The following is a 113660-nucleotide window of genomic DNA, read 5'->3' as shown; positions in this document are numbered from 1 at the left end:
ACAGCGTGCCGAGCAGGGCGGTCATGAAGCGCCAGCCGAAGGGCTCCAGGCCGAACAGCGACTCACCGAGGCCGATGATCCACTTCCCGGCGGGGGGGTGGACGACGTAGGCGCCCTCGGGAGAGAGGGGGATCGTCTGGTCGGGGGCGAGGATCTTGTCGTTGGCCTTCTCCGGCCAACTGCCCTCATAGCCGTACTGGAAGAGGGACCAGGCGTCCTTCGCGTAGTACGTCTCGTCGAATATCACAGCGTGCGGCGTGCCCAGCTGCCAGAAGCGCAGCACCCCGGCGAGGAGCGCGACCAGCAGCGGCGCGCCCCACGCCGCCCAGCGCACCAGGCGGGCGGAGACGAGCGGCGAGAAGCCGAAGGCGGCGCCGATGCGCAGGTCCGGCTTGGGGAACGGCGGCACCAGACGCTCGCGGGTGCCGGTACGGGGGCGGCCCGCGTAGCCGAAGCGGCGCAGGCGGGCCTGCCACGTGGGCAGGGCGTCCTGGGTCGGCGCGGGCCGGCTCTCCGCTGCGGTGTCGCTCGTCGTCACCGGGCCATCGTAAGGAACCAGCCGGGGCGGGACTGCCGCCACGCGAACTCCGAGCAATTGTGCGGGGCGGGCGCGCGGGGGGCCGCGGGGCGGTGCCTGGGGCGGGCCGGCCGCGGGGGACTGACATGCGGCGAGGATCACGTCCCCTGCGAGGATGGGCGCCGTGACAGGGACGCTCGTACTGGCCGGAACACCCATCGGGGACGTCGCGGACGCGCCGCCGCGCCTCGCGCGCGAACTGGCGGAGGCCGACATCGTCGCCGCCGAGGACACCCGGCGGCTGCGGCGGCTCACACAGGCGCTGGAGGTACGTCCTCAGGGGCGGATCGTGTCGTACTTCGAGGGCAACGAGGCTGCCCGCACAGGGGAGTTGGCCGACGCGCTGGAGGCCGGTTCGCGGGTGCTGCTGGTGACGGACGCGGGCATGCCGTCCGTCTCCGACCCGGGCTACCGGCTCGTGGCCGAGGCCGTACGGCGGGGCATCGGCGTCACGGCGGTGCCGGGACCGTCCGCGGTGCTGACGGCGCTGGCACTGTCGGGGCTTCCCGTCGACCGTTTCTGCTTCGAGGGCTTCCTGCCGCGCAAGGCAGGCGAGCGGCGGTCCCGGCTGCGTGAGGCGGCGGACGAGCGGCGGACGCTGGTGTACTTCGAATCGCCGCGGCGGCTGGAGGAGACGCTGCGCGCGATGGCGGAGACGTTCGGCGCCGACCGCCCGGCCGCGGTCTGCCGTGAGCTGACCAAGACGTACGAGGAAGTCAGGCGCGGACCGCTGGAGGAGCTGGCCGGCTGGGCCGCCGAGGGCGTACGCGGCGAGATCACCGTCGTCGTCGGGGGCGCCGCCGACGGGGGCGGCGAGGAGCTGGACGCGGCGGAGCTGGCCCGCAGGGTCGCGGTGCGGGAGGAGGCCGGGGAGCGCCGCAAGGAGGCGATCGCGGCGGTGGCCCAGCAGGTGAGCGTGCCCAAGCGGGAGGTCTTCGACGCGGTGGTGGCGGCGAAGAACGCGGAAGCCGGGCAGGCCCGGCAGAGCTAGCGGGGCCTCGGGGCCGCCTGGGTCCCTGCGGCCGGGAGCCCCGGAGCCGGACCCCGGCTGGGCCGGGCGGGCCGGCGCCCTGCCCGCGTACCGCGAGTCGCGCGCCGGGCACGGAGCCCGGGCGATCGGGGCCGTGACACTCATCGCCGGGCCGCCATCAGCCGGTCCGGCGCTCGTGGGAGGGCCCGTCGGTTCGCCGCTGCATGGCCCGCGCCCGAGGTGCCGGACCGCTCGGGGCGGCAGGGCCGTGCCCGGCGGGCGGGGCCCGGCGGGGTGCGGCCTAGGATCGCCGCATGCCGACTTCCACGCAGCGGGAGCAGAAGCCGCAGCCCGCGCCGCCGCTGCCCGCACCGCTCCGCGTGCCGGTCGCCGACTCGCACACGCACCTCGACATGCAGGGGCCCTCCGTGGAGGAGGCGATCGCGGCGGCGGCGTCGGCCGGGGTCACCACGCTCATCCAGGTCGGCTGTGATCTGGAACGCTCCCGCTGGGCGGCCCGGACGGCGGCCGAACACCCCGCCGTGCACGCCGCGGTGGCCCTCCATCCCAACGAGGCGCCGCGCGCCGCCGCACGCGGCGAACTGGAGTCCTCCCTCACGGAGATCGAGAAGCTCGCCGCGCTGCCGCAGGTGCTGGCCGTCGGTGAGACGGGGCTGGACTACTTCCGTACGGGCGAGGACGGGATCGGATCGCAGCAGGATTCATTCCGCTCGCACATCGCGATCGCCAAGCGGCAGGACCGCGCGCTCGTCATCCACGACCGCGACGCGCACGCCGACGTGCTGCGCATCCTCGACGAGGAGGGAGCGCCGGAGCGCACCGTCTTCCACTGCTTCTCCGGCGACGCGGAGATGGCCGCGCACTGCGCGTCCAGGGGCTGGTTCATGTCCTTCGCCGGCAACGTCACCTTCAAGAACGCGCAGCCGCTGCGCGACGCGCTCGCCGTGGCGCCTCCCGAACTGGTCCTCGTGGAGACCGACGCGCCCTTCCTGACCCCGGCGCCGTACCGCGGACGGCCTAACGCGCCGTACCTCGTTCCGGTCACGCTGCGGGCGATGGCCGAGACGAAGGGCATGTCCGAAGACTCGCTGGCAGAGCACGTGGCCGCCAACACGGCGCGAGCCTTCGGCTGTTGAGCACTGCCCCCGGCGGGGCTCGGAGTACGGCCGCACAACAACCCTTTGTGACCAACCGACTTTGGAGAGTGACCGGCGCTCCGGCTACAGTCCGCGCGACATCCCGCCGGAACTTGGAGCGCGTGTTGAGCCAGACGCAGGGAAGTCATCGCGCGGTGCGCCGTGGGGGCTTCGGGGGCCGGGGTGCGCGCGGGGGGCAGACCAAGGCGTCGCCGCGCGTACCGGAGCAGCGGTACGACGACCACCCGGGCGCTGTCCTGGGCCTCACGGTCCGTCCGGGCCTCCCTTCGCCGCCTTCGCCGCCTTCGCCGCCTTCCCCGCCTGCCTCGCCTCCCGCACCTTCCTCACCTCCTTCGCCCTCCTCGTACGCGCCGCCGGTGTACGCCCCGGCACCGCCCCACGGTCTGCGCCGGCCGTACGGGCAGCCGCAGCAGACGCCGCCGTATCCGCAGCACGGTCCGTATCCGCAGGGTCCGCAGAGTCCGCCGAATCGGCAGGGTCAGCCGGGCCCGCCGTATCCGCGAAGCCGGCAGAACGCACAAGGCCTGCAGAGCCCGCAGAGCCCGCAAAATCCGCGGAGCCCGCAGAACCCGCCGCTCCGGCGGCCGGGTTCGCAGTCCGCGACGCCCGTGCCCGCCACCGCTCCGGCCCCCGCTCCCCCGCCCGTGCCGCCGGCGCGCCACGCGCGGAATCCGTACGACACCTACCGCCCGTCCTACGAGCGTTCCGGCCGGGCCCGCCACGCGGCCCCGCCCGCACCGCGGCCCGCACCCCAGCCGGCACCCGACCCCCGCCCCGACCCCCGCCCGGACCCCGTCCGCCCCGAGGGCGGCCGCGCCGCCGCCCGCCGCGCGGCCCGCGCGCAGAAGGCCGCCCAGCGCCCCGAGGTGCTGCGCCGGCTTGTGCCGCAGGCCCTCGTCGTCGCGTTCCTCGCGGGCGGCACCTCCGCCTTCGTCGCGCACGACAAGGAGGTCGAGTTCAGCGTCGACGGCACGCCCCGCACGCTCCACACCTTCGCCGACGACGTCGGTGAACTCCTCGCGGAGGAAGGCGTACAGCTCGGCGAACACGACGCCGTCGGCCCGTCCCCGCACCAGCCCGTCGCCGACGGCGACGAGATCTCCTTCAGCCACGGCCGCCCACTCGACCTCACTCTCGACGGCACGCGGCGCCAGGTGTGGACGACGGAACGCACGGTGGAGGACGCGCTGCGGCGCATGGGCGTACGGACCCGGGGCGCGTCCCTGTCGCTCGCGCCCAGCGCGGACATCCCGAGAAGCGGCCTCAAGCTGGAAGTCCGTACGGAGCGCAGCGTCACCTTCATCGCGGACGGCGACGAGAGGACCGTCCGCACGAACGCCGGAACCGTCCTCGAAGCCCTCGCGGAGACCGGCATCCAACTGGACGGCCTGGACACCACTTCCGCGCCGATGGACAGCTTCCCGCGGGACGGGCAGACCATCACGGTGATGAGGATCACCGGCAGGGAGAAGGTGAAGGAGGAGCGGATCGCCTTCAAGACCGTGCGGCATGCCGACCCCGGGCTGCTGCAGGGCACCGAGGTCGTGGCGCGGGCGGGCAGCACGGGCATCCGCCGCGTCACCTACCGGCTGCGTACGGTCAACGGCGTACGGGAGAAGCCGCGTCGCATCGCCGTCGAGGTGCTGCGGCATCCCCGCAAGCAGATCATCCGCGTGGGCACCCGGCCGCTGCCGCAGTCCGTTCCGGGCGCCGATCACCTCGACTGGGCGGCGCTGGCGCACTGCGAGTCCGGGGGCCGCCCCACCGCCGTGGACGGTTCGGGACACCACGGCGGGCTCTACCAGTTCGACACCCCTACGTGGCAGGCGATGGGTGGCAGCGGCCGCCCGCAGGACGCTCCCGCGCAGGAGCAGACGTACCGCGCGAAGAAGCTGTACGTCTCGGAGGGGGCGAGTCCGTGGCCGTTCTGCGGCCGTAAACTGGCCAGGTGACCGCAGCCCACGACCCTGATCACGAGCCCGGCGCCGGGAACGGGCACGTCGTCGGGCACGCACCCGGCGCCGGGCACGCGCCGGACGACCGCCAGGACGCACTCATGGGCGCCGCGGACATCCGCGAGCTGGCCGGTGCCCTGGGCGTGCGGCCCACGAAGCAGCGCGGGCAGAACTTCGTCATCGACGCCAACACGGTGCGCAGAATCGTGCGCACGGCGGACATCCACGCCGACGACGTCGTGCTGGAGGTCGGGCCCGGCCTCGGATCGCTCACTCTCGCGCTCCTCCAGACCGCACAGCGCGTCGTCGCCGTCGAGCTGGACGACGCGCTGGCCGCCGGTCTTCCGGCCACCGTCGAGGCACGGCTGCCGCAGCGCGCCGGGGACTTCGCGCTCGTGCACGCGGACGCGATGCATGTGACGCGGCTGCCGGGGCCGCCGCCCACCGCGCTGGTGGCCAACCTCCCCTACAACGTGGCCGTTCCGGTGCTGCTGCAGATGCTGGCGGTCTTCCCGACGCTGCGGCACGGCCTGGTCATGGTGCAGTCGGAGGTCGCCGACCGCCTTGCGGCGCCGCCCGGTTCGAGGGTCTACGGTGTGCCGTCGGTCAAGGCGTCCTGGTACTGCGAGGTGAAGCGGGCGGGCGCGATCGGGCGTAACGTCTTCTGGCCCGCGCCGAATGTGGACTCCGGTCTGGTCTCGCTCGTACGCCGTGATCCGCCGCGCACCAGCGCCACACGTGACGAAGTCTTCGCCGTCGTGGACGCGGCGTTCGCGCAGCGCCGCAAGACTCTGCGTTCGGCGCTCGCCCGGTGGGCGGGTTCGGCCGCGGCGGCCGAGGAGGCCCTGACGAGTGCGGGCGTCTCGCCGCGTGCGCGCGGAGAGCAGCTGACGGTCGGGGAGTTCGCCGCGATCGCGGAGCACGGCGCGAAGCACGGGGACGCCCTCAAGCAGGCAGGGCCGCGTGAGAGGTGAGCAGGTGACCACGGGTACGGGAGCAGGTACGGACGCAGGTAGGGGCGGTACGGGAGCAGGTACGGACGGGGTGACCGCGCGAGTGCCCGCGAAGGTCAACGTCCAGCTGGCGGTGGGCGGTCTGCGCCCGGACGGCTTCCACGGCCTGGCCAACGTCTTCCTCGCCGTCGGCCTCCACGACGAGGTCACCGCGAGCCCGGCGGACGGCGGCCAGGGCGTCCAGATCACGGTCTCGGGACCGGACGCCCGGCACGTGCCGCTTGACGGGAGCAACCTCGCGGCGCGCGCCGCCCGGCTGCTCGCCGAACGGCACGGGCGCGAGCCGCACGTGCGGCTGCACATCGCCAAGGACATCCCCGTCGCGGGCGGCATGGCGGGCGGCAGCGCCGACGCGGCGGGTGCGCTGCTGGCGTGCGACGCGCTGTGGGAGACCCGTACGCCACAGGACGAACTGCGCGCTTTCGGCGCGGAGTTGGGGTCCGACGTGCCGTTCGCCCTGGTGGGCGGGGCCGCACTGGGTCAGGGGCGTGGCGAGCTGCTGACGCCGCTGGAGACCGGCGGCACCTTCCACTGGGTGTTCGCGGTCGCGGACGGCGGCCTGTCCACACCTGCCGTCTACCGCGAGTGCGACAGGCTGCGGGAGGCCGCCGGCACGGGCGCGGACGCCGACTCCGTACCGGAGCCGCGGCCTTCGCCGGAGCTGCTCGACGCCCTGCGCACGGGTGACGCTGCGGCACTGGCCGCGTCGCTCACCAACGACCTTCAGGCGGCGGCCGTTTCACTGCGCCCGTCGCTCACGGACACCCTCAAGACCGGCACCGCGGCCGGCGCCCTCGCCGCGCTGGTCTCCGGCTCGGGCCCGACGTGCGCGTTCCTTGCCGGGGACTCCGGCTCGGCCTCCGTGATCGCGGCCGCGCTGGAGGATTCGGGGCACTGCCGCGCGGCGCGCATCACCACCGCACCGGCTTCCGGCGCGACGCTGGTCAAGGGGTGAGCCGGGGAATCGGCGTGGTCAGATCTCGCGCGCGCGGACCTTTGGTCTTGAGTCTCTGCGATGGCGAGCCCGGAGCGCTTCGGCGTCCTTGTCAGTCCCGGTCCTTCATGCGCTTTACGAATGCGGCTGCTAATGCCACTGCGCAGGCCCAGCCGAACGCTTGCAGGAGTACAGCCACCCAGCGACTGGTCCCCACTGGGTCCCAAGCATCTGCCGATCCAAAATCAAACAAAGGAAAGATGAGGTCCAGCGTATACGTCAGCGGGTCCCAACGCGGTGACTCGCCCTCGCTGATGGCGGCAGGCGGAGTTCTGGAGAACCACGCCGTCCCGAAGGCCAGGGTGATCATGTACCACCCGAACAGCCTGTACAGACGGTATCCGTAACCGACAAGCGCACGGAAAAACCAACCCACGATTCGTTGCGAAATCGGTGCGTCTTCGTAGAAGTGCCGGGCTTTGGCGGCACGGATGTATTGCACGTCCTGCGGACGTCCTTCGTTTTCAAAGAACGCCACCAGCCTGTCGTAGGCCCGAGGTGAGTACGTGGGGTAGAGCCCCCGTAGCTGCTTCACCCGATTCTTGGCCGACATCGAAGCCGGGGTTTGCGGGCGCACAGCTTCGGACACTTCCGGAAGGAACATAGCGGGGTCAGCGCCCGGTTCGCTGCCCTTGGCATTGAAGGCTACGTTGCGTGAGATACCGAGATGACTGGCTGTTCCTTTTGTCTGCTGGTGCGGGCGCGGCAATCCGCAGGAGACAAGGCTGCGTTCGAGGAACGGGAACATGTACCCGATCGACAGGTACTGCGGCCCGCCGGCTATTCCGGACGTCAGCAGTTCGATCACCTCACCGGTGAATGCAGTCATCGATTGGTCATCCGGCGTTTTCGCCGTGTACCCAGGGCCTGTGGCGGTCAGCACGTGGGTCCCCTCGATGTCGACCTGCCGCAGCGCGGCCCCTGCTGAGGCCCCCATCCGCGAGAAGGCGTTGCCGCTGAAACAGCAGTCGAGGACGAGAATCCGCGATTTGGCCGGACTGTTCAGGATGGCGTTCTTCACCCAGGTGAACGGGACTCCGTTGCGGTAGATGTGCGCCTGGACCGAGTCCCGCACCGTCAGGTACAACTCGTCGTCCTCGCCCAGCACTCCGTGCCCGGCGTAATAGACCAGGAGCAGGTCGCCCGGCTCCTGTGCGAGGGGAACCAACCACTCGTCGACTTCCCGGGCTGTGGCGGGGTCGTACAGCGTCTGGCAGTTCTCCGCCGGAACGCCCAGGAAGCGGGGGTCCACGAAGATGTCTCGCAATGATTTCAGGTTGTTCGCGACCGCGGGCAACTCGTACAGTCGCTCGTCTTCGGGGAAGTGCGTGCTACCGATCAGTGCGATCCTCGTCTGTTCAAGCCGCGGAAGCATCATTGATCGGTTTCCCGCGCCATGAACTCGCGGATGTCATTGAACAGCTTGTCCGCGTCCTCTGGGCGGTCGGCCTCCACCGCAAGCTCGTGATCGCCCTTCTTGACATGCAGTTTGACGTGCCGGCTGCGCGTGGTCAGCCAGGTCGCCAGCGCTCCGGCCAAGGCGGCCGTCAGCTGCGAGTCGAAGACCAGGCGCAGAATCTCCTCCCCGAGTCCCATATCGTCCGGCTCGCCGGATGCGGGTTCCATGTCCGCGGTACGCAGCCGCAACTCCGGGTCATTGCGCAGCGCCTTGAGAACGGAGCGAATGGACGTCTGACCACTCCCCGCACCCGCATCCGTTCGCAATTCGATCGTCGTATCCATGGTTATTCCAAATCCATTATCACTGAGGGGGAATGGGCCTTCTCACTCAGGCTACAGCTGTGATCATTTGCCGACGTCTTTTCAAGCCAACTCACGCGAAAGCCTCAGCGGATACTGGGGATCACGCAGTTCTCCGGCTGTTCCCGCCCGGCCGGCCAGCCCAGGCCGACGAACTTCAGCTTGCCCAGGCCCTCCCGGCCCGGATCCAGCTCGACGACCGCCGCCGGTTTGTCGTACGCGTTGCCGCCGCTGGTCAGGCAGATCAGGCCGCTCGTGCCCCGCACCCGGTGCCGGGAGTGGAACAGCGACCACTGGCTGCCGACGTCCGCGCGGCTGGGCACCGCCTCGGCGCCGCCTTCCTGCGCCTGGTGCAGCGCCTTGCCGATGGTGACGAGACCGTCGTAGACGAGCATCGTCCGGGAGTCCTCCAGGTTCGGTACGGAGCCGAGCCGTACGCCCTCGCTGCGCGTGGTCTCGATCCGCTTCTTCAGGGTCTCCAGGGCCGCTTCGGGCTCGGTGAGGTACTGGGGCAGCTCCTCCTCGGTGGGCTCGCGGTCGTGGTCCGCGTCCCACTTCTCGTGCCAGTCGGCCAGCTCCGCGCGCCAGGCGTCCGGATGCGCGGGGGCGGCGTACTGCACCGTCACCTTCGGCTCGCCCTCCTCGCCGCGCAGCTGTTCCCAGTCCTTCTCCGTCATGCTCTGCCGCAGCGACGCGGCGTCGGAGCCGGCGACGATGGTGTAGTGCCGGTCCTCGCAGTCCACTTGGGCGAGCTTGAGCGCGAAGATCCTCAAGTGCAGCGTGCGGCCCGCGAAGTAGACGGTGTCGGCGCCGGAGTCGCAGATGTTGTTGGCGGTCTGGGTGAACTGGTTGCCGGTCGAGCCGGGTTCGTCGATCCCCGGGGACTCGAAGGGCATCGCCGCGGGACCGGACGGACCCTTCTCCTCGATGCCGCTGAACGCCTTCGCCAGCGACTCGTTGTAGCCGTCGCGGCGCCTGTCGTAGACCAGCACCGTCTTGCGGTCCTCCCGGCCGCGTTCGCCGTTGAAGTTGGCCAGTGCCTGTGCCGCGTCGTGGTTGGTGGGGATGACACGGGCCAGGCCGGGGAACCGCGGCTTCGCCGTCCCGTCCGTACGGTCCTCGTTCGCGAGCCGGTCCCCGCTGATCCGGGAGGCGAGCACCGGGACCTTGTGCCTGGTGAGCCGTTCGATCGCCGCCTCGGTGTCGTCGAGGCTGAGGTTGAAGCCCGTCACGGCCCGGAGCCGGTCCTCTGGCGAGTCGGCCATCCGCAGCAGGGTGTCCACGACCTTGTCCTGGTGGCCGTAGGCCCGCCCGGGGTTGGCCAGCACCAGCCGGATCTTCGGCGGCTCCCCCTCGCCCTCGTTGGCCTGCAACTGACCCAGATACGCGCCCTGCAGGTCGCTGCGCATCTGCCGGCGCAGGGTCGCCTTGTCCGACTGGAGCGGCAGCATCACCGCCACCGTGACGTGCGGCTCGTCGTCGATCTTCTTGTTCTGGCGTGCGACGGCCTTGGCGACGTCCCGTATCTCCGGCGTCCCGAAGTCGTAGCCGTCGCCGCTGACGCCGACGCATTCGCCGCCGATCCGCTCGATCCCGTCGACGCACGTGTCGGGCTTCTGGATGATGGACACCGCGAGCCAGACGCACGCCGTGACCGTCCCCACGGCCAGCAGCGCGTAGAGGATCTTCTTCCATCTGGGCATCCCCGTTATCTCCTTCGCCCGAGCTGTTCGGTGCAGGTGCAGCGCCGCAGCGGCTGGTCGTTCGCGGCCAGGCCGCTCCATTCGGTAGCCGTCTTGCTGAGCTTTCCGGCTCCGGGAAAGTCCATGATCGACAGGAGGTTCAGCAGCTTGGCCAGCGTGCTCGCCGTCTCCCGTCCCGTCGGCCTGGTCCGCTCCTCGCACAGCCACACCGCGTGCAGGAGCTGGTCGACGGTGCGGTGCAGGGCCGGTCCGTCCGCGACCACCAGGCCCTGGGCGCGCTCCCGGCGGCCGTCCGCGTCGCCCGGATACGGCGCCTGCGCGATGTCCAGCAGCTCCGCGCACCACTCCGCGGGGCGTCCGGGCAGCGTGCCCGCGAGATGGCGGACGACGTCGTCCGCGCCGCCGGAGACGAGGTGGTGGTTCATCCGGTGCGTCGTGACCGAACGGAACGCGCCGCCGTCCGGCGCCTGTTCGTCCGCACGCACGTCCGCCCCGGCGTCCGTTCCGCCCCCGCCCCCGGCCCCCTCGTCCGCCTCCGCCCGTGCCGCGTAGTGGTCCCGCAGCAGGTGGTGGTCGGCGTGCCAGGCGGCGCCGCCGGGGCGCAGCCCGTACAGCCGGTGCACCAGCATCTGGCGCAGCCCGAAGTCCGCGATGAAGTGCCGTTCGCAGCTGGGCCATCCGGTGTCGGTGAGCAGCGTCGAGACCTGATGTGCCGTCAAACGGTGCACGCGGCCCGCCTGATGGTGACGCAGCAGTACGTCCGCGCACTCCTCGTCGTGCGCCACCGACAGATGCGTGAGCAGATCCAGCCAGTGGTCACGGTGCTCGGCAGGCAGCCCCACCGGCAGCTGCTCCAGGACGAGCTCCTGGAGCAGCACTTGAGCCACCGGCCGCTCGGGGGCGCTCTCGCCGGGGAGCCGCAGCGGGGCATCCAGTACGTCCCGGTCGTTGGCGTCGGCGGGCATCCGGAAGGCGGCGGCAGCGGCGGCCAGCCGGATCACCGTGTGCGGCCGCCCGCCGCTCAGCCGCGTGACGGCGGCGTCGATGCGGCGGCGGTTGGCGCCGCCCTCCGGCTCCGCGCGCGTCTGCATGCGCTCGGTCTCCTTGCGCGTCCTGTCCCCGGTCAGGAGGGGCATGCGCAGCAGCAGCACCCCGTCGGCCAGCGGCGCGCGGTCCGCACCCTCGCCGGTACGCCGGGACCAGGCGGGCGGGCCGCCGTCGGCGGGCCGGAACGCGGCCGGGGGCACCACGTCCTCGGGTGGCAGCCCGGCGTGCAGGAAGGCGCCGCCGTCGGCGCGGCGCGCCGTGCCGACGATCACCACGCGGTCGCGCTGCCCGCCCCGGCGGTCGGTGAGCACGGCGCGCAGCAGCCCCTCCCCCAGTGGCGACTCGGCGTGGTCCAGCAGCAGCCCCGGGCGGCCGACCCGGCGCAGCCAGCCGGACGCCGACGCGTACGCCGCCTCCAGGTCCTCGCGCAGCGCCCGGAAGAGGAAGCCCTCCGCCAACTCCCGTGCCTCGCCGCCGGCTTGGAAGTCGGCGGCGAGATTGCTCAACCCATGCCTGGGCTGGCCGGCGGCGCCGGGATACGCGCCGTAGATCCGCTCCAGTTCCACCTTGCCCCGCGGCGCCAGGCGTTCGAAGAGGGCGTCCAGCAGGGCGTTGCTCGCTGCCGCCGGGTACGGGCCGAGCTCTTCCCCGGACAGGGCCGCCAGCAGGTTCCGTACGGTTCCGCGGATCACGCCCGTCCAGAAGTCGCCGGTCCCCAGGCCGCGCAGGCGCTGCCGCTGGGGCAGCTCCTCGTACCGTTCGACCTCCGTGGCGACCGCCTCGGGCGTGCCTTCCGCGGCGCCGGTCGCGATCACCGCGAGCCCCGCGAAGAGCCGGGGGAAGGCGAACGAGCCGCCCGTCCCCTGCCAGGTGCACAGCCGCCGGGCGACCTCGGCCAGGGCCTCCGTCGCGGCCGAGCGGGCGCCCGGCTCCGGCTCCGCCCGGTCCGCGTACACCGGCGAGCCGCAGTCCAGATGGATCACCGGCACCTTGGCGGCGAAGCCGTCCCGTACGGCGCGCAGCAGGCGCCCCTTGCCCATGCCGGGGCCGCCGGTGAGGAGCACCACGGGAAGGTCGGGGCCGTACAGCTGCTTCCGCTCGGCGCCCGATGGCGAACGGCCAAGCAGGTGCGCGAAGAAGCCGTCCTGCTCCAGCAGCTTCTCGAACCCCAGGTCTTCACGCACGGACTCCCCCCGATGGAGTGCTCCCCAAGCCCCGGCGCAGCCCGCCCGGGAACGGTCGACTGTGACCGGTGTGCCACGCAACGTTAGCGGAACACGGGTATGTTCATCGAGAGCAAGTGCTGCTGAACAAAGGGGAGTTGACAGGGCGTCAGAGCATCACTGAACGGAGCTGTCCTGACCCGGCGCGTCCTGGACGCTCATGGCCTCCCGGAAGCCGGAGTTGACCGCGGTGACGCCGCCGTCCACGGGAAGCGTGACGCCCGTGATCCACTCCGCGTCGGAGGACGCCAGGAAGGCGACGGCCGAGGCGATGTCGGCGGGGCGGCCCACCCTGCCCAACGGGTAGAGAGCGGCGGCACGTTCCAGTGCCGCGTCCCGCCCCGCCCACGCCTCGGTGCGCACCGTGCCGGGGGCGACGAGGTTGACGCGTACGCGGCGCGGCCCGCCGTCGCCTGCGAGAGTACGGGTCAGGGAGGCGAGACCGGCCTTCGCGGCGCTGTATGCGTGGTTGCCGAAGTCCTGGATGCCGTTGACCGAACCGACGTTGACGATCGCGCCGCGTCCGCCCGCCGCCGCCAGATGCGGCATCGCGGCGCGTGCGCAGCGGAAGGCGCCGGTGAGGGTGGTGTCCAGGTCGCCGTCCCAGACCGAGTCCGGCTCGTCCTCAAGGAGTTCGGCGTCCGGGGTGCAGCGGTAGGCGTTGTTGACCAGTACGTCGAGGCGGCCGAAGTGCCGGACGGCCTGCGCCACCGCCGCCTCGACCGCCTGCCGGTCGCGCACGTCGCAGGCGGCGGCGAGGGCTTCGCCGCCGCCGGTGCGGATCGCCTCGGCCGTACGCTCGGCCCGCTCGCCGTCCAGGTCGGTGACCGTCACCCGCGCGCCCTCGGACGCCAGGCGGCGGGAGACGGCCGCGCCGATCCCCTGACCCGCGCCGGTGACCAGCGCCGCGTAACCCTCGAACCGCCGCATGGGGTGAGGGAGTTACGCGCGTGCGGCGTACGAGACGAAGGCGGTCCAGGCGCCGGGCGCGACGGCGAGCTGGGGGCCTTCCTCGTCTTTGGAGTCCCGTACGTGGACGGTGCCGGGGCAGGCGGCGACCTCGACGCAGTCGTCGCCCTGGGTGCCGCTGTAGCTGGACTTGCTCCAGGAGAGGGCGACTTCAACGCAGTTGTCGCCCTGAGTGCCGCTGTAGCTCGACTTGAACCAGGCCAGTCCGGTGGTCATAGCGCTCCTCGCATCCGCTGCAGCAGGCTCATCGATTCGGAGTGGGAGAGAGCCTGTGAGCGCATCTTGGCATACCGCATCTGGAGCACGCTGACCTCTTTCACGTCGGAGATCAGCCGGCCGTTCTCCTGCCCCTCGCTGTAGCCGAACCAGCGGTGATACGGGGTCTCCAGCAGCGCAACGGCGCCGTCGAGGCAGGCGTGCTCCTCCCGGTCGGCGGGCACGATCTGGATCTCCACATTGCGCAACCTGCCGCGCTCCAGCAGATGTTCGAGCTGTTCCCGGGTGGCCGTCACGCCGCCCAGCCGTCGCATCAGTACGGCCTCCTCGACGATGAAGCTGAACGCCGAATTGGGGCGCTCGGCCAGCAGCCGCTGCCGCTCCGCCCGAGCGGTGACCTGCGATTCGAGCTGGGTGTCCGTCAGCGGCGGCAGGCTGTTGTCGAAGACGGCGCGCGCATACGTCTCCGTCTGCAGCAGCCCCGGCACGAGGCGGCACTCGTACGTGCAGAGGTTGACGGCCTCCTTCTCCAGCCGCGCCCACTCACGGAACCACGTCGCCAACCCCGGCTGCCGCCCCACGTGTTGGGCCGCCGCACGCAGCACGCCGAAGGCCGCCAGCGCCTCTTCGGCCTTCTCCACGAAGTCCGGCGGCGGCAGGCGGCGGCCCTGCTCGATCGAGGAGATCATCGGGTGCGAGTACTGCACCAGCTCTGCCAGCGCGTTCTGGGTGAACCCCGCCCGCTCCCGGAAGACCTTCACGATCGCGCCGAAGGACTTGAGGCTGTCCGACGTGTCCGGCTCGCTGACCCAAGACCTGCCCGCGCTGTGCGCCATTTCCGGCCCCCTCCGGTACCGCTGCCCTGACCTGTTCCAACTCCACGATGCTCACAGAGAGTTAACGAGCGTGTCCACCGGGTCGTACTCGTACGCACACGCCGCGTACCGGCTGCCGCACCGTCCGGCGCACCCACACGGGCGGCGGAGAGTGCTCCGAACGAGGTGGCCGGCAGTGCGCCCGGCGGTCTTCTACGAGGTAGCGGGCCTCTCGGCGCCGTGCTGGACTGGGCGGGATACGGGACCGTACGCACATGGGTGGTCGCAAGGCGTGAGATGAGGATGCGGAGGCAGCGCGTGGCGGAGTCGCGAGACGACGAGCAGCTCGCCGGGCGCCTGGCTGCCGTGATCGTGACCGTGATCGGTCCGGTCGCCGTCATCGGCGGCAGATCGAGGTAGCGCCGTGCTCCGGACCTCGGTCGTCGTCGCTGTCTCGGTGGTGTACCTGGGCCTGCTCTTCGCCGTGGCCTTCTACGGCGACCGGCGGGCGGACGCGGGCCGGAGCATCATCAACAACGGCACGGTCTACGCGCTGTCCCTGGCGGTGTACGCCACCTCGTGGACGTACTACGGCAGCGTGGGCCAGGCCGCCACGGAAGGTGTCGGCTTCCTGCCGGTCTACCTGGGGCCGACTCTCATGCTCGCGCTGGGCTGGCTGGTGCTGCGCAGAATCATCCGGATCAGCCGACGGCACCGGATCACCTCGCTGGCCGACTTCATCGCCGCCCGCTACGGCAAGAGCGCCGCGCTGGGCGGCCTGGTGACGGTCATCGCCGTGATCGGGATCGTTCCCTACATCTCGCTGCAGCTCAAGGCGGTCTCCAACAGCTTCGAGATCATCCGGCGATACCCGGAGATCGCCTCCACCTCGGAGCTGGGCTCCATCCCGCTTTTCCAGGACACCGGGTTCTACGCGGCGCTGCTGCTCGCCGCGTTCACCATCCTGTTCGGCACCAGGCACCTGGACACCACCGAACGCCACGAGGGGATGGTCGCCGCCATCGCCTTCGAGGCGGTGGTCAAGCTCGTGGCGTTCCTCTCGGCCGGGATCTTCGTGGCGTTCTGGGTGTTCGGGGGGTTCGGCGACCTGTTCTCCCAGGCAGCCGACGCCGATCTCACCAGGCTGTTCACGCTGCGGGACCAGACGGGAACCGGCGAGTGGATCTGGCTGACGGTGCTGTCGATGCTGGCGATCGTGCTGCTGCCCCGGCAGTGGCAGATCACCATCGTCGAGAACGTCAATGAGAGGCACCTCAGACGGGCGATGTGGCTGTTCCCGCTCTACCTGCTCGCGATCACCGTCTTCGTGCTTCCGATCGCGGCCGGCGGGCTGCTGCGATTCGGGAAGTCCGTCGACACCGACACCTATGTGCTGGCCCTGCCGATGGCCGAAGGCCAGCAGGCACTCGCGCTGCTCGTCTTCATCGGCGGCCTCAGCGCCGCCACGGGCATGATCATCGTCGAGACGATCGCGCTCAGCACGATGGTGTCGAACTCACTCGTCATGCCACTGCTGCTGCGTGCAAAGTCCCGGCTGGCGCACCGGGACGACCTCGCCCGGCTGGTGCTGGGCATCCGCCGGGCGACCATCGTGCTGATCCTGCTGCTCGGATACGCGTACTTCCGGCTCGCGGGCGAGGGGCCCACGTTGGTGTCGATCGGCCTGGTGTCGTTCGCGGCCGTGGCACAGTTCGCGCCCGCGATCCTCGGCGGCCTGTTCTGGAAGGGCGGCACCCGCCGGGGCGTGCTGGTCGGCCTGCTGGCGGGGTTCACCGTATGGGCGTACACGCTGCTGCTGCCGAGCTTCGCCGAATCCGGTCTGCTGCATCCGTCATTCCTGCGACAGGGCCCCTTCGGCATCGAACTGCTCCGCCCCGAGCAGCTGTTCGGCCTGACGGGAATGGACCGGATCAGCCATGCGATGTTCTGGAGCATGCTGCTGAACATCGGCGGCTATGTCGCCGTCTCACTCGCCGGGCGGCCGGACGCCGCCGAGCGGGCGCAGGCGGAGCAGTTCGTCGACGCCCCCGCGGAGCCTGTCAGGGAGCGGCGCTGGCAGGTCCGCACCACGGTCGGCGAGCTGCAGACGCTGATGGAGCGCTTCCTCGGTAGGGACGGCGCGCAGCGGGCGATGCGCGCCTACCCCGGGAGGAGGCCCGGCTCACAATCGGCCCAAGCGGCCCCGGAACTGATCCATCACACGGAAGCCCAGCTCGCGGGGTCGGTCGGTGCTGCCTCGGCGCGGCTCGCGGTCGACGCGGTGGCCGGAGAGGAGCAGGTCGGCAGCGATGAAGTGATGGAGATGATCGGCGAGGCGTCGCACAGGGTCGAGCTGGTCCGGCGGCGGCTGAAGCTGCTCTACGACGCCACCGGCGGCATCGGCACCACCCTCGATGTGACCCGTACGGCCGAGGAGCTGGCGCAGGTCGCGATCCCCCGGTTGGCCGACTACGTCACCGTCGACCTGGCCGAGCCCGTACTGCGCGGCGACGAACCGGGGGTGAACGGCTCCAGCATCACGACCGCCGACGGCAGTACGCGGCTGCGGCGCATCGCCTTCAGCGGCATCCGCGACGACCCACCGCTCTTCCCGGTAGGCGAGTTGATCAGCCGTGGCCCTCACTCACCCGAGGCCCGCAGCGTCGAGAGCGGGCAGGCGATCCTGGTGCCCCGTCTCGACGAAGCCCCGGAGTGGCAGGCGGTGGATCACCAGCGGGCCCGGCGGGTCATCCGATACGGGATCCATTCGGTCATCGCGGCGCCGCTGCGCGCCCGCGGCGTGCTGCTGGGCGTCGTCAACTTCTGGCGCTCGGAGAAGCCCGAGCCCTTCGAACAGGACGACCTCTCCCTCGCGGCCGAACTGGCCGCACGCGCCGCCGTCTCACTGGACAACGCACGCCGCTACACCCGCGAGCACGGCATGGCCGTGACGCTCCAGCGCAGACTGCTCCCCCGCGCACTGCCCGAACAGAACGCCGTCGAGGTCGCCTCCCGCTACCTGCCCGCGCAGGAGGGTGTCGGCGGCGACTGGTTCGACGTGATCCCGCTGCCGGGCGCCCGCGTCGCACTCGTCATGGGCGACGTCGTGGGACACGGACTGCACGCCGCGGCCACCATGGGACGCCTGCGCACAGCCGTGCACAACTTCTCCTCCCTCGACCTGCCGCCCGACGAACTCCTCGGCCACCTCGACGAGTTGGTCACCCGCCTCGAACAGGACGCGGCCGGCGAACAGACCACCATCGCCGGCGCCACCTGCCTGTACGCGATCTACGACTCCGTCTCCCGCAATTGCGCCATCGCCAAGGCCGGCCACCCGACGCCCGCCCTCGCACTCCCCGACGGCACCGTGGAGTTCCTGGACGTACCGGCCGGACTGCCCCTCGGCATCGGCGGACTGCCCTTCGAATCCACCGAGTTGGAACTCCCCGAGGGCAGCCGCCTCGTCCTGTTCACCGACGGCCTCATCGAGCGCCGCGACCAGGACATCGACACCGGGCTGCAGCTGCTCCGCGAGACGCTGGCACACCCGGGCCGGTCGCCCGAGGAGACCTGCGAAGCCGTCCTCGACGCCCTGCTCCCGGAGCTTCAGAGCGACGACATCGCCCTGCTCGTGGCCCGTACACATGTGCTCGGGGCCGGGCAGGTCGCCGAGTGGGACGTGGAGTCCGATCCCGCCGCGGTTCGCCGCGTACGGGCCGCAGTCTCCGAACGGCTCACGGAATGGGGACTGGAGGACCTCGTCGAGACCACGGAGCTGATCCTCAGCGAACTGACCACCAACGCCATGCGCCACGGCGCGGGGCCCATCAACGTACGGCTGATCCGCGACCGCGCCCTCATCTGCGAGGTCTTCGACCACAGCAGCACCTCACCGCACCTGCGCTACGCGGCCACCATGGACGAGGGCGGCCGGGGCCTCTTCCTCGTCGCCCAGCTCACCGAACGCTGGGGCACGCGCTACACCGAGGACGGCAAGGTCATCTGGGCAGAGCAGCCGGCGCCGCAGACACCCGCCGGCTGACCGTCGCCTGCGGACCGTCCGGCGAGGCGGAGGGTGCTGCGTACGGGATCGCGCAGAGTGCAGTGACGACCACGCTGTGCTGAACTGAGCAGAGCGCCGGCAGTGGCGGTGCCGACCGGCGCCCTGTTGCGGCGGCACCGGACACACCTGGGCGGTCGCAGGCGTGAGACCGAGGATGCGGAGGCAGTCCGTGGCGGAGTCGCGAGACGACGAACAGCTCGCCGGGCGCCTGGCTGCCGTCACGGCGCTGGGGATCGTGCTGATCGTTCCACCGTTGCTGACGCAGTTCGACCGCGCGGACCGGATCTTCGGCGTCCCGGTTCTCTGGGCCTACCTCTACCTCGTCTGGGCGATCGTGATCGTCCTGGTCGCCGTCATCGGCGGCAGATCGAGGTAGCGCCGTGCTCCAGACCTGGGTCATCGTCGTCGTTTCGGTGGCGTACCTGGGCCTGCTCTTCGCCGTGGCCTACTACGGCGACCGGCGGGCGGACGCCCGCCGGAGCATCATCAACAACGCCACGGTCTACGCGCTGTCCCTTGCGGTGTACGAGACCGCCTGGGGCTTCTACGGCAACGTGGGCACGGCCGCCACGTCCGGAGTCGGATTCCTGTCGGTCTATCTCGGGCCGATGCTCATGTTCGCGCTGGGCTGGCTGGTGCTGCGCAGAATCATCCGGATCAGCCGGCGGCACCGGATCACTTCGCTGGCCGACTTCGTCTCCGCCCGCTACGGCAAGAGCGCCGCACTGGGCGGCCTGGTGACGGTCATCGCCGTGATCGGGATCGTTCCCTACATCTCACTGCAGCTCAAGGCGGTCTCCAACACCTTCGAGATCCTCCGGCGGCATCCCAAGATCACCTCCACATCGGATCTGGGCCACGTCCCGCTGTTCCAGGACACCGGGTTCTATGTGGCGCTCGCGCTCGCCGCGTTCACCATCCTGTTCGGCACCCGGCACCTGGACACCACCGAACGCCACGAAGGCATCGTCGCCGCGATCGCATTCGAGTCCGTCGTCAAGCTCGTGATGTTCCTCTCGGCCGGGATCTTCGTGACGTTCTGGCTGTTCGGGGGGTTCGGTGACCTGTTCTCCCAGGTGGCGGACGCCAACCTCACAAAGCTGTTCACGCTGCGCGAGGAGACGGGCTACGGCGAGTGGATCTGGCTCAATCTGCTGTCCATGCTGGCGATCGTGCTGCTGCCCCGGCAGTGGCAGATGATCTTCGTCGAGAACGTGGACGAGGGGCACCTCAAACGGGCGATGTGGGTGTTCCCGCTGTACCTGCTCGCGATCACCTTCTTCGTGCTTCCGATCGCGGCAGGCGGGCTGCTGCGGTTCGGGACGTCCGTCGACTCCGACACCTATGTGCTGGCATTGCCGATGGCCGAGGGACCGCAGGCGCTCGCGCTGCTCGTCTTCATCGGCGGCCTCAGCGCGGGCACCAGCATGATCATCGTCGAGACGGTCGCGCTCAGCACGATGGTGTCGAACTCACTCGTTCTGCCGCTGCTGCTGCGCGGCAAATCCCGGCTGGTGCGCCGGGACGACCTCACCGGGCTGGTGCTGGGCATCCGCCGGGCGACCATCGTGCTGATCCTGCTGCTCGGCTACGCGTACTTCCGGCTGGCCGGCGAGGGTCCGGCGCTGGGAATGATCGGCACGGTGTCGTTCGCGGCGGTGGCACAGTTCGCGCCCGCGATCCTGGGCGGCCTGTTCTGGAAGGGCGGTACGCGACTGGGCGTACTGGTGGGCCTGCTGGCGGGGTTCACCGTATGGGCGTACACGCTGCTGCTGCCGAGCTTCGCCGAATCCGGGCTGCTGCCTTCATCGTTCCTGCGAGACGGGCCGCTCGGCATCGAACTGCTCCGGCCCGAGCAGCTGTTCGGCCTGACGGGAATGGACCCGATCAGCAACGCGATGTTCTGGAGCATGCTGCTGAACATCGGCGGCTATGTCGCCGTCTCACTCGCCGGCCGGCCGAACGCCGCCGAGCGGGCGCAGGCGGAGCAGTTCGCCGACATCCTCGCAGTGCCTGTCAGGGAGCGGCGCTGGGCGGTCCGCGCCACGGTCGGCGAAGTGAAGACGCTGATGGAGCGCTTCCTCGGGAAGGAAGGTGCGCAGCGGGCGCTGCGCTCCTACCCCGGAAGGAGACCCGACTCGCTGGCGTCCAAGGCCGCCCCGGAGCTGGTCCATCACGCGGAAGCCCAGCTCGCCGGCTCGATCGGCGCGGCCTCCGCGCGGCTCGCGGTCGACGCGGTGGCCGGAGAGGAGCAGGTCGGCACCGATGAAGTGATGGAGATGATCGGCGAGGCGTCGAAGCGGGTCGAGCTGGTCCGGCGGCGGCTGAAGCTGCTCTACGACGCCACCGGCGGCGTCGGAACCACCCTCGATGTGACCCGTACGGCCGAGGAGCTGGCGCAGGTCGCGGTCCCGCGCTTCGCCGACTACGTCACCGTCGACCTGGCCGAGCCCGTGCTGGGCGGGGACGAACCGGGGGTGAACGGCACCAGCATCTCCACGAGCGACGGCGGCGCGCGGATGCGGCGCACGGCCTTCGACGGCATCCGCGGGGACGCTCCCCTCTTCCCGGTCGGCGACCTGATCACTTTCGTGCCGGCCTCGCCACAGGCCCGCAGCGTGGAGAGCGGGCAGGCGGTCCTGGTGCCGCGTCTCGGTGAGTCGCCGGGGTGGCAGGCGGTGGATCACCAACGGGCCCGGCGGGTCATCGATTTCGGCATCCATTCGCTCATCACGGCGCCGCTGCGCGCCCGCGGCGTGCTGCTGGGCGTCGTCAACTTCTGGCGCTCCGTGAAGCCCGAGCCCTACGAGCAGGACGACCTCTCCCTCGCGGCCGAACTGGCCGCACGCGCCGCGGTGTCCCTCGACAACGCACGCCGCTACACCCGCGAGCACGGCATGGCCGTGACGCTGCAGCGCAGGCTGCTCCCCCGCGCGCTGCCGCAGCAGAACGCCGTCGAGGTCGCCTCCCGCTACCTGCCCGCGCAGGAGGGTGTCGGCGGCGACTGGTTCGACGTGATCCCGCTGCCGGGCGCCAGGGTCGCGCTCGTCATGGGCGATGTGGTCGGGCACGGGCTGCACGCCGCGGCCACCATGGGGCGGCTGCGCACCGCCGTGCACAACTTCTCCTCCCTCGACCTGCCGCCCGACGAACTCCTCGGCCACCTCGACGAGTTGGTCACGCGGCTCGAACAGGACGCCGTCGCGGCCGACGACAGGACCACCATCGCGGGTGCCACCTGCCTGTACGCGATCTACGACTCCGTCTCCCGCAACTGCGTCATCGCCAGGGCCGGCCACCCGACGCCCGCGCTCGCACTGCCCGACGGCACGGTGGAGTTCCTGGACGTGCCGGCCGGACTGCCCCTCGGCATCGGCGGACTGCCCTTCGAGTCCACCGAGTTGGAACTCACCGAGGGCAGCCGCCTCGTTCTCTTCACCGACGGCCTCGTCGAGCGCCGCGACCAGGACATCGACACCGGGCTGCAGTTGCTCCGCGAGACGCTGGGGCAACCGGACCGGTCGCCCGAGGAGACCTGCGAAGCCGTGCTCGACGCCCTGCTCCCGGAGCTTCAGAGTGACGACATCGCGTTGCTGGTCGCCCGCACGCGGGTGCTCGGGGCCGGGCAAGTGGCCGAGTGGGACGTGGAATCGGACCCGGCCGCCGTGCGTCGCGTACGGGCCGCCGTCTCCGAACGGCTCACGGAATGGGGACTGGAGGACCTCGTCGAGACCACGGAGCTGATCCTCAGCGAACTGCTCACCAACGCCATGCGCCACGGCACCGGGCCGATCAATGTGCGGCTGATCCGCGACCGTACGCTCATCTGCGAGGTCTTCGACCACAGCAGCACCTCACCGCACCTGCGCTACGCGGCCACCATGGACGAGGGCGGCCGGGGCCTCTTCCTCGTGGCGCAGGTGGCCGAACGCTGGGGCACGCGCTACACCGAGGACGGCAAGGTCATCTGGGCGGAGCAGCCGGCGCCGGAGACGCCGGCCGACTGACCAGAGCCGTCCGGCAGTTGACCGTAGATACCCGGGCTGACCGGAGATACCCGGGTTGGCCGGAGCCCGTCTGCGGGACCCGCCCCTGGCGCCCGGTCCTGCTCAGGCTTCGTCCGGGGCAGGCTCCGAGGGACCGTTGCCGCGAGCCGCACGCGCCAGCGGGATCACGGGGGCGAGCTGCTCGGGGGCTTCGGCGTCCGGGGCTGCCGGGTCCGAGGGGCCCTGTGCGAGCGGGGCTTCCGGCCCCGTGGGAGGTGCCCCGGCGTCCTCGCCGTGGCGGCCCACGCCCATGAACACCGACAGCACCTGCGACAGGGACTCTCCCGTGGCAGCCGCACGGACACGCGCGAGCCGCATCTGGTGCTCGGTCGGCTTGCGGGCGCCGCCGGGGCCGGAGTTCTCGTTCTGGGGGCCGTTGCGGAGGGGAGCGCTCATGGCTTCCTCCCGACTCCCGCGTACAGAGCGGCGCTGCGGAGCAACTCGGCCTCCTCGCCCGTGACTTCGACGGGCTCCTCGGGGCGCCAGTCGTGTGCCGCCGTCACCTGCGGATCGATCAGCTCCAGGCCGTCGAAGAAGAGCTCGACCTCTTCCTGGCTCCGCAGCTGCACGGTGGTGCCGCCCGCGTCGTAGATCTTCTTCACGCCCAGCCAGGCGTGCGCGTCGAAGTCGGCGGTGCAGTGGCTGAGCACCAGGAAGCTGCCGGACGCGAGCTGGTCCAGCAGGCCGCGGACTATCTCGTACGGCTTGCGGTCGTCGGGGACGAAGTGGAGGAGAGCGACGAGGGACAGGGCGACCGGCTTGTCCAGGTCGATGACCTCGCGCAGCCGCGGCGAGTCCAGTATGGCGTCCTCGCGCACGTCGGCGTTGATGTAGGCGGTGCGGCCCTCGGGCGTGCTCCGCATCAGGACGTGTGCGTACTCCAGCACCGTGGCGTCGTGGTCCGCGTACACCACCCGCGAGTCGGGGGCCGCCTCCTGGGCGACCTGGTGGAGGTTGGGCGAGGTGGGGATGCCGGTGCCGATGTCGACGAACTGGCGGATGCCGTGCTCGGCGGCGAGGGTGCGCGTCGCCCGGTGCATGAACGACCGGTTGGTCTCCGCGGTGCGCCGGATCTGGGGGCAGACCTGGAGGACTCTTTCGGCTGCTTCCTCGTCGACGGGATACCAGTCCTTGCCGCCCAGGTAGTAGTCGTACATCCGGGCCGAATGCGGCCTGCTGGTGTCGATCTCCGGCTTGCCGGACGTCGTCATCGGTCATCCCTTTTCTGCAGTGAACGCAGACTGCGGTGAGAGCAGACTGCCGTAGGAGCAGTCTGCCGTTCGAGGCCGGCGGGGAAACACACGGCGAAGTGCTTCCCCGCCGGCCGGCCTGTGTGGTCGGTGGAACGAGGGGATGGTGCGTGGGGCTGGTGCGTCGGTGCTGGTCCGGCGAACTGTGGGAGGTGCCGGGGCAGTTCGGCCGTCGGCCGTCAGCGGTCAGCTCGTGAGGAAGTCGGTCATCCCGTGTGCCGAGTAAAGCAGGGCGGGGCCTTCCGGGTCCGTGGACTGACGAAGCGCCACCCGTACGCCGGGCAGTCTCCTGGCCTCCAGGCAGGCGCCGCGCGTGGGCATCCCGTTGCGGAGGACGTCACCACCGGCGGGAACTTCGCCGGCGGGGACTTCGCCGGTGGGAGCATCAAGGGTCATTTGTCGAACTCCTTGCGAAGGTTGCTCAGATACGTGCGCGGGTCGGGCACATGGTCGGCGGCCAGCAGCGATACGCGCGTGAGCGCCTCCAGATGAGTGACCACGTCGGGCCGCTGGTCCAGATAGACCGCGCTGGTCAGCCCGACCTCGGTGTAGACGATGTCCTGCAACTCCCGTTCGTGGAAACGGAAATACGTCACGTGACCGCCCGTCCCCGGATGCGGGCCCGCCGCGAGCGGAACGATCCGCAGCGTGACGTTCGGCAGCTCCGCGGCCTCGGCCAGCCGGTCCAGCTGTCCCCGCATGACGGCCGGGCCGCCCACCTCGCGCCGGAGCGCCGCCTCCTCCAGCACGACCCACAACGTCGGTGCGTCGTCGCGTTCCAGCAACTCCTGCCGGCGCACCCGCAGATCGACGCGGTTCTCCAGCGACTCCGCCGACTCGTGGGGGAATCCGGCACCGATGACCGCACGGGCGTAGTCCCGGGTCTGCAACAGCCCGGTCACGTAGTGGGGTTCGTAGATCCGGATGACCTCCGCGTCCGTCTCCAGGCTGACGTACGCGCGGAACCAGTCCGGCAGGGCGTCGCGGAAGGGATACCACCAGCCGGGCGCGTTCGCGCGCTCGGCCATGGCGATGAACTCGCCGACCTCCGCCTCGCCCACCTCGTAGAGCCTCAACAGCTCCTTGACGTACGGGACTTTGAGGCCGACCTGAGCGTTCTCCATCCGTCTGATCGTCAGGTGGTTGACGCTCAGCGCCTTCGCGGCGGCGTCGAGGCGGATACCCGAAGCCTCACGCAGCTCCTTGAGCCGCTTCCCGAGAATGATGCGCAGCACCGTCGGAGCACTCGAACCGGTCGGCAGTGCATCGGTCACGCCATCACCTCCCGGGACCGGGTGCCGGTCGTCTCCGGCCGAACCCACCGTCGATGCGTCAACTCGGCCCGCCCAACTGCTCCTTCACTCTGAAATTATCAGACGGAAGCTTGCGAGTTGAAGACCGCAGCGCCCATAGTGAGCCCGTGCTCCCGATGAGCGTGCCCCCCACGCACGAACCCTCACCGCGCCCCTCGTCCGTCTCCGGCACGGATTCACACGCGCTCCGGCTCCCGGCCGAGGACGTCAGCGTCCCCCGGGCCCGGCACGCGATGGACCGCTGGCTCGGCCGCCGAGGTGCCTCACCCGATTTACGCGAGCAAGCGGCCCTCGTTCTCTCCGAGTTGATCACCAACGCGGTGACGCACACCGACAGCGCCTGGATCGTGTGCGCGGTCTCCTACTGCCCGTACGACGGGGTCCGGCTGGAGGTCCACGACGACGACACCAGCAGCCGCGCACCGCACCGCCGTGCACCGAACGCGGAGAGGGAGTCGGGCCGAGGACTGCACATCGTCGAGGCGCTCGCCGATTGCTGGGGCGTGACGGTCTCCCCGGTCACGCGCGGAAGCGCGGTCTGGGCGCGGCTGCACGGCTGAGCCCAGACGCTTCGATGCGCGCGACGGGAGCGAGATCAGCCGCTTCGACGTGCAGCGTCAAGTTGTTGGACGGGTCGAAGACCGGCCGGGCGGTCAGGTTCCCGCAAGTCCGGGCCGGGAAGGCGTCCGTTCGCTTGCGGTCCACGTTGTCGCCTGCGAGCCGGCCGAGCGGTACGAGTGCTCCGTCGCTCGTCCGGACGCCCAGGTGCCAGGTGCCGGGGCGCTCCGGTAGATCGGCGTAGGGAACGGTGCAGCTGAACTGTGTCCCGGAGACGTCGAATGCGACGGGCTCTCCCTGGGGCGGTTGGGCGACGACCTGGGTGGCGGTGGCGGTGGCGGGTGTGCCGTGCAACGTGGCGTCAAGAACGAGGGCGTCGGGGGTGGTGTGGATCCGGCCGAGTTCCGCGTGTGCGGGGCGCAGCCAGGTGCGCAGCGCGAGTGCTCCGCCGGTGGTCGTGTAGGGGACCCAGGCGCTGACCTCGCGCGGTGCTGCCGTCAACGGCAGCGTCAACAGCCGTGCCTGTTCGACGAGTTCGGCGGCGAGGCGGGCACTCTTGCCGTCGTCGGCGCGCTCGACGTGGAAATCCCAGCGGCCTTCGGCCAGCCGGTGCTCTGCCCGGCGAAGCGTGGCGGTGAGCGAGCCGTTGCCGCTCGCGGGGTGTACGAGCTGCACCTCTATGCGTTCCTCGGCCGTCCGCCCGTCGCTGCCCCGCAGCCGGGCGACGAGAGTGAGGTGCCTGCCTGTCACCCCGGCGCGGGGGACGCTTATCAGGAGGCCGCCGTCGGCGGTGACCTTGCAGTGCGCCTGGGGCTGCAGGGGCTCCAGGGACTCCAACGGACCGTGCTCACCCATGAATTCGGACCTGCGCTTGCGGCGGAGCTTGTGACGCAGAGGCCGCAGCGGCCGTGAGGCTCTCTCGCGCAGCGTGCTGCGGGAGGCTCCCGGCGGGGCGGCTTCCGGCGCGGCCGGGGGCGTGGCGCTCGATACGGGAAGCAGTCCGGGACGCAGTTCCCGCACGACCTGCTCGAACTGCATGGCGATGCTGTGCGGTGCGTGCCGCCGCAGCGTCTCCCGGGCAGCCGCGGTGAGGGAGCGGCGCAGTCCGGGATCGGTGGCGAGCGTGCGCAGCGCGTCGACCAGGGCCTCCTGGTCACCGACCGGAATCAGCAGGCCGTCCCTGCCGTCGTCGATGATCTCCCGGGGACCGACGGGGCAGTCGGTGGAGACCACCGGCACGCCACAGTGCATCGCCTCGATGATGGTCAGGCCGAACGATTCGGCGTCGGACGCGGACACGGCGATCGTGGCCTTCGCCCACTCGGTCTCGATGGGGTTTCTCGGTCCCATCAGAAAGACGTGATCGCTGAGCCCGGTCTCGTCGATGAGCGCACGCAGCCGTGCGTGGTCCGGGCCGCGGCCGTAGATGCGCACTCTCCAGTCGGGAAGTTCGTCCGCGAGCGTCCCGAAGGCACGGATGAGCAGATCGAACCGCTTGCCCGGATCGAGCCGCCCCGCCGCGACGATCAGCTTCGACGTTCCGTGCGACGGCTCGGTCCGTGGCGCGTGGACGGGATTGGGCAGACAGCCCAGCATGCGCGGCAGCCGGGGAAGCTTGTCGCGGTGCGTGACGGCGTCCTGCTCGGTGACGGTCAGGTACGCGTCCATGTCCCCTATCACCGCGTCCAGGGCGGCACGCACCGCGGGAGCGTGCGCGGTGCGGGTCATGTGTTCCTGACCGATGCGCAGGAAGTCCCGTTCCCGGCCCGCCTCGGCGAGATACACCAGCAGGCCGGGCCGCGTGGCGACCACGACGTCCGCCTGCGTCGTCTCCAGGTACCGCGCCACCCGCATGTCGCTCAGCCGCGTGAACACGCGCAGTGACCCTTCCGGTTCGGGCAGGAGGGCACTCGGCTGCTGCTGCAGCTCGTGCTCCCGCTCACAGCCGGCTGAGTCCTTGCACAGGTCGATCAACGGCGCGATCTCGACCTTGCCGCTGATCGGCAGCTGCGGCGAGGGAGCACTGCGGTACACCGACACCACCTCGACCTCATGGCCGCGTGCCGCGAGCGCGCTGGAGAGATTCGCAGTCGCACGGATGGTGCCGCCGATGCCGTAGATGCTGTGAATCAGAAACGCGATCTTCATGCCGCTCTCCATGCTTAACCGCGCCACGGTCGAAGAGGAGCGCGTTATGCAAGGTATGAGCACATTTATACAGGGCTGAGTGCATTGCTGCCATTTGGCCGCATTTGCGTCACGCCTGGCCCTCGGAAGCGGAGACGCACGTGCGCAGCGCCCGTACGAGTGCGTGGGCGCGCGGGTCCGAGGTGATTGAGCGCTGCATCGCGGCGGTGACGTACGCGAAGGCCGTGCCGGACTCCGGATCCGCGAAGGCCAGCGAACCCCCGCTGCCGGGATGCCCGAACGACCCCTTCGCGAGCATCGGCGCCCCCGGCCCGTGCAGCATGAAGCCCAGCCCGAAACGGGAGCCCACGACCAGCACACGGTCCGGTCCGCCCGACTCCTGCGAGCGTGCCTGCGTCAGCGTCGCGGGTGTGAACAGACGCCTGCCGCCCGGATTCCCGCGCCTGTGGCGGCCGTTCGCCAGCCGGGCGGCGTGCGGCGCCGCGCCGGATTCGCGGCCGGGCAGTGGCTCCACGGGCCCGATGAGCGCCGCGTAGAAGCGCGAGAGCGAACGGGCCGTCGCGACGCCACCGCCGCCGGGGAGCCCCGCCGCGAGCCAGGCCGGGTCGTTCATGTCGGGGCGGGGAGCGACCGCGTCGAAGGCCCGCCTGGTCAGTGACGCCGGATCGCTGTACGCCTGTGTCACGGACCGCTTCGGCCGGACGCGCAGGCCCGAAGCGGGCGGCGGCTCCGGGGTCGGTACCTCGGTGAGGCGAGCCAAGTCCACTCCGCCGTCAGGGAGTTCGGGCGTGGCGGGAAGCCCGAACCACAGGCTCAGCCCCAGCGGCCGCGCGACCTCCTCCGCGAACCAGCGGCCCAGCCCGCGTCCCGTCGCACGGCGCACCAGCTCGCCGACGAGCCAGCCGTAGGTGTGCGCGTGGTAGCCGTGGTCCGTCCCCGGCTCCCACAGCGGGGCCTGCGCCGCGAGCGCCGACGGGCCGCTGACTCCGTCGACGGCTTGGGCGGGGGTGAGCGGCTCCGTGAGCGCCGGCAGGCCCGCGCGGTGGGCGAGCAAGTGCCGCACCAGCACGCGTTCCTTGCCGTTCGCCTTGAACTCGGGCCAGTAGGTGGCGACGGGGGCGTCCAGGTCCAACTGGCCGCGCTGGTGGAGCAGATGGAGCACGGCCGCGGCGGGACCCTTCGAGGCGGAACGGAGAACGGCGGCGGTCTGCTCCTGCCAGAGCCCGGCATCCGCCCCGCCCTCCCCGTCTTCCCCCTCCTCGTGCGCGGTGTTCTTGCGCCCACCCCAGAGGTCGACGACGATGCGCCCCGCCCTGTGGACGGTCAGGGCCGCGCCGGTCTCGCCACGCTCGCCGAAGTTGGCTGCGAAGGCCTCCCGGACGGGCTCGTAGCCGGCCGCGACCGTGCCCTGGACGTCCACCGCGTTCTCAGCGATTCGAGCGTTCACGCCATCGTCCGTCCACTCGTGCCGTCGTCCGTGCACCGTCCATGGTGCTATCGCTGCGGGACGCGCACCGAGCCGGGGTCGAAGCCGAACGGCAGCTCCAGGCGGTTGGCGGCCAACAACCCCTCGTCACACAGGAGTTCCTGCGTGCTGCCATCCGCGACGATCACGCCGTCGCTCAGCACCACCGAGCGCGGGCAGAGCTGGAGCGCGTACGGCAGGTCGTGCGTGACCATCAGCACCGTCACGTCGAGCTGCTGGAGGATGTCCGCCAGTTCGCGCCGCGAGGCCGGGTCGAGGTTCGAGGACGGCTCGTCCAGTACGAGGATCTCCGGCTGCATGGCCAGCACCGTCGCCACGGCCACGCGGCGGCGCTGCCCGAACGAGAGGTGGTGCGGCGGACGGTCGGCATGCCCCTCCATGCCGACCCGGGCGAGCGCGTCGTGCACGCGCGAGGCCAGCTCCGCGCCGCGCAGCCCGGCGTTGGCGGGCCCGAAGGCGACGTCCTCCCGGACGGTCGGCATGAACAACTGGTCGTCCGGGTCCTGGAAGACGATGCCGACCCGGCGGCGGATCTCCGCGAGATGCCCGGGAGCGACCGGCAGCCCGGCGACGGTGACGGAACCGGCTCCGGCCTCCAGGATGCCGTTGAGATGGAGCACGAGCGTGGTCTTGCCCGCGCCGTTGGGACCGAGCAGCGCCACACGCTCACCGCGCGGGACGGTCAAGTCGACGCCGAACAGGGCCTGATGGCCGTCGGGGTAGGCGTATGCGAGCCCCGAGACGTGCAGGGAGGGCGGGGGCGCAGGGCTCGCCGCACCGCCTGCCCCGTTGGTGCCGCCGTGTGTGCGCTCGCTCGTGCTGTCGCTGGTCACAACGCCCATCCCATCAGGCAGACCACGAGCGCCGCGAGCGGGAGGGCCGCGGCCCCGGTCCACTGCGCGCGCGTCGCGTTCACGTCGTCGATGACGGGCATCGTGCCCGTGTAGCCGCGGCTGACCATGGCGAGATGGACCCGCTCACCGCGCTCGTACGAGCGGATGAAGAGCGCCCCCGCGGACTTCGCCAGCACTCCCCACTGCCGCACGCCGCGCGCACTGAAGCCACGCGAGAGGCGCGCGATCCGCATCCTGCGCATCTCGTCCGCGATGACGTCGCCGTAACGGATCATGAACGAGGCGATCTGCACGAGCAGCGGCGGCAGCCTCAACCGCTGCAGCCCCAGCAGGAGTTCGCGCAGCTCCGTCGTCGAGGCGAGCAGCACGGAGGCGGCGACGCCGAGCGTGCCCTTGGCCAGGATGTTCCAGGCGCCCCACAGTCCCGACGAGGACAGCGACATCCCCAGCACCTCCACGTACGGGCCTCTCGCGACGAAGGGCATTAGCAACGCGAAGGCCACGAACGGCACTTCGACCAGCATGCGCTTCAGCAGATGCCCGTACGGGACCCGCCCGGCGCCGGCCACGGCGGCGAGCAGCAGCGCGTACAGCGCGAAGGCCCACATCGCCTCGCGCGGCGTGGAGACGACGACGAGTACGAAGCAGAAGACCGCGGCGAGCTTGCAGTGCGGGGGCAGCGCGTGCACGGGGGAACGCCCGTGCAGATAGAGCTTGTGCGCATGGCCCGCACCCATGTCAGACCGCTTCTCGGCCGCTCGGACCGCTCGCGCCGCTCACGGACCCGGCCGCGGGCGACGCGGAGTTCGCTTCCCGCCGGCGGCGCACCGCGAAGAAGACGCTGCTGCCGGCCGCGAGGGTGGCTCCAGCGCCGATGACGCCGGCGAGCCCGCCGGAGACGCGGGGGTCCGCGATGCCGCCGACGCCGTAGTCGGCCAGCGGTGAGTCCTTCGCGGCGTGGTCCTCGGCCTTCTTGTCGATCCCGTTGTCGGCGGCGACCTTCTCCAGGCCGTCCGGGCTGCCCGAGGCGTAGAAGCTGACGACGCCCGCGCAGATCACGGTCGCGGCCATGCCGCCCAGCCACAGACCACGGTTGGTGCGGGCGGGAGGCGCGGGACGGTCGGGACGTACGGACGCCGCGGCGGCCGTCTCGGGCTCGCCGACGGGCGAAGTCGCGGAGTCGGTCGCGGAGTCGGTCGCGGGCTCCTTCGCGGACCCGGCCGCGGACCCGGCCGCGGCCGCGGCCGCGGAACCTGCCGGCTTCGGGACCGTGCCGCCCCCCGGAGCCGCCACCTCCGCCGTACGGAGCTGAAGCGGCCGGGCGGCGAAGTCCTTTGCCCCGTACACGAGATCGGGACGCACCGCGACGACGGCACCGACCGTTGCCGCCGTGATCGCCGCCTCACCGATGCCGATCAGCACATGCACACCGGTCATCGCGGCGAAGACCTTGCCCAGTTCGACGTCCGCGGTGCCGCCGATCGCGTAGAGCCCGGTGAAGGCGATCGCCGCCGCGGGCACCGATACCAGCGCCGCCACGAACGAGGCACCGGTGACGGCTCCCCTGCCGCTCGGCAGGACACGCAGCAGCGCCCGGAGGATCCCGTAGGCGACGAGGACGGTGACGACGCCCATGACCACGATGTTCACGCCGAGCGCGGTCAGGCCGCCGTCCGCGAACAGTACGCCCTGCATGAGGAGTACGACGGAGACGCACAGCACCCCCGTGTACGGGCCCACGAGTATCGCGGCCAGCGCACCTCCCAGCAGATGACCGCTGGTGCCCGCCGCGACCGGGAAGTTGAGCATCTGCACGGCGAAGATGAACGCCGCGACGAGCCCGGCGAGGGGCGCCGTGCGCTCACCGCCAACACCCACGCCCACGTCCGACTTCTTTGCCACGCCGCCGAGTTCGCGGCGCGCGCCGCGCAGCGAGACGGCGACCGCACCCGCCGCGACCGCGCCCGCGGCGACGGACACGGGGGCGTTGATGAATCCGTCGGGCACATGCATGACGCCACTCCGCTTCTCGGCTCGGCCGGCTCTTGCGGCCACTACACAACCGTTCGATGATAGGGGCTTCCTGCAAACTAATTGCAAGAGCGCCCATGTCGCTCGAAATGCCCGACGGCGGCCCGGTGTTCACAGGAGACCGGAACGGGGCAGCCTGTGGCACACCTCACCCTGCATTTCCGGTGACTCCCGGCCCTCCCCGAGCGTCTCTCAGGGGGAAAGGGCTACACGGAGCGGTGCGGCCGGTGCCGCCCGACGACATAGGAGCAGAGGATGTCCGCAGTCTTCGATCACCCCGTGACGGCCCGACTCATCGCCGAACCGCCCGCGACCAGGGAACTCAGCGCCGATCTCCGTTACGACGACGCCGATCCGCTCGCCGTCCGGATCGTCTTCCCGGCCGACGCGTCCCTCGACGGCGCGGAAGTCGCCTGGGCCTTCGCCCGTGAGCTGCTCGACGCCGGTCTGCACGGTCCCGCGGGAGAGGGCGATGTGCACGTGTGGCCGCGCGACGGCTCCCGCACGGTGATCGAGCTGCTCTCCGAGGAAGGCGTCGCCGTCGTCGAGTTCGACAGCGCGGATCTGCGCAGCTTCCTGCTGCGTTCGTACGACGTGGTCGCCGCCGGCCAGGAGCACGGCGAGACGGACGTGGAGATGGGCCTGGCCGCCCTGCTGCGGGGCGTCTGACCGCCCCGTCCGGCCCGTCCCGTCCGGCCATTCCTCCTGGCCGTCCCGACGGGACCGACATGCGCCGTCCCCGTCCGGCCCTGACCGGACCCGCCCGGACCCGCCCGGTCTCATGCAGCCGCTGCTCACGAGTTGCCGCCACGCGGACCTGCTCGAACCATGGCATATATGGCCATGCGTCACGATCCGCCGCCGTCACGTGCGGGAGCCGCACGCCGCACCCGTCTCACCGTGACCGCAGCCCCGGGCGCCCCGTCGCCGGGCTCCGGACGGCGGACCGGAGGCGGCCGTGCCTGACGACGACGCAGCCCAGCCGCCGTATCTGCGCTTCCCGCACCTGCACCGCGATCTCGTCTGCTTCGTCGCGGAGGACGACGTATGGGTCGCGCCGCTCACCCCGGGAGGCACGGGAGGCGGAGGACCGGCCGGAGCCGCCGGCAGAACGGACCACGGACGGGGACGGGGACGGGCCTGGCGGCTGACGGTCGACCGGACCCGCGTCACCTGCCCCCGCTTCTCACCGGACGGCGGACGGATCGCCTTCACCTCCTGGCGCAGCCTCGACCCCGAGGTCCACATCGTCCCCGTCGACGGCGGACCCGCGCGCCGTCTGACGCACTGGGGTGCACCGGAGGCGCGCGTGTGCGGCTGGACGCCCGAGGGCGACGTGCTGGCCGTCTCCTCGCACGAACAGCCGTTCCACTACCGCACGTGGTCCTACCGCCTGCCGACCGACGGCAGCCCCGGCAGCCGCCTCCCCTGGGGCCCGGTCGCCGACATCGCCGTCGCGGAGCTCGGCGGCGTACGCCGCACCCTGCTGCTGACGGGCAAGCCACCGCACGACCCGGCCTCCTGGAAGCGCTACCGGGGCGGCGCCACGGGACGGCTGTGGCTGCACGGCGAGCGGCTGCTGCCCGAGTTGGAGGGGCATCTCGACTCGGTGATGTTCGTGGGCCACGACACCCGCATCGCCTTCCTCTCCGACCACGAAGGCGTCGGCAACCTGTACTCCTGCCGTCCCGACGGGACCGACCTGCGCCGGCACACCGACCACGACGACTTCTACGCCCGGAACGCCTCCAGCGACGACCACCGCGTGGTCTACCAGTGCGGAGGCGACCTGTGGCTCGTCGACGACTTCTCGCCGTCCGGGAGACCCCGCCGGCTGGACATCACGCTGGGCGGACCCCGCGCGGGACGCCGCACCTACCAGATCCCCGCCGCCGCCAATCTCGACGCCCTCGCCGCCGACGCCACGGGGCGTGCCAGCGCGGTGTGCGTACGGGGCAGCCTCTACTGGCTCACGCACCGGGACGGCCCGGCCCGCGCCATCGCGGACACCCCCGGCGTACGGGTGCGGATGCCGTGCATGCTCGGCGGCACGGGGAAGATCGCGTACGTAACGGACGCGGCGGGCGAGGACGCCGTCGAGATCGCGGATCTGCCGCGTGCGACACGTACGGGCCCGCCCCGGCGGATCGCCGGGGGCATGCTCGGTCGGGTGCGCGAACTGGCCGCGGCGCCCGACGGGCGGACGCTCGCCGTCGCGAGCCACGACGGGCGGCTGCTGCTGCTCGACGTCAGCGGGCTGACCGAACCGGACGTCGGAACCGGCACGGCAACCGGCACGGAAGAGGGCGATGAGTGCGGCGACCGGGTCGGCGAGCTGATCCGGTCGGAGAACGGCCCCGTCCACGACCTGTCGTTCTCGCCGGACTCACGCTGGCTCACCTGGGCACACCCCGGCGTGGGCCGTTCACTGAGCCAGATCAAGATCGCGCAACTGGAGACCCGGCACCTCATCGACGTCACCGACGGCCGGTTCGAGGACGAACAGCCGGTCTTCACCCGGGACGGCCGCTACCTGGCGTTCCTCTCCTGGCGCGGCTTCGACCCCGTGTACGACGTGCACACCGGCGACCTCTCCTTCCCCCTCGGCTGCCGCCCGTATCTCGTACCGCTGTCGTCCGCGACCCCCTCCCCCTTCGCCCTGTCCCCCGAGGGCCGCCCGGCCGCGGGCGGGCTGGACCCGCAGGACCCCGTGGCCGGCGAGGACGGCCCCGTTCTCGTGGAGGCCGAGGGGCTGGCGAGCAGGGTGACGCCGTTCCCGGTGACGGCCTCCAAGTACTCGGCGCTCGCGGCCGTCAGCGGCGGCGGGCTGATCTGGCTGCGCCATCCGATCTCCGGCGCGCTCGGCGAGACCTTCGCCAACCCGGCCGACACCACCGGCCGTCCCACCCTCGAACACTTCGATCCGGCCACGGCGAAGCGCACCGAACTCAGCGAGGACGCCGACTGGTTCTCCCTCAGCGGCGACGGATCGCGGATCGTCGTGGGCGACGACGGCGAGCTGAGCGCCGTGCCCGCCACCGAGACGGCCGAGGAGGAGACGACGACCTGGATCGACCTGCGCCGCGTGCTGCACGACGTCGACCCGGCCGCGGAGTGGCGGCAGGCGTACGAGGAGGCGGGCCGGATCGTACGGGCGTACTTCTGGGAGCCGCGGATGTGCGGCATCGACTGGACGGCCGTGCTCGACCAGTACCGCCCGCTGGTCCGGCGCGTGGCGTCGCCCGACGAGTTCGCCGATTTGCTGCGCGAGGTCCTCGGGGAACTGGGCACCTCGCACGCGTACGTCACACCCGCTCGGCGTGACGAGGGCCCGGCCCAATACCGGCGGCCCATCGGGCTGCTCGGGGCGGACCTCGCCCGTACGCCCTCCGGGGAGTGGCACATCCAGCGCATCCTGCCCGGCGACTCCTCCGACTCCAAGGCCCGTTCGCCGCTCGCGGGAACCGGCGTACGGGAAGGCGCGGTGCTCACGCACATCGACGGGCGGGAGGTGGACGCGGTTGCCGGGCCGTGGCCGCTGCTGGCGGCTGCGGGAGGAACGACCGTCGAGCTGGGCTTCACGCAGCCCGACCCGGAGCCCGGCGGCGACGGCGCCCGCGGCCACGCGGACGGCAACGGGCGCGGGGCCGGGAACGGGCACGCATCGGGGAACGGGCACGGGGCCGGGAACGGGCACGCATCGGGGAACGGGCGCGCCGCGGGGAGCCGACGCGCGGACGGGAGCGGACGCGCCAACCCGGACGGGCAGCCTCCGCGCCGGGTCGCGGTCCTGCCCCTCGTCGACGACCGCTCCCTGCGCTACCAGGACTGGGTCGCCCGGCGCCGGGCGGTCGTACGGGAATTGAGCGGCGGCCGGTGCGGCTATCTGCACATCCCCGACATGGGCGGTTCCGGCTGGGCGCAGTTCAACCGCGATCTGCGGATGGAGGTATCACGCCCGGCTCTGATCATCGACGTACGGGGCAACGCGGGCGGTCACATCAGCGAACTGGTGGTCGAGACGCTGACCCGGACCATCCTCGGCTGGGACCTGACCCGGGACGCGCAGCCCGTCAGCTACGCGGGCAACGCGCCACGCGGCCCGGTCGTCGCGCTCGCCGACGAGATGACCTCCTCCGACGGCGACATGATCACCGCGGCCTTCCGGCTGCTCGGCCTCGGCCCCGTGGTCGGCGCGCGCACCTGGGGCGGCGTCGTCGGCGTGACGGGCAAGCACCGGCTCGTCGACGGCACGACGATCACGGTGCCGATGCACGCCGCCTGGTTCGACGCGTACGGATGGTCGGTGGAGAACCACGGCATCGCCCCGGACATCGAGGCCGTCAGGTCACCGGTGGAGTGGGCGGAGGGACGGCCCTCGGTGCTGGAGAAGGCCGTAAGCACGGCGCTCGACCTGCTGGAGCGGCACCCGGCCGCCGTACCGCCCGACTACGCACGCGTCCCCGACCTGAGCCGCCCGGCACTGCCGCCTCGCGGCTGAACTGGTTCGCGCTCCCGCGCGCCAGGGCCCCGGCCCGGGGGTTTCGCGGTGGCCCGACGGCGGAAACTGCAGGCTGACGCCGCGGCCGGCCGACCGGCCGCAACCGAACGCCAGCACCACGAGGTCTCACATGTCTCCGAATGCCGCCCGTCCCACCATGTCCGCCGGCGTGCTCCTTCACGACGGCGATCAGCGGTACCTCATCGTCAAACCCAACTACAAGGAGGGCTGGAACCTCCCGGGCGGCGGCGTCGACGCGGGGGAAACACCGGAGCAGGCCGCACGCCGTGAGCTGCGCGAGGAGGTCGCGGTCGACCAGGAGATCGGGCGCCTGCTGGTGTGTGCCTACGTGAAGAGTGCGGATCGGGAACACATCTACTGGGTGTTCGACGGGGGAGCGCTCACCGAGGAACAGCAGGCCGGCATCCTGCTGCAGGAGAGCGAGTTGACCGCCTGCACGTTCCGCGCCCCTGACGAGATCGGCTCGGACATGATCCCGCCGTCCATACGCCCCCTGTGGAACGCAGCGCTGACGGCGCTGGCCGACGGCGGAACGGTGTATCTGGAGTCGGCCACGTAGCGACGGCGAGGGCCGGGGCCGTGATGCCGGTCCTCGGGGCCTGCGCGGCAGCGCGCCCGCGCCACCGCGCCGCCGCGCACCCGTCAGTGCCGTGCCGCGCGTTCGCCCTCGTCCGCCGCGCCGCCCGCGCCGACCAGCCCGGTGCGGGTGCCGGTCTCGGCGAGCCGGGGCTCGAAGCGCCGCATCTCCCGCTGCCCCACCGCGCCGATGACGGGCGGCAGATAGCCCCGGATGCCCTGCATGCCGCGCAGCCACCACTGCCCGTACACATGGCGCGAACGGCGCTCGATCCCCGCCACGATCCGGTCGACGGACGGACCCAGCGGGTACGTGCGGTTCGCCGGCCACGGCAGCCGCTTGCGCAGGTCGCGCATGACCTCGTCCTCGTCGGCGCCGCGCACCATGTCGGTGTCCGTCCAGGACAGATAGCCGACGCCGACCCGTACGCCCTTGTGGCCGACCTCCGCGCCCAGGCAGTGGGCGAACGCCTCCACCCCCGACTTCGACGAGCAGTACGCGCTCATCATCGGCGCCGGGGTGATCGCCGCGAGCGAGGCGATCTGCAGGAAGTACCCGCGGGAGGCGATGAGTCGGGGCAGGAAGGCGCGTCCGGTGACGGCGCCGCCGATGAGGTTGACCTCGATGACGCGGCGCCACGAGACGGGATCGGAGTCGACGAACGGACCGCCGCTGGCGACACCCGCGTTGGCCACCACCACATCGACCTTGCCGAACCGCTCCCCGACCTCGCCCGCGATGCGGGTCATGGCCTCGTGGTCGGTGACGTCGCCGTGCCAGTACTCGGACTCCGTGCGCAGCGACTCGCTGACCTTCTTCAACTCGTCCTGCTCCAGGCCGATCAGCGCGATTTTCGCCCCCCGCGCGGAGAGCTTCCGCGCCAGCAGCTCGCCCACACCGCGGGCCGCTCCGGTGACGACCGCGACCTGGCCCTCCAGGTTCCGACGTGCGCTCACGGCGTCTCCTCCTTCGTCTTCCGCGTCCGGGTCTGCTTGTGGGGTTCCGTGGTCGTGCGGGGTGCCGGTGCGGCCGCGTCCGCGAGGTGCTCCCGTACGAGAGCGCGCAGCACCCCGCTCACCTCCGAGGGCGTCTCGACGGGCGTGATGTGCCCGCGCCGCGGCAGCTCGTGCAGGCCGGTGCAGTGCGGCAGCGCCTCGGCGATCCCGCGTGCGAGGGCCGGGGGCGTCAGCCGGTCGTGGGTGCCGGTGATCACCGCTGTGGGTGCGCCGAGTGCGCGTACGTTCGCCCCGATGTCGAGCTTCGCGAGCGCCGCGCCCCAGGCTGCGCGCTCGCGCGGCCTGCACGCGTGCACGATGCGGGCGAAGGCGTCGACCTGCTCGGGCGTCGCGTCCGGGCCCATGACCCCGTACTTCAGCGCCTTCCTCGTCAACGGCGATACGGGACCGAGCGGCAGCCTGGAGAGCAGCAGGAACCGGTGCGCGCGCACACGCATGCGCTCCGAGCGCAGCGGCAGGATCCGTGCGGACTCCACGAGCCGGTGAGTGCCCGTGTTGCACAGCATCAGCGCGGCGGCCCGCTGCTGAAGCCCGGGGCGTCCGGCGGCGGCCACGAGGGTCATCGCTCCCATGGAGTGGCCGCCCAGCACGGCCCGTTCGCCCGGCGCCAGTGCCTCGTCCAGTACGGCGCACAGGTCGTCCGCGAGGGAGGACGGGCCGTAGACGTGCCGGCCCGTACCCGGCGAACGGCCGTGCCCGCGCTGGTCGTACGTCACCACACGGTGGCCGCTCGCCGTCAACTCCCGTATGACCGGGGCCCAGAAGGCCGTAGAACAGGTCCAGCCGTGTATCAGCACCACGGCCGGATCCGTGTCACGTCCGTGCACCTCGACGTGGAGCCGGGCACCGTCGGCGGAGGTGGCCGCCAACTCCCGTGCTGCGGGCGGCGGATCGTACGTGCCGGGTGTCCTGCCCAATGATGCGGTCAGGCGCGCCATCAGCCCTCCTCCGCCGCGTGGAAGGCGGCCGTCGCCGAGCTGCGTCCGCCGGTGCCCGGCACCCGCACGGCAGCGGCGGCACCCCGGGTGCCCGCTGCGGCGGCACCGCTCTGCGAGGCCGGCCGCCGCACCTCGTACTCCTCCAGCCGGACCTCCCTGGTGACCCTGCGGAACTCGGAGGTCGTACCCGGCCAGACGGTCGTGTTGCGGCCGTTGGCGTCGAGATACCAGCTGTCGCAGCCGGTGTTCCACACACTGCGGCGCATCCGGTCCTGGACGTGGTCGTTCCACGCCCTGACGGCCTCGGGGCGGGCGTCGAGAGCGGCCTTGCCCCACTCGCCGCCCAGGGTCTCCAGCTTCTTGACGTAGTCGACCATGTAGTTCAGCTGCGCCTCGATGATGAGGATCATCGAGCTGTTGCCCAGGCCGGTGTTGGGCCCGATGACGGTCATGAAGTTCGGGAAGCCGCGGGCGGAGCAGCCGCGCAGCGCCTCCATGCCGCCCGACCACGACTCGGCGAGCGTCATGCCGTCGGCGCCCTTGACGCGGTGCGCGATCGGCATGTCCGTGACGTGGAATCCGGTGCCGAAGACGATCGCGTCCACCTCGGCCTCGGTGCCGTCCGCGGCGACCAGGGTGTTGCCGCGGACCTCCTTCAGACCGGAGTCGACCAGGTCGGTGTTGGGCCGGGCGAGCGCCGGATAGTAGTCGTTGGAGAGCAGGATGCGCTTGCAGCCGATGCGGTACTCAGGGGTGAGCTTGCGCCGCATCTCCGGGTCCTTCACGGCGCGCTTCATGTGGCCGGTTGCCAGACCCTCGATGAGGCCGAGCATCTTCGGGTGCTTGGCGAAGGCCGAGACCTGCAACTCCCGTATGCCCCACAGGATCTGACGCCGCAGATACCGCGTGGCCGGCACCCTCGCGTGCAGCTTGCGCTCCAGCGCGGTGATCTCACGGTCGGCCCTGGGCATCACCCACGCCGGGGTGCGCTGGAAGAGGGTGAGCCGCTCGACCTTCGGCTGGATCGCCGGTACGACCTGGATCGCGGAGGCGCCCGTGCCGATGACGGCGACGCGCTTGCCGCGCAGGTCGTAGTCGTGGTCCCACTGCGCGGTGTGGAAGACCTTGCCGCCGAAGCCCTCCAGGCCGGGGATGTCCGGGATCTTGGCGTCGGAGAGCGGGCCCGTCGCGTTGACCACGAAGTCCGCGGTGAGCTGAGTGCCCTGCCCGGTGGTGATGGTCCAGTGCAGCTCCTCCGGGTCCCAGCTCATCAGCTCGACCTCGGAGTTGAACCGGATGTGCTGCCGCAGCCCGAAGTTGTCCGCGACGCCCTCCAGATACGCGCGGATGTGCTCCTGCCCCGAAAAGGTGCGCGGCCACTCGGGGTTGGGCGCGAAGGAGAACGAGTAGAGGTGCGAGGGCACGTCGCACGCGCACCCCGGATATGTGTTGTCGTGCCAGGTGCCTCCGACCGCCTCCCGGCGTTCGAGGACGACGAAGTCGGTGACTCCGGCGCGGCGCAGCCGTACGGCGGCCCCCAGGCCGCCGAATCCGGATCCGATCACCGCCACCCTTACGTGCTCGTGCTCGCGCTCGGCCGCCATACCGCCGCCTCCCGAGGGTCTGTCTGTCTCGCCGCATGTACGGTGCCAGTAATCACTGGCACGGTTGGAGCGTAGGGCAGAGAGATACCGATGGGTAGGGGTCGCGCAGCGGAAGTTACCGCCGGTTGCACCTACGGGCCGGTGCGACGGGGAGCGGTGCAGCGCCCGTACGTACGAGCGATCCCGCTGGTTAAGCTGCCACGGTGACCGACGACAGAGAGCGAGCCCAGAGCACTCACCCGGCCGTCCCGGGCGGCGCCGGTCACGCCGACGAAGGCCCGGGCGGCGACGGCACGTACACCGCCATGGGCACCGGTGGCGGCACCGGCGCCGCCGCCGGTGCCGAAACGGGCGTGGGTGCGGCCAACGGCGGCTCGGGCGCCGGTGCCGAGGCGGGCGGCGACGCCCGGGAGTACCGGGCGGCAGAGCTCGCCGAGCTCGCCGGCATCACCACCCGCACCCTGCGCTTCTACCGCGAGCGCAAGCTGCTGCCGCCGCCCCGCCGTGAGGGCCGCATCGCCTGGTACGACGAACACCACCTGGCCAGGCTGCGCACGATCTCCGGCCTGCTCGCCCGCGGTCACACGCTGGGCGGAATCGCCGATCTGCTCGGGGCCTTCGAGAGCGGACGCGACTCGCACGGCACAGCCGAGCTGCTCGGCCTGGAATCCTCCATGATCACGGCCCTGTTCGCGGAGGAGACCCCGATCCGGCTCACGCCCGAGGAGCTGGCGGACTACTACCAGGGCGAGGTCACCGTCGAGAATCTCGCGGCGTCGCTCGACATCGGCTACATCGCCGTCGACGGCGACGAGTTCGTACACGCCAGCCGCCGCCTGCTGGACGCGTCGTCGGAGCTGGTGAAGAAGGGCATCCCGCTCGCCTCCGTGCTGGCCGCCGGGCGCGAGCTGCGCACGCAGAGCGAAGCGATCGCGGATGTCTTCGCCGGTCTCTTCCGCACGCACCTGCTGCCGAAGGAGCAGGCCCGCGCCCCCGAAGGGCTCGACGCCGAGTGCCTCAACGACCTGCTGACGCAGCTGCGTCCGCTGGCGAAGCAGGTCGTCGAGGCGGAGCTCGGGCTGGCCCTGGACCGCCGCGTACGGGCAGAGATCGAGGAGTGGATCGCCCAGGCGAACCCGGGCCCTTCCGGCGGCGCCACGTCCCCGCCGGACGAGGGCGGCACCACGGACTGAGCACCGCGGACTGAGCACCGCGGACCGCGCACCACGGACCGCGCACCACGGACTGAACATCGGGCCGGCCGAACACCGCGGACCGGCCGCCGCCCTGACCATCCGGCCGGTTTTTCCGGGCAATTCCGGTCACGCATCGGGGACTTACGGGCAGCGGGTCCTGTTGTGTTCACTTCCTGCCGTCGCCCCCTTCCGCTGTTCAAGGCGAATTCCAGTGGTGCCCGTCCGCATGCCCGCCGTACCCGGAATTCGGGCGCAACGCGCGAAGACTCGGGGGCCCGGTAAGTGAATTGCGCGAAGGAAGTCCCGTGCTGGTCCGCAGGGGCGCGAACTGCCCTTGGACGCCCGCCACTTGAAGGGTGAGAATCATGCCCCGCCCTTCACGGCGCACCGAGCGCAGGCCCGGCGGAATTCCTCCGACGACTCATTGCGGATTGGACGGAAAATGGACGAAGGAGACGGCTGGAACAGAATGCAGCCGGTGGTCGGACCTGCGCCCGTCCTGCATCAGATGTCGCTGAACGAGACATTCTTCCCACCGACACCGGGAGTTCTGCGGGCAGTTCAGGATTCCGCCGCCGAGTCGCACCGTACGCAGGACGCTCTCGCCACCGGCCTGACGGGCCGCATCGCCGAGCGTCTGGGCGTACCGGCGGGCGACGTGCTCGTCGGACCAGGCTCGGCTGCACTGTTGCAGCAGCTCTTCGGCGCACTGACGGGGCCCGACTCCGGGACCGTGCACGCCTGGCCCTCCTGGGAGGCGTACCCGATGCTGGCGGCCAACGCCGGCTCCGGCACCGTCCGTGTGCCGCTGTGCGACGACGGCACCCACGACCTCGACGCGATGGCGGACGCGGTCACCGAGACCACCGGCATGGTGCTGCTGTGCCACCCCAACAATCCGACGGGAACGGCCCTGCGCCACACGGAGGTCGAGCGCTTCCTCACGCGGCTGCCCTCCGGTGTCACCGTCGTCGTCGACGAGGCCTACGGGGACTTCGTACGGGACGAGTCCGCCGCCGACGGCGTCACGCTCTACCGGGACGACGAACGTGTCTGCGTGGTACGGACGTTCTCCAAGTCCTACGGGCTGCTGGGTCTGCGCGTGGGCTACCTCGTCGGCCACGAGCGGACGCTCTCACGCCTGCGCGGGCTGCAGCCGTTCATCAGAGTGAGCAACACCGCGAGGGCCGCCGCGCAGGCGGCACTCGCGGAGGAAACGGAGTTCAGGCGGCGCTGCGAGTTCACCGCCGACGAGCGTGAGCGGCTGCACAGCAAGCTGCGCGCACTGGGGTGGCGCGTGACGCCCAGCGAGGCCAACTTCCTCTGGCTGCCGATGAAGAGCGGCGTGGAGGAGTTCACCCAGTTCTGCGCCGACCACGGTGTGCTGGTCTGCGGCAAGCCGGGTGAAGGCATACGCGTGACCGTCGGCGGGCGGGAGGCGAACGACGCCTTCGCGGAGCTGGCGGGCAAGGCAAGCGGCGGTGGCGGCCGGTGACCGACCGCCCCGTGCGTCACCCCGTGCGTGAGCCGGGCCGGTGAGGGGGCCGGTGAGGGGGCCGGAGCCGGCGCGGGTGTCCGGGCGGTGGCTGCCCGCGCGGCTGCCCCGTGCCTGCCGGGCGCACGTCGAGACATGGCGTCCGTACACCCTGGCCTATCCGGGGCTCGTCGGACTCACCGGTGCGGCGCTGAGCAGCGGGGGCGCCCCGGAAGAGACCTCCGGCGCCGCGCGTCTCGTGGTCGCCTGGGCCGCTCCGACTCTCGGCTGGGTCAGCGGTCACTACCTCGGCGACTGGTTCGACCGCGGGCTGGACGCCGTCAGCAAACCCCAACGCCCCCTGCCCTCGGGCCGGTTGAGCCCGCGGGCGGCGCTGACGTGCGGCGTCGGCTGTGCCGTGGCAGCCGCCGTGGCCGCCGCGTCGGTCAACTGGCGGACGGTGCTGCTGGTCGCCGTGGCGATGCTCGGCATCGTGGCCTACAGCAGACTGCTCAAGGGCCGTGGCCTCACCGGCAACGCCGTGCGAGGTGTGCTGACCGCCACCACCGTGGTCTTCGGGGCGATGACCGTGACGGATCTGCCGCCGTGGCAAGTGCTGCTGTTCGCCTGGGTGTTCTGCGCACAGGACACGGCCTCGAACCTGGTGGGCACCCTTCGCGACGTGGAGGGGGACCGCAGGGGCGGATGCCGGACCGTGCCGGTGCGGCACGGCGTGCGCGCAGCGGTCCGTTCGGCCGCGCTGCTCCACGCGGCGGCCCTCGCAACTGCCGCACCCGCACTGCTCCTTGCGACCGACGAGCCCGGCAGCTCTCTGGTGCCGCTGCTGTGCGCCGCCGCCTGCGGTGCGGCGGCCTTCGTACCCCTGCTGCGCGACAGCCGCCGAGCCGGCAGGGACGCGGGTGAGGCGGTTGAGGCGGGCGGCGGCACCGCCCTCACCCCCGAGCGTGCCCTGCGGGCACACGAGATCCTCGTGGCCCAACGCCTGCTGCTGGCGGGCGCGTTGCTCACGGCGGGGTGGACGTTGCTGCCCGCGCTGGCCGTCGTGCTCCCCCTGCTGACCCTGAGCCTCTTCGCACAGGCACGGATGCGCTCGCGCCACGAGTTCCCGGGCCCGGCAGACCCGGCCGGCCCGGCCGCACCGCATGCGCCGCAAGCACCGCAAGCACCGCAAGCACGCCAGGCTGCCCCCGACCTGCGAGGTGATGTCAGATCATGCTGAGCCGGCGCCTGAACGGAAGGGTCGCCGCGGCGGTCGACAGCGGCTGCGAGGCGCTGTTCGCGCGGCAGCGCCCCGACGGAGTCTTCGCCCCGCGCGGCGACCGCTTCTCCCCCGCCAACACCGCCGCCGCACTCATCGCGCTCCACCACACAGGCGATGCGGACGCGGGCGCCCCGGACCCCGCACTGCCCGCGCACGTCCGCGAAGAAGCCGTCGCCCGCGGTGTGACCCGTCTGTGCGACTCCCAGCGCGCCGACGGCGGTTGGGCGATGGCCGGTGTCCCCACCGAGTTGCTGGCAACCGCCGCCGCTACCGCAGCGCTCCGGCTCACCGCCCCGGACCGGGCCGCCGAGACGATACGTGCGGGCACGGATCTGGTCACCAAGCTCGGCGGCCCGCAGGCCCTCCCGGAGCCGGTGATGACGGGCCTGGTACGGCAGTTCGACGCCCTGTCGGGCGTGGGTGACCTGTCGTCGCTGCCGAGACTGCCACTGGAGCTGACGCTGCTGCGCGGCCCCGCCCGCAGACTGCTCAGCCTCCGCCTCCCGATCTTCGCGAGCATGGCGCTCGCCCAGTCGGCCGACCGCCCGCCCGGGCCGCTCGCACCCCTGCGCGGCCCGGCACGGCGAGCGGCCCTCCGGGTGGTGCGTGACGCGTACGAACGTGAGGGCGCGACCGGCGAGTTCAGCACCGACCCGTGGCTGACCAGCCTGATCTCGCTCGGCATCGCCCGTTCCGGTCTGGCCCCCGACATCTCCCGCGCGTCCGCGCGGCGACTGTGCGAGATGGCACGCCCGAGCGGTTCCTGGGATCTGATGCCGCTCGATGTGACCTGGTCCAGCTTCGCGACGGCGGCGCTGCTGGAGGCCGGTCACGCCGCGGACCCCAGGCTGGAGGCGACCCGCGCGATGTTCCACGAGCGGCAGCAGGACGAGCCGTTCGCGGCGCTCGGCTGCCCTCCCGGCTACTGGGGGTTCTCCAGCGCGCACAGCTGGCCGATGGCGCTGGAGACCGCCGAGGTCAGCTCCACGCTGCTGCGCCTGCCCGGCGGTACGGGCGACGAGCACGCGCGGCGCGGCATCGACTGGCTGACCGCGATGCAGGACCGGTCCGGTTCCTGGAGCCTGGCCGTACGCGACAGCAAGCCCGGCGGTTTCGGTCCGTGCCCGCACATGACCGCGAAGGCCGTACGGGCACTGCTCGATCACGGCGTGATCCCCGAAGACCGGCGCGTGGCGAGGGCGTTGACTTGGCTGGCCCGCATGCAGCATGCGGACGGTTCGTTCGAGGCGCTGTGGTATCGCGGGCGCGTCGCGGGCACCGCAGTCGTGCTGGAGACCTTCTGCCGCGCGGGCCGGGACGGCAGCCCCACGGCACGGCGGGCGCGCGACATGCTGCTGCGTACGCAGGCCGCGGACGGTTCCTGGACGTCGGCGGACGGCGACGGCCACGGGGACGGCCACGGCGACGGGGACAGGGACAGGGACAGGGACGGCGGCGCCGGCACCGGCGCGCCGGCCGCAGGCATCGCCGAGGAGACGGCCTGGGCACTGCACGCGCTCCTGACAGCGGGCGCGGACCCGCAGGGCAAGGCGGTCGCCGCAGCCGCGCAGTGGCTGACCGACTCCCAGTGCGGCGACGGCAGTTGGCGGGGATCGCCCGTCAACGAGTACGTCCGCTTCTGCTCGCGCTACGCGGACGACGGCATCGCCTCCGGCCTCGCCGTCCGCGCCCTCGCGCGTCTGCGATCCGTCACATCCGGCGCCCGGAGCGGCACGAAGGAGGCGGGTGCGGCATGAGCGGCGGCCACGACGTGGACGTGGTGGTGTGCGGCGCCGGCGTGGGCGGGCTCGCCTCCGCCCGTGCCCTCGGCGCGCTCGGACTCCGTGTCCTGCTGGTCGACAAGCAGCGCGGCCCCCGCTCCGTCGCCAAGGGCGAGGTGCTGCAGCCGGGAGCGCTGCGTGTGCTGCGCCGCTGGGGCACCGACCGGCTGCTGACCCGCAACGGGGCGCTGCGCCTGGGCCGGCTGGCGGTGCGGGATCCGGCCGGTTCACCCGTGATGAGCCTCGACTACGGTCAACTGCCCGCCGTGGACAGTTCGTTGCTCGTACACGACCATCTGGCCGTACTCGAAGCGCTGACGGCCGGGCTGGGCCCTCAGGTGGAGACACGGCAGGGAGTGCGCGTCACGGAGGCGCTGCGCGACGCCTCCGGGCGGGTCACCGGCGTACGCCTCGACGACGGGTCCGGCGCACAGCAGGACGTGCGTACCCCGCTCGTCGTCGCCGCCGACGGAATCGGCTCCGGCCTGCGCCGCGCCGCGGACATCGGAGGCAGCCGCAGCGACTACCCGCACCGTCTCGTCGCCTTCGAGCTGCACGAGGCGCCCTGGCTCCCGGAGGACTTCTCGGCGTATCTCACCGCCCGTGGCCTGCGACTGGTGTATCCGCTCCCCGGCGGCCGCGTCCGCCTGTACGTACAGGCACAGCCCGGCGAGCTGCGGGGCCTGGACCGGGCCGGGTTCGCACGCTGGGGTGAGCGCGCGGTACGCGAGGTGCCCGCCCTCGAAGCGCTGGGCGGCGCCACGGCGGCAGCGGCGGCGACCCGGCAGCTCTTCCCCGTCGCGCGTTTCCTGGCGGCGCGGCTGACCGCCCCTGGCCTGGCCCTCGTCGGCGAGTCGGCCTACGCCGTGCACCCCATGGCCGCACAGGGCATGAACTCCGCGATCACCAGCGCGGCCGCGCTGGCCGACCAGCTCGCTGCCCGGATCACCCCCGCCGCACGGCCGGAGGATCGGAAGCCTCTGGACGCCGGTGCCGTGGACGCCGCCCTGCGCGGTTACGAGCAGGACCGGCTGCCCGTACTGGCCCAGGCGGCACGTACGAGCGACAACGCGGCCCGCATGGTCACCGATCTCACCTGGCCCGGACGGGTGCTCGGGCGCCGTGCGGTGCGCTGCACCGGCGCCAACCCGCGGCTGCTGCACGCCATCACGTACAACATGGCCGGTCTGGGACCTCGTCCGCTGACGCTGCTGGACCGGCTGCACCAGATCGGCCTGCTGCCCGATCCCCGCGCCCACCGGGTGCCGTCGTCATGAGCCGGCCACCTGCCGGTGCCCGCCCCTCCCGAACCCTGCCCTCAACTGCCCCCGGAGAACGGAGAGTCCATGTCCGGAGAGTCCATGCCCGGCCAGTCCAGGCCCGGCCCGAAGGGTCCGAAGCACCCCGCCGGTGACCGCGGGATGTCCGTACGCCCGGTCTCCGGCGCCATCGGCGCGGAGCTGCACGGCGTCGACCTGACCGCGGTCGACGACGAACTGTTCGCGCACATACACGAGTTGCTCCTGCGCCACCTCGTCCTCTTCATCCCGGGCCAGTCCGGGCTCACCCCCGAGGCGCACGTCGCACTCGGACGGCGCTTCGGCGAGGTGGAGGTGCATCCCTTCCTGCCGAAGCTGGACTCCCACCCCGAAGTGACCCTCATCGAGTCGGACAAGGGCGGGAAGGCGGACGAGTGGCACATCGACGTCACGTTCAGCCCGAACCCGCCGGTCGCGTCCATCCTCCATCTGGTCACCTGCCCCGAGTCGGGGGGCGACACGATGTGGAGCAACCAGTACCTGGCCTACGAGACGCTCTCCGAGCCGTTCCGGGAGATGCTCGACGGACTCACGGCGGTGCACGTCCTCCAGGCACCGGAAGTGGGGACGTTCTCCGCCGAACACCCCGTCGTACGCGTACATCCGGAGACGGGACGGCGCTCGCTGTACGTCACGCGGATGTGGACCTCGCACATTCCGCAGCTCAGCCGGAACGAGAGCGACGCGGTGCTGCAGTACCTCTTCGAGCACTCCGAGGCGCCGCGCTTCAACTGCCGCTACCGCTGGGAGCCGGGCGCGGTCGCCATCTGGGACAACCGGGCGACCCAGCACGTGGCGATCAACGACTACCAGGAGTACCGCAAGGGTCAGCGCGTGACCGTGCTCGGCGACCAGCCGTCCGGCGACGCGCCGCGCTGGAAGGAGTACGAACGCAGGGGCGACGAGCGGTACTACCCGCGGCGGGTCAACGCCCGCTCCGGGTACTGACGTTCTGACGGGTCTCTACGGGCGCAGGCACCGGCCGCCGAGGCCCAGCTCCCGCATGCCGGGCGCGCAGCTTGCGTTCAGCCGGGCACGCTCGTCCGGCGGCAGCGCCTCCGCCGCGCCCCTGCGGGCACCGTCGAGCAGCGCGCTCCCGGCCGCCAGCCAGTCGGGCCGCGCCTCGACACCGATGTGCCGGGCCAGCGCGGTCAGTTCGCGTTCGGGCGCGTCGAGCAGATCCTCGTACGAGAGGGAGGCGCGCAGCGGTTCGGGGATCTCAGCGAGACTCCGCACGCCCTCGGTGATCATCCCGCTCCACAGCTCGCCGAACCTCTCCACCGGCACGGGCCGCTCCAGCACACCGCGCAAATCGAAGGTGTCGTCGGCCATCAGCGTCCCGAGACCGGCCGCGAGATCCTGCTCCGGGGAGCCGGCCTCGGCCTGCGCCACGGTCCGCAGCAGGCGGAAGCCGGCGTGCCGGCTCATGGAGAGCGCGCAGTCCGGGCCGTCGCGATGCAGGTGGACGAAGCGGGCCTCGGGGAAGACGGCCCGCAGCCGTGGTACCGATGCGAGCGAGAAACCCGACCGCTCCACCACCGCCCGCCTGCCGCCGAACCGTACGGACAGGGCCTCGAACAGCGCCCGGTAGTGCTCGGCCACGGGAGCGCGGCCACGGCCCGACAGCACGGACTCCAGGGCGTCGAACAGCGCGTCCGGGTGGTCGGTGAGGTGCGGCAGCGTCGTCAGGCAGAGGGCGGGAACGCCCCCGTCGTCCGCCGCGAAACGGCCGCCCGGTACGCCCGGATACAGATGCTCCGGCAGCGGCGTCCCCTCCCGGATCATGCGGTCGGCGAAGGGCCGCCCGTCGGCGAGCAGACGCCAGAACTCCTCACCCGTCAGCGGTTGTTCGGGCAGCGCACCGGGTTCCACGGATGCGATCAGCTCGCTGAGGCCGAGCACCTCGGGGTGCAGCCGCAGCACACGCGACAGGGCCGTCGACCCGCACCGTCCCGTGCCGACGACGAAGGTCAGTGTCCGCTGCCCCGCCGGTTCAGGGGCCCCTGCCCCGGTCCATGCTCCGGTCCCGGTCCCGGTCCCTGGAGAGGAGGTCACAGTACGAAGTCGACGCTCACCGGGGCGTGATCGCTCCAGCGCTCGTCATGGCTTGCGGCCCGCTCCACGACGGCCTTCACCGCCCGCTCCGCCAGACCCGGCGTCGCCACCACGTAGTCGATGCGCCAGCCCGAGTCGTTGTCGAAGGCCCGCCCCCGGTACGACCACCACGAGTACGGCCCCGCGACATCCGGATGCATCGCCCGTACGACGTCCGCGTAGCCGCCGTCCGAGGGGTCGAAGACCCGCGAGAGCCATGCCCGTTCCCCGGGCAGGAAGCCGGAGGAACGGCGGTTGGCGCGCCAGTTCTTCAAGTCCGCCTCCTGGTGCGCGATGTTCCAGTCGCCGCACACCAGCACCTCCCGGCCGTCCGCCGCCGCGCGCTCGCGCAGCTCACGCAGGTACGGGAGGAAGGCGGCCATGAAGCGTTCCTTCTGCTCCTGGCGCTCGGTGCCGACGTCGCCCGACGGCAGATACAGGCTGGCGACGGTCATCCCCGGCAGGTCCACCTCGGCGTAGCGGCCGGAGTCCTCGAACTCCTCCGCGCCGAAACCGATGCGTACGCTGTCGGGCTCACGCCGCGTGAGCACGGCCACACCCGCACGTCCCTTCGCCGCGGCCGGCGCGTACAGCGTGTGCCAGCCGTCCGGTTCGCGTACGTCGTCGGGGAGTTGGTGCTGTTCGGCACGCACCTCCTGCAGGCACACCACGTCCGCGTCGGTGGCCGCCAGCCACTCGCGGTAGCCCTTCCTGGCCGCGGCGCGCAGCCCGTTCACGTTGATCGTCGTCACCTTCGGCATCCGGGTCACCATACGATGCGGGCATGCGAATCGTCCGTGTGCCCTACGACCATCCGGAAGCGATGAAGCTGAACGACGCCGTGCAGCAGGAGTACGCGGAGCGTTACGGCGACGAGGGCGACATCACGCCGCTCGACCCCGCGATGTTCGAACCGCCGCGGGGGCTCTACCTGTTGGCGTACGACGAGGCCGGGCGCCCCGTGGCGACCGGCGGCTGGCGCACTCAGGACCGCAACGACGAGGGCTACGCCGACGGCGACGCCGAGATCAAGCGGATGTTCGTGGTGCGCGAGGCGCGCGGACGCGGGCTCGCCCGGCTGATCCTCGCCGCGCTGGAGGACGACGCACGCGCCGCGGGTCGCACCCGCATGGTGCTGGAGACGGGCACGATGCAGCCCGAGGCGATCGGCCTGTACACCTCCTCGGGCTACGAGCCCACGGAGAAGTTCGGCCTCTACCGCTTCGAGGCGGCGAGCCGCTGCTACGCCAAACCGCTCTGATCCGGGGGCAGTTCCGCCTCGGGCGCCGGGCCGCCCCGGGCGGACTCCGCACCTCCCGGCCGCGCGAGCTCCGCCGCCTCCGCGATGCCGTGCTCCTCCACCGACACCGCCCGCATGCCCGGCAGTCCGGCCGCCGCGAGCTGCCCCGTCAGCGCGCGCCCCGGCGGCAACTCCACACAGCAGTCCACCTTTTCCCCCGCGAGCGCCGCCGTCACCTCCGCCCAGCGCACGGGCCGTGCCGCGGACCAGGCCAGGTCGTCGAAGACGGCGTTCGTGTCGCCGAACAGCGACCGCCCCTGCACTCCGCCGACGTAACGCACCGACTGCGGACGCCTCTTGACCGTCGCCAGGTGCTGGGCGAGCCGGATGGCGACGTCGCTCTCCGGCCCGTTCGTGCTCTCCGCCTCATGGAGCAGCTCGCCCCGCAGCCGTACGGCCCGCAGCGCCTCCTCCAAGGTGAGGACGTCCGCGAGCACCGCCGCCGCGTATCCGCCGGTGCCGTGGCCCGCGACGTACGAGGGCCGTACCTCCTCGTCCTCGATCAGCGCACGCGCACCCGCGACGCCCGCGATCAGCAGCGCCAAGTGGCAGGCCACCGGGGAGCGTTCGAGCGCCTCCTCGGAGTCCAGCTCGACGATGCCGTCCGCGTACTCCCTGCCGGAGGCGGCGCCGTCCTCCCCGCCCGTACGCGGTGCGAGGCCTCGCAGAGCCCAGTCCGCCTCGGCCAGCACGGTCGCGGACGCCGCGGTGTCGGGCAGCCGGTGCAGCATGCCGGGACGCTGCGAACCCCGGCCGGGGAAGAGGAACGCGATGCTCATGGGGTCAGCCTGGCCCGCGGCGCGCCCGCGGCGCCAATCGGCCCCACCCGCGGGGGTCCCTCGAACTCCCTTGCCCACGGCGGCGGAAGGCCCGCCCGGGCACCCGAGGCGGCCCCACCGGCGAACTCCCGGGGCCCTTCGGTCCTGCGGCCCCCGCCGGACGTGCCTAGGGGGCGTCCGGCGGTTCCTCGCGGGCTCACGACGCCCGGCACCGCACCTCTCCCCCGCTTCGCGGGTGGGGGTCCCCCCAGCGGAGCGAGGGGGAGTGCCCCCAGCGTTGTCGGGCTCGTCCGAATACTCCCGCCCCTGGGCTTCGCCATGGGGAACCCCAGCCCTCCGGCATGGGGGACCCCAGTATGAGAACGACCCTCCGCCTTGCGATGCGTCCCCTGGGCCTGCGGCCCGGGGAGGCCCCATGCACCGGACTCCCCCTGGCTTCGCCGGGAGGTGCCCCCAGCTCGCTGACCCACGAAGATCCGTCGGACACCCCCTAACCCGTGCGGCACCGATCCGTCCGTGTGAGGCTGACCCCATGCACACTCCCGAGGACCCGTCGCTGGCGGAGAAGATCCGGGCCGACACGGCCCATTCGGCGCGCGTGTGGAACTACCTGCTGGGCGGCCGTGACAACTTCCGGCCGGACCGCGACGCGGGAGACATCGTCCTCAAGCTCTTCCCGGGCATCGCCCGTCTCGCGCGCCTCCAGCGGCGTTTCCTGTCACGTGCGGTGCGCTACCTCGCCGCCGAAGCCGGCATTCGCCAATTCCTCGACGTGGGCACGGGGTTGCCGACGGTGGACAATACGCACGAGGTCGCACAGCGTGTGGCCCCGGAGAGCAGGATCGTCTACGTCGACAACGACCCGCTCGTACTCGTTCACGCGCAGGCCCTCCTCACCAGCAGCAAGGAAGGTGCCTGCGACTACATCGACGCCGACGTCCGCGACCCCGCCACGATCCTCGAAGCGGCAAGCAGGACACTGGACTTCGGCGAGCCGGTCGCGCTGACGCTGCTCGGCACCATCGGGCAGATCCCCGACTCCGACGGCCCCTCGTCGGTCGTGGCACGGCTCATGGAGCCGCTGCCGTCCGGCAGCCACCTGGCGCTGAGCGACGGCACCGACACCAACGAGGTCCTCAACGAGGCGATCGCCGCGTACAACGCGAACTCCGCCGGCTCCTATCACCTGCGCGGCGCGGAGCACATCGCCCGCTTCTTCGACGGCCTGGACGTGGTGGAGCCCGGCATCGTCACCACGTCCGACTGGCGCCCGGACGCGGCCGATCCGCGCGAGGGCCCAGGACTGGTGGACGCCGTCTGCGGCGTCGGACGCAAGCCGTGACGCACCGGGCGCGGGAGCGCGAGGGAGGCGGCCGTCCCTGACCGCCGATCCGCACCCACTGCTGCGTCTGCTCCTCGATGCCGCCGACGGCCACTTCCCACCCACTGACGGCGGCGTGACCGTGCTCGGCCCCCTCCCCGGTGGCCTGGAGTGCTCCGTCGCCTTCACCGGGCACGCCGTCATCGCGACGTCACTCCCCGCCGAAGAGGTCCGCGAGCTGCGACCCGACGGCTTCGGCGGCTCCCTCGCCCCGGAACTGCTGCGCGCCCTCGCCGGTCCGGACGGCACGATCGGCTGCGTCGACGCCACGCTGACGGCCCGCGGCACCGGCGGCACGCCCCGTCTGCAGGAACGACCCGGCATGCGGCACCATCCCCGCGTCCGGCTGGCGCGTGAACTGCGTACGCACGTACGGACGTTCGGCGACGAGCGCGGTCTGGTAGTCCTCGCCGAAGGGCTGGCCGGCCGCCGGGAGGTGAGCACCGAACTCCACGATCCGCCGCGCGACGCCGGCCGGGGCACGGGCCGCTCCCTCATCCGGGACGCGCTCACACTCGTCCCGGAGGGCGAACCCGTCTTCGCCGCCGTCTCCCCCGGCAACGCCCGCTCCCTGCGAGCCTTCCTCGCGGCGGGCTTCACGCCGGTCGGCTCCGAATCCGTCCTCCGCCCCGCCCGCCGGACGGGCGGAGGGCCCGCGGACCTGGAGCGACTACGCCGCAGGGCGCTGCACATCCACGACCTCTACGACGAGGTCAACAGGCGGGAACGCGGCCGGGTGCGGAGTCGCAAGGAGTTCATGCTGGGTTTCGCCGGCGACGTCGGCGACCTCGCGAAGCTCGTCATGGCCGAGGAAGGCGCACGCGAAGTCCCGGGCGGGCGGGCCGCGTTGGAGCACGAACTCGCGGACTGCCTGTGGTCGGTCCTGATACTCGCCCACCGCTACGACGTCCCCCTCGAAGAGGCCTTCGTCCGCACGATGGACCAACTCGACGCCGCGATCAGGGCGAGAATCTCCGCAGCGGAACGCGGAGGGGACACATGACCACGGACCGGCAGCCGATGGACCTCAAGGCCTACGAGGCCCGGGCCCGTTCCGGACCCTGCTTCGTCTGCGCGTTCGTCGCCGGCGACCCGGACTTCGCCCACGAGACCGTCCACGAGGACGAGGAGCACATCGCCTTCCTCGACCGCTGGCCGACGCTCCCGGGAAAGATCCTCGTCGCACCGAAGCAGCACGTCGAGCACGTCGTCCGGGACCTCGACGAGGCCGCCTGGCTGCGCCTGATGGGCGTGGTACGCGGAGTGGCCCTGGCCATGGAGGACGTACTCGCGCCCGAGCGCACGTATCTGCTGTCGCTCGGCAGCCGGGAGGGCAACTCCCATCTGCACTGGCACATCGCGGGGCTGCCGGAGGGAGTGCCGTACGGACAGCAGCAGTTCCACGCCCTTATGACGGAGAACGGGGTGCTGGCCGTGCCGCCGGAGGAGTCAGCCGCACTCGCGGCGCAGTTGCGCGAAGCGTGTGGGGCGAGGCTCGGCCTGGGGCAGGACGGTGCCTAAGGCGGCGCAATCGCGCTCTGTGGAAAACCGCCTCTCCGTGGTTCCATCATTGTCATGACCATGAGGCGCCGTTACTTCCTCCGCGGAACAGCCGTACTCCCCCTCACCGCGCTGCTCGGCGGAACCACGGCCGCCGCGGCGCACGCCGCACCCGCCGACGGCCGGTCCGCTGCCGCGTCCGCCGCCGGGCCCGACGCCTGGATGTCACAGCTCCCCGACGGCGTACTCCTGCGGGAGCTGACCATCCCGGGGACCCACAACTCCGGTGCCCTCCACGGCGGTCCGTGGACCGAGTGCCAGAACACTGCGATCGCCGGGCAGCTCTCCTCCGGCATCCGGTTCCTCGACGTCCGCTGCCGCCTCTTCGAGGGCTCGTTCGCCATCCACCACGGCCCGGCCTATCAGCACCTCAACTTCGACGACGTACTGGGCACTTGCCGCGACTTCCTGGCGTCCCGTCCGTCCGAGACGGTGCTGATGCGGGTGAAGCAGGAGTACTCGGAGGAGAGCGCGGAGCAGTTCCGTCTCGTCTTCGAGGACTATCTGGACGGACGCGGCTGGCGCTCGCTCTTCCGGCTCGACCCCGCGCTCCCGGACCTGGGAGACGCGCGCGGCAAGGTCGTACTGCTCGGCGACTCCGACGGACTGCCCGGCGTGCGCTACGGCGACCCGCAGCTCTTCGACATCCAGGACGCCTACAACGACGAGCCGGGCGCCAAGTACCCGTTGATCGAGGACCACTTCCGCAAGGCCGTCGCCCAACCGGGCAGGCTCTACGTCAACTTCGTCAGCACGGCGGCCTTCCTCCCGCCCCGGTCCAACGCCGACCGTCTCAACCCCCGCGTCCGCGACCTGCTCGGCTCACCCGAGAACGCCGCCTGGCGGGGCCTCGGCATCGTGCCCATGGACTACCCGAACGAGCACGGACTCACCGAGGCCCTGCTGAAACACCAGCCCTCAACGGCCGGTCACGTCACCGCTGTTTGATCTTTTCGCGCTTCACCTCCAGATTCAGGAAGCGCGGCTCCCCGACGCACAGCGCACGTGCCTGATCGGCCACCTGCTGCGTCTCCGGGAGCTGGCTGTTCTCCATCGCCTTCTGGTACGAGGGGAATTCGACGATGTCCACGTAGTGGGCGGGCTTGTCGCGGTCCTGTGCGTGCATCTCGTGCAGCACGGTCCGCTTGCCCTCGGTGACCTTCATCCACTGTTCGAAGACGGCCTCCAGCTCGTCGGGGCGGTTGGTCTCGTACTCGATGATCTGGACGAATGTCATTGGATGGCCTCCCGTCGTGGCCGTTCGTGTTTCTGCCGGGTCACACACTGAGCGGCACCGCGTGGATCTCGTCCACGGTGTGCCCGGCCCTCTCGTGGGCGCGCCGTACGGCCTGCGCGGACGGCGCCTCGGACAGGCAGAACACCGTCCCCGACTCCGGGTCGGCCCAGGCGTGCTCGAAATGGACGCCCTCGGCGTGCTCGGCCGCGAGATCGGCCCGGTGGGCGTCGTCGAGCTGCTCCGCGCTTATGCCGTTCAATCCGCGATGGACGTCCATGAATCTGGGCACAGCTCTCCACCTCCGGTGACCGTGGTGAGGACCCGGTGGGAGCCCGGTCGGGGCCCCGCTGACTCCATGGTGCTCCCGGTTGACGGAAACCCCCAAACATGCATGAAGCGCCCATACGGCGCCCGTCGGCGCGATCGTTGCCCGGAACCCTTCACGCCGGTGACAAAGACGACCGCGCGCCGCAGGCGGAGCCTAGAGTCGTGACGCCTTTTCCGTTCCAGGGAGCGCTGATGAAAGACCAGTCGCCACCGGCCGAGACCAAGACCAAGACCGAGGCCGACAGCACCCAGCGGCGCGACGAGGGGGCGCCACTGGGAATCCTGTCGTGGCGGCCCGGCAGGTTCGTCCTCGCCGTGATCGCGGCGGTCGCAGTCGTCGCGGCGGTCTCCACCGCGCTCGTGCTCGGTGGCGGTGACTCCACAGCCACCGTGGCGAAGTCCTCCAAGCCCCCGACGGTGGAGAAGCTGGCGTCGGCACTGAAGTGCAAGGTCGACATCCAGAAGAAGGTCGAGGACTACCGCCTGGGAGCCTGCACGTCCAAGAAGACGAGGTACACGTTCGTCACCTTCAAGGACAACAGGGCCAAGCGCGGCTGGCTGGACTTCTCGAAGGACTACGGCGGCACCTACCTCGTCGGCTCCCGGTGGATCGTGGTGACGGACGCGCCGTCGAAGCTGGGCCCGATCCAGGCGAAGTGGGGCGGGACCGTCGAACGCGGCAAGAACCACGGCCAGGGCCACGGCCGCTCCTGACCCGCGGACGCCCGCTTCCCGTCATCGACGGTCACGTCTGATCGGCATGGTCACGCAGGCGGATGTGGGATGAGCGCTGCCCGTGTGACAGCCGGCGGCGCGCCCGCAGGCGGCCTCCGAAAGGGCCCGCGCAGCGCCGGAACGGAGCCGCACAGGGCGGATTCGAATAGGCGTCGAAACTGCTGACGGCCTTTCACCTAATAGGGTTACCAAGAGTTGCACCACGCTGCGGCGAGGGGCATCATTCCCCGAACCAAAGCCCCGACTGGCGCTGCTGTCCCCGTAGTTCAGCTGTCGGTGGCTCCAAGTCCCCTGGAAGGTTCCCCTAGTTGATCACGCATGTCTTGGGTTCGCGGGCTCGCCGTTCCGCGCTGTTGGGCGCCGCCACCGTAATCGTCGGCGGCGCGATGGTCTCCGCTCCCGCCCATGCCGCTCCCGCGGACGGGCACTCCGACTCGACCGGTAACGCGACCGCCGTCGCGGCGCGTGCCGATCTCGAGGTCTCCGTGGCGAACGCCGCCAAGGTTCCGGTCAAGGCGTCCCTCAACGCCGTCAGCGCCCCCGAGGACGCCGAAGAGACGCTGCTGACCGCCGAGGTGAACGGCGCCAACAAGGGTCAGCCCCTCAAGCTGGTCCAGGCCGACGTCGCCCGCTCCGGCGCCACAGCCGACGCGCGGCAGTCCTCAGGCCACGTCAAGCTCGCCGGGCTCCGGGCCTTCGCACCCGGCCTGCTCGGCAAGCCGCTGGTGAGCGCGGACCTCCTCACCGCGACCGCCACCTGCAAGGCGGGCGAGAAGCCGACGGCCGAGGCAGACCTGCAGAACGTCTCCGTCCTCGGAAAGCCGGTCACCGTCAACGGACTCGGCAGCAAGCAGGTCAAGGTGCCCGGCGTCGGCACCGTCGACATCGCGCTCGAGCAGGAGACCACGAAGGCCGCCTCCGGGGCCGCGACCGCGCTGAAGCTGTCGTACGAGGTGAACCCGGCCAAGCTGAACATCGTGAAGGCCACCGGCGAAATCGTGCTCTCGGAGGCCACCTGCCGTACGCCGAAGGGCGGCGGCGATGAAGGGACCGGCGGCGCCGGCGGCAACGACCCCGGCCCGCAGACCGGCGGCAACGACGGAGGTGACGGCGGTGACGGCCTCGCCGAGACCGGAGGCAGCTCCGCCACGCCCGTCATCGCAGGCGCCGGCGCGCTGCTCGTCGCAGGAGGCGGAGCCCTGTACCTGATCCGCCGCCGCGGCGCCCGCAGCAGCTGAGGATCATGCGGTAGCGGCGGCACCGCGTGACCCTCACTTCCGACGGGTCCCGGCGGGCCGCCCCGCTCTGACCGAAGCCCACCGCACCTCACCCCCGTAGGTGCGGTGGGCTTCCTGCATTGCGAAGAGCCGGACGGTGAGAAGACGGCCGCTGCGGTCAGCCGCCCCCGGTCAGCCGGTGCGGCGCGAGCGGGTCAGGGCCAGCCCGCCGAGGGCAGTGCTGATCAGCCCCGCCAGCATGGCCACGTACGCCCCGCCCAGCCCGTTGCCGGTGCCGAGACCGCCGTCGGCGGTGGCCGCGACCAGCCCGCCGAGGGCCAGGCTGATCAGCCCCGCCACCATGGCCGCCGCGGCCCCGAGCGACCCGTTGGCGGTGCCCAGGCGACCGGCGGGGCGGGCCAGTGCCAGCCCGGCGACGATCAGGCCCGCCAGCCCCACCAGCGCACCCGTGCCGGCCCCGAGCCGCCCGAGGCCGAAGTCGTAGAAGCCGGCGGCGACCGGCTGGACGTGGACGTGCGCGGCCGCCGGTGCGGCAAGCCCGATACTTCCGAACAGGGCGGCTGCGGTGGCGAGTGCGGCGGCGGCGAGGAGGCGACGGACTGACATGCGGTGCTCCTTCTCCTACGGCTGGACGTCCTCCTGCTGCTGGACGTCGCCCCGATCGTGTCCCCCGGACCTGCCGCCGGTCGTCCCGCGTACGGAGGCACTTCGCGCTGCCGCCGACGGCGCACCTGGATGCTGCGGGCGCGGCAGGCGCCGTGAAAGTACTGCGCGTGCGGTAGTCGGCCGCTCGTCCTCCGGCAGGACTCGCCCGCGACGGCATCGGACTAGGGTGCGCGCGTGAGCAACGGACGGTTCCGCGTTCCGGCGGGTGTCAGGGACTGGGCGACCGCCGTCGGCGTGGCTGCGGCGCTGCTGGTCACCGGGCTGACCGGGCAGCACTCCGCCACGGACCTCGACCTGCTCGGCTACGCGCTGCTGGCCGCGGGCGGCCTGGCGCTGGCCGCCGGGCGCCGGGCACCGGTTCCCGTCCTGGCCGCCACCGGACTGTGCGCGGTGGGGTACCAGGCGGCCGGTTTCGATGTGCCGGCCGTCGCGTACCTGTTCGCGGTGTACGCAGCAGTGCGCGCTGGACACCGCATCCTCACGGTGGCGGCGAGCGTGACCATGCTGGCCGCTCTCCCCCTCGCGGCCCTGGCCTCGGGCGTGCACGGCACGGGCGAGGCGTTCGCCCAGGCCCGAGGCGCCCTCGAGCTGGCCTGGCTGATCGCGGCCGGAGCCGCCGGGGAGGCGCTGCGGCAGGCCGAGCGGCGGGCGGACGCAGCCGAGCGGAACCGGGAGGAGACCGCGCGGCGCCGCGCCGACGAGGAGCGGCTGCACATCGCGCGGGAGCTGCACGATTCGCTCACCCATCAGATCTCGGTCGTCAAGGTGCAGTCCGAAGCCGCCGTCCACGTGGCCCGCAAGCGGGGTGAGCAGGTGCCGGAGGCGCTGCTGGCGATCCGGGAGGCCGGTCGTGAGGCCGCACGGGAGCTGCGAGCGACCCTGGAGGCGCTGCGTGACGACGACACGACTCCGCCTCACGGGCTCGATCACATCCCCGAACTGGTGGAGCGGGTCGGTGAGTCGGGCCTGGACGCGACGCTGACGATCGAGGGACGGCGGCCCGAGGTCCCGGTCGCGGTGGGCCGGACCGCCTACCGGATAGTTCAGGAGTCGCTGACCAACATCGCCCGTCACGCCGCCGCCACCACGGCGTCGGTCCGCATCGACTACCGGCCGGACGCCCTCGTCCTGCGAGTCGACGACGACGGCGAGGCCACGCCGGACATCGCCCCGGTGCCCGGCATCGGGCTGCTCGGGATGCGCGAACGAGTCGCCGCTCTCGGAGGCCACCTGCGGGCGGCACCCCGCAGCGAGGGCGGCTTCACGGTCCAGGCCGAACTTCCCGTGGAAGAAGCGTCATGATCCGTGTCCTCCTGGTCGACGACCAGCCGCTCATTCGCAGCGGATTCCGCGCGCTCCTCGACCTCGAAGACGACATCGAAGTGGTCGCCGAGGCCGCCGACGGGAAGACGGCCCTGGAGCTCGCTGAAGAGCATCTGCCCGACATCGCGCTCGTCGACATTCAGATGCCGGTCGTCGACGGCATCGAGACGACCCGGCGCATCGCCGCGCACCCGGCCCTGGCCCGGGTGCACGTCGTCATCCTGACCAACTACGGCCTGGACGAACACGTCTTCAACGCACTGCGCGCCGGCGCAGCCGGATTCCTCGTCAAAGACATCCAGCCGGAAGACTTCCTGCACGCCGTACGCGTCGCCGCTCGCGGCGACGCCCTGCTGGCACCGTCGATCACACGCAAGCTGATCAACCGGTACGTCACCCAGCCGTTCCCCGACGACAGCGGCACAGGGCTGCAAGAGCTGACCGGCCGCGAACGCGAGACCGTCGTTCTGGTCGCGCAGGGCCTGTCCAACGACGAGATCGCCGGTCGCATGGTGATCAGCCCGCTCACCGCGAAGACCCACGTCAACCGGGCCATGACCAAGCTCCATGCCCGCGACCGGGCCCAACTGGTGGTCCTCGCCTACGAATCCGGCCTCGTAACCCCTCGTAACTCCTGAATCCCGTCCGGGTGCACGCGTGCCGTGACTGCTGCCGGCGCCGGGGCGGCCTTACTCGCTGTGGACGATCTGGATCAGATTGCCGCACGTGTCGTCGAAGACCGCGGTGGTCACCGGGCCCATCTCCAGCGGCTCCTGGGTGAACTGCACCCCGAGCTCGCGCAGCCGGCGGAACTCCGCATGTACGTCGTCCACGGCGAAAGCGGTGGCCGGGATGCCGTCCTCGGCCAGCGCCGACATGTACGGCTTCGCGGCGGGATGGACATCGGGCTCCAGCAGCAGCTCGGTCCCGTCGGGGTCCTCCGGCGAGACCACGGTCAGCCAGCGGTGCTCGCCCACCGGAACCTCGTGCTTCTTCACGAAGCCCAGCACGTCCGTATAGAAGCGCAGGGCCTTGTCCTGGTCGTCGACGAAGACGCTCGACAGATGGATCCTCATGGTGTGCTCTCCGGTGCGTCGGGCCTGAGCCACCGGGTCACGATGAGCTCAAGGGGTTCGGTGTTCAGATCGTGGAACTTGTAGCGGCCCTGGCGCCGCGAACGGACCAGGCCCGCGGATTCCAGTACGACCAGGTGCTGACCGATCGCCTGCCGTGTCAGCCCAAGACCGTGCTTGGCCGCCAGCCGCGCGCAGATCTCGAACAGGGTCTGGCCGTCCCGTTCCACCAGCTCATCGAGGATGCGCCGGCGGGTGGGGTCGGCCAGCGCCTTGAAGACGTCCTCCGCCACAACCGACACCATAGGAAAGTGACGACTTACCTATCAAGGCTGCGGGCGAGATTTTCCTGGCCGAGGAGACGGCGCCTGCACGCGGCGACAGGCTCGGCACTCGGCACTCGGCACTCGGCACGGAACGGGCGGGACGGAAAGGGCTGGACGGAAAGGGCGGCACGGAACGCCGTGGCGGTCGCGCCGCCGGGCTCGGAACGGGAGGGTCCGGAGCAGCTCTCGACCGCGGCTCGCCCGCCAGGTCCCGCGGCGCGGACGGCGGTGCAGACCAGGGCCTTCGACCCGGGAACCGCCCGCGCCACGGACACAGAGCAGGAGGGCGGGGGTGCCCTTCCACTCCGCAACGACCGAAGACCACCCCGGCCGCGTTCCTTTCTGCGCCGTGAGGCGGGAAATCCGTCACACCATTCCCTGTGAATGAGATGTGGAATTCTCGTAACCACCTCCGGGAACAGGCAACCGCGTAACGCTTTCCGAGCGTTCTCCGCAGTGCTTGTGGACAGGCAGAGCCCTCGCACGATCACGTGTGGGAGGGGGCGGAGGCGCCTCTTGAAGCAGAGGGACGGTTCGTCGTCGTCACTCTCGATCACCTCTGCCGCCGGGAAATCCGCACCTGGAGAATGGACGCTCATGAGTCACACCCCCGAGCCGATGACCACGGGCAATGCTCACACGGGCACCCGTGGCGAGCCGGCATCGCAGCGAACTGCCCTGATCATCCACACCATCGCCGACATCGCAGCCGCGTTCCTCGGCCTGTGGATCCTGCTCCACCTTCTCGAAGCCAACCAGGCGAATGTATTCGTCCAGTTCGTCGAAGGCATGGCCAACTGGCTCGCAGGCTGGTCGCAGGACATCTTCACCATGGAGAACGAGCACGTGCGCTTCGCGCTCAACTACGGCCTCCCCGCGCTTGTTTACCTCTTCATCGGCCACGGAATCGCCGCGAAAATACGCCGGGGATGACCGGAGACTCATCGAATTCCGCTCGGTCACGAGCCCGGTGAACATGGCGGAGGGACATCTCCACCGCATGATCACCTCCCCCTGATGCGGCGACTATCGGCGCACTCCGGCGCCGATAGCGACCGCATCGAATGCTGTCGAGGCTGTCCGTGCACGCGCGGACATGGCCGCACGGCGCGAGCAAGTGAGCTACGTGGCCACGGCTTGCTGGTGCGCGCGCAGACCGATGAGTTTCTCGGCAAGTCCGGGTCATCATCAGGACGGCAGGTACACCTGCCGGAGCATGATGGGTCAGCTTGCCGGCGCCGCTTCACCAGTGCCGGTCGGCTGAACATGCCTCATTGAGGATGTGACATGTCGGACAGCGAACCGGATGCTGTGCTGGGGCCGTTCTCGTCTCCAGGCGCGCGTGCGACGCCGTGGGCCTCTGCGTTGGCGGTCCTCGGTGAGGCGGAGGTGTTCTGGCTTTCCACGGTGCGGCCTGACGGGAGACCGCACGTGACGCCGTTGCTGGCCGCTTGGAGTCTGGGCGGCCTGTGCTTCACCACGGGTGGTCAGGAACGCAAGGCGCGAAACCTTGAGCACAATCCCCGCTGTGTGCTGACGACCGGCACGAATGCCTTGACCGGTGTGGACGTCGCCATCGAGGGGCTCGCATCCTTGGTGGACCGGCGCTTCGAGCGTGAACAGGCCGTCGCAGACTTCGAGCGGAAGTACGGCGCGCATCTGACCAGCCCCGAGGGTTCCTGGTACGGGTTGGGCAAGGCCGTCATCGCCGGCGACACCAGGCTGTATCGAGTCGCGCCGACCGTCGGCTTCGCTTTCGGCAAGCTGCCGGCATCCAGCCAGACTCGCTACACGTGGCCGAGCCGGTGACGATGATGCCGCCCTCGCTTCAGCAGATGGTCCAGAGCGTCCTCGACGAACTCGTTGATGCCGGAGCCGAAACCGGCTTGCAGGTCGCCGTCCACCACCACGGTGCTCTTGTTGTGGACGCCGTCTCCGGTGTCGCCGACAGCGAGAGCGGGCGCAGGGTGACCCCGCAGACCCCCTTCTTCAGCTTCTCTGCCGGCAAGGTCATGACGTCGCTGATCGCTCACCTGCTCGTCAGGACCGGTGCAGTCGGATACGACACGCCACTGGCCGACCTCTGGCCCGAGTTCGGTGCCCACGGCAAGTCGACCGCGACTCTTCGACACGTGCTCACACACTCCGTCGGCGTGCCGGCGATGCCTCGTGGCATCGGCCCTGCCGACCTGACTGACTGGTCGCGGGTCTGCACCGCGATCGCCGACGCCGAACCGCGGTGGCGGCCCGGGACCGAGACGGGGTACCACTCGTTCACCTTCGGCTTCCTCGTCGGCGAAGTCGCACGCCGGGCCACAGGCAAACCGATGCGGCAACTCCTGCACGAGTGGGTCACCGAGCCCCTGGGCATCCAGGGTGACCTGTACTTCGGTGTGCCCCGAAGCGACCTGGCCCGGCTGGCACGACTCGAAGACGGCGCACCGCGTCCCGTCGCCCCACCTGACGGCGATGCCGTTCTTGCGCCCTGGGAACTGCAACCGACGGCAGCCATGGGCAACAGCCACGAGATCCTGCAAGCGGACATCCCATCGGTCGGCACCTTCACCGCGCGAGGAATCTCTGCCATGAACGCCGCGGTCCTCGACGGCCGACTCATCGATTCACACCAGCTCGAGGAGTTGACGGCGGTGGCTTTCGAGGGCACCGACCAGATCTTCGGCAACCAAGCGCGGCTGGCCCTGGGCTATCCCCTCGGCCGCATCGGTACTCAGCCGGACGAGACACCCACCACGTTCGGCTGGGTCGGTGGTGGCGGCAGCTACGTCTATGCCGACTACGCCACCGGCACCTCCTTCGCCATGACCAAGACCCGTCTCACCCCCCACTTCAACACCGCACAACGACTCGCAGACGTCACCACAGCCGAGATCAACCCACACGTCTGAGTATCGACACCCCATCGGACAGTCCCTAGTTCCCCCATTGACCGAGCATCGCGTGGTTCTCCTCGGAGCGCTGCTTCAGGAGCGCGAGGAGATCGTCCTCCGCGCGCACGAACGCCTCGAAGACCTCGCGTACCGCCGGCTCCGCCATCGCGGCCTCGTCGTGAGGACACACCGGCAGACTCCGGTACCCCTCCATCGCCTCAGCCGTCGCGGCCAGTTGGGAGGCGATCGCCCGGTGCTCGCGTACCAGGCGCTGGTACGCGTCGTATTCCGGATTGCCGTCCGGGCCGGCGACGGTCAGAGCTCTCATGTGGTTCTCCAGCACGTTCGCCAGCCGATCCATCAGTTCACCGGTTTTCCCGGGCAGTTCCGCACTGGCCGCAAGTCCCTTGCCGCACGTCCATTCTTCCTCTGTCATGGCCTCGTCCTTTCGGGCTGTGCCCGCTCTGAGTTGTTCTGCTTCTGCTTCTGCTTCTGCTCCGCCGCCGGGCTCTTGCGGTGCGCCTCCCACAGCTTCGGAGCAAGCTAGCCAATCGCTGTGACAGCCGACGGCTCCTCGCGCCCGTCCGCACGTCGCGTACGTACACGCGCACCCCGGCAACCGATCGCCGGCGAAGGCGGATCCCGGAGGGTGCAACCCGCATGGCATGGCGGCCTGTTGTCTAGGGGTCCGGCTGCCGGAGCCCAGGTCTCGCGGACGCTCGGGAGCGGGCGCGCGTGGATAGGATCGCGTGGGCCCCGGCGTACCGACCGGGCGGGGGGCTGGGGGGTCGGCGGCATGAGTACAGCTGGAGGCGCACCGGGTGGCGGCCACTGGGATGGCGGCCACGGGGGCAACCAAGGGGCGGGGCAGGGATCGCCGCAGCCGGGCCGGCAAGGCGGTTGGCAGCCGGGCCCGCAGCCCGGGCCGGGTCTGCAGCCCGGGCCGGGTCTGCCGCCGCAGCCCGGCTGGGGACCGCACCGCCCATGGCCGCCGACGCCTCCGCCGGAGCCGGCCCGGGGGCGGCGGATCGCGCGGTACGTCTTCAACCCGCTCCACGCGGCACGGAAGGTCTTCCGTCCGTCGCGTCCCGGCGTCGTCGAGGATCCCACCGTCCGCAAGCTCCAACTGTGGCGCACGGTCGCGGGCGTCGTCGCCTGGGTGTGGCTGACGGTCACGTACAGCGCGATCAGCGACACGGGGAAGGCGGTCGATGTCGTCTTCGATCGCCTCGACCAGAGCTGGATCAGCGTACTCGTGCTGATCTGCACGTTCCCCGTCGTCGTCGGCGTCTTCTGCGTCGCGGCCCGCGGCGGACTGCGGCGCGTCTATCTGCGCCGCTCCCTGAAACCGCTCGGCGCGGTGACGGCCGTCGTTGCCTCCATGTTCACCTTCCCACTGGCGGTGGCGCCGGAGCTGCAGGGTTTCCGGGACTTAGTGGGAATCCCCGGCAAGGTGGTCATCGCGCTGCTGGCGCTGTGGTCCCTCGGCTTCGCGATCTACGGCATCGGGCTCTCGCTCGTACACGTCTTCCGCACAGCCGACATCCACGAGCTGGTGCCGCCGATCCTCGCCACCCTTCTGGTGTGGGAGATGGCGATCATGGACGTGGCCACGGGCGCCTACGAGAACGTCCCGCCGCTCGCCCGGGCCGCCTTCATGATGGGCGCACCGGTGACCGTGACGGCTTTGTCCGCCTGGGAGGCGTACCGGCTGCGCCGCCACCACGGACTGCGCCTGCGCGCGGCGTTGCGAGGCTGAGGCCCGCCAGGCGGGCCGTCCCGGCTCCTGGCCTTCGGCAGCAGCGGCTCCAGGACCGCCACTCACCGCGCGCGACGGAGGCCGGGGTATCCCCGATCCGCCGCTTCCTCCGACCATCGCGTGCCCTTCCCGTAAGCAACCTCCACGCCGGTAACGTCGTCGCTCAACAGCGGCGGACCATGGCGAGACGGCTTTGCGACGGCGGAGGACGGGGCGATGACGAGCAGGGCGGGCAGACTGCGCGACGGCGTGGCACGCCTTGCCGCCAGAGTCGTCAAGCGCCGGGCCGGGCAGCCGGCCGAGGAAGCGGCGGCCCCCGAGGTCGGAGCCGGCCCGCCCGGGACGGGGACACCCGAACCGTCACAACCGCCTGGCGGACGGCCCGCGCCCTCGGCGGCTCTGCCCTGGGGTCTGCGGGTCGCGGCCGAGGCGGCATGGCGGCTGCTGGTGCTGGCGGCACTCGTCTGGGTTCTGAGCCGGATCATCGGGGCGATCAGCCTGCTCGTCCTCGCCTTCGCCGCCGGTCTGCTGGTTACGGCACTGCTGCAGCCAACGGTCGCCTGGCTCAAGCGGCACCGGGTGGGCCGGGGGCTGGCAACGGCGACCAGCTTCATCGCCGGCTTCGTGATGATCGGCCTGATCGCCTGGTTCGTGGCCTGGCAGGTGACGGAGAATCTGCCCACCCTCACCAAGCGCATCCAGGACGCCATCGACGAGATGCAACGCTGGGCGGTCAAGGGCCCGTTCCACATTCCGGAAGAACAGGTCAACGACATCGGCAAGAGCCTGAGCCGGTGGCTCGGCGACAACAGCGAGGCGGCCACCTCAGCGGGGCTCGCGGGCGTCACCGCCCTGGCCGGCTTCCTCTCGGGCGTGGCGCTGACCATGTTCATCAGCCTCTTCCTGCTCTACGACGGCGCCCGGATCTGGAACTGGGTGCTCAAACTGGTGCCGGGTGCGGCCCGCGATGCCGTCGCCGGCGCCGGTCCGCGTGCCTGGGCCACCCTGACCGGATACGTACGCGGCACGGTGCTGGTCGCCCTCATCGACGCCGTCTTCATCGGCCTCGGGCTGCTGCTCCTCGGCGTACCGCTCGCGGTGCCGCTGGCAGTCATCATCTTCATCTCCGCCTTCGTACCGATCATCGGAGCCGCCGTCTCGGGCGCGCTCTCCGTGCTCGTCGCCCTCGTGACCAACGGCCTCCTGACCGCCCTGCTCGTGGCGGGCGTCGTAGTGCTCGTCCAGGAACTCGAAGGCCACGTGTTCCAGCCGTTCATCCTCGGCCGGATGGCTCGCGTACATCCGCTCGCAGTGGTCCTCGCGGTGGTCGGCGGCAGCCTCGTCGCCGGAATCCCCGGCGCCGTGGTCGCGGTGCCGCTGATGGCGGTGATCAACACTGCGGTCATCTACCTGAAGGCGTACGCCGAGGACCAACGGGCGCCCGCTCTTCCCGCGGCGGGAGGACCGGCCCCGGGAAGCGGCGACGCGTCTCCGACAGAATTCCGGCCTTCTCCCTACGAGCGCTGAGGATGCGCAGGCGAAGGGCCAACCGGCCATCACCTTCGGCCTGTTCGGGCTGTCCGGGCTGTCCGGGCTGTCCGGGCTGTCCGGGCTGACATTCCCTCGGCCGCCGCGGGTCAGCCCCTGACCCGGGCCGCACGGACCACGTGGCGGGTTCGCTGAACCGGCACCGCACGTGACGGCCTTCGCCCGGCAACCAGTAGCGCTCGCGCTGAAGCCGGGCCTGGCACCGTCAGTTGGCAGCGGGCGGACACACGTGACCTGCCTCTCGGAGTGCGGGCATCGCTTTGTTAATGGGAACCATTTTCATATAGTGCCCTCATGGCTCACAACGAAATGCGCCCGATCGTGAAGCTCCGGTCCACGGTCGGCACCGGCTACACCTACGTGACCCGCAAGAACCGCCGGAACGACCCCGACCGCCTGACCCTGCGCAAGTACGACCCCATTGCGCGGCGTCACGTCGACTTCCGCGAAACCCGCTGAGACCCCACACAGCTGAGACCCCACGCAAAGGACACCGCTATGAAGCAGGGCATACACCCCGCCTACGGTCCCGTCGTCTTCCGTGACAAGGCCGCGGGATTCGCCTTCCTCACCCGCTCGACCGCCACCAGCGGCACGACGATCGACTGGGAGGACGGCAACAGCTACCCCGTCATCGATGTCGAGATCTCCTCCGAGAGCCACCCCTTCTACACCGGCACAGCCCGCGTACTGGACACGGCCGGGCGGGTGGAGCGCTTCGAGCGCCGCTACGGCCGCCGAGAGGCCCGCTGATGGAGAGGCAGCCGAAGCTTCCCGTCGTCATCGTCGGCGGGCTGCACTCCGAGGCGCGCGGCGAGGTCGTACAGCGCCTGCTGCGGACCGTGCCCGGCAGCGTCGCACTGCACCACGATCACTCGACGGCCTCACAAGGAACGGTGCTGCGGACCATACGCAGCGACTCCGGCCAACTGAGCGCCGGAGAGGCACCGTTGGTGAACGGCTGCGCCTGCTGCGCCCTGCGCGAGGACCTGATCCCCGAACTGGAGAGGCTGGCAGCAGACGGCCTGACCCGGCTCGCCGTCGTGGAACTGTGGGACTCGGTGGAGCCCAGGGCGATGGCCGAAGTCGTGGCCGCGTACGGCGAACAGGTCGTCCTCACCGGTGTGTTCACAGCCGTCGACCCCGCGCTGCTCCTGCCCTGCCTCGGCAACGGCGACGACCTGGCCGACGCGGGGCTCGCCGCGGCTCCCAGTGACCAACGGACTGTCGCCGACACCTTCGCCCGGCAGCTGGAGTACGCCTCCGTACTCGTCCTCGTCGACAGTGAGGACGCGGATGAGGAGGACGCGGCGCTCCTGAACCAACTGCACCCCACAGCACAGCACTTGCACGCGGCATCGAGCGAGCCGGCAGCCGCCGCCTTCGCCGGATTCGACGTACGTGCCGCCGCCGCGGCCCAGGATCCCGCCTGCGCACTGCTGCCGCAGGAGGCGGACGAATGCGGGGTGAGGACTTACGTCTGGCACCGCGACCGCCCCTTCCACCCGGAACGGCTCTACCACGCGCTGGAGGATTTGACCTGCGCCGCGGCCCGCAGCCGGGGCCGCTTCTGGCTCGCCGACCGCCCTGACACCCTGCTGGCGTGGGACGCCGCCGGCGGCGCACTCGGCGTCGAAAGCGCCGGCCCATGGCTGGCCGCACTACCGGACGCCGCCTGGGAGATGGTCCCTCCGGAACGCAGAGCCGCCGCCGCACTCGACTGGCACCCCGAACACGGCGACCGCTGCCAGCATCTGGTCTTCACCTCACCGGACCTCGACCGGGACGGCCTCAAGGCCGTCCTCGAGTCCTGCCTGCTGACGGACGCCGAATACGCGGCGGGACCCGAGGCATGGCGGCAACTGTCGTCCGCCTTCGCCCCGCTTCTCGATCACGCGACCTGACGCGACCCGAACCACTCGGCCCCGCACACCCCGCACACCCCGCACCTGGAGATCCCGTGACACGTCACACCGCCCCCCGTAAGCCCGCCAAGTCCCGCCGCAACCCCCTCGACCAGGCCGGCATCACCTACATCGACTACAAGGACACCGACCTGCTCCGGAAGTTCATCTCCGACAGGGGCAAGATCCGCAGCCGCCGCGTCACGCACGTATCCGCCCAGCAACAGCGGCAGCTGGCGCGGGCGATCAAGAACGCCCGCGAGATGGCCCTGCTGCCCTGCAGCACCCGCTGACCACACCTCCACAACCGGCCGAAGAGGCCGGAGCGGCACCGTCAGGTAAAGATCGTCTTGTAGGAAGCGCGTGCGACGATCCTTGCGGCGTCGGGGACCGAGACGGGCTTGAGTGCCTGTTGTTCCTGGGCGAACCAGATGTAGGCGCAGTGCTCCACCATGGCGGCGAACCCGTCCGCGACCACGATCACCGGGATGCCGTCGACCTGCTGAATGCCATGGTGGCGCTCGACGGAATGCACGAACCGTTCGACATGGTCGCGGCGCATGCCCCACCAGATGTCCATGAACCGCCGTGATACGTGCGCGGCCTCGATGAAGGCCCGCATGAACTCGCGATGACGGTAGTAGTGCGCGAAGTAACCTTCGTGGGCTTCGCACATCGCGCCGTACGGATCGTCGGCGAAGCTGTGCTCGCTGACGCGGCTGGCGTCCAGAAACTCCTGATGGAGATCGCCGATCGCCGCAGCGAACAGGTCATCGCTGTTGGCGAAGTACCGGTAGAGCGCCCCGGTGGAGCTGTGTGCTCGTTCCACGACGTCCGCGATACGCATCGCCGTGTAGCCGTGGCGCCCGGAGACGGTCCGTGCTGCAGCGATCAAGCGGTCGCGCGTCTCTCGGCCCTTGCGAGTCGGCGGGATCTTCGACACGGCCTCAGCGTAACCCAAAAGAGAACGCCGCGTCGCTTATTCACTCTGAAAGGGCGTCTGACCTGCTGAGACGTAGCGTGCTAGCCCCACACACCGAAGCGAAAACAAAAAGCGACGTCTCACTCTTGTCTTCCTTCGGATAAGACCCCTACAGTCCTGAACGAGAACACGACGTCATGTTCGCTTTTCTGGAGCGGTCCGTCGGGTTCGAAGGGAGAAAATCATGGGGTTGCCGGGCGCACTCGGAGACGACGAGGCGGCAGTGGACGGGTCCGGTGCCGGCGCTGGACCGTTGCCTTCGGTGGCTGAGCTTGTCGACGCCTTCCGGACCGGAGCCGGCTCGCCGGTGCAACTGGTGGATGCGCTTGAGCGGCGAAGCGCGGCTGTGGCGCCGACGATCAACGCGCTGACAACCACCTGCTGGCAGGAAGCGCGAGCGCAGGCGCTCGTCGCGGAGCAGCGCTATGAGCAGGGCACGGCCGCCGAGTTGGAGGGGGTGCCCTTCGCCGTCAAGGACCTGCTGGACACCGCCGGCGTGCGCACCACTTACGGTTCGGCGCTCTTCGACGACCACGTTCCCGATCACGATGCCGAAGCCGTGGCACTGGTTCGCGCGGCCGGCGGCATCATGATCGGCAAGACGGCCACCCATGAGTTCGGCTGGGGCATCACCACCGGGAGCGAGCGTTTCGGTCCAACCCGCAATCCCTGGTCGCCCGAGCGCGTCCCCGGGGGTTCCAGCGGCGGGTCGGGCGCGGCGTTGGCGGCGGGCCTTGTCCCGCTCGCGCTGGGCTCGGACACCGGAGGGTCCATCCGCATGCCGGCCGCGTTCTGCGGCATCGTCGGCTTCAAGCCCACGTTCGACGTCGTATCCACGGCCGGTGCCCGCCCATTGGCGCCCTCACTCGACCACGTCGGACCGATGGCGCGCACGCCCGCTGATGCCGCAGTTCTGTTCTCCGTGCTCTCCGCCCGAGGTGAAGAGGACCGGGACTTGCCCGCCCGGGTCCGGAACGCCGAGGCGGACCCTGCCGCGGTGACACGCGGCCTGCGTATCGGCGTGCCCGCCGACCAGACGGAGGTCGGCCTCGATCCCGACGTGCGGGCCGCGTTCGACCATGCGCTGGATACCTTCGCCGACCTCGGCGCACGCATCTCACACGTGCACTGCCCCGATCCCGAAGAGACCTACGCCTGCTACGCGACGGTCCTGCTCGCCGAAGCACTGGCCGAGCAGCGCCGTACCGGGCTGCTACCGGAGCGCCGAGACGAATACGGAAGCGACGTACAGCGACGCATCGCCCTGGCCGAAAAGCTGGACGCCGAAGCAGTCGTCGCGGCCTCGTCCCGTCGTACGGAGATCGTTGCCGCTTTCGACAGCGCCCTCGACGGATACGACGTCCTCCTCAGTCCGGTCTCCGCGGGCCCTCCAGCACGTTGCGACGAGAGCGGGACGGTACTGCACCAAGGCATGTCGCTGCCGTTCCGGCGATTGGTCATGCCGAACGTGGTCCCCCAGAACCTCGCCGGTCTGCCGGCCTGTGTGGTGCGCGCCGGCTTCGACGGCGCCGGGCTCCCCATCGGCCTGCAGATCACTGCTGGACGCGGCGCCGACGCGACCGCGCTCATCGCGGCGGCCGCATTCTTCGGCGCCACACCCGCGGTCCAACGGCTCTGGCCGCAGGCACCGGTTCGCCGACCCGTACACGGAGAGGAAGCATCGCAATGACGAACGCACCGAGGGAGTCCAGGGCGATTGTGGAAACCCTGGCCGGAGTGGCCCCGGACGCTCGCACAGCGTGCTCGGAGTGGACCGCGCACGAACTCGTCGCCCACATGGCCGCCGGCGCAAAGGAGATCGCCGACCTCATCGAGGAGACTCTCGCGGGCGAACCCGCCCGCGCCACCCAGTCCTTCGGCGAGCGAGAAGCAGCCTTCGTCGCGCTCGACGACGAGCAACTGCGCAAAGCCCTGCTCGACGAAAGCCGCCGCAAGATCGCCGCCACCGCGGCATTGGCGGCCCAGGGTCCGGACGCGACATTCGAATTCACTGGGCGCCCCTTCACGGCCGCGACCGTGGAGCGGCACTCCCGCAGCGAGGCGGCCATTCACCGGTGGGATCTCGTCGGAGACGACCGGCTGGGTCTTGAGCTGCTGGCTCAGCCCGAATTCACCCGGCACGCCGTGGACATGCTCAACACCCTGCCCATGCTCGCCGAGGCTCCTGCTGCCCGCCTTCGCCAGGCAGGCGTGACTGCTCTGCGGCTCGTACTGCGCAGCCCGGGACAGCCCGACGTCGTCCTCGCGGCATCCCGTGGGAGCGATCCGCACTTCGAACTCCGCGACGGCGACGAGCCGGCCGACGGTGACGCCGTCGTCACCAGCGACGCTGCGCACCGTCTCCTGAGTATCTGGGGGCGGCGGGCCGCCGACCACCCGGTCACGATCGAAGCCGACCCCGGCCTGTGGGACACGGTGCATGCGGTGCTGTGGCCACTGGCTGTCTCCTGGCCGTCCCAGACCGTGCTGGGGACGTCATGACCCAGACCACCGCGAACTCAGCGCCCCCTGTGGACAGTTCGGATGCGGGCAAGGTCGCATTCGCCGCCTTCGTGGGCACGGCACTGGAGTGGTACGACTACTTCCTCTACGGCACCGCCGCATCCATCGTGTTCAACCGGCTCTACTTCGTCACCGACGATCCGACGGTGACCACGCTCGCCGCGTTCGCCTCGTTCGCTGTGGGTTTCGCCGCCCGTCCACTCGGAGCCGTCGTCTTCGGGCACATCGGCGACCGCTACGGTCGACGGATATCGCTGATCGCGACCGTCACGCTGATCGGCCTGGTCACCGGGCTCATCGGCGTCCTTCCGACTTTCGCTTCAATCGGCGTGGCCGCTCCGCTGCTGTTGACCCTCCTGAGGCTCGTACAGGGCTTCGCCGTCGGAGGCGAATGGGGCGGTGCCGTGACCCTGGCCGTCGAACATGCCGAGCCGCGGCATCGCGGGCGATACGCCGCGCTGCCCCAGGTCGGTTCACCGATCGGCACGCTCCTGTCCTCCGGCGCATTCGCCGCGGTGTCGTTGCTGCCTGCGGAGTCCTTCGATTCATGGGGTTGGCGGCTGCCCTTCCTGGCCGCGTTCCCTCTGCTGCTCGTTGCGCTCTACCTGCGCCGACGAGTCGCTGAATCGCCGCTGTTCAAGGTGCTGGTCGCGGAGCACGAGCGGTCCTCGATGCCCGTGGTCGAGGTCCTGCGCCGATCGTGGGGCCGGCTCTTGATCGGTGTCGCCGCGACACTGCTGGGCGTCTCCGGCTTCTACATCCTGACCACGTTCGTCATCAACTACGGCACGAGCACGCTGAAACTGCCGAAGTCACTCATGCTGGGTGCCACACTCGTCGCGGCCGCCGTCCAGATCGTCGTACTCCTCGGCTTCGGCAGGCTCGCCGAACGGATCGGCGCGGGATACGTGTGCGTACTGGGCGCCTTGATGACCGCGATCTCGGCGGGGCCCGTGTTCTTGCTCATCGACTCCCGGGAACCGGCCGCCGTCATGCTCGCCATCACGCTGGGCATCGGATGCATGTCGGTTTCCTATGCGGTCACCGGAGCTCTGCTGACGGAACTCTTCCCGCCGAGCCTGCGCTACAGCGGGGTTTCACTCTCGTACAACCTCTGCGCGGTGGTCAGCGGATTCATGCCGCTGGCCGCAACCGGGCTGCTCACCGCAAGCGCCGGGAAATCCTGGTCGATCGTCCTCCTGATCGTCGCGCTCTCACTGGTCACAGCAGCCGGTGGACTGCTGGGGCACCGGTATCGACTCAGCGACCCGGCCGGCCCCGGGGAGTGAGGCACCGCGACGAGATCGAGTACGTCGGCGAATCCACCGGCGGCGAGCACCGGGTCGAAAGCTGTCGCGCGGCGGCGGGAATCAGCACCAGTCCGGGTATGTCCTCTTCGCCGGGGTGTCCGGCGCATTCGAAGCCGTCGATGCTGACGGCGTCCACGCCGAGCTTCTCGACGCTGACGGCGTGGCGCACGCTGGTGCACTTGTGGATGACCTTCACGCCGGCCTCGTGGAACGCCGCGACATGTCCGGCGGGTTGGCCCCCGCAGTTTCGACGATCCCGACGCCCGGATCGATGATCGCCGCCCTCCCCGCCGGCCGAGAAGCAGCCCTCGGAGCCGGTGAGCAGGACCGACCGGCGCTGCCGGTCCGTGGCCGCGCCCTCGACGGCGCCGGTGATCAGGTGCCGGACCTCCACGTCGATGCTGTTGCGTCTGGCCGGCCTGTTGAGGCTGAGCACGAGGGTCGAACCGACGCGGTCGACGAGGACTGGCGCTTCGGTGTCCATGCTCATGCTGTCTCCTCGTGACGGGGTTCGGGCATCGCCGGACGCTGAGCGTTCCGGCGATGCCCGAGCCGGGCGTTCGACGTCAGTGCACCGACTAGCGAGTCGGTGAGGATGCCGCTGCGGCAGCAGAGTGCTCAGCTGGAACCACGAACTCGCGGCGAGCCGACAGCGCCAGCAGCGCCCGAGCGGCGAAGAGCGAAACCAGGCACACGAGCACGGACAGCACGATCGGTCCCGCGACAGATCCGGATGACGTGAGCAGGGACTGCAGGATCAACGGGGTCGCGCCGCCGAGGGCTCCCGCGACGCCGTAGGCCGTCGAGATCCCGGTGTAACGGACATCAGCGGGGAATGCCTGCGCGAGCATTCCGCCCATGATCGCGTAGTACATGACATCGGGAATCGTCGCGGCGACCACTCCGATCACAGCGAGCGTCCAATTGCCCGTAGCGACCAGGACGAACATCAGCGGCAGTGCTGGAATCTCCAGGGCGAGAAGGACGGTGACCACCTTCCGTGCATTCCACCGGGTAGCCATTACGGCCCCGAAAGGCTGCACCATGAATTGGGCTACGCTCGCGATCAGGATGATCAGCAGGAAGTCTTGCTTCTCGAAGCCGAGATCCTTTGTGGCCCAGGACAGCGCGAAGGTGTCCCTCGCATAAACCATCACGAGCACGACCATGATCGCCGCCATGCCCAACAGCACCGGCGAGGTGTTCCCCCGGAACAGTGTCAACAGCGGGATCCTGGCCGTCTGCTTGGCCTCCCGCAGCGCCACGACCGCCGGGGATTCCTCCAGGCTCAGCCGGACCACGATGCCGACGATCACCAGAACCGCGGATGCCAGGAAGGGCACTCGCCATCCCCAGCTCAGCAACTCCTCCCTGGGCAATGCGGCGACTGCCATGAACGAAAGCGTGGCGAGAATCCGCCCCGCGGGCGAGCCTTGCTGGGCGAACGCGCCGAAGAGGAATCCGCGTTCCTTTTTCGCGTGTTCGGTGGCGATCAGCACGGCACCGCCCCACTCCCCGCCCACGGCGAGCCCTTGCACCAGGCGCAGCACCGTCAGCAGCACGGGCGCGGCCGCGCCGATCTGGGCGTAGGTGGGCAGCAATCCGATGCCCACCGTGCTGACCCCCATCACCATCAGCGTCGTGATCAGCGCCTTCTTGCGCCCGATCCGGTCACCGAGATGACCGAAGACTATTCCGCCGACCGGTCGCGCCAGGAACCCGGTCCAGAAGGTGGCAAAGGAGAGCAGAACGCCGATCTCGGGTGGCGCCTTGGAGAAGAACAAGGGCGCGAACACCAGGGCGGACGCCGTGGCGTAGATGTAGAAGTCGTACCATTCGATCGTGGTGCCCACGAAAGCGGCCCAGCCCGCCTTGCGAGCCATTTTCTCACCTTCGGGCAGCGTGTTTCTCATCAGGAATCCTTGTGCTGTCAGTGGACATCGCGTCTCAGGATCCGGCGCAGTTCCTGGAAAGTTCTCCACAGAATGACTGCCACCGGTGAAGCGCACGAAGATTCCAGCGGTTCGCACCGAAATAATCACCTGCGCCGAGTGTTCGACCTGGTGATTCAGATTAAGAGCGCCGGGGTTGTCCGTCTAACACAAGTCTGGCCTATGATTGATAAGCAGAATCAACATAATCTGCTCTGACCAGCACGAACATGCGAGTGCCGCCGTACCGCCCGCATCTCCATCCCCGAGCCCGGAGCGCCGCATGGAACTACGGCACATCCGGGCGTTCATCGTGGTGGCGGACGAGCTGAACTTCCGCCGCGCCGCCGAGCGCCTGTACATCACCCAGCCCGCGTTGTCCCAGCAGATCAAACGACTCGAACACGAAGTCGGCGTGGCCCTGTTGCGCCGCACGACCCGGCACGTCACGCTCACGCCGGCCGGCGAGGCCTTCCTGCACCAAGCCCGGCGCGCAGTGCAGGCCACCCTGGCCGCATCAGAGGCCGCGTGCCAAGCGGCCGCAGGCCGGACAGGCGTCGTACGGCTGGGATTCAGCGGACCCACCTCCTACGAAGTGCTTGTCCGCGTCACCAGGAATTTCCGCGAGTCCCGGCCTCAGGTCAGCCTCGAAATCGTCGGGCCCGTCTACGGCGGTGAGTTGATCGAACGACTGGACCGTGACGAGATCGACGCCGGCCTGATGCGCCTGCCCGTTTCGGGAACAGAGACGGAGACAAGGGAGATCACCCGGCACGACATGGCCGTCGCGCTGCCCGAACATCACGCTCTGGCAACCCGGAAGAAGATCGGCCTGCTCGATGTACGCGACGAAGGCATCATCAGCTACCCGCTCAACCGCGGCGCCGCCCTGGCATCACTGATCCACAGCGCATACCTCGAACACGGGCTGATCCCGAAGATCGTCCAGGAGGCGCCGGACACTCACACGATCATGTCGCTCGTCGGTGCAGGCGTCGGCGTCGGCTTCGTGCCGATCTCCGCATCGCACATCAAGCTGCCCGGGGTGGTACTCGTGCCGGTGGCCGACGTTCCGCCCATCCCGCTCGTCCTGGGCTGGCGCAGGGATGACCCGAACCCCGCGCTGCACGCGCTCATCGACGCGGTGAACGAGGTGGCCGCTGAATACAACAAGAGCGCGGAACCCACACCCTGAAACGGATTCACGAGCACGATGCTCCGCCGTCCGGGCGCCCGAAAATCGAAGATCCCGCCCGATCTGTTCCGATCGGACGGGATCTCGTCAACTGCTCCTGAGCCGACGCAAGAACGGCCCTGTCTGTGGGGTGTTCACGAGTACGCCTGCCCACCGCGACGGAGCGGCCGCCCCGAGGCATCCCGCCACACGCCCCAGCGTGTGGCGACTCACTCCGCCAGCAGGTACGCCGCGCCTTTCTCGCCGATCAGCGCGCTCGGCGCGTTCGTGTTGCCCGAGACGATGGTCGGCATGATGGAGGCGTCGACCACGCGCAGACCCATGAGGCCCGCCACACGGAGCTGCGGGTCGACGACTGCGTCGTCGCCGACGCCCATTCGGCAGGTGCCGACTTGATGGTGATAGGTGATCGCGGTCTTGCGCACCCACGCCTCGATGTCGCCGTCGCCGTACTCGGGACCCGGATACAGCTCACGGGCACCCCACTCGTCCGCGAGAGCGGGAGCGCGGCCGATCTGGCGACACTGGCGGACGGAGGCTACGAGCGACGCGACGTCCCGCCTGTCCTCGAGTGCGCGGAGGTCGATCGCCACCGGGTCGTAGGGGCGTGGTCCCGTCAAGGTGACCGAACCGCGACTGCGCGGAGTGATGAGGCCCGCCATGAGCGAGAAGCCGTGCCCGGGTCCCGCCATCCACGGCTCGTACATCGGCACGCTGAAGTTGATGGGCTGCGTGTCGGGCGACGGTAGGGACGGGTCGCTGCGCCAGAACAGGTGTGTCTGGGTGACCGACACGTTCGGCTGGGGCGGTGCGATCTCCCGTGCGTCGGTCGTGAAGATCACGGGTGAGAGCAGGTGGTCGTGCAGGTTCTTGCCGACGCCGGGCAGGTCCCGCACGGGCTCGATCCCGAGGTCCTGGAGTTCCTCGGCCGGTCCGATGCCCGACCGCAACAGGATGCGCGGCGAGTCGAGCGTGCCGGCCGACAGCACCACGGTGTCGGCATACGACTGCACAAGCGCGCCACCGACCTCGTACTCGACGCCGACGACGCGGGGCCCGTCGAGCAGGACGCGGTGCACCCAGGCTCCGGTGCGCACGTCGAGCAGATCGCTGTCTTCGACAGGGCGCACGTAGGCGATATAGCTCGTGAGCCGTGTCCCGCCCCGGACGGTGATCTGCTGCTGAGATATGCCGTCGATGACCTCGCCGTTGTAGTCCGGGTTGTAGGGAACGCCACTCTGCACGGCCGCATCGATGATGGCCTGCTGGATTGGCACGAGGTCGGCGTCACCGACCACGTCGATGAGCCCGTCGCGGCCGCGCAGAGCCGAGCGATCGCCGTGCCAGTTCTCGATGCGGCGGAACTCGGGCAGGACGTCGCCCCAGCCCCAGCCCTCGCATCCCTGTGCGGCCCATGCGTCGTAGTCGGCGGGGAGGCCGCGCACCCAGATCGCGGCGTTGAGCGAGTGCGACCCGCCGAGCACCTTGCCGCGGGGCAGGTGCAGACGCCGACCGTCCGCGTGCTTCTGCGGGACCGTGTAGTAGTCCCAGTCCTCGGGCCCGTGCCAGAGAGTCCCCATCCCCGCTATGTCGTGGATCATCGGGTTCTCGTCGCGCCCGCCCGCCTCGAGCAGCAGCACGCGACGCCCCGCATCCACGAGCCGCCTGACGACGATCGACCCGGCGGTGCCGGCACCGACGACGATCGCGTCGAATCTCTCCGTCATCACCGATCTCCTCGCTCCATGTGCCCTGCGGTCACCGCGAGATCACCTTGGGTGCGGCGACGGCTTTCAGACCCTGCACCCCGAACTCCATGCCGTAGCCAGAGGCCTTGACGCCACCGAACGGAACGAGCGGATTGAGGGTGCCGTGCTGATTGATCCAGACGGTGCCGGCTTCGAGCCGCTCAGCAACTGCCAGCGCGGCGTCGGGGTCGTCCGACCACACCGAGGCACCGAGACCCTGGTTGCTCGCATTGGCCCTCGCGATGGCGTCGTCGACATCGGTGTATCGGATGACCGGAATCGCGGGTCCGAACTGCTCCTCGTCGACCAGTGACGCCCCGTCCCCGATGTCCGCGACGACCGTCGGGCGGTAGAACAGCGGGCCGAGCTCGGGCGCGGGCTCGCCGCCGACTACAACGCGCGCGCCGCTCCGACGGGCGTCCTCGACGAGCCGGCTGACGATGTCGAACTGCTTCCTGTTCTGCAGCGGGCCGAGCACGTTGCCCGGTTCGAGCCCGTTGCCCATCGGCATACGCCCCGCCATGCCCGCAAGGACGTCGACGACCTGCTCGTACTGGGAGTCATGGACGTACAGGCGCTTGAGTGCGGCGCAGGTCTGGCCGGTGTTGATGAAGATGCCCCAGAACAGGTCCTCGGCGATCGACTCCACATCGGCGCTCGGCAGCACGATGCCGGCGTCGTTGCCGCCGAGTTCGAGTGTGAGCCGGGCGAGGTTGTGCGAGGAGCTCTCCACGATCTTGCGGCCGGTCGCGGTCGAACCCGTGAACATGATCTTGTCGAGGCCGGGGTGGGCGGCGATCGCGGCCCCTACCTCGCGATCCCCCGACACCGCTGTCAGCACGCCCTGGGGCAGGTGGCGGTTGAAGATCTCGACCAGCGCGAGCACCGAAAGCGGGGTGTACTCGCTCGGCTTGACGACGACTGCGTTGCCCATGCGCAGTGACGGGGCGATCTGCCAGACGGCGATCATCATCGGCCAGTTCCACGGCCCGATCGCGCCGACGATGCCGAGTGGAACGTAATGGAGCTCGGCGCGGCTGTCCCCTGCCTCCAAGAGCACTTCGGGTTCGAGCACGGTGTCCGCTGCGTTGCGCGTCCACACCGCGCAAGCGCCCACTTCGAAGCGCGCGTTGGGGCCATCGAGCGGCTTGCCCTGCTCGCGGGAGAGGAGGACGGCCAACTCCTCGCTGCTGGCCTCGATATCGTCCGCGATCTCGTTCAGCCTGCGGCTCCGCTCAGCGTGACCGCGTTGGGCCCACGCGGCCTGCGCGATCCGCGACGCCTCGATCGCAGCATCGAGGTCGGCGACAGTGTGCACCGGCGCGTAGCCGATCGTCTGACCGGTGGCTGCATCGGGGATCGCGCGTCCGGTCTCTGGCGGGACGGTGATCAGGTCCAGGAGGGTGGCGGTCACCTCGGACATGGGATCCTCCTCGATCGGGTGAGCAAGAGGGCTCATTCTCGGATCGAGGTGCCGCGCCCCGGTTTGCCTTCTGCGCAGAGGGATTGACGTCGCGTGCAGAGATTCGGGAGGCGCTGTGTGAGGACGTGCTGACTCAAGCGTGCTCGCGACGCACGGCCGAGGGCGGCACCCCGAAGTGAGCGCGGAATGCACGGCTGAAGTGAGTTGCGTCGGCGAAACCGTGCGCGCGTCCGACGGCTGTGACCGGTCTTCCGTTGAGCAGTGGATTGACGAGTTCGTCGTAGCACCGCTCCAATCGGCGAGTGCGGATCACGGTCGAGACCGTCATGGATTGATCGCTGAAGAGTGCGTGAAGGCGCCGGACGGAGATGAAATGAGCAGCAGCAATCTGCGTGGGGCAGAGATCCGGCTGCGCGAGGTTTTCGTCGATGTACTCGAGAATGCGACGCAACAGAGCGTTGTAATTGCCCGCGGGGGAAGCGCTCGAGAGGTTGTCCTCGAGGAGGGTGCCGACCAGCTCGAACGCGGTGCGGAACAGACGCCGGGCCACATGGCCTTCGACTTGGCCGATTTGGTGCGAGAGGGCGCTGAGGTAGGGACGGATCGTGGCGCCGGCGCCACTCGTGCTGTCGAGCCGTACGGCTGTGAGACCGGCGAGCAGGTCGGCCGGAATGTCGAGCAGCTCCCTCGGAAACATGACGATCGACATGCGGGTCCAGTCGTCGAACAGGAACGAGTAGGGCTTGTCTGTGTCGTAGAGCGCCATGTCGCCGGGCCGGAGTTCGGTCTCGCGACCGTCCTGGATGATCATGCCGGTGCCTTGCTCGATGAGTGAGAACTTGAAGTACTGCTGCGGTGCCCGGGCGATGAGGACGGGGGTGCGGTGGACCGCGTGTGCGTCGGCATGCATGTCGAACAGGTGGATGTCGCCGGTGGCTCCTGCCCTGAGCCTTCCGCGGAAGCGGTCGGGCTCTCTCGAATGGACATCGAGTGAGACGACAGCATGTGAGACCTTCGCGCGATACGCCGCGAGATCCTGCAGATCCTCCGGCGGACCGGTCGACAAGCGACGTGGCTGGTCGGACATCACTACCTCACCGAAACGCGCATCGTATTTGCGACGGTGGGCCCCGCCGCATGCGGCGTAGGGGCGACCGCGTTGTTGGCAGGTGCCGAGCCACCGCTAGGGGCGGGAACGCGCGGCGGCTGGACGTACCTCGCCGGGTGTCTGACCGAACCGCTCTCGGAAAACCCGGGTGAAGTGTGCCTGGCTGGCGAAACCCCAGTGATGGGAGACCTCCGCAACCGTGAGTTCGCGGGAACCGGTGCAGGTCAGCTGCTCGCGGGCCTTCGTAAGCCGCTGCTCGAGGATGTGGCGTGACGGACTTACTCCGGTGGGTTCGAAGATCCGGCTGAGGTGCCGGGTCGACACGCCGACTGCTTCCGCTACTTGCTCGGCGCCCAGCCGGGCGTCGCGCAGGTGCCGGTCGACGTAGTCCTTGGCGACAGCTAGTTGCGAGAATCTGTCGACGGACACGGAACGGTCATCCAGAAGCGGCGTGGCCAGTGATCGGACGAGGTCCAGCACGACGTCCTCGGTGTCCGCCGCTACATCGGCTCCTTCACGCGCCCGCGCGGCAGAGTCGGAAAGCGTCGACCTCAGTGTGGAGATGAGTGCGCCCTCAGATGCCGGGCCCCTGCCGAAGAGGATCGGTGCCGACACGTCGCCCTCAGCGCAACGTTGGCGGAACACTTCGCAGGGGATGTCCACCAGCAACTGCCGCATGGCTGAGGGAAATCCGAACAGGTACGAGCGGCGGGTGTCGTAGAGCACCATGTCACCTGCCTCCAAGAGGAGGCAGCCACCCGCGTGGAAAAACACCCCCTTGCCGGCTGTCAGCAGGGTGGCGAATACAGAGTCCTTCGGAAACGCCCGGCAGGTTCGCGGCGTGCGCTCGATGACGTGTTCGTTGCCGGCGATTTCAGCCATCCGAAGGTCGCCGAGCTCGATGTTGGTCTCTGAGGCCAGCAAGCCCTGATCTGAATAGGGCGAGCAGGTCAGTCCCACCAGCGCTCGCCGATTGTGCTCCTCCCAGAATTCGACCCGGTCCGCGGGGGCGACGGATCTCGTCGACACGGTGGAGACAGCGAGTACGGGCATGTCGGCCTCCTTACCGTGCGCATGCCTTCGCACTGCTTGGGATGCAGGCGCAATCGTGCGGGTGCCCAGCAGGGTAGAGCGAGGTGGCGCCGGGGGTACATACCCAAGCGCCCGTAGGGTTCGCCGGTGCGAGAATCCACATCCCGCTGGGGCAGGGCCAGCCTTTCGGCACCAGCAGGCGCCCGAAAACGGTCCAGGGTGGAATGAGACCTGGCGCCGGCCGCAGCAGGCCGACCGGAGGTCAGACGGCCAGGTATCCCCCGTCGACCGGGAGGATGGCTCCATTCACGTATGAGGCGGCCGGCGAGCACAGGAAGGCGATCGCGGTGGCTATCTCGTTCGGTCGGCCGAACCGGCCAAGTGGGACACGGGCCAGCACCGCCTGCGCGGCGTCCGGATCGTCGATGACGCCGCGAGCGAGCGGGGTGGATACGAAGCCCGGTGCGACCGCGTTCACGCGGACACCGTCCGCGGCGTACTCAGCGGCCAGGGACCGGGTCAGCTGGGAGATGCCGCCCTTGCTCGCGCTGTAGGCGGGCCGGTCCCGGCTTCCGAAGAAACCGAACATCGACGAGACGGTGACGATGCTCCCGGCGGTCCGTACGAGCTGCGGGCGCGCCGCCTGGCAGGCAGCCATGGTGGCGCTGAGGTTGACGGCCAGCACCTGGTCCCATGCAGCAACGTCGTACTCGTCGCGGTCCCGGCTGACACCGGCGCAGGTGACCAGGTGGTCGACGCGGCCGCATGCCGCTATCCGGCGGGCGAGCGCCTCGCGATCGGTGACGTCCTGGTCAGCGACGTGGACGCGTTCGTGCCGGGGCTGTTCGTCCGGCGACGCCGGAAGCAGGCCGAGCGCGTGCACGTCGGCGCCCAGCTGGGCGAAGAGGACAGCCGTAGCGGCACCGATGCCGGAGGTCCCTCCGGTGATCAGGACGCTTCGGCCGGCGAAGGCGTCGGGCGGCATTCCGGTGGTCACGTCAGAGTCTCCTTTCAGCCGGCGGCAGTGGCGTTCCGGTACTGGGACCCGTAAGGTCCACCAGGATCTTGATCTGCTTTCCTGCGTCTTCCCGCAGCGCTTCGAAGCCGTCGGTGATCACCTCATCCAGGGCGATGGTCGAGGTGACGACGGGTGTCAGGTCGAGGCCTCGCTCCCCCACCAGTCGGATGAGCTCCGGGTAGGTGTCGCGGTAGCCGACGCTCGCAACGATCGACTGCTCCTTGTTGACCAGAGCGAAGGCATCCAGGCGCACGTCCTGAGCCAGTCCGACGAGGACGACCTTTCCGCCGCGCCGGGTCGCGTCGAGGCAGGTGCGGAGGGCGGCCTGGGAACCGACGACCTCGAATGCGACGTCGACGCCCTCCCCGTCGGCCAGTTCGCGCATCCGCTCCCCCGGAGCGTCGTCCACGCGGCCTGCGTCGATGAGGTCGGTGGCGCCGAGCCGTGCGGCGATGTCCAGTCGATCCGGGGAGAGGTCCGCTGCGATGATCCGCCGCACGCCGCGTTCCGCGGCGAGCAGCACAGTCAGCAGGCCGACCGGTCCGAGACCGACGACCGCTACTGCGCGGGGTGCTGTGCCGGCGCGCCGCAGTGCGTGCAGAGCGACCGAGGCCGGCTCGAAGAGAGCGGCCTGCTCCATCGACACGCTCGCAGGGAGCCGATGCACCATGTAGGCGGGGACGACGGCGTATTCGGCCATTCCTCCATCGCCCATCAGGCCGGCGAAGCCGAAGTGCCGGCAGATGTTGTACTCGCCGTCCCGGCAGCGCGGACAGGTCCCGCACCGGTAGTTCGACTCGATCGCCACCTGGTCACCGGCGGCGACCCCGGTCACGGCCGATCCGAGCGACAGGACCGTCCCGCAGAACTCGTGGCCGAGGACGAGCGGCGCCATCGTGCCGGACGCCGGATGCGGCTCGGTGACCGGGATGGCATGCGGACCGTCGGCGTACTCGTGCACGTCGCTGCCGCAGATCCCGCAGTAGGCCACCTTGAGGAGAACCTCGTCGGGCCCCGGTTCGGGAACACCCACGTCCTCGATACGGACGTCCCCGGCTCCGTGCCAGACCGCGGCCCTCATTCGACCGTCCCCGCCGCTCCGCCCGGAGCGGAGACACGGGCGGCCCGTCGGCGCAGCACACGCGGTGCGGTTTCCCGAAGCCCGCAGGAGAGCAGCACGACCGCCACCGCTCCACCGGCGGAAATGAACATCGCCACCTCCAGGCCCCAGGCATCCGAGGCGCGTCCGGCGATCATGGGGGAAAGGAAACCACCGGCCAGTTCACCGACCCCCATGACAAGACCGAGCGCGGTGGCCAGTGCCCCGCGGGGCACCGTTTCGGCTGGGATCGTGGCCATGAACAGGGTGAAGCAGCCCAGGCCGGTGTAGGTGAACACCACGACCAGCGCAAGCGCCAGCGGGTCGGCGACATACACCACTGCCATCGGGCAAAGTGCCGCGACGGCCGAGAACACGATCATGGTGGGCTTGCGGCCTATACGGTCGGAGATCGCGGGAGTGAGGAACCCCCACAGGACCCACGCCACCCCGAAGCAGGTCATGACGCCGCTCATGGTGCCCGGGGAGAAGCCCTTGACGGTCTGCAGATAGGTGGGCGTGAAGGTGATGATGACGACGAACCAGGTGAGGTAGCAGCAGGCGGCCAGTACGCACAGCACGATGTTGCGGTGCCCCAGGACTTCCCGCACCGACACCTTGGGGCCGGCCGGGCCCGCAACAGCGTCGGTCTCACCACCGACGCGGGCCTTGCCGCGCGGTGGGGTCTCACGCACCGACTTCGCGATCCAGGCTGCGATGAGCAGGCCCGGGATGATCGTCACCAGGAAGGCCGTACGCCAGCTGTACTGCTGAGCCATCCACACCACGGCCAGCGGGGCGAGGATCCCTCCCAGCAGCCCGGCCGACGAGCCTTGCAGCAGGCCCATGTTGAGGCCACGGCGGTGTTCCCGTGACGCCTCCACCATCAGCGACTGCGACAGCGGCAGTACTGCGCCCTCCGCCACCCCCATAAGCGCTCGAGCGGCGAGCAGGCCGACGAAACCGGCCACCAGCCCGCCCGCAGCGGAGAAGCAGGAGAAGAGCACAACAGCCGCCACCAGGAACGGCTTACGCCTCCCCAGCCGGTCCGACAGGCGGCCGGCCACCATCCCCGACAGTGCCCAGGTGAGCGCCAGCACCCCGGAGAGCGTGCCCAACTCCGTGTTGGACAGGGAGAAGTCCTTGTTGATGAACGGGGCCAGGAAGGACAGCGCCTGCCGGTCGAAGAAGACGAACCCGAAGGCCAGGAACAGGATGAGCAGTAGCCGGTTCTCATAGCGGTTTGCTTCACCCACGGTGGGTGGGGCCGCTGTGCCGGGCTGGTTATCGGTACCGGTCATGGTGACCTCTGGTAATCGGGAGGGGCCGGATCATCGAAACAGCGCGTCGACGGTGTCGGCACCGAGTCCGACCTGGTCGTAGTGCTTGCGGCACATGTCGATGTAGTCGTGGACGTCGAAGTGGCCGGCCGTCTCGCCGTTCTCGTCCAGCCAGATCAACGGGCCCTTGACGATGAAGAGCGTCTTCATGGGCTCGCCGCTGTCGTAGGCGACCAGAGTGTGTCCCTCGCCCGGTGCCTCGTAGACGAAGTCACCGGCGTGCGCGGTCCAGGGCCGCTCGAGATAGCCCCACTTCCCGGAGATCGTGTAGGCGAACACCTCGTGCGGGTGGTAGTGCCGGTTGACCAATCCCGCCTCTTTGGCCCGCAGAATGTCGGCCCAGGTGTTGTCCTTGACGTTGATCCACAGCGGACGTGAGCCGACAGTCTCCGAGAACGGTACGTAGTAGCGATCGTCATCCGTGGCCACCTGAGAGAGGTAGACCTCGGGCAGTGCGTCCGGCTTGAAGGAGTTCTGGATCGGCTTGAGGTTCTTCCAGAATTCGCTGCCGGCTTCCTCGGGCATGGTGCTCTCCATTCCGCTCTGTCGGTTTCTGGAAGTGAACCGTGAGAGGCGAGGCGCGTCTTTCCCACGCGAGACATCACCGTTTGCCGATTCCGGACACGTCGACGTCGAACCGGCGGCAGCTCAGCCGGGGCGACAGGACGGTCTCCCGGATCTTCCGCGGCTCGTCGAGAAGCACGGACCGACGTCTCTTACGGGATAGCCCGCTACTACGTTGTCGGCAGGAAGCCCGAGGTCCTGGTCGAATCCGGCAAGGCTCCGCTGGAGGCGTTCGTACCACAGACTCACCAGCCCGGCCGCGAGGCGGAGTTCGGCTTCGGTGACGTTAGTGAGCTGAGCCAGAGATTCGCTGGCTGCGTGCCGACAAGCTCACCTTGCGAAGCCGTACTCCGCCTCACCCGTAATTCCGCTTGGCCACGACGAAGGCCCGGGAGGCAGAACCTAGCCGGACTGGTTGTCCGCTCGTCCGGTCTTCCTCAGCCGAGCCCGTCGGCGCCGACCGCGACAGCCGATTCATCGAGCAGGGCATCGGTGACGGGTTGGGGCCTGTCGTCGAGGTCGAGAACAGGGGTGGCTTCCTTGTACCAGGATTCGATGACGGCGTTGCCCCAGAAGTCGCGGCGGCGGTCGTCGTGGACGTTCCAGCGGTAGGTCTGGTGATCGGGGTCGCCGGTGTAGTAGTCGCTGGTGTAGATCTCGACGCGGTGGCCGTCGGGGTCGCGGAGGTAGACGTAGAAGGCGTTCGATACGCCGTGCCGTCCGGGCCCGCGTTCGATGTGGCGTTCCTTGTGGAGGGCGCCGAAGATGTCGGCGGTGCGCAGGACGTTGTGGGATTCATGGGTGGCGACGCCGATGTGGTGGAGGCGTGGCCCGGCGCCGCCGGTGAAGGCGACGTCGTGGACGGTCTGCTTGCGGTACATCCAGGCGGCATAGAGCTCGTGTTCATCGCCTTCGATGGTTTCGGAGCAGCCGAAGCCGAGGTTCTTGTAGTGGGTGTAGGCGGCGGGGATGTCGGGGGTGCAGATGTTGAAGTGGTCGAGGCGGGCGATCTCGGCGCCGTGGTGGAGGTCGTAGCGCTGGATGAGGCGCTCAGCATGCTCGATCTCGTAGAAGAACTCGACGGGAAAGCCGAGAGGGTCGATAACCCGGACGGCGTCTCCGATGCCGGGGGTCCCGTTTCCGGCCTTGATGCGGCGGGTGGGTCGGCCGAGGGAGTGGAAGTAGCTCTCCGCTTTGTCGACGTCGTCGGGCGTGCGGACGCGGTAGGCGAGGTGATCGAGGGCGGGGGTCCCGCCTTGGCGAAGGACGAGGGAGTGATGGGTGAGTTCGTCCATGCCGCGCAGGCAGAGAGTGGTGTCGTCTTCGTACTGGATGTAGAAGCCGAGCATGTCGGCCCAGAACCAGCGGGCTCGGGTGATGTCGGAGACGACGAGTTGGGCGTAGGCGGAGCGGACGACGTCCGGGGCGTCGGGGGCAGCGGCGTCGGTCATCAGGAGGTGCCTCCTCCGAACTTCGGGGTGTGGACGTGGCCCATGGCGACGTGGACGATCTTGGATTCGGTGTAGAAGTCGACGGAGTGGGCGCCGCCTTCGCGGCCGACCCCGGAGGCCTTGACGCCGCCGAAGGGGGTGCGCAGGTCGCGGATGTTGTGGGAGTTGATCCAGACCATGCCGGATTCGACGGAGTGGGCGAGGCGGTGGCCCCGCTGCAGGTTGCTGGTCCAGATGTAGGCGGTCAGTCCGTACTGGGTTGCGTTGGCGAGAGTGATCGCCTCGGTCTCGGTGTCGAAGGGGGCGACGGCGACGACGGGGCCGAAGATTTCCTCTTGGAAGATGCGGGCGTCTTGGGTGACGTCGGCGAAGACGGTGGGCTGCAGGTAGTTGCCGTCAGGTAGATGGCCGGGGCGGGTGCCGCCGGCGAGGAGGGTGGCTTCCTTGCGTCCGATGTCGACGTAGTCGAGGACGCGTCGGTAGTGGTCGGGGTGGACGAGGGCGCCGACTTCGGTGGCGGGGTCGGCGGGCGGGCCGACCTTCACTTGCTCGGCGCGCTGGGCGAGGCGCTGGGTGAAGTCGTCGTAGACGGCGCGCTCGACGAGGACACGGGAGCCGGCAGTGCAGCGTTCGCCGTTGAGGGAGAAGACGCCGAAGACGACGGAGTCCAGAGCGGCATCGAGGTCGGCGTCGGCGAAGACGACGACGGGCGACTTGCCGCCCAACTCCATGGAAGTGGTCTTCAGATGGTCCGCGCTGGAGCGCAGGATGTGGCGGCCGGTGCTGGTGGAGCCGGTGAAGGAGATCCGCGGCACGTCGGGGTGGTCGACCAGGGCTTGGCCGGCCTCTTCGCCGATGCCGTGGACGATATTGACCACCCCCGCCGGGAGCCCGGCCTCGGCGAAGATCTCCGGCCACAACGACGCCGACAGCGGGGTCCATTCGGCCGGCTTCAGGACGAGAGTGCAGCCGGAGGCGATCGCCGGGGCGAGCTTCCAGGACTCCAGCATGAACGGGGTGTTCCACGGCGTGATGAGCCCGGCGACGCCGACGGGGGTGCGCACGACGTAGGAGAACTGGGAGTCGGCCTGCCGGAAGGCCTCTTCGCCCAAGGCGACGATGACGTCGGCGAAGTAGCGGAAGTTCTCGGCTGCCCGCTTGGCCTGGCCCTTGGCTTGGGTGATGGGCAGGCCCGAGTCGAAGGACTCGAACTGGGCGAGCTGCTCGTGCCGGGCCTCGACCGCGTCTGCGATCCGGTTGAGTATGTTCGCCCGCTCTCGGTTCGAGATCTCCTTCCATCCCGGGAACGCGCTGCCTGCGGCGGCCACCGCACGGTCGATATCGGTCTGCGATCCGCTGGCAGCTTGGGCGTAGGGGGTGTTGGTGACGGGGTCGGCGACGTCGAAGAGACGGCCGTCCGCCGAGTCGAGGAGTTCGCCGCCGATCCAGTGCTGGATTTGCGTGGGGAGGTTGTCGATAGTCATCGGCAGTTACGCTCCGATCTGCTGGGTGAGGTCGCCGCCCTCGGCGAGCAGGGTGCGTATGCGGGCCAGCCCGGCTCGGGTGGGCTGCACCAGCGGCGGGCGGACGTGGGCGGAGGCGATGCGGCCTTGCTGGGCCAGCACCCACTTGGCCGGTGCGGGGTTGGTCTCCACGAAGAGGAGGTCGACCAGGGGGTGCAGCGCGTAGTGCAGGTCCCGGGCGGCCTCGAAGTCCCCGGCGTCCCACAGTTCGTACATTCGCGCCACCGCCTGCGGCGCGAGGTTGGCCACGGCGGAGACGAAGCCGGAGCCTCCGAGGGCGAGGAGGGGTAGGCCGAGCAGTTCGATGCCGGACCACACCAGCAACTCCCGGCCGCAGGCGTGCAGGACGCGGGAGAAGTGCTCGAAGTCCTTGGTGGTCTCCTTCACCCCGACGAAGTTGTCGAACTCGACGAACAGTCGCTTTACGGTGTCGGGGGCGATGTCGATCGCCGTGCGGGAGGGCACGTTGTAGGCGACGATCGGCAGGTCTGGAAACTCCCGCGCCACCGTCGCGTACCACTGGTAGAGCCCTTCCTGCGTGGGCCGCGCGTAGTACGGGGTGATCACCAGGGCGGCATCTGCGCCCAACTCCTTTGCGGCTGCGGTGATTTCGAGCGTCTCCTCCAGCTTGTGCGAGCCGGTACCGGGCAGGAACGGCACCCGGTCGCCGATCTCCTCCACCGCCGTACGCATACCTGCGATGCGTTCTTCCACCGACAGCGCCGAGGGCTCGCCAGTCGATCCACCGAGGGAGATGCCGTGCGAGCCGGCTTCGAGCTGGAAGCGCACCAGGCCTCGCAGGCTGTCGTGGTCGACGGCACCGGTGTCAGTGAAGGGAGTGACAATCGGGGCGATCGAGCCCCGGATGCCGGCGGGGTCGCTTCGGAACTTCATGTGTCTGCTCCTTGTTCCTTGCACCACTTCTCGTACTGCTCGCGCCAGGCGGGACCCAGGGGGTAAAGCTCATCGACGTTCTCTCCGGCGTGGACCTGCTCGGTGATGAAGCGCTCCTGCCGTTCCTGCTCACGGCAATCGGCGGTCAGCTCCTCGGCCAGATCCGGCGGTACGACCACGACGCCGTCCGCATCACCGACCAAGAGGTCGCCGGGGTGCACCAGCGCACCCCCGCACGCGACTGGGATGCCTGTGTCCCACGGCACATGCCGGCGCCCCAGCACCGAGGGGTGGGCGCCGGCCGCGTAGACCGGCAGGCCCAGCTCCGCGATGGCGGCGCTGTCGCGGACGGCGCCGTCGGTGACGACCCCGGCCGCACCCCGCTGCTGGGCCCGCAGGGCGAGAATGTCGCCCAGCGTGCCGGCGGTCGCATCCTGGCGGGCGTCCATCACCAGCACATGGCCCGGCTGGATCTCCTCGATCGCGCGCTTCTGCGCGTTGAACCCGTTGCCGTGCCGCTTGAAGAGGTCCTCCCGCAGCGGCAGATACCGCAGCGTGTGCGCCGCGCCCACCATTTCCCGGCCCGGCTGGACCGGGCGTACTCCGTCGATCGACATGTGCGGCAGACCCCGTTTGCGCAACTGCGCGCTCAACGTGGCCACCGCCACGGATCGCAGCCCCTCCTGCAGCCGGGGATCGAGTACCGGTTCCGGCATCCACGCGGACCCCCATGCGGCGGCGCGTTCTGCTCCGTCCACCCGCGGCATCGCCCCGAACGGTTCCAAGGCCGGCCCCTCAGCGACCGGATTGCGCAGCCGCCCGGTGGACAGCTCTCCGGCAGTGACTTCGACCTCCACCACATCGCCGGGCCGCACCACCGACGCCCCGGCCGGCGTACCGGTCAAGATCACATCGCCCGGTTCCAGGGTCACCAGCCGCGACAGGTCCGCGATCAACTCACCGAAGGGGAACAGCAGATGCGCGGTCGTGTCGTCCTGCGCCAGGTCACCGTTGACCCAGGTACGCAGCCGCAGCCCGGCCGGATCCAATTCCTGGGCGTCCAGCAGCCGGGGCCCGAGAGGTGTGAAACCGTCGGCACCCTTTGAGCGCAGATTCGAGCCCAGGTCGGCATACCTCAGGTCATACACACCTGCGTCGTTCGCAGCCGTCACCCACCGCACTTGCGACCACGCCTCATCGGGCGGGACCCGCTGTGCGCGCGAGCCGATCACCAGAGCGATCTCGCCCTCGAAACCCAGCAGTTCGCACCCGGCCGGCCGCTCCAGTGCTTCCTTCGTACCCGCCAGTGACGACGGCGGTTTCAGGAAGTACGACGGCTGAGAAGGCGCCCTCCCCCGCTCCCGCGCCCGGCTCGGATAGTTCAGATGCACCGCGATCACCTTCGACGGCGCTGTCCCGAGTGGATGTGCCATGTCGGCGGCCCCGTTCAGTCGCGGTCGAGGAAGGCCTGGACGCGGGCCTTGTACGGTTCGCGGTCGTACGACTTGACGTAGGCGCCGGCCATCCGCACCGGATCGCCGAAGAAGTAGTACTCGTACAGCGCCTGGCGGCTGGAGAAGGCGGAGATGCACGTGTCCCAGACCAGCCTGAAGAGCTTCACCCGCTCGGGCCCGGTCAGGGTGGCCGACTGCAGGTAGGCCTCGATGTCGGCCGCGGCGGGACCGGTGACGTCGAGTTCGGTCGGGGTTGCCATCAGGCCGGACGCGCCGAGCTTGCGCAGGATCTGCGGAAAGCGCTGGTAGAGCTTGGGGTAGAGGTTGCGAGCTGCGTTGAGGGGCGCGAACGCCGGGGTGAGCACGCCGAATTCGTTGATCGCTGCGTCCGCCTCCGCCGCGCGCAGGAACGCCCGCAGCGTCTCCAGCGTTGCGATGATCTCCGCGATGTCCTCCTGTACGTGCTGGAACTGCTCCAGGCCGATGGCCTCGGTCAGCAGGGAGACCAGCCCGAGGATGTACTCGGTCTTGGCCGAGGTGCGTGTGACGACCTGATGGGTCATGTGCACCTGGGCGGACGTCCGGGAATAGAAGCCGTTGCACAGTTCGGGGTCACCGAGCGCGAAGCAGCGCTCGTACGGGACGTGGACGTCGTCGAAGACGACGACGCAGTCGGACTCCTCGAAGCGCGAGCCGAGCGGGTGGTCGTGGCGCGGCCGGTCGTAGTCCAACGGCTCCCGGGCGATGTAGCGCAGGCCCTTGGCGTCGCTGGGGATGGCGAAAGCGTAGCTGTACGGCTTGTCCTCCGGGGTGCCGCGCAGCACCGTCGAGGGGAAGGCGAGCATCTCGTCCGCGAACGGGGCGATGGTGGCGAGCATGCGGGCGCCGCGGATGACGACGCCGTTGTCGTCTTCGTCGACGATCCTGGCCGAGAGCTTGCCGCCGGCCTGCTGGGTGCCGGAGACGGCGCGGTTGACCTGCGGCGGGATGAGGGTGTGGGTGCACAGCAGGTCCTCTTCGCGGACCTTCTCGCAGTAGCGGCGGATGTTCTCGCCGAACTCGGGACGGGACAGGGCGAACCAGTCGGCGGCCGAAGCCAGCGCCATCAGCGAGCTGTTCATGTAGTCGCCGGTGCGGCCCAGCATGCCGTTGCTGTGGTCGGCCACCACCTTGAACGCTTTGCGGCGCTTGACCAGTTCCTCGGGGGTCTTCGGGGTGAGGAAGGAGGTGCTGACCCGTTCGCCGGAGGTGGGGGAAGTGCAGGTGAGGACTTCCCTGTGCTCGTCGGCGTGCTGGAGGTCGTACAGCTCGGCGTACGTACGGACCACGTTGCGGAACGCGGGATGGTCCTGGACGCCTCCGGTGAGGGTCTCGCCCTGTATGTGCACGGTGGGGCGGGAGGCGGACAGCCGCTCCAGATATTCCTTGCCGGTGCGCGCGGCCATGTTCCTGCTCCTTGCTGTGCGGTGTGGGGGCTCGGCGGGGCTCAGATGAGGTGTTCGATGCCGTCGGTGGTTTGGACCGTGGTGCCGAAGCGGCTCCAGGCGTAGGTGAGTGCGTCCCCGTCGCGGTGCCCGAGATCGGTGACGCGTCCGAGGACGAGGGTGTGGTCGCCGCAGTCGTACGAGCCCCAGGGCTCGCACTCGAACCAGGCGAGCGGATTGTGAAGTCGCGGGATGCGGGCGTCGGGAACCCAGTTCGGTTCGGTGATGCCGCGGGAACCTGCGAACAGGCGGGCCAGCGGCTCCTGTTCGGCTCCGAGGACGTTCACGCAGAACGGGCGGCCGATCAACTGGTCGTGGCAGCGGGCCCGTCGGGCCACGCTGATCAGCACCAGAGGGGGATCGGCGGAGACAGACGTGAAGGAGTTCATCGTGGCGCCGCGCGGGTCACCGTCACCGTCCGGGCCGCCGTCGGTGTAGGTCACGACGGTGACGCCGGTGGCGAAGCGGGCCATGCAGGCTCGAAGCGCGCCGGGGCCGGGCGGGGGTGGGCCGTGGTCGGCAACCGCGTCCCGTACGGGGACGGGTGGAGGGGACTTGAGGGACATGCGCGAACTCACCTGCTCGGAACGGGTGTTGGTGGGGCGTTTGAGAGGAGCTGACAGAACCGGTGCGTACGGGGCGCCCCCGGCGGGCGGACCGGGGCCGCCCCGTACACGGGGTGGGTTCGGGGTGTCGGAAGGGATGGTGTCGGAGTGGACCGCTGCTCCCCGGGGTGCCGGAAAGGACCGCGGCAAGTGGATCGAATCAAACGATCAAAGCTTTGATTAATTTGACGGTAGCCACGGTTCGCCGACGCTGTAAACCCCTCTGTGGCCCTCGCGGCGAAATTCGTGGCGGCGGCCCGTCACGTCTTGTCAGGTCGCAAGGGCTGGCTTAACGTGTGCGCTCGCGGTCGCCGAGTCCGGGTGCGGACTCCCCGCCGCCGGCCGATCCGTGGGCGGACGGCTCGGCTCCTTGTCCCGCATTTCACCGTTCAAGGAGCCTCACATGGTGCGTACTCCCGCACGCTCATCCACCTCCGCGGCCTCCTCGGCCGCGCCACCCACAGCGCGCCCGAGTCCTTCCGGCATACGTCGCGTCGCCGCGGCCAGCTTCGTCGGGACCGCGGTCGAGTGGTACGACTACTTCATCTACGGCACGGCCGCGGCTCTGGTCTTCGGGCCGCAGTTCTTCCCGCAGCTCTCCGAGACCGCAGGCACACTCGCCTCGTTCGCGACCTACTCGATCGGCTTCGTCGCGCGCCCGTTCGGCGGCGTGGTCATGGGCCACTTCGGCGACCGCATCGGCCGCCGCGCGATGCTCGTGCTCTCGCTCACCGTGATGGGTTTGGCCACCACGGGTATCGGGCTGCTGCCCACCTACGACACCATCGGCCTCTGGGCGCCAGCGCTGCTGGTCCTGTTGCGCTTCGTGCAGGGGCTCGCCGTCGGCGGCGAGTGGGGCGGCGCCGTCCTGATGGCCGTCGAACACGCCCCGTCCGGCAAGAAGGGCTTCTACGGCAGCTTCCCGCAGATGGGTGTGCCCGGCGGCCTCATCCTCGCCAACCTCGTCTTCCTCGCCACCTCGCACGGGCTGGGCAGTGCCGCCTTCGCCGACTGGGGCTGGCGCCTGCCGTTCCTCGCCAGCTTCGTGCTCGTCGTGGTCGGGCTGGTCATCCGGCTGGGGACGGCGGAGAGTCCCGAATTCCAGGCAGTGCGCGAAGAGCCCGTACACGAACAAGCGGAACGGGAGGCGGACGTCGCGGAGGTGCGGCTGCCGGCGCTCGAGGTGCTGCGCCACCAGTGGCGGGACGTCGTTCTCGCCGGCGGAACCTTCATCGGCAACAACGCGCTCGGCTACATCTTCATGGCGTACACGCTCTCTTACGGGAGCGCCACGCTCGGCCTCGACCGCGAGCTCATGCTCGTCCTTGTGTTGATCGCCGCCGCTGTCTGGCTCCTGACCACCGCCTGGTCGGCGGCGCTCTCGGACCGGTTCGGCCGCCGCCGGGTGTTCGTCGCCGGGTCGGTGGGGCTGCTGGCCTGGGCGGGGGCCTTCTTCCCGGTCATCGACCTCGCCTCCACCGCGTCCATGCTGACCGGACTCGTGGTGATGGCGGTCGTGCTGGGCTTCACGTACGGGCCGCAGGCGGCGCTCTTCGCCGAGCTCTTCCCCGTCCGCCTCCGCTACAGCGGCAGCTCGCTCGGCTACCAGCTCGGCGCGATCCTCGGCGGCGGCATCGCCCCCACCGTCGCGACCGCCCTGTACGGCATCGACAAGGCGACCTGGCCCATCACGCTCTACCTCGTCCTCGTCGCAGCCTTCAGCCTCGTATGTGTCCTGCTGCTGACGCGGCGTCCGAGCGCGGGGGCGGGCACGGCGGCCTCGAAATCGGCGGGCCACCTAGACTCCGCGATGTGACCCAGGACCAGCCGGACCAGCACGATCAGCCCGACAACGAGCGGCTCCACTTCTGGTCGTTCGTCGACTACGCCATCTCGCGCACCACCGGTGAGCTGCCGGAAGTGGATCCGCTCGCGATGCGGCTCGTGCTCAGCCTGCACCGCGTCGCGAACATGCTCGTCTACGACCTGGAGTCCTCCATCCACCGCCCGCGCGGCTGGTCCTGGCCCGGCTTCCGCGTTCTGTTCGTCGTCTGGCTCACGGGACCCGTCGAGGGGAAGAAGGTCGCAGAGCTGTCCGGAATGAGCCGCGCCGCTGTGTCCGCCCTGGTCAACACCCTCGAACGGGACGGCCTCCTCACCAAGGAACGCTCCTCACAGGATGGGCGTGCAGTCAACCTCAGCCTGACGCACAAGGGGCGGGATGCCATCACCGACGCCTTCCGTGCCCACAACGCCCGCGAGCAGGACTGGGCGGGCACGCTCAGCACCGGCGAGCAGGAGACCCTGATCGCACTGCTGGAGAAGCTGATCGCCCAGTCCGTCCACTTCGAGGCCCGGCGACGAACGTAGAGACGCAGGGGCCAAGGCAGTTGCCCCCAGGCCCAGGGGCCAACTGGCATGCCCTGATGGGGGCGAAACCGCGCACCAGGTCTCTTCCAGCACCGCACGCCCCGCCCCACCACCCCGAGCACGCATCGAACCGACCTCAGAAACGCAAGAATCCCGTCCGATCTCCATGATCGAACGGGATCTCGTCAACCGAACCTGAGCTATCTCAAGAACGGCCCTCTGTGGACCTGAGGGGATTTGAACCCCTGACCCTCTCGTTGCGAACGAGATGCGCTACCGGACTGCGCCACAGGCCCCTGCGACGGGTGAAACTTTAGCATCCCCTCCGGGCCACGCGGAAATCGGTTCCGGCGCTGGTCACCGGGCTGCCGGGCGTTGCCTGCGGTCGTCGTGCGCCGGTGCCGGGCCTGCGGCGAGGGCGGTCGCCGCAGGTCACTCGTTGGCCGCACGCGGGCGGTCGTCGCCCTCGTACTGGTCGAAGAGAGGGGTCTGGCGCCGACCGCGCGCGCGACGGGGCGGGGTGGCCGGATCGTCGTCCTGCTCCTTGCCGGCGCCTGCGGAAGCGGAGCCCCCGGACGATCCGGAAGCCCCGGACGAGGCTGCCGGCGGCTCACCGCTCGCACTGCTGGAGCGGGCGGAACTCCAAGTACCGGGCGCCTCCAGGTCGACACCGCGCGCGCTGCGCGGGGCGACGGGAGCGCTGACGTACGTCGGCAGCGGCACCGGTACGGGATCCCAGCCCTCGGCGGACTCGCGGTCGCCGTGGCGCTGCTGGTCGACCCATTCCGCGTGGTCGGTCTGCTCGACGAGCGCGCGCCGGTCGGCCGCCGCGGGCTCTTCCCTGTGCGCCGCGCCCGGCTCCGGTGCCGGGCCCTGCCCGGCGGTGTGGCCGGCCGCGGTGCCGGGGCCGCTGAAGGCTTCGGTCTCCGCGCCCCCGCCCGTCCCTGCGGCCGCGTCGTCGTCCCCGGCCTGCGGCGCATGCCGCTCCTGTGCCACGGACTCCACGCGCCGCCGCTTGTCCATGGTGGCCGCGAAGCGGCGGCGTTCGGTCACACGCAGGTGGACGATGTACGCGCTCAGCAGCAGGCCCGGTGCCCCCGGAGCCCACAGGAACGCGAGCCCGCCAACGGCCGCGACGATCGTGCCCGCCGTGAAGGCGAGGAAGAGCACCATCGTGGTGCGGCGGCGCCGCGCGAGCACCTTGGCCCGCTTGTTCTTCTGCCGGGCCTTGTCACGCGCGGCCTTGTCACGCGCGGCCTTGCTGCGCTCGGCGTTGTCGCGCTCGGGGGACTTCTGCCCGCTCCCGCTCGCGCCGCGTCCGCCGGAGGGGGCGCCAGCGTCGTCGTCGGCTCCGTCCGCGCGGCCGGAGGCGCCGAGCACCTCGTTGGGCGTGCCCGGGACACCCTCGCCCACGATGGTCTTGGGGTCGGCGTATGCCCGTACGTCCACGGAACCACCGGCGGCTTCGGCGGCGACCACGCCCTCGGGAACGCCGTCGTACGCGTCATCGCGCTCGGCGGGACGGCTGCCGTCGGGAGCCGGCGCATCGCCGTGTTCGCCCGGGACTTCGACGTCACCGTCGCGGCGCTCGGTCTCCCTCGCGTAGCGCCGTTCCATCGCCGCCTTGCCGGACAGCAGACGGATGGCGGTGCTGAAGCGTTCCGTCGGACGGGATTCGTTCAGCTCGTCCTGCCTGCGGAGCCACATCGGCACCAAGTAGGCAGCCCAGGCCCCGACGATGACTGCGTAGATGAGGCCACTGCTGTTCACCCTCACACGGTAGAGGGGTTTGGCCGCAGCCATCTGCCAAATACTGCGGTGTGTCGCACGATCCGGCTGATCTCTCCAGGTTTTTCACCGCTGTTGACCGCGGAAACCGTGCGGGACTCAATTCGTCGCCGTGCAGGGGGTGTTCAGCACGGACAATGCCATGAGCCGAGAAGTCGGCAGACTTTGATCTTGCCCGGGCCGCGATTCTCCACCTTGGGAGGGGCTCCTCATCGTTTCGCGTGAGCGTGAGCAGGCGACGGGTATCGAACGTCTATTTTATTTTTCGGGAGGCGCCGGGAGCAGTGCGGTGCCACCGGGTGAGGAGCCCTTCCGGTACTTCATCGGCGGTCAGGGCGAAAACGAGATGGTCGCGCCACGCACCGTCGATATGCAGATAGCGAGGCCTCAACCCCTCTTCGCGGAAGCCCAGTTTCTCCACCACACGCCGGCTCGGTGCGTTCTCGGGCCGGATGCAGATCTCGATGCGGTGCAGTCCGACCGTACGGAAACAGTGGTCCGTTGCGAGGGCGACGGCCGTCGGCATCACGCCGCGGCCGGCGACCGCACGGTCGACCCAGTAGCCGATGTGGCCCGAGCACATCGATCCCCAGGTGATCCCCGCGACCGTCAACTGGCCCGCCAGGCGCCCCTGATGCTCCACGACGAACGGCAGCATCCGGCCGGCCTGGGCCTCGGCGCGCAGGTGACGGACCATCTGCCGGTACGAGGGACGGTTCGGCGGCGTGAGCCCGGGCGGCGCCGGCGGGATGGTGGCCTCCCAGGGGCGCAGCCATTCGCGGTTGCGCTGGTTCACCTCGCGCCAGGCACGCTGGTCGCGCAGCTTTATGGGACGGAGGGTGGTCTCACCGTCCGTCAGCACGATCGGCCAGGACGCGTTCAGTTGAGGTCCCCTCTGGGGTGGTCACCGCCGTGGATCTGGTCCACGGCGTGCACCAACAACCGTCCCAGCACGGCTAGTCCGTCACGCACCCCGCCCGAGGAACCGGGAAGGTTGACGACCAGGGTGGTCCCGGCGACGCCCGCGATGCCACGCGAGAGGGCCGCCGTCGGCACCTTCCCCGTGCCCTCGGCGCGGATCGCCTCGGCGATGCCCGGGATCTCGTAGTCCAGTACGCGGCGGGTCATTTCGGGGGTCCGGTCGGTGGGTGAGACGCCGGTGCCGCCTGTTGTCACGACGACGTCGTAGTGGGCTGCGACCGCCGCGGCGAGCACCTCCGCGACCGGTTCGCCGTCCTGTACGACGCTGGGCCCGGCCACGTCGAAGCCCATGGCCGAGAGGCCTTCGACGATCAACGGGCCGCCCGTGTCCTCGTAGACGCCTTCGGCGGCACGGTTCGACGCCGTGACCGCGAGGGCACGGTAGGGCTGCAGGGCAGGGCTCATACGCCGGACTCCTTCTCGCCGGACCGACCGGGCTCGGCGGCACCACCGGACCGACCGGGCTCCCCGGGCTCCCCCGGCCGGTTCTCCGTACCCTCGGTGCCGCCGCGCACACCGGGTGAAACAGCCGCGGCGCGCCTCCAGTTCCCGGAGCGGCCGCCGCTCTTCTCCTCGACGCGGACGTCGGAGACGACGGCCGACTTGTCCACCGCCTTCACCATGTCGACCACGGTCAGGGCCGCGACCGTCACCGCCGTCAGCGCCTCCATCTCGACGCCCGTGCGGTCCGTCGTCTTCACCTGTGCGGTGATCTCGACGGCCTCGTCCGTGACCGACAGATCCACGGTCACGCCCGACACGGCGAGCGGATGGCACAGCGGGATCAGATCCGGGGTCCGCTTGGCTCCCATGATGCCCGCGATACGGGCCGTGGCCAGGGCGTCCCCCTTGGGGACCCCCTCGCCGCGCAGCAGCTCGACGACTCTCGGGGAGACCAGCACGCGTCCGGCCGCGCGGGCGGTGCGGGCTGTGACGTCCTTCGCGGAGACGTCGACCATGCGTGCGGCCCCACCCTCGTCGATGTGGGTGAGGTGCTGCTGTTCTGCGCTGCTCATCGTGCTCCCGGAACCGTCCCTGTGACCGGATACGGTACCGGGCCTGCGACGCTGTGGCTCCGCCTCGGCGACCTCGGCGGCCGAGCCGCGTCCGGGCGGGCAGACCCCCGTCCGGACGGACAGGACCTACAGGTCGAGCGGCACCACGGTCACTTCCTCTCCGGGAGTGACCCGTGTCGTCTTCTCCGGGATGTCGATCAGGGCGTTGGCCTGGGCCAGAGCCGCGATCAGGTGCGAGCCGGCGCCTCCCACGGGACGGACGACGCCCTTCGCCTCACCCGCCGCCGGCGGAAGGTAACTGCCGCGCAGGAACTGGCGTTTGCCGTCCGTGGAGGCCAGCGCCTCCTCGGTCTCCAGCCGGGCCCGCGCCGTCTCGCGCCGCACGGACGCCCGGCCCATCAGGGCACGCACGGCGGGACGCACGAAGAGTTCGAAGGAGACGTACGCACTGACCGGGTTGCCCGGCAGGGCGAGCACGGGCGTGCGGTCCGGGCCGATCAGGCCGAAGCCCTGCGGCTTGCCGGGCTGCATCGCCAGCCGCCGGAACTCCACGCTGCCGCTGCCGCCGTCGATCTGCGAGAGCACCTCCTTGACCACGTCGTACGCTCCGACGCTGACCCCGCCGCTGGTGACGACGAGATCCGCGCGGATGAGCTGGTCCTCGATCGTCGAACGCAGGGTGTCCGCGTCGTCGGAGACGGCGCCCACGCGGTAGGAGATCGCACCGGCGTCGCGGGCGGCGGCCGTCAGCACGAAGCTGTTGGAGTCGTAGATCTGGCCGGAGCCCAACTGCTCGCCGGGCTGCACGAGTTCGCTGCCGGTGGAGACGACCACCACGCGGGGGCGCGGGCGCACCTTGACCGTGCCGCGGCCGATCGCCGCGAGCAGGCCGACCTGGGGCGGGCCCAGCAGCGTACCGGCGCTGAGGGCCATGGCACCGGCCCGGACATCGCTGCCGCGCGGCCGCACATGCTGCCCCTGCTCGACGGGGCGGTGCACGCGGACCTCTCCGGTGGCGCCCCTCGGGTCGGTGCTGCGGGCGCTCATCGTCTCGACCGGGCCGCCGCCCAGACCGCCGTCCGTCCACTCCACGGGGACGACGGCCTCGGCACCCGGCGGCAGCGCGGCACCCGTCATGATGCGGGCGGCCTGGCCGCGCTCGACGACGGGAAGATCGCCCTCGCCCGCGGCGACGTCCCCTATGACGGTGAGCACCGCGGGGAACTCCTCGGACGAGCCCTGGACATCGGCGGTACGCACCGCATAGCCGTCCATCGAGCTGTTGTCGAAGGGCGGCAGGGAGACGGGCACAGTGACGTCCTCGACGAGCACGCACCCCTGGGCGTCGAGCAGTTGCAGCTCGATGGGCTCAAGAGGGCGGACGCTGCTGAGGATGTCGTCCAGGTGTTCCTCGACCGACCAGGTCTCGCTCAAGCGTTACATCTCCTCGGTGACGAAGCCGCGCAGCCAGTCCCGGAAGTCCGGGCCCAGGTCCTCACGTTCGCATGCCAGCCTGACAATGGCCCGCAGATAGTCGCCGCGGTCACCGGTGTCGTAGCGGCGGCCGCGGAAGACGACGCCGTGCACCGGGCCGCCCAGGGAAGGTTCGGCGGCGAGGGTCTGCAGGGCGTCGGTGATCTGGATCTCGCCGCCACGGCCCGGCTCGGTCTTGCGCAGCACCTCGAAGACCGCCGGGTCGAGCAGATAGCGCCCGATGATCGCGAGGTTGGACGGGGCGTCCTCGGCCTTGGGCTTCTCCACCAGGTCGGAGATCCGTACGACGTCCGTCTCGCCGGCGGGGGCCGCGGCCACGCATCCGTACAGGTGGATGCTCTCCGGCGGGACCTCCATGAGCGCCACGACGCTGCCGCCGTGCTCCTCGCGTACCCGCATCATGTGGGTCAGCAGCGGGTCGCGGGGGTCGATGAGGTCGTCGCCCAGAAGTACGACGAAGGGCTGGTCGCCCACATGCGGCGCGGCGCACAGGATGGCGTGGCCGAGGCCGCGCGGGTCGCCCTGGCGCACGTAGTGCATGGTGCCGAGGCCGCTGGACTCCTCGACCCTGCTCAGGCGCGTGGCGTCGCCCTTGTCGCGCAGCACCTGCTCGAGTTCGTAGTTGCGGTCGAAGTGGTCCTCAAGCGGGCGCTTGTTGCGGCCGGTGACCATGAGAACGTCCGAGAGCCCGGCGGTGACCGCTTCCTCGACCACATACTGGATCGCCGGCTTGTCGACGACCGGAAGCATCTCCTTGGGCGTGGCCTTGGTGGCGGGCAGGAAGCGGGTGCCCAGCCCCGCTGCCGGGATGACAGCCTTGGTGATCGGTGCGCGGGAATCAGTCATGCCCCGCACGATAACCGGTGGCTTTGCGCAGAAGGTAACGCTTCGTTCGGATATGCGGGAGTACGAGCAACACCGGTGACGCGGAAGGGATCTGAAGCGGCGGTGGGAGAAATCGACGCTAGTAAGCACGTGTTGCGGGAGAGCATCCTCGCGGTGAGGGCCCGGTTGACGGCACGCGACGCGGAGGCGACGGCCGCCGTACTCGCCGAACGCGCCCTTGAGCTGCCCGAACTGTCCGAGGCGCGCACTGTCGCCGCGTACGTCTCGGTCGGTCGGGAGCCTGGCACCAAGCCGCTGCTGGAGGCGCTGCGCGCGCAGGGCGTACGGGTGCTGCTGCCGGTGCTGCTGCCGGACAACGACCTGGACTGGGGTGTGTACGAGGGCGAGGACAGGCTCGTACGCGCCGGCCGCGGCCTGCTGGAGCCGGAAGGGCCGCGTCTGGGCCCCGACGCGGTGACGGAGGCGGACGCGGTGCTGCTGCCCGGCCTGGCCGTCGACGGGGCGGGTATCAGACTGGGGCGCGGCGGCGGCTCGTACGACCGCGTGCTGGCACGGATCGGGGCGGCGGGCGCGCGGCCGGCTCTGGCGGTGCTGCTGTACGACGCCGAACTCCTCGGCAGCGTACCGGCGGCGCCGCACGACCTGCCCGTGGCGGCGGCGGTGACGCCCTCGGCCGTCCACCGCTTCTCGGCGCCGCCGCCGCACCACGGGTAGCCGTCTCCGGCAGACCGGGCGAACGGGCCGGTCACCGCTGCCTTCGATCGGCCGGGCGCGCGCCGTCGTGGTGGCTTCCCCGGGCCCTGCCGGGCTTGTGCCCCCGGCTCCGGCGGGCACAAGAGCGCGGACCGGTCGCGTCGAGAGCCGTTTGCGCGGGCCGGGCGAGGCCCGGCGGCAGTCCGGACGTGGTCCCTCCTCCGGGGCCGCAGCCCCGGGACGAGGTGCCTGGAGGCACCTCGTCCCGGTTGAGCGAGGGGGCGCCTCTCGACCACCGCGGTGGCAGTGACCAGGACGGCGTGAGTCCGGCGACGCGGAGACGGCCGCGGCCGGCACGTGCGGCTGCGCGCCGGGCACGGCGCTGCCCGCGTTCCGACCCGCCCCGCGTACGCGGCGGACGCGCCTGCGCCGCGTACGCGCCGCGAGGGCATCCCCGAGGCCCCGGTGCCCGGCTCAGCGCCGGACGAGAATCCCGGGGCCGTCCGGGCGGAGAGGCGGGGCGCCTACGCGTCAGGCCGCAGCATCCCCGGCCAACTGCCCGCCCGCGTACGCGAGGACGGGCACGGGTAGCCGTCTCCGGCAGACCGGGCGAACGGGCCGGTCAGCGCTGCCACGGCCGGCACGTGCGGCTGCGCGCCGGGCACGGCATGCGCCCGTCGGGCGTCGCGGCGGGCGGGCCCGGGCGGCCGGGCGGGCCCGGAGGGCCCTACGGCGTCAGGGCCATCTTCTCCTCGGTGCCCTTCTCGACCGCACGCTGGCTGAACGCCCAGGGCAGCAGCGCGCCTTCGGACCACTTGTCCATCTGGTCCACGTAGTTCGGGTTGTAGGCGTGGCCCGAGGCGCCCGTGAGGTTGATCCAGCGGGACTTGTCGAAGTCGTCGAGGTTGACGACCATGCGCATCGACGGCACCCAGACCACGTCGTAGCCGCCGGCGGCGTTCCAGCCGGTGGCGTTGACGGCGTCCTTGCCGCCGCCGAGGTCCCAGGGGCCGCGGTTGAGCAGGAACTGCATGAAGCCCGGGCCGTCGGTGCCTATCGTCTGGTTCTTCAGCATCAGGTGGTGCAGGCGGCCCCAGCTCCAGGATTCGATGTCCTTGCCGAGCTTGGACGTCAGCTCCCAGCGGGCGTTCTTCATGGCGTGCGCGAGGAGTTCGTCACGGTTCCGGTCGCCGGGGCGGACGTCGTTGCCGGGCGTCTTCCACCAGTCGTTGTCCTCGTCCTTGATGAGCTTGCGCACGACCTCGTACCAGCGGTCGCCCCCGTCGGGCTGCCCGGAGGCCGTGTCCCGCACACCGCACTCGCGCACGAGGCGGGTGTTGCCGTCGAGGTCGTCGACGGGGCCCGATTCGTCGGAGGGACGCACGTTGATGCAGTCGCCCTTGACCCGCAGCTCCTTGGGCAGTTTGTTGCCGAAGGCCAGCAGCAGGAGGTTGCGCCAGACCGCGTTGAAGTAGGCGGCGGGTGCTGAGTCGCGCTCCTGGGTGTAGTCCCAGCCTTCGAGGAGCCGCTGGGCCTCGCGGACGTACTCGTCCTCGACGTCTATCTTCAGCAGGTACGGCACGAGCAGCTTGGCGATCTCGCTTCTGTTGTCCATCTGCATGGTCTGCATGTCGCCCATGGAGATCTTGCCGCCGTCCGCGGTCTTCAAGCTGATCAGATCGTTGATGCGCTGGCTGCGGGTGCCGTAGCCCCAGTCCTTGGTCAGTACGTAGGGGTACTTCTTCTCGTCGACGACGGCCTGGTTGGCGGTGACTATGTATCCGCGCTTCGGGTTGTACTCCCAGGGCAGCGCCTTGTCCGGCACGTAGCCCTTCCAGCGGTAGCGCGGGTCCCAGCCGGGCACCGGATAGCGTCCGTCGCCCTCGCCGCGGACGGGGATGCGCCCGGGTGCCTGGTAGCCGATGTTGCCCTTGGTGTCGGCGTAGATCAGGTTCTGCGAGGGCACTTCGAAGTCGCGGGCCGCGGCGCGGAACTCCTTGAAGTCCGACGCCCTGTTGATCGCGAAGACGGCGTCCATGGTCTTGCCGGGGCTCAGCGCCGTCCAGCGCAGGGAGATTCCGTAGCCGTCGCCCCGGTCGGGTGCGGCGTTGTCCACCGGGGACTCCTCGCCGACCTTGCGCAGCTCGCTGTTGCGGTCGGAGACCACGGGGCCGTTGTTGGTCTCGCGCACGGTTATCTTCCGGCTCTTCCCGCCTGCGACCTTGATGACCTCCTCGCGGGTCTTGTACGGGCGGCGCCTGCCGTCGTACACGTATCCGCCGTCCCTGAACTTCTCCAGGTACAGGTCGGTCACGTCGGCGCCGAGGTTCGTCATGCCCCAGGAGATGTCCTGGTTGTGGCCGATGACCACGCCAGGCAGCCCCGCGAAGGTGAACCCTGAGGCGTCGTACGGGCAGGACTTGGTGACCGTCCGGCAGTGCAGCCCCATCTGGTACCAGATGGACGGCAACTGGGGTGCGAGGTGCGGGTCGTTGGCCAGCAGCGGCTTGCCGGTCGTCGTGTGCTTCCCGGAGACCACCCACGAGTTGGAGCCGATCCCGCTGTTGCTGGGACCGAGCAGCGACGGGATCTTGTCGAGGCGCGTGGCGACGGAGCTGAGCTGCGAGCCGGCGCTCCGTACGGCCTGCTGCGCGCCGGCGCCGGCAGCGGGCGAGGCGGCGGCACCGCCCTCGGGGTCGAACTTCTTGCTGCGCGGGTCGATCGCGCCCTCGGTGACGGGCTTGTTCCGCTCGGTCGGGTACTCCGGGTACAGGTCCTCGATCTGCTGACGGGAGAGGCGGCCGGCCATGAGCGCGCGGTCGATCTCGGAGGACATGTTGGCGCGCAGGTCCCAGGCCATCGCCTTGAGCCAGGCCACGGAGTCGACCGGGTCCCACTTCTCCGGCTTGTAGCCGGTGTCGAGGTCGAGGGCGGCGTACTCGAGGGAGGCGGCGGATCCCTTGTGGTCCTTGAGGTAGGCGTTGACGCCCGCGGTGTACGACTTGAGGTTGGCCTTCGTCTCCTTGGAGAGCCCGGCGTACTCACGCTCGGCGACGCGTCGCCAGCCGAGGGTGCGCAGGAAGGCGTCCGTCTTCACCTGGCCGGGGCCGAACATCTCCGACAGCCGCCCGGACGTCGTGTGCCGCCGTACGTCCATCTCCCAGAAGCGGTCCTGCGCCTGTACGTAACCCTGCGCGGTGAACAGGTCCGACGAACTGTCGGCGTAGATCTGCGGGATGCCCTCGCGGTCGCGCTGCACGGTCACCGGGTCCTCCAGGCCCTTGAGCTTCAGCGAACCGGTGGTCTGCGGGAAGGAGTCGCGGACCGTGCTGACCGTCCAGAACGTCCCGCCGCCGACACCGGCCACGAGCAGCAGCACGACTGCGATCACGATCAGACGGGCGCGTCGCGAGGTCTTCTTGGCGGGCATCGCTGTCCTTCGAGGGCAGGGTGGACCTTGGGCGCGAGGACCGGAACGTGAGCGAACGGAGCCACGCCGGACCAACCATAGGCGGAGCCGGAGCGGCACTACACAGGGAGCCACCGCCCGGCCGTCCTGGACATTCAAGCAATGGTAAATTGTTAGCCACACGAACGAACTGGCGGACCTGCAAGGGACTTCACCGTTGGATCGAGAGAGAGGATCTGCCCCTGAGTGTCGACCGCCTCAACCAACTGCTCCTTCTCAGCACGCTCGTCCTTCTGTTCGCGGTCGCCGCGGTAAGGCTCTCCTCACGCAGCGGACTTCCCAGCCTTCTGGTCTATCTCGGGATCGGCATCGCGCTCGGGCAGGACGGTCTGGGCGTGCAGTTCGACAACGCCGAACTGACCCGCACCCTCGGCTACGCGGCCCTCGTGGTGATCCTCACCGAAGGGGGTCTGAGCACCAAGTGGCGTGAGATCCGCCCGTGCGTGCCGGCTGCCGCGGTCCTCTCGACGGTCGGCGTCGCCGTCAGCGTGATGGTCACCGCCCTCGCCGCTCACTACCTCATCGGCCTCGCCTGGCAGACGGCCCTGCTGGTGGGCGCCGTCGTCTCCTCGACCGACGCCGCGGCCGTCTTCTCCGTACTGCGCAAGGTGCCGCTGCCGAAGCGGCTGGCGGGGGTGCTGGAGGCGGAATCCGGCTTCAACGACGCACCGGTCGTCATCCTCGTCGTCTCCTTCTCGGCCGCCGACTTCGCCTCGGTCGTCTGGTACGTGCTCATCGGCGAGATCCTGCTGGAGCTGGCCATCGGGCTGATCGTCGGCCTCGTGGTGGGCAAGCTGGGCGAGCAGAGCCTCGGCAGGGTCGCACTGCCCTCGTCCGGTCTCTATCCGATCGCCGTGATGGCGCTGTGCGTTCTGTCGTACGCGAGCGGCGCGATGCTGCACGGCTCCGGGTTCCTCGCGGTGTACGTCACGGCGCTGGTCCTCGGCAACGCGAAGCTGCCGCACCGGCCGGCCGTACGGGGCTTCGCCGACGGGCTGGCGTGGATCGCGCAGATCGGACTCTTCGTGCTGCTGGGCCTGTTGGTGACCCCGCACGATCTGGTCGACGACTTCTGGCCGGCCATCGGCGTCGGGCTCGTACTGACGGTGGTGGCCCGCCCGCTGTCGGTCGTGGTCAGCCTGCTCCCGTTCGGCGCGCGCTGGCGGGACCAGGCGCTGCTGTCCTGGGCCGGGTTGCGCGGAGCGGTGCCGATCGTGCTGGCGACGATCCCGAGAGTCGCCGAGGTCGAGGGCAGCGAACGCATCTTCAACATCGTCTTCATGCTCGTGATCATCTTCACGGTGGTGCAGGGGCCGACGCTGCCCTGGCTGGCGCGCAAGCTCAATCTGGGCGACAGCGAGGAACCGATGGACCTGGACATCGAGTCGGCGCCGCTGGAGCGGCTGCGGGGACACCTGCTGTCGGTCGCGATCCCGGAGCACTCGAAGATGCACGGCGTCGAGATCACCGAGCTGCGCCTGCCGCCCGGTGCCGCCGTCACTCTGGTCGTGCGGGACGGCAGCAGCTTCGTACCGCTGCCCACGACGATGCTGCGGCACGGCGACGAACTGCTCGTCGTGGCGACCGACCCCGTCCGGGACGCAACGGAGAACCGCTTGCTGGAGGTCGGCCGGGGCGGCAAGCTCGCGGGCTGGCTGCGGGAGAACCCGCAGGGCCGGGGCGGCCGGGGCCACCGGTCGCCCGGGTCATAGGGGTTTTCGGGGCTGGTTCACGAGGATCCGGCGAACGGATCCGGCCGTTATCCTCCTGTGGGTAGGAGAATTCACCGTTCCCGCCTGACGCAGGGCTGGCGCGGCCTGCAGGCGCCGCGCGAGAGGACAGCCTTCGGCGCGAGCAGCGCGCGCTACCAGGCGGCAGAGAGGCCCGGCCGTGGCAACCCCGGCCACAGCGAACCGCGACAGCCGCGGCGGCTACGGCGCCCTGCTGCGCACCCCAGGCGCATGGCGCTTCCTGATACCGGGCTTCCTTGCCCGGCAGCCGATCGCGATGCTCGGAGTGGGCACGGTTCTGCTCGTCGAGCACACCACCGGTTCGTACGGGGCTGCGGGCATCGTCACCGCGGTCACGGGCGTCTCGATGGCTCTGCTCGCGCCGCAGGGCGGCAAGCTCACCGACCGGTTCGGGCAGGGGGCCGTGCTGGTCCCGCTCGTACTGCTGCACGCGCTGTCCGTCTCGGCGCTGATCGTGCTGGCGCTGCGCGGGGCCCCGCTGTGGGCGCTCTTCGCGGCAGCCGTGCCGGCCGGTGCGAGCATTCCGCAGATCAGCCCGATGGTGCGGGCGCGCTGGTCGGCATGCCTGGGAGGAACGGACGGCCGGGGTGGTGAGGGCGGTGCGGGCGGCTCGTCGCTCTTGACGACGGCGGCGGCCTTCGAGTCGGTGACGGACGAGTTCAGCTTCGTCGTCGGCCCCGTACTGGCGACGGCATTGTGCACCGGTGTGCATCCTGCGGCCGGCCTGCTCGCGGAGGTCGCCCTGACGCTGGTCAGCGGCCTGCTGTTCGCCGCGCAGCGCGGCACCCAGCCGAAGGTCCGTACGGTCCGTACGGAGGGACGGCGCGGCGAAGCGAGCGACGGCCGCAGGAGGGGCGGGTCGGCGCTCGGCGTGCAGGGCATGCCCGTCCTCATCGCCGTGCTGCTCGGCGTCGGCACCGTCTTCGGCGGCATGCAGGTCTCGGTCGCGGCGGTCACGGAGTCCGCCGGCGCCCCGGAACTCAACGGCGTGCTGTACGGCGTATTCGCCGCGGGCAACATGTCGGCCGCCCTGGCTGTCGGAACTGTGCGCTGGAGACGGAGCGCGGACGTGCGGCTGCTGATCGCCTACCCGCTGCTCGTCCTGGCCGCCCTCACGCTGGCCGTGACGGCCCAACTGGCGCCGTGGCTCCCCCTGCTGGGCGGTCTGGGATTGGTCCTGGGCCTGTGGGTCGCGCCGGCGGTGATCGCGGGCTTCACGCTGGTGGAACTGCTGGTTCCGGCGGCGTACCGCACGGAGGCGTTCACCTGGCTGACCGGCGCCGTGGCTCTGGGGCAGGCCTCGGGGTCGATGGCGGCGGGCCAGCTGGCGGACGCCGCAGGCGCCGGAGCGGGCTTCCTCACGCCGCTCGCAGGTACGGGGCTGGCGCTGGCCGCGCTCGTCGCATTCCGGCGGCGGCTGGCCGTCGGCGCGGGCGACCGGGCGGCCGGGGGTGGGGTCGGTCACCGTCCACCTGTCCCAGTGGACTGAGGGGCGGGAATGCTGCACTATGGAGCGTCGTTAGCACTCACCGAGTAAGAGTGCCAGGAGGAGAACGTGCCGACGTACCAGTACCAGTGCACCGAGTGCGGCGAGGGCCTTGAGGTGGTGCAGAAGTTCACCGACGACTCGCTGACCGAGTGCCCCAGCTGTGAGGGACGCCTGAAGAAGGTGTTCTCCGCGGTCGGCATCGTCTTCAAGGGCTCCGGCTTCTACCGGAACGACAGCCGCAGTTCCTCGTCGGGCGCCAAGTCGTCCGCGTCCTCCGGGTCGTCCGAGTCGTCATCCGGATCCTCGGAGTCGTCCTCCGCGGGCAACGGCGACTCCTCCTCGGGCTCGGGCTCCTCTGACTCGTCCGGTTCGTCTTCCTCCTCGTCGGACTCGGCGAAGGCGGGCTCCTCGTCCGGGTCCTCCGGCTCGTCCGGCGGCAACGGCTCCAAGAGCGCGAGCAAGGCGGGCACTTCGTCGGCCGCCTGAGGCCCGTCCGTACGGCACTTCGGCGGGGCCCGGAAGGCTCTGCGGCGGGACCGGACAGGGCTGGGACAGGGCAGTCCGGGGCCGCAAGGTCCGGCAGCGCGCGTCCGCCGGCTGCCCGTAGGGTGACCCGTATGAGTGCACAGGCAGAGATCGGCGTCATCGGCGGTTCCGGCTTCTACTCCTTCCTCGACGACGTGACCGAGGTCGCGGTCGAGACCCCCTACGGCGAACCGAGCGACTCGGTCTTCATGGGCGAGCTGGGCGGTCGTCGCGTCGCCTTTCTGCCGCGGCACGGCCGCAAGCACCATCTGCCGCCCCACCGCATCAACTACCGCGCCAACATGTGGGCGTTGAGCTCTGTCGGGGTGCGGCAGGTGCTGGGCCCGTGCGCGGCCGGGGGCCTGCGCCAGGAGTACGGACCGGGGACGCTGCTCGTACCGGACCAGCTGGTGGACCGCACCAAGTCGCGTGTGCAGACCTACTTCGACGGCGAGCCGCTGCCGGACGGGTCCGTACCGAACGTCGTGCATCTGACCTTCGCCGACCCGTACTGCGAGACCGGACGGCAGGCGTCGCTGACCGCCGCGCGCGAACACGGCTGGGACGCGGTGGACGGCGGCACGCTGTGCGTGGTCGAGGGGCCTCGCTTCTCCACTCGTGCCGAGTCCCGGTGGCATGCGGCGCAGGGCTGGTCCGTGGTCGGCATGACCGGCCACCCGGAGGCCGTGCTCGCCCGCGAACTGGGGCTCTGCTACTCCTCGTTGGCCCTTGTCACAGACCTGGACGCGGGTGCGGAGACGGGCGAGGGCGTCTCGCACGAGGAAGTGCTGCGCGTGTTCGGGCAGAACGTGGGACGGCTGCGGAGGGTGCTCTTCGACGCCGTCGCCCAGCTGCCCGAGAAGCGTGACTGCGACTGCGCACAGGCACTCGGCGGTATCGACCCGGGCATCGAACTCCCCGGGGCGCTGCGGGACCAGACCGTGTCCTGAAAGCCCCGCCCTGCTACGGCCTGGGAGGCAGTTGGCCAGGAGGGGGCCCGACAGCGTGGCGGACCGGACTGCCGGAGCGGCCCGGCCCGTACAGCCGGGGCGGCCGGTGGGCTTCGGACGGGTGACGGGTTTATCCACAACTGGCCGTCTGTCCACAGATTTTCGCCGGTTTCTTCTGGAACGTCACGAAGCCTGCAATCTGGCATCGGAAGACAGAACCTCCGACGCTCTGACGGCAGGCGGTGATCGTGATGCCCCGGGACTTCGAATCGCGCCACGACGAAGTGGGCGACAGCGTTGGCGACGGCAGGAAGGGCGACGGCGGACGGGGCGGCCGCCTCCCCCGCCGGCGGCGGGCAGACCCCGAGGTGTGGCCGGACGGCCGCCCTCGCGGCTCCGGCCTCGTTCCCGGCCCGTGTGTGGTGCCGGAACTCACACCGGTGCGCCCAGGTCAGCGCAGCAGACCCCGTCTGCCGCGGATCGTGCGCGGAAAGCGGCGCTTCACGGCCGCCGGGCTCGCCGTCGCGACGGCGGCGCTGGCCACGCAGGTCGCCCGCGGCGACGGCGGCGGGACCGCCGGGGCCGGGCCGGGCAGGGAGTCCCCGCCGGGCCCGACTGCCGCCGCACAGCGGGCACATGGGCGACCAGGCGGCGGGCAGGAGTCCGCTTCCGCGGTCTCCGCTCCGGTGCGGATCGCGGATCCCGGAGCGGTACGGCTGCTGCGCCCGGGAGACCGGGTCGACGTGATCGCCGGTTCAGACGGGACGGAGCCGGCCCGGGTGGTGGCCAGGGGTGCGCGGGTGGATCGAGTGCCCAGGTCCGTGGAGACTGACCAGGTCGGCGCGGGGCACGACGGCGCGCTCGTCGTGCTCAGAGTGCCTCGCGAGAAGGCCACCGCACTCGCCGGTGCGGGGGCCGCCGGCAGGCTGGCGGTGACGCTGTGCTGAGCCTTCGCTCCGCCCGCCTCACGCGCCGGCGTCCGTACCGCAAAGGCGTCGAGAAGAGACAGGTCGAAGAGCGTGACAACTGTGGAGAGCGAGAAGAAGGGCCTGCTGACGGGATTCAAGGAATTCCTGATGCGCGGCAACGTGGTCGAGCTGGCCGTCGCCGTCGTCATCGGCACGGCCTTCAGCAAGATCGTCGATTCCGTCGTGAAGGGCCTGATCAATCCGCTCGTGGGCGCGATAGGCACGAAGGACCTGGAGAAGTACAGCTTCTGTCTGAAGGCGCCCTGCGAGACCGGACCGACGGGCGAAGTGACGCGCGGAGTCCCCGTCAACTGGGGTCCGGTGCTCAGCGCCTCGCTGACCTTCCTGATCACGGCGGCGGTCGTCTACTTCCTCATGATCCTTCCGATGACCAGGTACAAGGAGCGGCTGGCGGCAAGGAAGGACACCCCGGAAACGCCCCCGGAGGTGAGCGAGATCGACCTGCTGACGGAGATCCGCGACCTGCTCGCGGCGGAGCGCGAGCGCTCGGAGGACACGGAGGGCAGGGAGGTCGCGGCCGGTTCCGGCGGCCGCGCGAGCGCGGAAGGCTCGCTGGGGCAGCAGCGCGACGGCGGCGGGCACGGGGTGAGCACGG

The 113660-nt window shown here is 70.4% G+C and carries 100 protein-coding genes, 1 tRNA gene and 2 pseudogenes (2 of these 103 cut by a window edge); 49 read left to right on the top strand and 54 right to left on the bottom strand.

The features are described from left to right. Positions 1-538 carry the 5' end (the start) of a dolichyl-phosphate-mannose--protein mannosyltransferase gene (locus ACSMXX_RS20025; protein ID WP_473180075.1) on the bottom strand. The gene continues 1358 nt to the left of window position 1, outside the view, so the window shows 538 of its 1896 coding nt (coding positions 1-538); its start codon is at positions 536-538; the stop codon falls past the left edge of the window. Positions 539-701: 163 nt separating this feature from the next. Here ACSMXX_RS20025 and rsmI point away from each other — a divergent pair, with 163 nt between their 5' ends. From rsmI to ACSMXX_RS20000, 5 genes are all read left to right on the top strand, one after another. Continuing rightward, positions 702-1568 (top strand): 16S rRNA (cytidine(1402)-2'-O)-methyltransferase, encoded by an 867-nt coding sequence (rsmI, locus tag ACSMXX_RS20020; RefSeq protein WP_473184872.1) that lies wholly within the window; start codon positions 702-704, stop codon positions 1566-1568. A gap of 293 nt (positions 1569-1861) precedes the next feature. Next, positions 1862-2704 carry a TatD family hydrolase gene (locus tag ACSMXX_RS20015; protein WP_473180074.1) on the top strand — a complete coding sequence of 281 codons (843 nt, stop codon included), beginning with the start codon at positions 1862-1864 and terminating at the stop codon, positions 2702-2704. Positions 2705-3333: 629 nt separating this feature from the next. After that, positions 3334-4677, top strand: coding sequence for a ubiquitin-like domain-containing protein (locus ACSMXX_RS20010; protein WP_473180073.1), 1344 nt, complete (start codon positions 3334-3336; stop codon positions 4675-4677). Positions 4678-4781: 104 nt separating this feature from the next. Beyond that, complete coding sequence (gene rsmA / locus ACSMXX_RS20005) at positions 4782-5654, top strand: 16S rRNA (adenine(1518)-N(6)/adenine(1519)-N(6))-dimethyltransferase RsmA (protein WP_473184871.1); 873 nt, start codon at positions 4782-4784, stop codon at positions 5652-5654. 70 nt (positions 5655-5724) lie between these two features. Continuing rightward, entirely contained in the window at positions 5725-6648 is a 924-nt protein-coding gene (locus tag ACSMXX_RS20000; RefSeq protein ID WP_473180072.1) for a 4-(cytidine 5'-diphospho)-2-C-methyl-D-erythritol kinase, read from the top strand. A 91-nt stretch (positions 6649-6739) separates the two neighbouring features. On the opposite strand, the gene ACSMXX_RS19995 is transcribed toward ACSMXX_RS20000, so the two are convergent. From ACSMXX_RS19995 to ACSMXX_RS19965, 7 genes are all read right to left on the bottom strand, one after another. Next, positions 6740-8065 carry a caspase family protein gene (locus ACSMXX_RS19995; protein WP_473180071.1) on the bottom strand — a complete coding sequence of 442 codons (1326 nt, stop codon included), beginning with the start codon at positions 8063-8065 and terminating at the stop codon, positions 6740-6742. Beyond that, the gene (locus ACSMXX_RS19990) at positions 8062-8430 is read right to left on the bottom strand and encodes an effector-associated constant component EACC1 (RefSeq protein WP_473180070.1); all 369 of its coding nucleotides are present in this window, start codon (positions 8428-8430) and stop codon (positions 8062-8064) included. Before ACSMXX_RS19990 ends, ACSMXX_RS19995 begins: the two co-directional genes overlap by 4 nt. 104 nt (positions 8431-8534) lie before the next feature. Continuing rightward, complete coding sequence (locus ACSMXX_RS19985; RefSeq protein ID WP_473180069.1) at positions 8535-10151, bottom strand: ABC transporter substrate-binding protein; 1617 nt, start codon at positions 10149-10151, stop codon at positions 8535-8537. A 5-nt stretch (positions 10152-10156) separates the two neighbouring features. Further along, positions 10157-12382 carry a hypothetical protein gene (locus ACSMXX_RS19980; protein ID WP_473180068.1) on the bottom strand — a complete coding sequence of 742 codons (2226 nt, stop codon included), beginning with the start codon at positions 12380-12382 and terminating at the stop codon, positions 10157-10159. A 156-nt stretch (positions 12383-12538) separates the two neighbouring features. Continuing rightward, positions 12539-13351, bottom strand: coding sequence for an SDR family NAD(P)-dependent oxidoreductase (locus ACSMXX_RS19975; protein ID WP_473180067.1), 813 nt, complete (start codon positions 13349-13351; stop codon positions 12539-12541). A gap of 12 nt (positions 13352-13363) precedes the next feature. Next, entirely contained in the window at positions 13364-13606 is a 243-nt protein-coding gene (locus ACSMXX_RS19970; protein WP_473180066.1) for a DUF397 domain-containing protein, read from the bottom strand. After that, a complete protein-coding gene (locus ACSMXX_RS19965) occupies positions 13603-14442 on the bottom strand; it encodes a helix-turn-helix domain-containing protein (RefSeq protein WP_473180065.1) in 840 nt (279 codons plus the stop codon). The genes ACSMXX_RS19970 and ACSMXX_RS19965 overlap by 4 nt, the downstream gene beginning before the upstream one ends. 403 nt (positions 14443-14845) lie before the next feature. Between ACSMXX_RS19965 and ACSMXX_RS19960 the strand changes: the two genes are divergently transcribed. The 3 genes and pseudogenes from ACSMXX_RS19960 to ACSMXX_RS19950 form a co-directional block, all read left to right on the top strand. After that, on the top strand, positions 14846-18466 hold the full coding sequence (locus ACSMXX_RS19960) for a SpoIIE family protein phosphatase (protein ID WP_473180064.1): 3621 nt from the start codon (positions 14846-14848) through the stop codon (positions 18464-18466). Positions 18467-18656: 190 nt separating this feature from the next. Next, positions 18657-18863, top strand: coding sequence for a hypothetical protein (locus tag ACSMXX_RS19955; RefSeq protein WP_473180063.1), 207 nt, complete (start codon positions 18657-18659; stop codon positions 18861-18863). A gap of 1918 nt (positions 18864-20781) precedes the next feature. Continuing rightward, positions 20782-22494: pseudogene (locus tag ACSMXX_RS19950) on the top strand (SpoIIE family protein phosphatase); the annotation flags it as partial. A gap of 102 nt (positions 22495-22596) precedes the next feature. Here ACSMXX_RS19950 and ACSMXX_RS19945 read toward each other — a convergent pair. The 4 genes from ACSMXX_RS19945 to ACSMXX_RS19930 form a co-directional block, all read right to left on the bottom strand. After that, positions 22597-22929: a hypothetical protein gene (locus ACSMXX_RS19945; RefSeq protein ID WP_473180062.1), complete on the bottom strand. Its 333-nt coding sequence runs from the start codon at positions 22927-22929 to the stop codon at positions 22597-22599. Beyond that, positions 22926-23744 carry an SAM-dependent methyltransferase gene (locus ACSMXX_RS19940; RefSeq protein ID WP_473180061.1) on the bottom strand — a complete coding sequence of 273 codons (819 nt, stop codon included), beginning with the start codon at positions 23742-23744 and terminating at the stop codon, positions 22926-22928. Before ACSMXX_RS19940 ends, ACSMXX_RS19945 begins: the two co-directional genes overlap by 4 nt. Positions 23745-23969: 225 nt before the next feature. Continuing rightward, complete coding sequence (locus ACSMXX_RS19935; protein WP_473180060.1) at positions 23970-24179, bottom strand: DUF397 domain-containing protein; 210 nt, start codon at positions 24177-24179, stop codon at positions 23970-23972. Continuing rightward, positions 24176-25057: a helix-turn-helix domain-containing protein gene (locus ACSMXX_RS19930; RefSeq protein WP_473180059.1), complete on the bottom strand. Its 882-nt coding sequence runs from the start codon at positions 25055-25057 to the stop codon at positions 24176-24178. The genes ACSMXX_RS19935 and ACSMXX_RS19930 overlap by 4 nt, the downstream gene beginning before the upstream one ends. Before the next feature lie 155 nt (positions 25058-25212). Here ACSMXX_RS19930 and ACSMXX_RS19925 point away from each other — a divergent pair, with 155 nt between their 5' ends. Next, entirely contained in the window at positions 25213-25656 is a 444-nt protein-coding gene (locus ACSMXX_RS19925) for an ATP-binding protein (protein ID WP_473180058.1), read from the top strand. Here ACSMXX_RS19925 and ACSMXX_RS19920 read toward each other — a convergent pair. The 5 genes from ACSMXX_RS19920 to ACSMXX_RS19900 form a co-directional block, all read right to left on the bottom strand. Next, the gene (locus ACSMXX_RS19920; RefSeq protein ID WP_473180057.1) at positions 25616-27802 is read right to left on the bottom strand and encodes a glycosyltransferase; all 2187 of its coding nucleotides are present in this window, start codon (positions 27800-27802) and stop codon (positions 25616-25618) included. The two genes, ACSMXX_RS19925 and ACSMXX_RS19920, sit on opposite strands and share 41 nt — an antisense overlap. A 109-nt stretch (positions 27803-27911) precedes the next feature. Then, positions 27912-29249 (bottom strand): serine hydrolase domain-containing protein, encoded by a 1338-nt coding sequence (locus tag ACSMXX_RS19915; RefSeq protein ID WP_473180056.1) that lies wholly within the window; start codon positions 29247-29249, stop codon positions 27912-27914. A 47-nt stretch (positions 29250-29296) separates the two neighbouring features. Continuing rightward, positions 29297-30037: an energy-coupling factor ABC transporter ATP-binding protein gene (locus tag ACSMXX_RS19910; protein WP_473184870.1), complete on the bottom strand. Its 741-nt coding sequence runs from the start codon at positions 30035-30037 to the stop codon at positions 29297-29299. Positions 30038-30117: 80 nt separating this feature from the next. Further along, on the bottom strand, positions 30118-30879 hold the full coding sequence (gene cbiQ / locus ACSMXX_RS19905) for a cobalt ECF transporter T component CbiQ (protein WP_473180055.1): 762 nt from the start codon (positions 30877-30879) through the stop codon (positions 30118-30120). 1 nt (position 30880) lies between these two features. After that, positions 30881-32155: an energy-coupling factor ABC transporter permease gene (locus ACSMXX_RS19900; RefSeq protein WP_473180054.1), complete on the bottom strand. Its 1275-nt coding sequence runs from the start codon at positions 32153-32155 to the stop codon at positions 30881-30883. A 273-nt stretch (positions 32156-32428) separates the two neighbouring features. Here ACSMXX_RS19900 and ACSMXX_RS19895 point away from each other — a divergent pair, with 273 nt between their 5' ends. The 3 genes from ACSMXX_RS19895 (at position 32429) to ACSMXX_RS19885 (ending at position 37254) form a co-directional block, all read left to right on the top strand. After that, a complete protein-coding gene (locus ACSMXX_RS19895) occupies positions 32429-32842 on the top strand; it encodes an SsgA family sporulation/cell division regulator (RefSeq protein ID WP_473180053.1) in 414 nt (137 codons plus the stop codon). Between the two features lie 289 nt (positions 32843-33131). Beyond that, positions 33132-36674, top strand: coding sequence for a S41 family peptidase (locus ACSMXX_RS19890; RefSeq protein WP_473180052.1), 3543 nt, complete (start codon positions 33132-33134; stop codon positions 36672-36674). Between the two features lie 130 nt (positions 36675-36804). Next, positions 36805-37254 (top strand): NUDIX domain-containing protein, encoded by a 450-nt coding sequence (locus ACSMXX_RS19885; RefSeq protein ID WP_473180051.1) that lies wholly within the window; start codon positions 36805-36807, stop codon positions 37252-37254. An 83-nt stretch (positions 37255-37337) separates the two neighbouring features. Here the strand turns inward: ACSMXX_RS19885 and ACSMXX_RS19880 are convergent, their stop codons facing one another. The 3 genes from ACSMXX_RS19880 to ACSMXX_RS19870 are packed head-to-tail and all read right to left on the bottom strand — an operon-like array spanning position 37338 to position 40830. After that, positions 37338-38228: an SDR family oxidoreductase gene (locus tag ACSMXX_RS19880; RefSeq protein ID WP_473180050.1), complete on the bottom strand. Its 891-nt coding sequence runs from the start codon at positions 38226-38228 to the stop codon at positions 37338-37340. Then, a complete protein-coding gene (locus tag ACSMXX_RS19875) occupies positions 38225-39226 on the bottom strand; it encodes an alpha/beta fold hydrolase (RefSeq protein ID WP_473180049.1) in 1002 nt (333 codons plus the stop codon). The genes ACSMXX_RS19880 and ACSMXX_RS19875 overlap by 4 nt, the downstream gene beginning before the upstream one ends. Then, a complete protein-coding gene (locus ACSMXX_RS19870; RefSeq protein ID WP_473180048.1) occupies positions 39226-40830 on the bottom strand; it encodes a flavin-containing monooxygenase in 1605 nt (534 codons plus the stop codon). The genes ACSMXX_RS19875 and ACSMXX_RS19870 overlap by 1 nt, the downstream gene beginning before the upstream one ends. A 203-nt stretch (positions 40831-41033) precedes the next feature. On the opposite strand from ACSMXX_RS19870, the gene ACSMXX_RS19865 reads away from it, so the two are divergent. The 6 genes from ACSMXX_RS19865 (at position 41034) to ACSMXX_RS19840 (ending at position 48830) form a co-directional block, all read left to right on the top strand. Next, on the top strand, positions 41034-42023 hold the full coding sequence (locus ACSMXX_RS19865) for a MerR family transcriptional regulator (protein ID WP_473180047.1): 990 nt from the start codon (positions 41034-41036) through the stop codon (positions 42021-42023). 472 nt (positions 42024-42495) lie between these two features. After that, on the top strand, positions 42496-43521 hold the full coding sequence (locus tag ACSMXX_RS19860) for an aminotransferase class I/II-fold pyridoxal phosphate-dependent enzyme (protein ID WP_473184869.1): 1026 nt from the start codon (positions 42496-42498) through the stop codon (positions 43519-43521). A gap of 76 nt (positions 43522-43597) precedes the next feature. Further along, the gene (locus ACSMXX_RS19855) at positions 43598-44740 is read left to right on the top strand and encodes a UbiA family prenyltransferase (RefSeq protein WP_473180046.1); all 1143 of its coding nucleotides are present in this window, start codon (positions 43598-43600) and stop codon (positions 44738-44740) included. Further along, entirely contained in the window at positions 44734-46539 is a 1806-nt protein-coding gene (locus tag ACSMXX_RS19850) for a prenyltransferase/squalene oxidase repeat-containing protein (protein ID WP_473180045.1), read from the top strand. Before ACSMXX_RS19855 ends, ACSMXX_RS19850 begins: the two co-directional genes overlap by 7 nt. After that, positions 46536-47840 carry an FAD-dependent oxidoreductase gene (locus ACSMXX_RS19845; RefSeq protein ID WP_473180044.1) on the top strand — a complete coding sequence of 435 codons (1305 nt, stop codon included), beginning with the start codon at positions 46536-46538 and terminating at the stop codon, positions 47838-47840. The genes ACSMXX_RS19850 and ACSMXX_RS19845 overlap by 4 nt, the downstream gene beginning before the upstream one ends. Positions 47841-47909: 69 nt before the next feature. Beyond that, positions 47910-48830 (top strand): TauD/TfdA dioxygenase family protein, encoded by a 921-nt coding sequence (locus tag ACSMXX_RS19840; protein ID WP_473180043.1) that lies wholly within the window; start codon positions 47910-47912, stop codon positions 48828-48830. A gap of 15 nt (positions 48831-48845) precedes the next feature. Here ACSMXX_RS19840 and ACSMXX_RS19835 read toward each other — a convergent pair whose 3' ends face one another. Both ACSMXX_RS19835 and ACSMXX_RS19830 read right to left on the bottom strand, forming a co-directional pair. Further along, positions 48846-49937 carry a sulfotransferase family protein gene (locus ACSMXX_RS19835; protein WP_473180042.1) on the bottom strand — a complete coding sequence of 364 codons (1092 nt, stop codon included), beginning with the start codon at positions 49935-49937 and terminating at the stop codon, positions 48846-48848. After that, positions 49934-50737, bottom strand: a complete 804-nt coding sequence (locus ACSMXX_RS19830) for an exodeoxyribonuclease III (protein ID WP_473180041.1) — start codon at positions 50735-50737, stop codon at positions 49934-49936. The genes ACSMXX_RS19835 and ACSMXX_RS19830 overlap by 4 nt, the downstream gene beginning before the upstream one ends. Positions 50738-50760: 23 nt before the next feature. On the opposite strand from ACSMXX_RS19830, the gene ACSMXX_RS19825 reads away from it, so the two are divergent. Then, entirely contained in the window at positions 50761-51237 is a 477-nt protein-coding gene (locus ACSMXX_RS19825) for a GNAT family N-acetyltransferase (protein WP_473180040.1), read from the top strand. On the opposite strand, the gene ACSMXX_RS19820 is transcribed toward ACSMXX_RS19825, so the two are convergent. After that, positions 51219-52055 carry an ACP S-malonyltransferase gene (locus ACSMXX_RS19820; protein WP_473180039.1) on the bottom strand — a complete coding sequence of 279 codons (837 nt, stop codon included), beginning with the start codon at positions 52053-52055 and terminating at the stop codon, positions 51219-51221. The two genes, ACSMXX_RS19825 and ACSMXX_RS19820, sit on opposite strands and share 19 nt — an antisense overlap. 532 nt (positions 52056-52587) lie before the next feature. On the opposite strand from ACSMXX_RS19820, the gene ACSMXX_RS19815 reads away from it, so the two are divergent. The 4 genes from ACSMXX_RS19815 to ACSMXX_RS19800 all read left to right on the top strand — a co-directional run bounded on the left by ACSMXX_RS19815 (position 52588) and on the right by ACSMXX_RS19800 (position 55944). Continuing rightward, on the top strand, positions 52588-53397 hold the full coding sequence (locus ACSMXX_RS19815; RefSeq protein ID WP_473180038.1) for an SAM-dependent methyltransferase: 810 nt from the start codon (positions 52588-52590) through the stop codon (positions 53395-53397). Between the two features lie 115 nt (positions 53398-53512). Beyond that, a complete protein-coding gene (locus tag ACSMXX_RS19810) occupies positions 53513-54439 on the top strand; it encodes a hypothetical protein (RefSeq protein WP_473180037.1) in 927 nt (308 codons plus the stop codon). Beyond that, positions 54436-54957 (top strand): HIT family protein, encoded by a 522-nt coding sequence (locus ACSMXX_RS19805; protein WP_473180036.1) that lies wholly within the window; start codon positions 54436-54438, stop codon positions 54955-54957. Before ACSMXX_RS19810 ends, ACSMXX_RS19805 begins: the two co-directional genes overlap by 4 nt. 60 nt (positions 54958-55017) lie before the next feature. Next, a complete protein-coding gene (locus ACSMXX_RS19800) occupies positions 55018-55944 on the top strand; it encodes a phosphatidylinositol-specific phospholipase C (protein WP_473184868.1) in 927 nt (308 codons plus the stop codon). Here the strand turns inward: ACSMXX_RS19800 and ACSMXX_RS19795 are convergent. Continuing rightward, positions 55931-56233 carry a hypothetical protein gene (locus tag ACSMXX_RS19795; protein WP_473180035.1) on the bottom strand — a complete coding sequence of 101 codons (303 nt, stop codon included), beginning with the start codon at positions 56231-56233 and terminating at the stop codon, positions 55931-55933. The two genes, ACSMXX_RS19800 and ACSMXX_RS19795, sit on opposite strands and share 14 nt — an antisense overlap. Before the next feature lie 40 nt (positions 56234-56273). Next, a complete protein-coding gene (locus ACSMXX_RS19790) occupies positions 56274-56522 on the bottom strand; it encodes an SCO4226 family nickel-binding protein (protein ID WP_473180034.1) in 249 nt (82 codons plus the stop codon). Between the two features lie 230 nt (positions 56523-56752). Here ACSMXX_RS19790 and ACSMXX_RS19785 point away from each other — a divergent pair, with 230 nt between their 5' ends. Then, positions 56753-57274, top strand: coding sequence for a hypothetical protein (locus ACSMXX_RS19785; RefSeq protein WP_473180033.1), 522 nt, complete (start codon positions 56753-56755; stop codon positions 57272-57274). Between the two features lie 329 nt (positions 57275-57603). Then, positions 57604-58533 (top strand): SCO1860 family LAETG-anchored protein, encoded by a 930-nt coding sequence (locus tag ACSMXX_RS19780; RefSeq protein ID WP_473180032.1) that lies wholly within the window; start codon positions 57604-57606, stop codon positions 58531-58533. 171 nt (positions 58534-58704) lie between these two features. On the opposite strand, the gene ACSMXX_RS19775 is transcribed toward ACSMXX_RS19780, so the two are convergent. Then, complete coding sequence (locus ACSMXX_RS19775) at positions 58705-59139, bottom strand: DUF6223 family protein (RefSeq protein ID WP_473180031.1); 435 nt, start codon at positions 59137-59139, stop codon at positions 58705-58707. A gap of 234 nt (positions 59140-59373) precedes the next feature. On the opposite strand from ACSMXX_RS19775, the gene ACSMXX_RS19770 reads away from it, so the two are divergent. Further along, complete coding sequence (locus tag ACSMXX_RS19770; RefSeq protein WP_473180030.1) at positions 59374-60501, top strand: sensor histidine kinase; 1128 nt, start codon at positions 59374-59376, stop codon at positions 60499-60501. Next, on the top strand, positions 60498-61160 hold the full coding sequence (locus ACSMXX_RS19765) for a response regulator (RefSeq protein WP_473180029.1): 663 nt from the start codon (positions 60498-60500) through the stop codon (positions 61158-61160). The genes ACSMXX_RS19770 and ACSMXX_RS19765 overlap by 4 nt, the downstream gene beginning before the upstream one ends. 51 nt (positions 61161-61211) lie before the next feature. Here the strand turns inward: ACSMXX_RS19765 and ACSMXX_RS19760 are convergent, their stop codons facing one another. Both ACSMXX_RS19760 and ACSMXX_RS19755 read right to left on the bottom strand, forming a co-directional pair. Continuing rightward, a complete protein-coding gene (locus tag ACSMXX_RS19760; protein ID WP_473180028.1) occupies positions 61212-61598 on the bottom strand; it encodes a VOC family protein in 387 nt (128 codons plus the stop codon). Beyond that, the gene (locus tag ACSMXX_RS19755) at positions 61595-61888 is read right to left on the bottom strand and encodes an ArsR/SmtB family transcription factor (protein ID WP_473180027.1); all 294 of its coding nucleotides are present in this window, start codon (positions 61886-61888) and stop codon (positions 61595-61597) included. Before ACSMXX_RS19755 ends, ACSMXX_RS19760 begins: the two co-directional genes overlap by 4 nt. 651 nt (positions 61889-62539) lie before the next feature. On the opposite strand from ACSMXX_RS19755, the gene ACSMXX_RS19750 reads away from it, so the two are divergent. From ACSMXX_RS19750 to ACSMXX_RS19740, 3 genes are all read left to right on the top strand, one after another. Continuing rightward, the gene (locus tag ACSMXX_RS19750; RefSeq protein ID WP_473184867.1) at positions 62540-62854 is read left to right on the top strand and encodes a hypothetical protein; all 315 of its coding nucleotides are present in this window, start codon (positions 62540-62542) and stop codon (positions 62852-62854) included. 354 nt (positions 62855-63208) lie between these two features. Then, the gene (locus ACSMXX_RS19745) at positions 63209-63730 is read left to right on the top strand and encodes a pyridoxamine 5'-phosphate oxidase family protein (RefSeq protein WP_473180026.1); all 522 of its coding nucleotides are present in this window, start codon (positions 63209-63211) and stop codon (positions 63728-63730) included. Positions 63731-63732: 2 nt separating this feature from the next. Then, positions 63733-64827 (top strand): serine hydrolase domain-containing protein, encoded by a 1095-nt coding sequence (locus ACSMXX_RS19740; protein WP_473184866.1) that lies wholly within the window; start codon positions 63733-63735, stop codon positions 64825-64827. 25 nt (positions 64828-64852) lie between these two features. Here the strand turns inward: ACSMXX_RS19740 and ACSMXX_RS19735 are convergent, their stop codons facing one another. Then, the gene (locus ACSMXX_RS19735; protein ID WP_473180025.1) at positions 64853-65245 is read right to left on the bottom strand and encodes a hypothetical protein; all 393 of its coding nucleotides are present in this window, start codon (positions 65243-65245) and stop codon (positions 64853-64855) included. A gap of 360 nt (positions 65246-65605) precedes the next feature. Between ACSMXX_RS19735 and ACSMXX_RS19730 the strand changes: the two genes are divergently transcribed. The 6 genes from ACSMXX_RS19730 (at position 65606) to rpsR (ending at position 70313) form a co-directional block, all read left to right on the top strand. Beyond that, positions 65606-66568: a hypothetical protein gene (locus ACSMXX_RS19730; protein ID WP_473180024.1), complete on the top strand. Its 963-nt coding sequence runs from the start codon at positions 65606-65608 to the stop codon at positions 66566-66568. Between the two features lie 216 nt (positions 66569-66784). Then, positions 66785-68095 (top strand): AI-2E family transporter, encoded by a 1311-nt coding sequence (locus ACSMXX_RS19725; protein WP_473180023.1) that lies wholly within the window; start codon positions 66785-66787, stop codon positions 68093-68095. Between the two features lie 315 nt (positions 68096-68410). Further along, positions 68411-68575 (top strand): 50S ribosomal protein L33, encoded by a 165-nt coding sequence (gene rpmG, locus ACSMXX_RS19720; RefSeq protein ID WP_473180022.1) that lies wholly within the window; start codon positions 68411-68413, stop codon positions 68573-68575. 39 nt (positions 68576-68614) lie between these two features. Further along, on the top strand, positions 68615-68869 hold the full coding sequence (locus tag ACSMXX_RS19715) for a type B 50S ribosomal protein L31 (RefSeq protein WP_473180021.1): 255 nt from the start codon (positions 68615-68617) through the stop codon (positions 68867-68869). Continuing rightward, positions 68869-70020, top strand: coding sequence for a CobW family GTP-binding protein (locus ACSMXX_RS19710; protein ID WP_473180020.1), 1152 nt, complete (start codon positions 68869-68871; stop codon positions 70018-70020). Before ACSMXX_RS19715 ends, ACSMXX_RS19710 begins: the two co-directional genes overlap by 1 nt. A 56-nt stretch (positions 70021-70076) precedes the next feature. Next, positions 70077-70313, top strand: a complete 237-nt coding sequence (rpsR, locus tag ACSMXX_RS19705) for a 30S ribosomal protein S18 (protein WP_473180019.1) — start codon at positions 70077-70079, stop codon at positions 70311-70313. Between the two features lie 41 nt (positions 70314-70354). Here the strand turns inward: rpsR and ACSMXX_RS19700 are convergent, their stop codons facing one another. Next, positions 70355-70963: a TetR/AcrR family transcriptional regulator gene (locus ACSMXX_RS19700; RefSeq protein WP_473180018.1), complete on the bottom strand. Its 609-nt coding sequence runs from the start codon at positions 70961-70963 to the stop codon at positions 70355-70357. A gap of 301 nt (positions 70964-71264) precedes the next feature. On the opposite strand from ACSMXX_RS19700, the gene ACSMXX_RS19695 reads away from it, so the two are divergent. The 3 genes from ACSMXX_RS19695 to ACSMXX_RS19685 are packed head-to-tail and all read left to right on the top strand — an operon-like array spanning position 71265 to position 74814. Beyond that, positions 71265-72692 (top strand): amidase, encoded by a 1428-nt coding sequence (locus tag ACSMXX_RS19695; RefSeq protein ID WP_473180017.1) that lies wholly within the window; start codon positions 71265-71267, stop codon positions 72690-72692. Next, entirely contained in the window at positions 72689-73504 is an 816-nt protein-coding gene (locus ACSMXX_RS19690; protein ID WP_473180016.1) for a maleylpyruvate isomerase N-terminal domain-containing protein, read from the top strand. The genes ACSMXX_RS19695 and ACSMXX_RS19690 overlap by 4 nt, the downstream gene beginning before the upstream one ends. Continuing rightward, entirely contained in the window at positions 73501-74814 is a 1314-nt protein-coding gene (locus tag ACSMXX_RS19685; protein WP_473180015.1) for an MFS transporter, read from the top strand. Before ACSMXX_RS19690 ends, ACSMXX_RS19685 begins: the two co-directional genes overlap by 4 nt. On the opposite strand, the gene ACSMXX_RS19680 is transcribed toward ACSMXX_RS19685, so the two are convergent. Together ACSMXX_RS19680 and ACSMXX_RS19675 are read right to left on the bottom strand one after the other, a co-directional pair. Then, on the bottom strand, positions 74786-75325 hold the full coding sequence (locus ACSMXX_RS19680) for an enoyl-CoA hydratase-related protein (protein ID WP_473180014.1): 540 nt from the start codon (positions 75323-75325) through the stop codon (positions 74786-74788). The two genes, ACSMXX_RS19685 and ACSMXX_RS19680, sit on opposite strands and share 29 nt — an antisense overlap. Before the next feature lie 88 nt (positions 75326-75413). Then, a complete protein-coding gene (locus ACSMXX_RS19675) occupies positions 75414-76748 on the bottom strand; it encodes an MFS transporter (protein WP_473180013.1) in 1335 nt (444 codons plus the stop codon). A gap of 301 nt (positions 76749-77049) precedes the next feature. On the opposite strand from ACSMXX_RS19675, the gene ACSMXX_RS19670 reads away from it, so the two are divergent. Then, on the top strand, positions 77050-77961 hold the full coding sequence (locus ACSMXX_RS19670; RefSeq protein ID WP_473180012.1) for a LysR substrate-binding domain-containing protein: 912 nt from the start codon (positions 77050-77052) through the stop codon (positions 77959-77961). Positions 77962-78170: 209 nt separating this feature from the next. Here ACSMXX_RS19670 and ACSMXX_RS19665 read toward each other — a convergent pair whose 3' ends face one another. The 14 genes from ACSMXX_RS19665 to ACSMXX_RS19600 form a co-directional block, all read right to left on the bottom strand. Beyond that, entirely contained in the window at positions 78171-79688 is a 1518-nt protein-coding gene (locus ACSMXX_RS19665; protein ID WP_473180011.1) for a GMC family oxidoreductase, read from the bottom strand. A gap of 31 nt (positions 79689-79719) precedes the next feature. Beyond that, positions 79720-81132: an aldehyde dehydrogenase family protein gene (locus ACSMXX_RS19660; RefSeq protein WP_473180010.1), complete on the bottom strand. Its 1413-nt coding sequence runs from the start codon at positions 81130-81132 to the stop codon at positions 79720-79722. Positions 81133-81265: 133 nt separating this feature from the next. Further along, complete coding sequence (locus ACSMXX_RS19655; RefSeq protein ID WP_473180009.1) at positions 81266-82219, bottom strand: AraC-like ligand-binding domain-containing protein; 954 nt, start codon at positions 82217-82219, stop codon at positions 81266-81268. A gap of 96 nt (positions 82220-82315) precedes the next feature. Then, positions 82316-83293: a helix-turn-helix domain-containing protein gene (locus tag ACSMXX_RS19650; protein WP_473180008.1), complete on the bottom strand. Its 978-nt coding sequence runs from the start codon at positions 83291-83293 to the stop codon at positions 82316-82318. 241 nt (positions 83294-83534) lie between these two features. Then, a complete protein-coding gene (locus ACSMXX_RS19645; protein ID WP_473180007.1) occupies positions 83535-84269 on the bottom strand; it encodes an SDR family NAD(P)-dependent oxidoreductase in 735 nt (244 codons plus the stop codon). 1 nt (position 84270) lies between these two features. Next, on the bottom strand, positions 84271-85371 hold the full coding sequence (locus tag ACSMXX_RS19640) for a 2,3-butanediol dehydrogenase (RefSeq protein ID WP_473180006.1): 1101 nt from the start codon (positions 85369-85371) through the stop codon (positions 84271-84273). Beyond that, complete coding sequence (locus ACSMXX_RS19635; RefSeq protein WP_473180005.1) at positions 85368-86690, bottom strand: MFS transporter; 1323 nt, start codon at positions 86688-86690, stop codon at positions 85368-85370. Before ACSMXX_RS19635 ends, ACSMXX_RS19640 begins: the two co-directional genes overlap by 4 nt. A 30-nt stretch (positions 86691-86720) precedes the next feature. After that, entirely contained in the window at positions 86721-87254 is a 534-nt protein-coding gene (locus ACSMXX_RS19630) for a 2,4'-dihydroxyacetophenone dioxygenase family protein (protein ID WP_473180004.1), read from the bottom strand. A gap of 476 nt (positions 87255-87730) precedes the next feature. Next, positions 87731-88744 (bottom strand): 3,4-dihydroxyphenylacetate 2,3-dioxygenase, encoded by a 1014-nt coding sequence (hpaD, locus tag ACSMXX_RS19625; RefSeq protein WP_473180003.1) that lies wholly within the window; start codon positions 88742-88744, stop codon positions 87731-87733. Then, positions 88744-90228, bottom strand: coding sequence for a 5-carboxymethyl-2-hydroxymuconate semialdehyde dehydrogenase (hpaE, locus tag ACSMXX_RS19620; protein ID WP_473180002.1), 1485 nt, complete (start codon positions 90226-90228; stop codon positions 88744-88746). Before hpaE ends, hpaD begins: the two co-directional genes overlap by 1 nt. Before the next feature lie 6 nt (positions 90229-90234). Next, positions 90235-91161, bottom strand: a complete 927-nt coding sequence (gene dapA, locus ACSMXX_RS19615; protein ID WP_473180001.1) for a 4-hydroxy-tetrahydrodipicolinate synthase — start codon at positions 91159-91161, stop codon at positions 90235-90237. Next, complete coding sequence (locus tag ACSMXX_RS19610; RefSeq protein WP_473180000.1) at positions 91158-92594, bottom strand: fumarylacetoacetate hydrolase family protein; 1437 nt, start codon at positions 92592-92594, stop codon at positions 91158-91160. Before ACSMXX_RS19610 ends, dapA begins: the two co-directional genes overlap by 4 nt. Positions 92595-92608: 14 nt before the next feature. Further along, positions 92609-94060, bottom strand: coding sequence for a 4-hydroxyphenylacetate 3-monooxygenase, oxygenase component (hpaB, locus tag ACSMXX_RS19605; RefSeq protein ID WP_473179999.1), 1452 nt, complete (start codon positions 94058-94060; stop codon positions 92609-92611). Positions 94061-94101: 41 nt separating this feature from the next. Beyond that, the gene (locus tag ACSMXX_RS19600; RefSeq protein WP_473179998.1) at positions 94102-94665 is read right to left on the bottom strand and encodes a flavin reductase family protein; all 564 of its coding nucleotides are present in this window, start codon (positions 94663-94665) and stop codon (positions 94102-94104) included. 442 nt (positions 94666-95107) lie between these two features. On the opposite strand from ACSMXX_RS19600, the gene ACSMXX_RS19595 reads away from it, so the two are divergent. Beyond that, entirely contained in the window at positions 95108-96520 is a 1413-nt protein-coding gene (locus ACSMXX_RS19595; protein WP_473179997.1) for an MFS transporter, read from the top strand. Further along, on the top strand, positions 96517-97074 hold the full coding sequence (locus ACSMXX_RS19590) for a MarR family winged helix-turn-helix transcriptional regulator (protein ID WP_473179996.1): 558 nt from the start codon (positions 96517-96519) through the stop codon (positions 97072-97074). Before ACSMXX_RS19595 ends, ACSMXX_RS19590 begins: the two co-directional genes overlap by 4 nt. Before the next feature lie 222 nt (positions 97075-97296). On the opposite strand, the gene ACSMXX_RS19585 is transcribed toward ACSMXX_RS19590, so the two are convergent. The 7 genes and pseudogenes from ACSMXX_RS19585 to galU all read right to left on the bottom strand — a co-directional run bounded on the left by ACSMXX_RS19585 (position 97297) and on the right by galU (position 103199). After that, positions 97297-97370 (bottom strand) — tRNA-Ala (locus ACSMXX_RS19585). Between the two features lie 136 nt (positions 97371-97506). Beyond that, positions 97507-98844, bottom strand: coding sequence for a divisome protein SepX/GlpR (gene sepX / locus ACSMXX_RS19580; protein ID WP_473179995.1), 1338 nt, complete (start codon positions 98842-98844; stop codon positions 97507-97509). Positions 98845-99115: 271 nt separating this feature from the next. Further along, complete coding sequence (locus ACSMXX_RS19575) at positions 99116-99727, bottom strand: GNAT family N-acetyltransferase (RefSeq protein WP_473184865.1); 612 nt, start codon at positions 99725-99727, stop codon at positions 99116-99118. Between the two features lie 14 nt (positions 99728-99741). Then, positions 99742-100248, bottom strand: a complete 507-nt coding sequence (locus ACSMXX_RS19570) for a MogA/MoaB family molybdenum cofactor biosynthesis protein (RefSeq protein ID WP_473179994.1) — start codon at positions 100246-100248, stop codon at positions 99742-99744. Between the two features lie 125 nt (positions 100249-100373). Beyond that, positions 100374-100859, bottom strand: a pseudogene (gene moaC, locus ACSMXX_RS19565) (cyclic pyranopterin monophosphate synthase MoaC); the annotation flags it as partial. A gap of 126 nt (positions 100860-100985) precedes the next feature. Beyond that, positions 100986-102293 carry a molybdotransferase-like divisome protein Glp gene (gene glp, locus ACSMXX_RS19560; protein ID WP_473179993.1) on the bottom strand — a complete coding sequence of 436 codons (1308 nt, stop codon included), beginning with the start codon at positions 102291-102293 and terminating at the stop codon, positions 100986-100988. Between the two features lie 3 nt (positions 102294-102296). Beyond that, positions 102297-103199 carry a UTP--glucose-1-phosphate uridylyltransferase GalU gene (gene galU / locus ACSMXX_RS19555; protein WP_473179992.1) on the bottom strand — a complete coding sequence of 301 codons (903 nt, stop codon included), beginning with the start codon at positions 103197-103199 and terminating at the stop codon, positions 102297-102299. 102 nt (positions 103200-103301) lie between these two features. Here galU and ACSMXX_RS19550 point away from each other — a divergent pair, with 102 nt between their 5' ends. Next, a complete protein-coding gene (locus ACSMXX_RS19550; RefSeq protein WP_473179991.1) occupies positions 103302-103913 on the top strand; it encodes a 5-formyltetrahydrofolate cyclo-ligase in 612 nt (203 codons plus the stop codon). 706 nt (positions 103914-104619) lie between these two features. Here the strand turns inward: ACSMXX_RS19550 and ACSMXX_RS19545 are convergent. Beyond that, on the bottom strand, positions 104620-107322 hold the full coding sequence (locus ACSMXX_RS19545; protein WP_473179990.1) for a penicillin acylase family protein: 2703 nt from the start codon (positions 107320-107322) through the stop codon (positions 104620-104622). Positions 107323-107537: 215 nt separating this feature from the next. Here ACSMXX_RS19545 and ACSMXX_RS19540 point away from each other — a divergent pair, with 215 nt between their 5' ends. The 6 genes from ACSMXX_RS19540 to mscL all read left to right on the top strand — a co-directional run. Continuing rightward, positions 107538-109073: a potassium/proton antiporter gene (locus ACSMXX_RS19540; protein ID WP_473184864.1), complete on the top strand. Its 1536-nt coding sequence runs from the start codon at positions 107538-107540 to the stop codon at positions 109071-109073. A gap of 178 nt (positions 109074-109251) precedes the next feature. Continuing rightward, positions 109252-110601: an MFS transporter gene (locus ACSMXX_RS19535; RefSeq protein WP_473179989.1), complete on the top strand. Its 1350-nt coding sequence runs from the start codon at positions 109252-109254 to the stop codon at positions 110599-110601. Between the two features lie 66 nt (positions 110602-110667). After that, positions 110668-111087, top strand: a complete 420-nt coding sequence (locus ACSMXX_RS19530; protein WP_473179988.1) for an FmdB family zinc ribbon protein — start codon at positions 110668-110670, stop codon at positions 111085-111087. Positions 111088-111218: 131 nt separating this feature from the next. Next, positions 111219-112076 carry an S-methyl-5'-thioadenosine phosphorylase gene (locus ACSMXX_RS19525; protein WP_473179987.1) on the top strand — a complete coding sequence of 286 codons (858 nt, stop codon included), beginning with the start codon at positions 111219-111221 and terminating at the stop codon, positions 112074-112076. A 251-nt stretch (positions 112077-112327) separates the two neighbouring features. Next, a complete protein-coding gene (locus ACSMXX_RS19520) occupies positions 112328-113023 on the top strand; it encodes a hypothetical protein (RefSeq protein WP_473184863.1) in 696 nt (231 codons plus the stop codon). An 81-nt stretch (positions 113024-113104) separates the two neighbouring features. Beyond that, positions 113105-113660, top strand: the 5' portion of a protein-coding gene (mscL, locus tag ACSMXX_RS19515; RefSeq protein ID WP_473184862.1) for a large conductance mechanosensitive channel protein MscL. The gene runs 11 nt beyond the window's last position; 556 of the gene's 567 nt are visible here — the first part of the coding sequence; the start codon lies at positions 113105-113107; the stop codon falls past the right edge of the window.

The sequence above is a fragment of the Streptomyces sp. DSM 116795 genome (genome assembly GCF_055792905.1).
The sequence above is the reverse complement of the archived record's forward strand: the minus strand, read 5'-3'. Positions and strand labels throughout refer to the sequence as shown.

Excerpts from the sequence above, each read along its gene's own strand:
- ACSMXX_RS19785 (WP_473180033.1), top strand. The coding sequence starts at position 56,753 with ATGAAAGACCAGTCGCCACCGGCCGAGACCAAGACCAAGACCGAGGCC.
- ACSMXX_RS19760 (WP_473180028.1), bottom strand. The coding sequence starts at position 61,598 with ATGAGGATCCATCTGTCGAGCGTCTTCGTCGACGACCAGGACAAGGCC.
- ACSMXX_RS19600 (WP_473179998.1), bottom strand. The coding sequence starts at position 94,665 with ATGTCCCTCAAGTCCCCTCCACCCGTCCCCGTACGGGACGCGGTTGCC.
- ACSMXX_RS19735 (WP_473180025.1), bottom strand. The coding sequence starts at position 65,245 with ATGACAGAGGAAGAATGGACGTGCGGCAAGGGACTTGCGGCCAGTGCG.
- ACSMXX_RS19725 (WP_473180023.1), top strand. The coding sequence starts at position 66,785 with ATGACGAGCAGGGCGGGCAGACTGCGCGACGGCGTGGCACGCCTTGCC.
- hpaB (WP_473179999.1), bottom strand. The coding sequence starts at position 94,060 with ATGGCCGCGCGCACCGGCAAGGAATATCTGGAGCGGCTGTCCGCCTCC.
- ACSMXX_RS19750 (WP_473184867.1), top strand. The coding sequence starts at position 62,540 with ATGACCACGGGCAATGCTCACACGGGCACCCGTGGCGAGCCGGCATCG.
- ACSMXX_RS19970 (WP_473180066.1), bottom strand. The coding sequence starts at position 13,606 with ATGACCACCGGACTGGCCTGGTTCAAGTCGAGCTACAGCGGCACTCAG.
- ACSMXX_RS19965 (WP_473180065.1), bottom strand. The coding sequence starts at position 14,442 with ATGGCGCACAGCGCGGGCAGGTCTTGGGTCAGCGAGCCGGACACGTCG.
- ACSMXX_RS19730 (WP_473180024.1), top strand. The coding sequence starts at position 65,606 with ATGAGTACAGCTGGAGGCGCACCGGGTGGCGGCCACTGGGATGGCGGC.
- hpaE (WP_473180002.1), bottom strand. The coding sequence starts at position 90,228 with ATGACTATCGACAACCTCCCCACGCAAATCCAGCACTGGATCGGCGGC.
- ACSMXX_RS19715 (WP_473180021.1), top strand. The coding sequence starts at position 68,615 with ATGAAGCAGGGCATACACCCCGCCTACGGTCCCGTCGTCTTCCGTGAC.
- ACSMXX_RS19775 (WP_473180031.1), bottom strand. The coding sequence starts at position 59,139 with ATGTCAGTCCGTCGCCTCCTCGCCGCCGCCGCACTCGCCACCGCAGCC.
- ACSMXX_RS19805 (WP_473180036.1), top strand. The coding sequence starts at position 54,436 with ATGACCACGGACCGGCAGCCGATGGACCTCAAGGCCTACGAGGCCCGG.
- ACSMXX_RS19920 (WP_473180057.1), bottom strand. The coding sequence starts at position 27,802 with ATGAAGATCGCGTTTCTGATTCACAGCATCTACGGCATCGGCGGCACC.
- ACSMXX_RS19685 (WP_473180015.1), top strand. The coding sequence starts at position 73,501 with ATGACCCAGACCACCGCGAACTCAGCGCCCCCTGTGGACAGTTCGGAT.
- galU (WP_473179992.1), bottom strand. The coding sequence starts at position 103,199 with ATGACTGATTCCCGCGCACCGATCACCAAGGCTGTCATCCCGGCAGCG.
- ACSMXX_RS19670 (WP_473180012.1), top strand. The coding sequence starts at position 77,050 with ATGGAACTACGGCACATCCGGGCGTTCATCGTGGTGGCGGACGAGCTG.
- ACSMXX_RS19665 (WP_473180011.1), bottom strand. The coding sequence starts at position 79,688 with ATGACGGAGAGATTCGACGCGATCGTCGTCGGTGCCGGCACCGCCGGG.
- ACSMXX_RS19570 (WP_473179994.1), bottom strand. The coding sequence starts at position 100,248 with ATGAGCCCTGCCCTGCAGCCCTACCGTGCCCTCGCGGTCACGGCGTCG.
- ACSMXX_RS19820 (WP_473180039.1), bottom strand. The coding sequence starts at position 52,055 with ATGAGCATCGCGTTCCTCTTCCCCGGCCGGGGTTCGCAGCGTCCCGGC.
- ACSMXX_RS19525 (WP_473179987.1), top strand. The coding sequence starts at position 111,219 with ATGAGTGCACAGGCAGAGATCGGCGTCATCGGCGGTTCCGGCTTCTAC.
- ACSMXX_RS19690 (WP_473180016.1), top strand. The coding sequence starts at position 72,689 with ATGACGAACGCACCGAGGGAGTCCAGGGCGATTGTGGAAACCCTGGCC.
- ACSMXX_RS19935 (WP_473180060.1), bottom strand. The coding sequence starts at position 24,179 with ATGACCCTTGATGCTCCCACCGGCGAAGTCCCCGCCGGCGAAGTTCCC.
- ACSMXX_RS19545 (WP_473179990.1), bottom strand. The coding sequence starts at position 107,322 with ATGCCCGCCAAGAAGACCTCGCGACGCGCCCGTCTGATCGTGATCGCA.
- ACSMXX_RS19655 (WP_473180009.1), bottom strand. The coding sequence starts at position 82,219 with ATGTCCGACCAGCCACGTCGCTTGTCGACCGGTCCGCCGGAGGATCTG.
- ACSMXX_RS19885 (WP_473180051.1), top strand. The coding sequence starts at position 36,805 with ATGTCTCCGAATGCCGCCCGTCCCACCATGTCCGCCGGCGTGCTCCTT.
- ACSMXX_RS19745 (WP_473180026.1), top strand. The coding sequence starts at position 63,209 with ATGTCGGACAGCGAACCGGATGCTGTGCTGGGGCCGTTCTCGTCTCCA.
- ACSMXX_RS19765 (WP_473180029.1), top strand. The coding sequence starts at position 60,498 with ATGATCCGTGTCCTCCTGGTCGACGACCAGCCGCTCATTCGCAGCGGA.
- ACSMXX_RS19990 (WP_473180070.1), bottom strand. The coding sequence starts at position 8,430 with ATGGATACGACGATCGAATTGCGAACGGATGCGGGTGCGGGGAGTGGT.
- ACSMXX_RS19610 (WP_473180000.1), bottom strand. The coding sequence starts at position 92,594 with ATGGCACATCCACTCGGGACAGCGCCGTCGAAGGTGATCGCGGTGCAT.
- dapA (WP_473180001.1), bottom strand. The coding sequence starts at position 91,161 with ATGAAGTTCCGAAGCGACCCCGCCGGCATCCGGGGCTCGATCGCCCCG.
- ACSMXX_RS19840 (WP_473180043.1), top strand. The coding sequence starts at position 47,910 with ATGTCCGGAGAGTCCATGCCCGGCCAGTCCAGGCCCGGCCCGAAGGGT.
- ACSMXX_RS19675 (WP_473180013.1), bottom strand. The coding sequence starts at position 76,748 with ATGAGAAACACGCTGCCCGAAGGTGAGAAAATGGCTCGCAAGGCGGGC.
- ACSMXX_RS19815 (WP_473180038.1), top strand. The coding sequence starts at position 52,588 with ATGCACACTCCCGAGGACCCGTCGCTGGCGGAGAAGATCCGGGCCGAC.
- cbiQ (WP_473180055.1), bottom strand. The coding sequence starts at position 30,879 with ATGGGTGCGGGCCATGCGCACAAGCTCTATCTGCACGGGCGTTCCCCC.
- ACSMXX_RS19800 (WP_473184868.1), top strand. The coding sequence starts at position 55,018 with ATGAGGCGCCGTTACTTCCTCCGCGGAACAGCCGTACTCCCCCTCACC.
- rpmG (WP_473180022.1), top strand. The coding sequence starts at position 68,411 with ATGGCTCACAACGAAATGCGCCCGATCGTGAAGCTCCGGTCCACGGTC.
- ACSMXX_RS19635 (WP_473180005.1), bottom strand. The coding sequence starts at position 86,690 with ATGACCGGTACCGATAACCAGCCCGGCACAGCGGCCCCACCCACCGTG.
- ACSMXX_RS19630 (WP_473180004.1), bottom strand. The coding sequence starts at position 87,254 with ATGCCCGAGGAAGCCGGCAGCGAATTCTGGAAGAACCTCAAGCCGATC.
- ACSMXX_RS19875 (WP_473180049.1), bottom strand. The coding sequence starts at position 39,226 with ATGGCGCGCCTGACCGCATCATTGGGCAGGACACCCGGCACGTACGAT.
- ACSMXX_RS19900 (WP_473180054.1), bottom strand. The coding sequence starts at position 32,155 with ATGCATGTGCCCGACGGATTCATCAACGCCCCCGTGTCCGTCGCCGCG.
- ACSMXX_RS19860 (WP_473184869.1), top strand. The coding sequence starts at position 42,496 with ATGCAGCCGGTGGTCGGACCTGCGCCCGTCCTGCATCAGATGTCGCTG.
- ACSMXX_RS19680 (WP_473180014.1), bottom strand. The coding sequence starts at position 75,325 with ATGAGCATGGACACCGAAGCGCCAGTCCTCGTCGACCGCGTCGGTTCG.
- ACSMXX_RS19640 (WP_473180006.1), bottom strand. The coding sequence starts at position 85,371 with ATGAGGGCCGCGGTCTGGCACGGAGCCGGGGACGTCCGTATCGAGGAC.
- ACSMXX_RS19830 (WP_473180041.1), bottom strand. The coding sequence starts at position 50,737 with ATGCCGAAGGTGACGACGATCAACGTGAACGGGCTGCGCGCCGCGGCC.
- ACSMXX_RS19710 (WP_473180020.1), top strand. The coding sequence starts at position 68,869 with ATGGAGAGGCAGCCGAAGCTTCCCGTCGTCATCGTCGGCGGGCTGCAC.
- ACSMXX_RS19850 (WP_473180045.1), top strand. The coding sequence starts at position 44,734 with ATGCTGAGCCGGCGCCTGAACGGAAGGGTCGCCGCGGCGGTCGACAGC.
- ACSMXX_RS19825 (WP_473180040.1), top strand. The coding sequence starts at position 50,761 with ATGCGAATCGTCCGTGTGCCCTACGACCATCCGGAAGCGATGAAGCTG.
- ACSMXX_RS19895 (WP_473180053.1), top strand. The coding sequence starts at position 32,429 with ATGTCCGCAGTCTTCGATCACCCCGTGACGGCCCGACTCATCGCCGAA.
- hpaD (WP_473180003.1), bottom strand. The coding sequence starts at position 88,744 with ATGACCGACGCCGCTGCCCCCGACGCCCCGGACGTCGTCCGCTCCGCC.
- ACSMXX_RS19595 (WP_473179997.1), top strand. The coding sequence starts at position 95,108 with ATGGTGCGTACTCCCGCACGCTCATCCACCTCCGCGGCCTCCTCGGCC.
- ACSMXX_RS19975 (WP_473180067.1), bottom strand. The coding sequence starts at position 13,351 with ATGCGGCGGTTCGAGGGTTACGCGGCGCTGGTCACCGGCGCGGGTCAG.
- ACSMXX_RS19945 (WP_473180062.1), bottom strand. The coding sequence starts at position 22,929 with ATGAGCGCTCCCCTCCGCAACGGCCCCCAGAACGAGAACTCCGGCCCC.
- ACSMXX_RS19995 (WP_473180071.1), bottom strand. The coding sequence starts at position 8,065 with ATGATGCTTCCGCGGCTTGAACAGACGAGGATCGCACTGATCGGTAGC.
- ACSMXX_RS19520 (WP_473184863.1), top strand. The coding sequence starts at position 112,328 with ATGCCCCGGGACTTCGAATCGCGCCACGACGAAGTGGGCGACAGCGTT.
- ACSMXX_RS19660 (WP_473180010.1), bottom strand. The coding sequence starts at position 81,132 with ATGTCCGAGGTGACCGCCACCCTCCTGGACCTGATCACCGTCCCGCCA.
- ACSMXX_RS20015 (WP_473180074.1), top strand. The coding sequence starts at position 1,862 with ATGCCGACTTCCACGCAGCGGGAGCAGAAGCCGCAGCCCGCGCCGCCG.
- ACSMXX_RS19740 (WP_473184866.1), top strand. The coding sequence starts at position 63,733 with ATGATGCCGCCCTCGCTTCAGCAGATGGTCCAGAGCGTCCTCGACGAA.
- ACSMXX_RS19650 (WP_473180008.1), bottom strand. The coding sequence starts at position 83,293 with ATGCCCGTACTCGCTGTCTCCACCGTGTCGACGAGATCCGTCGCCCCC.
- ACSMXX_RS19795 (WP_473180035.1), bottom strand. The coding sequence starts at position 56,233 with ATGACATTCGTCCAGATCATCGAGTACGAGACCAACCGCCCCGACGAG.
- ACSMXX_RS19845 (WP_473180044.1), top strand. The coding sequence starts at position 46,536 with ATGAGCGGCGGCCACGACGTGGACGTGGTGGTGTGCGGCGCCGGCGTG.
- ACSMXX_RS19940 (WP_473180061.1), bottom strand. The coding sequence starts at position 23,744 with ATGACGACGTCCGGCAAGCCGGAGATCGACACCAGCAGGCCGCATTCG.
- ACSMXX_RS19985 (WP_473180069.1), bottom strand. The coding sequence starts at position 10,151 with ATGCCCAGATGGAAGAAGATCCTCTACGCGCTGCTGGCCGTGGGGACG.
- ACSMXX_RS19870 (WP_473180048.1), bottom strand. The coding sequence starts at position 40,830 with ATGGCGGCCGAGCGCGAGCACGAGCACGTAAGGGTGGCGGTGATCGGA.
- ACSMXX_RS19925 (WP_473180058.1), top strand. The coding sequence starts at position 25,213 with ATGAGCGTGCCCCCCACGCACGAACCCTCACCGCGCCCCTCGTCCGTC.
- rsmA (WP_473184871.1), top strand. The coding sequence starts at position 4,782 with ATGGGCGCCGCGGACATCCGCGAGCTGGCCGGTGCCCTGGGCGTGCGG.